This is a genomic window from Herbaspirillum sp. NPDC087042 (assembly GCF_044745245.1).
GTDB lineage: Bacteria > Pseudomonadota > Gammaproteobacteria > Burkholderiales > Burkholderiaceae_D > Herbaspirillum.
Window position 1 is genome coordinate 109,509 of the sequence record NZ_JBIUZW010000011.1, and the last position, 105,448, is coordinate 214,956.

The window sequence follows — 105,448 nt, forward strand, 5'->3', positions numbered from 1 at the left end:
CTGTCGCTCCAGCGCTTGTGTCCGGAGCTCTCCGGAGTGATCTACGGTACCTGGCAGATTTGCAACTTCACGGGCGACTTCCTAGCTAGCGTTTCGTCCGCCCTGCAGGTGCTGCGCATCATCCAGGAAGAGGCCATGAAGGAAAACTCGGCCGCCATCCATGTGCAGGCGCCGGTGGACGTCGCCGCCTTCCTGTTGAACGAGAAGCGCGGTGAAATCCTGAAGATCGAGACACGTCACCGCGTCACGGTCATCATGATCCCCAACAAGCACCTGGAAACCCCGCACTACAAGATGGAACGGATCAAGCACGACGATCCGCGCCTGGACGACGCCCAAGCCAGCTACGCCATGGCCGAGCAGGCTGATACCGACATCGGTTACAGCAAGCGCCAGAAGGAAGACGTGCGTCCGCGCCAGGAAGCCGTGGTCAAGGGCATCACCCCGGACCAGCCAGCCCCGATCGTCGAGCGCAAGGCCCCCGAAGCGGTGGCCGCTCCCGTTCCCCCGCCGACGCTGGCGCCGGAATCGGGCCTGCTGGGCAAGATCTTCAGCTTCTTCCGCAAGAAGCCGGTGGCACCGGTGGTCGCTCCCGCACCCGTCGAAGCCAAGGCCCCTGCCAAGCGCGAAGGCGATCGCAATGCCCGTGGCGGCGACCGCAATGGCCGCAACCGCAACCGTAACGAACGCGGTGGCGAGCGCGCCGAACGTGGCGAACGCAATGCCGAGCAACGCAATCCCCGCGGCCCGGCCGCACCGGAACTGAAGGCCGGCGAAGCCGCCGAAGGCAAGCAGGTACGTCCGCCGCGTGGTCCGCGCGAGCCCAAGGAAGGCCGCGAACCGCGCGAGGGCCGCGAGCCGCGCGAAGCACGTGACGTGCAGGTGCGCGAAGGCCAGGAAGCCAAGGAAGGTCGCCGCAACGAGCCGCGTGAACCACGCGAGCCGCGCGAAGGCCGTGAACCGCGTGAAGGTCGCGAACCGCGTGCTCCGCGTGAGCCCCGTGAACCGCGCGCCCCGCGTGGCGAACGCAAGGAAGCCAAGGCCGAGGAAGGTCTGCCGCTGGAAGCCGCACTGGCAGCCGGCGTGGCAACCGCAGGCGTGGCCGTGGCTGCTGGCGCAGTTGCCCATGCTGGTGAAGAGCAGGCTGCAGACGTGGCGCAAGCCCAAGTCGAGGCTGGCGAAGGCGTCGAAGGCGCAGAAAACGCCGAAGGCGGCACCGAGCCGCGTCGTCGTCGCCGTCGTGGTGGTCGCAACCGTCATCGCCGTGAACGCGACGAAAACGGTAACGTGATCGAGAACGCCGACGGTGCTGAAGGTGAAGGCGCCGAGGCAGGTGACGTCAACGAAGCTGCCGATGCGCAAGCGCCGGTCGCGCAGGCTGCCGTAGCCCAGGCACCGGCCCCGACTGCTGAAGTCCCGGCTGCCGAACCCGTGCAGACCGCCGCCGAGGTGGAAAGTGGCGTGAACTCGGTCGAAGCCGTTGCCGCTGCCGCTGCTGAAGCGACTGCTGCCGTGTTCTCCGGCCAACCTGCTATCGAAACGGCGGCACCGTCCATCGATGCCAGCTTTGCACCGGCACCGGTGATCGAGCCGGCACCCGCCCCGGTGGCTGCACCGGCCGCGGCCGAAGCGCCCATCGAGGTGGCACCGGTAGTGGAAGCAGCACCGGTTGTCGCTGCAGCACCTGCCGCCCCGGCTGTGCCGCAGCAGATCAGCCTGCTGGATGCCGTCGAGGCCAGCCCGGCTCCGGTAGTGGCTCCCGTAGTGGCCCCGCAAGCAGCGCCTGCCCCCGTGCAGACGGCTGCCCACGGCAACAATGGTGGTCAGTGGGACTCGCTGCAGCAGATGCTGTCGCAAGCCGGCCTGACCCTGGCCACGACCGATCCGGTCAAGCTGCGCGCCGCCCAGGACGCCGCTGCCGCCATCGTGCCGGCAGCACGCGTACCGCGTGAACGCAAGCCGCTGCCGCCGCAATCGACCGACCCGCTGGTCCAGGTCGAGACGCGTCGCTGATCGCTGGTAACACCATAGCGCATCATGAAAAAGGGAGCTTCGGCTCCCTTTTTCATGCCCGATCACCTGGCGGTGCCCCTGCCCCATCGGCAATGCCACACCGATTTGGTCACAGTTGAGGGGTCCGATAACGGTTACAGTCGCCCGCCGGATTTGCCCCGATGTTTCATAATGGCCGCAAACCCGCGCCGGGCCTGATGTTGCCGGACAATCATCGGCCCATCGCATAGTGAATATGCAGGATTGTGCATCTATGTTGAGCGACCAGCCGTGCTATCGTTACACTTCAGTCACCCCCATCCAGTATGAACAAGCGCGTCATCCCCATCATCGATTACCGGCAAGCCATTCCCGCCAGCAAGGCCGGCCATGGCCTGCCGGTGACACCGGCATCCGGCGAGCCGGTCGGCCTGCTCAGTGATGCGCTGGGACGGCCGCTGCAGGATCTGCGCATCTCGGTCACCGACCGCTGCAATTTCCGCTGCGTCTATTGCATGCCCAAGGATGTCTTCGACAAGCAATACCAGTTCCTGGCGCACTCCGACCTGCTGAGTTTCGAGGAACTCACGCGGGTGGCGCGCCAGTTCGTCGCCCATGGCGTGCGCAAGATCCGCCTGACCGGTGGCGAGCCGCTGCTGCGCAAGAACATCGAGACCCTGATCGCCATGCTGGCGGCGCTGCGCACGCCAGACGGCCAGGAGATCGACCTCACCCTGACCACCAATGGCACCCTGCTCAAGCAGAAGGCCCAGGCATTGAGAGAAGCCGGCCTCAAGCGCGTGACGGTGTCGCTGGATTCGCTGGATGACGAGAGTTTCCGCAAGATGAACGATGTCGACTTCCCGGTGGCCCGGGTGCTGGAAGGCATCGAGGCGGCCCATGCCGCCGGGCTGGGACCGATCAAGATCAACATGGTCGTCAAGAAAGGCGTCAACGACGACCAGATCCTGCCGATGGCGCGCCACTTCAAGGGCTCGCCCTACATCCTGCGCTTCATCGAATACATGGATGTGGGTAGCTCCAATGGCTGGCGCATGGACGAGGTCCTGCCCTCGGCCGACGTGGTGCGCCTGATCTCCGCCGAGATGCCGCTGGTGGTGGCCGATGCCAACTACACCGGCGAAACCGCCGAACGCTGGCACTATGCCGATGGCGGCGGCGAGATCGGCGTCATCTCCAGCGTGACCCAGGCCTTCTGCCAGGATTGCTCGCGCGCCCGCCTGTCCACCGAAGGACAGGTCTATACCTGCCTGTTCGGCAGCGAAGGCCACGACCTGCGCAGCATCGTGCGCGGCGGCGGCAGTGATGCCGACCTGGCCGGCGCCATCGCGCAGCTGTGGGGCCAGCGTGGCGACCGTTATTCCGAATTGCGGGGTGCCGCCCAGGCGGCGCCGGCACGCAAGGTCGAAATGTCCTATATTGGCGGATAGACCGGTTCGGCCAGGTTTGCCAGCCTCTTCTCGTTTGCCGTCTTTCTGCCATCGTTCCCGCCATGACTTCCACCCAGATCACCGCCAGCCATATCACCGGCCTCGTACTGGCCGGCGGTCGCGGCACGCGCATGGGCGGTGTCGACAAGGGCTTGCAATTACTGCACGGCAAGCCGCTGGTCCAGCATGTGCTGGAGCGGCTGGCTCCCCAGGTCGGTACGCTGGCGCTCAATGCCAACCGCTCGCAGTTGCACTATGCGCGTTTCGGCTATCCCATCTGGCATGACCTGGAGTCCGACTATCCCGGCCCGCTGGCGGGCCTGCAAAGCGGGCTGACGCATTGCACGACGCCCTTCCTGGCCAGTGCCCCCTGTGACGCGCCGCTGATCCCCTTCGACCTGGTGGCGCACCTGGCGGACGCCATGGCGCTGGCCGGTGCCGAAGCCGCCTTCGCGGTCACGGTCGGTCAGGACAGGCGCCAGCGTCATCCGGTATGCTCGCTGCTGCGCACCTCGGCCAAGCCCTCGCTGGATACCTTCCTGGCGGCCGGCGAGCGCAAGATGGAGCGCTGGTTCGCCACGCTGCACTGTGTGGAGGTCGAGTTTCCCGAGGAACGCGCCTTCAGCAATATCAACACCGGGCTGGAACTGCAACGGCTCGAAAAAGAACAATGACCCAGACTTCCCCGCATTCCCTCACTGATATCGTCAGCTGCATCAACGGCTATGACCCCAACGCCATGACCGTGGACCAGGCGCAAGCCGTGATCCGCGATTTCATCACCCCCATCGAGGCCATCGAGAAGTTGGCCATCCGCAGCGCCCTCTCGCGCGTGCTGGCGCAAGACATCATCTCGCGCATCGATGTGCCGGCCCACGACAATTCGGCCATGGACGGCTATGCCCTGCGTGGCGAGGATGTCGCCGACGGCCAGCAGGTCCGCCTGCAGATCGTCGGTGCGGTGCATGCCGGCGCCAGTTTCGCAGGCCAGGTGCAGCGCGGCCAGTGCGTGCGCATCATGACCGGTGCACCCATGCCGGCCGGTTGCGACACGGTGATCCCGCAGGAACTGACGGTCGATGCCGATCTCCATGGCACCCCCCCGGCCGTGACCCTGCCCGCCGGCCGCGTGCGCCCCGGCGACAACCGCCGCCTGCGTGGCGAGGACCTGGCGCTGGGCAGCGTGGCCCTGCCGCGCGGTCGCCGTCTGCGCCCTTCCGATATCGGCCTGCTGGCGTCGCTGGGCATTGCCGAGGTACCGGTGCAGCGTCGCCTGCGGGTGGCGTTCTTCTCCACCGGCGACGAGCTGCGTTCGGTGGGCGAGCCGCTGGATCCGGGTTGCGTCTACGACTCCAACCGCTACACCCTGCACGGCATGCTCACACGCCTGGGCTGCGATGTCATCGACCTGGGCGTGGTCCCCGATGATCCGGCGGCGCTGGAGGCGGCTTTCCGCAGCGCCTGCGAAGAGGCCGATGCGGTCATCACCTCCGGTGGCGTCTCGGTGGGCGAAGCCGACTACACCAAGCAGATCATGGCCAGCCTGGGCGAGATGACGTTCTGGAAGATCGCCATGCGTCCCGGCCGGCCACTGGCCTTCGGCCGCATCAGCTCGCGCGGGCGCGATGCCTACCTGTTCGGCCTGCCGGGCAATCCGGTGGCAGTGACGGTGAGCTTCTCCTTCTTCGTGCGCGATGCCCTGCTGCGACTGGCCGGCGCCGAACCCAAGCCGCTGCCGCGCCTGCGCGTGAAGACCCTGACGCCCATTCGCAAGAAGGCCGGTCGTACCGAATACCAGCGTGGCATCCTGGCGCCCGATGAAGACGGGCGCTGGAACGTGCGCCTGACCGGCATGCAGGGCTCGGGCATCCTGCGCTCGATGTCGGATGCCAACTGCATCCTGGAACTGGAACATGGCCGTGGTGATGTAGCTGCTGGCGAGGAGGTCTCGGTGGTGCTCTTCGACGGGCTGGTCTGAGGACGCGCTTCGCTGGCAATACGGCACAATGAAAAAGGGACGGCATGCCGTCCCTTTTTCATTGTGTAATCGACCTGCTGCGACTCAGCTACCCTCGGTATCGTCGCCCAGATCCAGCTCCCCCGTGCCCAGCAGCTTTTGCGCATTCTCGGCCGGCAATGCTTCTACCGACTTGAGCTTGCGGGTCATCTGGCGGGTCCGGGTCTCGGCCTGGTCGATGTTCTTGGCCACGCGCTCCAGCGCGCTCTTGGTCGAGGCCAGCACTTCACCGAACTTGCCGAACTCGGTCTTGACCGCGCCCAGCACCTGCCACACTTCCGACGAACGCTTTTCCAGCGCCAGCGTGCGGAAACCCATCTGCAAGCTATTGAGCAGCGCCGACAGCGTCGACGGCCCGGCGATGGTGACCCGGTGGGTGCGCTGCAACTCGTCCGACAGGCCGGGGCGACGCATCACCTCCGCATACAGGCCTTCGGTGGGCAGGAACAGGATGGCGAAGTCCGTCGTCAAGGGCGGCGACAGGTATTTCTCGGCGATGGTCTTGGCTTCGCCGCGCACGGCGCGTTCCAGCTCGCGGCCGGCCGTGGCCACGCCGTCGGCATCGGCACGCTCGGCGGCATCGACCAGGCGCTCGTACTGTTCCTTGGGGAACTTGGCATCGATCGGCATCCATACCTGGGTACCGTCGTCCTTGGCGCCCGGCAGGCGGATGGCGAATTCCACCCGCTCGCCACTGGCCGGCACGGTCTCCACGTTCTTGGCGTACTGGTCGGGCGTGAGCATCTGCTCCAGCAGGATCTCCAGCTGCACTTCGCCCCAGGTGCCGCGCGTCTTGACGTTGGTCAGCACGCGCTTCAGGTCGCCCACACCGGTGGCCAGCTGCTGCATCTCGCCCAGTCCCTGGTGCACCTTGTCCAGGCGGTCCGAGACCAGCTTGAAGGATTCGCCCAGACGCTGCTCCAGGGTCGCGTGCAGCTTTTCGTCGACGGTCTTGCGCATCTCTTCGAGCTTTTGCGCGTTGTCGTTCTGCAGGTCCTTGATCTTGGCTTCCAGCGTGGCGCGCACCTCGGCCATGCGCTGGGCATTGGATTCGGTCAGCGCCGAGAGCTGCTGGTACAGCGTATCGCCGAAGCGCTTGAGCGAGATCGCCTGCTCTTCGCGGCCCACCTGGGCCTGCAGCGTGATGGACTGGCGCATGCTGTCCAGTTGCTGGGCGTTGGTCTCGTTGAGTTTCACCAGCTGCTGGGCAAAGCCGTCGATCTGCTTGTTCTGCAGCGAGGCCACGCTCGTCATCTGAGTCGCCATGGTCTGCTGCAACTGGGCGAAACTGGCGCCCAGCTCCTGGCGCGTGCCTTGCGCGCTGGCCTGCACCTGGTTGCGCAGCTCGCGCTCGATGCGTTCGCCGGTGTCCTGCTGGTGACGCTGCAACTCCTGCTGGAAGTGCAGCAGCGCGTCTTCGATATCCAGGCTATCGACCTGGCGCTGGCCCGAACGCAGCAGGATCAGCACCTGCAGCACGATGCCGACCACCACGAGGCCGGCGAGAATCATCTCCACTGAGGTCATGGCGCGGCTTATTCGGGCTTGTTGCGCATCCAGTCGGCGGTCTGGTAGAGCGCCGCCAGGAGGCGTTTCATGAGGTCGTCGGAGAGGCCAATGTCCTGCATGGCCCAGGTCATGCAGCGCAGCCACTGGTCGCGCTCGGACACGCCGATGGCGAAAGGCAGGTGACGCGCACGCAGGCGCGGATGACCGAACTTCTCCATGTACAGGCTGGGCCCGCCGGTCCAGCCGGAGAGGAACATGTAGGTCTTCTCGCGCGAATCATCCAGCGATGGCGGATGCAGGGCGCGGATGCCGGCGAACTCCGGTTCCAGGTCCATCAGGTCATAGAAACGGTCAACCATCTCGCGCAGTTTTTCTGCGCCGCCGATGAGTTCAAAGGTGGTGGGCTGATTGGGGTCTTCGATTTGCATAAGACCGCCATGATACCGCAGCCAGCCCGCCCTCGCCGGCCCGCCGGGCGGCAAAGACGGGCTGCCTTGACCTGGGTTGGATCAGGCTTCGCGCAAGGTCTGCAGGGGTGGACGACGCAGCACATGGCGCAGTCCCGCCCAGCCGCCCAGGGCCGAGCAGGCTGCGCCCAGACCCATGCCGGCCACCCATACCAGGGGGCTGAAGCTCCAGTCGAAATTGAACACGTAGTGCGCCAGCGCCCAGCCGATGCCCGCCGCGCCACTGGCGGCCAGCAAGCCCGCCACCGAACCCACCAGCAAGACCTCGATGCGCTGCGCCCGCGACAGCTCGACCCGGGTCGCGCCCAGTGCCCGCAACAGGCCGGCTTCGCGCACCCGCTCGTCCTGGGAACCCGCCAGCGCCGCATAGAGCACCAGCACACCCGAGCAGAGCGTGAAGAGGAACAGGAACTCCACCGCCGAGATCACCTGCCCCACCACCGCCTGGATCTGGCGCAGCACGCTGCCGATATCGACCACGGTCAGGTTGGGATAGTCACGGGTGAGCGTGTTGCCCAGCGGCTCCTGGGGCGCCGTCAGATGCACCGCGGTGATCCAGCTCTGCGGCGTGTCGCGCATGATGGCCGGGTTCATGATGACGAAGAAGTTGACCCGCAAGGATCCCCACTCCAGCTTGCGCAGGCTGGTCACTGGCGCCTCCACCAGCTGGCCGGCGATATCGAATTGCAGGCGATCGCCCAGCTTGATGCCCAGGGTCTGGGCCAGGCCACGCTCCACCGAGGCTTCCGGTTTGCTGTCATCGAACCAGCGGCCGGCCACGATGCCATTGCCGGGCGGGATATCACGCTGGGTCGAGAGATTGAATTCACGGTCCACCAGGCGCTTGGCGCGGTCTTCCGGGTAGTCGGCGGCGCTGATGGTGCGGCCGTTGATCTGCACCAGCCGGCCGCGGATCATCGGATACAGCGCCACATCGGCAACACCGCCCTGGCGCAGCGCCTGCTCCACCGCCTGGCGCTGGTCGGGCTGGATGTTGATGATGAAGCGATTGGGCGCATCGGCCGGCGTGGCCTGGCGCCAGGCGCCGACCAGATCACCGCGGATCACGGTGAGCAGCAAGAGCGCCATCAATCCCAGCCCCAGCGCCACCACCTGCATGACGGCGGCGGCCGGACGGCGTTGCAGGCCGTCGATGGCAAAGCGCCAGCTCTGGCTGTCGACCAGGCCACGCAAGCTGCGCAAGCCACGCAGGCACAGCCACGCCACCAGCGCGAACAGGCCGAAGCCACCGAGGAAGCCGGCGATGGTCAGCATGCCCAGCTTGAGGTCGCCCGCCTGCCACAGCAGCAAACCCGAGAACACCAGCGTACCCAGCACGTAGCTGGCCACCGTCAGGGCCTGCGGTGCGCCCTGGTCGCGGCGGATCACACGGTTATGCGGCACGTTGCGCAACTGCAGGATGGGCGGCAGCGCAAACCCCACCAGCAACAGCAGGCCGGTGGCCACGCCCTGCACCGCCGGTTGCCAGCCAGGCGGCGGCAAGGCGGTGGGCATGAAGCTGCCCAGCCATTGCAGCAGCGCGAAATGGGCGGCAAAACCCAGCAGCATGCCGATCACGCTAGCGGCCAGGCCGATGAGGATGAATTCGGTCAGGTAGAGCGTGGTCACCTGTTGCTGGGTCAGGCCGAAACAGCGCAGCATGGCGCAGGCATCCAGGTGACGCAGCATGAAGCGGCGCGCCGCCATGGCCACGGCCAGCGCCGCCAGCATGGCCGAGAGCAGGCCCACCAGCGAGAGGAATTGCTCGGCGCGGTCCAGCGTGGCGCGCATCTCGGGGCGGCCATTCTCCAGCGATTCCAGGCGTACACCGCGCAGCTTGTCCTGCGCGATCTGTTGCTCCACCTGTTGCTGGAAGCGCTGTACCGTCGCTGCCGGTCCGGCAATCAGGAGGCGGTAGGTCACGCGCGAGCCGACCTGTACCAGATGAGTGGCCGCCAGATCCCCTTCCCCCAGCATCACGCGCGGCGCGAAGTTGACGAAGGCGCTGCCACGATCGGGTTCCACCGAGATGACGGCGGCAATCCTCAGGGGCAGGTCGCCCAGCCTCAGGGTATCGCCCACGCGCAAGTCGAGCTGCGACAGGATCTGCGGATCGACCCATACCGTACCCGGCTGGGGAATGCCTTCGGCCACACGATCACTGCCATCGGAGCCGCGCAGCTTGAGCTGCCCGCGCAGGGGGTAGCCTGGCGTCACCGCCTTGATCGAGGACAGCAGCGAGCGCGCGGCATCGCCCTCGCCGGCCTGGGCCATGCTGGGGAAGACCTGCGTCTGCGCCTGCAGCAGGCCCTGCTGGCGGGCCTGTTGCAGCCATTGCGGCGGCAGCGGCTGGTCGGCCGCCACCAGCAGGTCGGCGCCCAGCAGTTGGTGGGCGTCGCGCGCCATACCGGCACGCATGCGGTCGACGAAGAACCCCACCGACGACAGCGCCGCCACCGCCACGATCAGGGCAATCAGCAAAAAGCGGAGTTCACCGGTGCGCCAGTCGCGCAGGGTCATGCGCAGAGCTTGTTGGAACATGCGAAGAAGCCTGGAATGAGGAAAGGGAAACGAAAATGCCGCAAGTTCAGCGCAGCCACAGGGCCACCAGCCCCAGCGCCAGCAGGACGCAGAAGGCGCTCAGCCAGCGCTGGCGGGCGCGCATGCCATCTACTGTGGCCACCAGTTGTGCATTCTGCTCGGCCAGCGTGTTGATGAGCTGGCTGGCATCGAGTTGCTCGGCCTCCAGCTGGGCAATGCGCCGGGCCAGGTGCTCGGCATCGGTGGCGCTCGGCGCCAGCTCCTGCGCCTGGATCTCGGACTTGGCCTTGCGTGTACGCGACCACAGGTCGCGCGCGCCCTTGACGATGCCCGGGGTGGCCTGTACCACATCGCCCCAGGGAATCATCTTGATGGCGGATAACCAGCTCAATCCCATCTGCCCTTCTCCTTTTTCCGGTCTTCCGGATACGGCTTGTTGCAATTTGGCCGAGAACCTCGGCCATAGGTGTTCTTCTAAGACACACAAAATGTGATTTTATCCCGACCAAGCCACCTGGGTGCCGCGGGGGCCATGCATCCGGCTTTCCCTGCAGCAAGCCTCCGGGTGCTTCGTCAATGTCCATGGAGCCTTCCCTGATGAAATCCCCGTTGTTTTCCCTGCCGGCCCTGGCGCTGCTGCTGGCCCTGGGCATGGCTCATGCGCAAGCCGCCGATTGCGCCAAGGCCAGCACCCAGGCCGAAATGACCGCCTGCGCCTCACAGACGTTGACCCAGGCCGACGCCGACCTCAATGCCAACTACCTGGCCTATCGCGCAAAACTCGACAAGGCAAGGCAAAACCAGATCCGCGATGTGCAGCTGGCCTGGCTCAAGTACCGCGACCTGTCCTGCCGCTTCGAGAGTTCGGCCAGCGCCGGCGGCTCGGCCGCGTCACTGGCCCTGCAGACCTGCCTGGCCGACAAGACCCGCCAGCGCGCCGATGAGATCAAGGCCCTGGCAGGCTGCCAGGAGGGGGATTTGAACTGTGTCCGCTAGGCAGTCTTAAACTTTCATGCTGTAATGCGCTCGTCTGAATTAACGGACATCTCGAATCCACCTTGTTCAGGGAGCCTCCAATGAAAAAACTGCTGATCGCCGTGACCGCCTTCGCCATCGCCGCCCCCATGCTGCTTTCCGCCCCCGCCATGGCGGAAAATGCGCAACAAACCAAGATGGCCACCTGCAACAAGGACGCCGCCGGCAAGAAAGGCGATGAGCGCAAGGCCTTCATGAAGGACTGCCTGTCCAACAAGCCCGCTGCCGCCGCCCCGATGACCCAGCAGGACAAGATGAAGCAATGTAACGCCGACGCCGCCGGCAAGAAGGGCGACGAACGCAAGGCCTTCATGTCGTCCTGCCTGAAGAAGGACAAGTAAACCCGTCCATCGCCGCTGCCCCGCTCCGGGGACCGGCACAAAAAAACCCGCAAGCACGCTTGCGGGTTTTTTATTGGGTGCGCGGCACCGGTGACGTGAGCTCAGTGCTGGGCGCGCTTGAAGAAGAACAGCCCCGCTCCCACCAGCATGAGCACACCGCCGAAGAAACGGTTCTGCGCCTTGATCGCCTTCTGGCTGCGGAAGAAGCGTTGCAGGCGGCTGGCCGCGAAGGCGTAGCCGTGCATTACCACCAGGTCCACCGCCACCATGGTCACCGCCAGCACCAGCAGCTGCAGCCACAGCGGGCGGTCGTGGTCGATGAACTGCGGCAGCACCGCCACCATGAAGACGATGCCCTTGGGATTGGTGGCATTGGTAAGGAAACCCGTCATGCAACGCTGCCAGCCGGTCTGGCCGCGATGGGCGATGGCATCGGCATTGGCCGCATCCAGGGCCTCGCCCTCCTGCTCGGTCGGCACGCGTGCACGCCATTGCGAGAAACCCAGATAGATCAGGTACAGGGCGCCAGCCACCTTGATGACATTGAAGGCGGTTTCGGACGCCACCAGCAGCGAACCCACACCCGCCCCCGCGATGATCAGGATCACCACCAACGCAATCTCCAGGCCCAGGATGGTGGCGCTGGTACGGCGCACGCCATAGTTCAGGCCGTGGCTCATCGACAGCACGGCGCCGGAGCCGGGGGAAATCGCGATGATGCAGGCCGCGACGAAGAATGCTAACCAGGTTTGATAGGCCACGTGATCTCCAGGGTGCAGTGACAGGAAAGCCCGACATTATAAAGAAGCCTGCCCCTGCGTGCGCGAGGTGGCCTGGCCCCCTTGAAGCGGCACTGGATTCACCTGAGATCCAGCGACGAATTCCTTGGAAAAATGGCAGCAACGAATTCTTACAACTCCGTCATGAATTGAAACACTTTGATGTCGTCCACCGTTGCGGCCGTTCGTTATAGGTAGCAAGGCGACACGAAAACGATCCAGCGATTACGCAAGATCAAGCGCCGAACGTAACAACCACTTTCAAAAGGAAATTGCCATGAACACCAAATCCGTCATCGTCGCCTCCCTGCTGACTGCCCTGGCCTTGCCGGTGTTTGCACAGACTGGCAGCACTGCAGCAGCCGCACCGGCCGCCCCCACCGCCACCACTGCTGCAGCAGCGAGCACGACCGACGCCGCCCCCAAGGCCAAGACTGAACACGCCAAGCACAAGAAGGCGGCAGCGAAGTCGGAAAAGAAGGCCGAACACAAGGCGGACAAGAAAGCTGACGCGAAGGCAGATGCGAAGGTAGAAAAGAAGGATGCCGCTGGCACCGATGCCAAGCCGGCCACCGACGCCGCCAAGACCAAGTAAGCCGGATCAGACGTTCATCACAGCACAACACAGACCACGTACTACGGATAAGCCATCCGTTTTTGAAAGGACACCATCATGAAGACCAAGACCATCATCGTTGCCTCCCTGCTGTCGGCCCTGACCCTGCCGGTATTCGCCCAGACCGGTGCCACCGCCCCTGCCGCAGCAGCGCCGGCCACCACCGCCGCCGCACCGGCCAAGACGGAAGCCGCCAAGACCGAGGCTGCGCCCAAGGCCAAGACCGAGCACGCCAAGCACAAGAAGGCTGAAAAGAAGTCCGAAGCCAAGACCGACGGCAAGACCGAAAAGAAGGCGGAAAAGAAGGACGCCGCCGGCACTGAAGCCAAGCCGGCCACCGACGCCGCCAAGACCAAGTAATTGCAGCACACACGCACACTGAGCACGTAGCACGGATGACGCATCCGTCACATTGAAACATCACCCAAAGGACATCACCATGAACACCAAGACCATCATCGTTGCTTCCCTGCTGTCGGCCCTGACCCTGCCGGTATTCGCCCAGACCGGCGCCACCGCCCCTGCCGCAGCCACCCCGGCCACCACCGCCGCCGCACCGGCCAAGGCTGATGCCGCCAAGACCGAGGCCGCACCCAAGGCCAAGACCGAGCACGCCAAGCACAAGAAGGCTGTCAAGAAGAGCGAGAAGAAGGTAGAAAAGAAGGAAGCCGCCGGCACCGAAGCCAAGCCGGCCACTGACGGCGCCGCCAAGTAAGCCGTCCGCAAGGAGCAAGACCCGGGCGCCCCAGGCGCCCACCCATGTCAGGGATGACAGGGATGCCGCACCCTCGCCGCCAGGCCTGGGTGCGGTATTTTTTATATTGTTTAGATTATTTAGATTATTTGGATCGTTTTCAATCGGCCTGCCAGCGTAACGCAACGCGCTCGCCGTCACTGCTGAAGTGGGCGCAATCCATCCCGATGCCAGCCGCAAAGATGAGCGCATCACCGGCAAACAGCAGCGGCAGGAAAGGCCGCTCCCAGGCTGGCACATCGGCGCTCTGGTATTGCTGCTTGAGACTGCGTGCCGGGCGATTGGCACCCAGCTGGATGCGCTCGCCGCCACTGCGTGCACACACCGACAGCGGCTGCGCACGCAACCACGCCGGCGAAAAACCGGGCCGCCCATCTTCTGCTGCCAGCACCTCGACATGCAGCACGCCGTAGTAGGCATCGATACGCAGTTGCGCCTGCCCTTCCCAGCGCAGGCGGATCACCGTCCCCTCGTCGGGCGGCGTGCGACGCGGCGCGAGGAAGACACGTTCCCGGTAGCGATGCACCTCGCCATCGGGATGCGAGACGCACAGCTGCGCCTCCACGTCGGCCTGCAGCAACTGGCTGCGCATCTCCTGCATCCAGGCCGCCGAAGGCATGCGCATGCCGCGCAGGCCGAACCAGTGGCGCATCAGGTTCAGGAAGCGTTGCTCGCTCAGGCTGCGTAGCGCGGGCATCAGCAGGTGATCGTCACGGCGGCATTGCGCCAGGTCGGCTTCGGCCACTTCGCGCAGCAGTTCCTGCGCACCCTGCGCATGACCGGCACTGCGCGCCAGGCGCTGCTGGTAGCCCGGAAAGACCTGGCCCAGGGCTGGCATCACCTGGTGACGCAGGGCATTGCGCGTATAGCGCGGGTCGGCATTGGACTCATCCTCGATCCAGGCCAGGCCCTGCTGCTGCGCATAGGATTCCAGTTGCGCACGCGTGATACCCAGCAAGGGACGCGCCACCAGGGTATCGGGATCGCCCAGCAGGGCTGGTGCCGCGTGGCAGCTATCCATGCCCGACAGGCCTGCCAGGCCGCTGCCGCGCAAGAGCTGCAGCAACACGGTCTCGGCCTGGTCGTCCAGGTGATGGGCGGTCAGCAGCAGGCGTGCACCGTGCTGGCGGCACAGCCGTCCCAGGGCGGCGTAACGGGCCAGCCGCGCCGCCTCTTCCACACCACTGTCGGCGACCTTGTCCAACTGCACATGCTCGGCATGCAGGGGCAGCCCGCGTTGCGCGCAAAAGTCCTGGGCATGCACCAACCAGGCATCGGCATGCGGGCTCAAGCCGTGATGCACATGCAGGCCCAGCACGCGCACTCCCTGCTGCTGCGCCAGTTGTGCCGCCACATCCAGCAGCACGGTGGAATCGAGTCCACCGCTATAGGCCACGGCCAGCGTATCGCGGGCCGCATCGAAGGCGCTGGCCGCCAGCGTCGCCTGCAAGGCCTGCATCAGCAGTGCGAGCGACCTGGCGCCGGGGGAAGAGGATTGATCGGACATAGACAAAAGCGGATCCTGAAATGACAAACGCCAGCGAAGCAATCGCTGGCGCCTGATGAGCGTGATGACAAACCGGCCGGCTTATTCGGAGGAATTCAATTCCTTGAACTTGCCATAGGCCATCAGCTTTTCGTGGCGTGCCGCCAGCAGTTCCTTGGTCTTCATGCCCTGGAACTGACGCAGCGAATCCGACAGCGCGCGCTTGAGCAAGCCGGCCATCTGCTTGGGGTCGCGGTGGGCGCCGCCCAGCGGTTCGTTGACGATCTTGTCGATCAGGCCGATGGCCTTCAGGCGATGAGCGGTCAGGCCCAGTGCTTCGGCAGCATCGGAGGCGCGGTCGGCGGTCTTCCACAGGATGGAAGCGCAGCCTTCCGGCGAGATCACCGAGTAGGTTGCATATTGCAGCATCAGCACCGAATCGCCCACGGCGATGGCCAGCGCGCCGCCAGAACCGCCTTCACCGATGATGGTGGCGATCAGCGGCACCTTCAGTTCGGCCATCACGTACAGGTTGTGACCGATGGCTTCGGACTGGCCGCGTTCCTCGGCATCGATGCCGGGGAATGCACCCGGGGTATCGACGAAGGTAAAAATCGGTAAATTGAACTTCTCGGCCAGCTTCATCAGGCGCATCGCCTTGCGATAGCCTTCCGGCTTGGGCATGCCGAAGTTGCGCAGGGCACGTTCCTTGGTGTCGCGCCCCTTCTGGTGGCCGATCACCATGCAGGCCTGGCCATTGAAACGCGCCAGGCCACCGATGATGGACAGGTCGTCCGCAAAGGTGCGGTCGCCATGCAGTTCGTGGAAGTCGGTGAAGCACTCGCGCACGTAGTCCATGGTGTAGGGACGTTGCGGATGGCGGGCGATCTGCGAGACCTGCCAGGGCGTGAGCTTGGCGTAGATGTCCTTGGTCAGCTGCTGGCTTTTCTTGACCAGGCGCTCGATCTCCTCGGAGATGTCGACGGCCGAGTCGTCCTGCACAAAACGCAACTCTTCGATCTTGGCATCCAGCTCGGCGATGGCCTGCTCGAAGCCCAGAAAAGTCGTTGTCGATTTACTCATTGTGTTCCTTTTTCAACAAGTCCGATGCACTGCGAAACGCCGGCCCGGTGCGGGTTGCGGCTCGATGATCCCGACGGCATCGGTTTGCCTTCAATCTTGCGAGGAGCGGAGTATACACCAGTGGTCACCCGCACCCTCTTCCCCATGGATCAAACCCGGTTCAATAATCCGAAGGCAGCGGGTCCAGGCTGCGCCACAGATACCAGGTTGCGACGGTACGCCACGGCTCCCAGTTGGCGGCGACCTCGCGCGCATCGCTGCGCGAGACAGGCTCGCCCGAGAAATAGCTGATGCTGATGCCCTTGAGCAATCCCAGGTCATCCAGCGGCAAGACATTCGGGCGCAGCAGATTAAATATCAAAAACATCTCGGCTGTCCAGCGGCCGATGCCGCGGATCTGGATCATCTCGGCAATGACGGCTTCGTCTTCCATCTCCGCCCATTTGTCGGGATGTACCGTCTTGGCCTTGAAGTGGGCCGCCAGGTCGAGGATGTACTCGGCCTTGCGCTTGGACAGGCCGCACGCCGCCAGCCCATCGGGACCGGTACGGATCACCTGGCCCGGTGTGCAGCGTGGACAGGCTTCCAGGAAGCGCTGCCAGACCGCATTGGCGGCCTTGGTCGAGATCTGCTGGCCGATCACCGAGCGCGCCAGCGTGGTGAAGGCGTCGCCGCGCACCGTCAATTGCAGATCCCCGAATTGCGGGATGATCTTGCGCATGATGCGGTCACGCTTCATCAGCTCGGCCTTGGCCTCTTCCCAGTAGGCCGGCACGATCATGCTGGGATCGGCGTCACTGGCTTTTCGGTTGGTATTCAAATCAAGCTCTCCGCCACTCGGTCAGTCCGCCCGGTTTGTCTTCCAGAATGATGCCGGCGTCCGTCAGTTCGGCACGGATACGGTCGGCAGCGGCGAAGTCGCGCCCCGCCTTGGCCGCCTTGCGGGCCGCGATCAGGGCTTCGATGGCAGCTTCGTCCAGGCCGCCTTCGGCCGGCACGCCACCCTTCAGGTACTCGCCCGGCTCGCGCTGCAACAGCCCCAGGATGCCGGCCAGCGCCTTGAGCTGGCGCGCCTGCTGCGGCGAACGGCTGCGATTGACTTCGTTGGCCAGCTCGAACAGCACCGAGATCGCCACCGGCGTATTGAAGTCATCGTTGAGCGCATCGGTGAAGCGCTGTACGTAGACCTCATCGGCGACCAGGCCACCAGCTTGCGGCGGCACGTCCTTGAGTGCGGTATAGAGACGGGTGAGCGCCTGGCGGGCATCGTCCAGGTGGGCATCCGAATAATTGAGCGGGCTGCGGTAGTGGGCGCGCAGGATGAAGAAGCGCAGCACTTCCGCATCGTACTTCTGCAGTACGTCGCGGATGGTGAAGAAGTTGCCCAGCGACTTCGACATCTTCTCGTTGTCGATGCGCACGAAACCGTTGTGCATCCAGTAATTGACGAAGGTGTGCTGGTGCGCGCCTTCGGACTGGGCGATCTCGTTTTCGTGGTGGGGGAACTGCAGGTCCTGGCCGCCGCCGTGGATGTCGAAATGGTCGCCCAGCAGGTCGCTGGACATGGCCGAGCACTCGATGTGCCAGCCCGGACGGCCACAGCCCCAGGGCGAATCCCACTTGGCCTCGGCCGGCTCGCCCGCCTTGGCGGCCTTCCAGAGCACGAAGTCCAGCGGATCACGCTTGCCGGTATTGACATCCACCCGCTCGCCGGCGCGCAGGTCATCCAGCGACTTGCCGGACAGCTTGCCGTAGCCGGGGAAATCGCGCACCGAGTAATTGACGTCGCCATCGCTGGCCTTGTAGGCCAGGCCGTTCTTTTCCAGCTTGCCGATCAGGTCCAGCATCTGCGGCACATAACGCGTGGCGCGCGGCTCATGGTCGGGACGCTGCACGCCCAGGGCGCCGGCATCCTCGTTCATGGCGTCGATGAAACGCTCGGTCAGCTGGCCGATGGATTCGCCGTTTTCGAGGGCGCGCTTGATGATCTTGTCATCGATGTCGGTGATGTTGCGCACATAGGTCACGTCGTAACCGGAGGCGCGCAGCCAGCGCTGCACTATGTCGAACACCACCAGCACGCGGGCATGGCCGATATGGCAATAGTCATACACGGTCATGCCGCACACGTACAAGCGTACCTTGCCTGGTTCGATCGGGGAAAAGGTCTGCTTATCACGCGCTAGCGTGTTGTAAATCTTGAGCTCGCTCATGGGATGGGAATTCTTGGTTTGGCGGCGCCTGGGTCGGCGCCTGGTTCATGCCTTGTCCGCAGGGCCTGCGCCCGACGAGGACGGGCCACTGGGCTGCCCTTGGCTGGGGATCATTGTTCTAGCAGCAGTTGCAACATGAACGGGTCACGGTAGCCAAACCTCTTTTTGTCGTACTTGTTTGATATAAAATGCCAGCTTTCTTCGAATTTCTTCGAGTATAGCATCGATAAAACCATGGCCCCAGAATCACAAGAACAGACATCCACTCATGGTTTGCGCGGCTTGATCAGCAAAACTGCCCATAAGACGGCGGTGATGTCCAGCCTGGTGGCCGCACTCCTGGCCATGTCTGCCCTGCCTGCCGGGGTTGCCCATGCCAGCGAGATGTCCGACATCAACAAGCTCATGCGCGCCGGCCAGTATGCAGAAGCACTGACCAGGACCGATGCCATACTGGCAAAACACCCGCGCGATGCGCAACTGCGTTTCACGAAGGGCCTGATCTTAGCAGAACAAAACCGTTCTGCCGAGGCCATCGCGGTGTTTGCGAAGTTGACCGAGGACTTCCCCGACCTGCCCGAACCGTACAACAACCTGGCCGTGCTTTATGCCGCCGATGGTCAGTATGACAAGGCCCGCGCGGCGCTGGACATGGCCATGCGCACCAATCCGACCTATGCCACGGCGCTGGAAAACCTGGGCGATGTCTATGCCAAGCTGGCCAGCCAGGCTTACGACAAGGCCTTGCAGATCGATCCGGGCAATAACGTACCTCAGCCCAAGCTGACCCTGCTGCGCTCGCTCAACGGCAACACCACCGGCGGTACCGTGCCGCGCCTGGCCCAGGCCAGTGCAGCAGCCCAGCGCGACGCCAAGGCCCGCGCCGACGCCGCCGCTGCCGAGCAGCAGGAGCGCAATCGCGCCCTGGCCGTCGAGAAGGCCGCCCAGCAGGCTGCCGCCGACAAGGCCGAAGCCGAGAAGACGGCCATCGCCAAGGCCACCAGCGACAAGGAAAAAGCTGCGGCCGACAAGGCCGCCGCAGAGAAAGCCGCTGCCGACAAGGCCGCGACCGAAAAGGCCGCTGCAGCAGAAAAGGCCGCCGCTGCCAAGGCGGCCGCCGACAAGCTGGCTGCCGACAAGGCTGCCGCCGAGAAAGCCCGCGCCGAGAAGGCCCGTGCCGATCAGCTGGCGGCCGAGCAGGCCCGCGCCCAGAAGGCTGCCGCCGACAAGGCCGCTGCCGAACAGAAACAGAAGGACCTGCTGGCCCAGAAGGAAAAGGACAAGGCCGAGCGCCTGGAGAAGGAAAAGGCCGCTCGCGCCGAGCAGGAGAAGGCCGCCCAGGCCGCCGCCGAGAAGGCGCGCGCCGACAAGCTGGCGGCTGCCGAGAAAGCCCGAGCCGACAAGTCCCGGGCCGACAAGGACAAGGCGCGTGCCGACGCCAGTGCCGAACAGGACAAGGCCACGGTGCTGGCCGCCCTCAACAGCTGGGCCAAGGCCTGGAGCGACAAGGACGTGCGCAGCTACCTGGGCCACTATGCCAGCGACTTCGATGCCCCCAAGGGTGCCAGCCGCAAGGACTGGGCCGAGGAACGCCGCGCCCGCATCGAGGACAAGGGCCGTATCAGCGTCAAGGTCAGCAACGCCCAGGTCAGCATCAATGGCAACATTGCCACCGTGCGCTATCGCCAGATATATAATTCGAACCGGCTGACGGTGGACAGCCGCAAGACCCTGATCTTCGTCAAACAGGGCAATCGATGGCTGATCAAACAGGAACGATCGGGAGGGTAATTGGTGGCTAGCGCTTTGCAAGGGCGTCCCGCGCGCATGCTGGGATGCCTGCTGATGTTGGGTCTCGCAGCCCTGCCCTCGACGGGCAGCGTTGCCTCTTCTTCCTCGATTCCCCCGCAAAGCAACGCTGCGGGCGCCTCCACGGCCAAGGCCGATCCGGAAGCACTGCTGATCGAGATCTACAAGGATCTCGGTGCCAACCGCCTGCGCGAAGCCCAGGCCAAGGCCGACGCACTGGTGGCGGCCTATCCGACCTTCCGCCTGGGCCATCTGGTCCGCGGCGACCTGTTGCTGATGCACGCCCGGCCGGTACGCAATATCGGCGCCATGACCGACGGCCCACAGGATCGCCTCAAGGAGTTGCGTGACGAAGCCCTGGTGCGCATCCGTTCGCTGCAGGAGAAGCCCGATCCGGCGCTGATCCCCAAGGCCGTGCTGCAGGTGGGCGACGACCAGAAGAACGTGCTGGTGGTCGACACCACGCGCTCGCGCATGTACGTCTACGAGAACCAGGGTGGCGAGCTGAAATACCAGACCGACTACTACATCTCGCAAGGGCGTTTCGGCGCCAACAAGACCAAGTCCGGCGACCAGCGCACGCCCATCGGCGTGTACTACGTCAACAACCGCATTCCCGGCCCCAAGCTGCCGGACTTCTATGGCACCGGCGCCCTGCCCCTGTCCTACCCGAATGAGTGGGACAAGCGCAATGGCCGCAGCGGCTATGGCATCTGGCTGCATGGCACGCCCTCGGACAACTTCAGCCGTCCGCCGCTGTCCTCCGACGGCTGCGTGGTACTGGCCAATCCCGATCTGCAGAACCTGTATTCCACCGCCGAGGTCGGCAAGACGGTGGTGGTGATCAGCCAGCATGTGCAGTTCGTGGACAAGAACGAATGGAGCCGGCAGCGCGACGCCGCCGCTTCCATCCTGGAGCAATGGGGCCAGTCGCTGGAAAACGCCGACGCCGACAAGGTGTTGTCGTATTACTCGCCCGAATTCCGCTCGGCCCAGGGCGAAAACCTGGCAACCTGGTTCGGCCGCCAGCAAAAGAGCATGAACGGCGCGCGCTTTACCAGTGTCAAACTGCGCGATGTCAGCCTGTTCCGCTATCCTGGCGTGGCCGAAGACATGATCGTCAGCACCTTCACCCAGGAGAGTGCGGTCGGCAAGAGCAAGAATGCGATCCGCAAGCGCCAGTACTGGGTACGCGAAGGCTCGCAATGGAAAATCATTTACGAAGGTAACGCATGATCATTTCTCGCCGTCATCTGCTGCGCATGGTTGCAGCAGCCTCCCTGTCGGCTTCGCTGACCCTGCCCGCCCTGGCGGCCGATGCACCGCGCGTGCTGATCAAGACCAGCATGGGCGACATCACCGTCGAGCTCAACGCCGACAAGGCGCCGGTCTCGGTCGAGAACTTCCTCAAGTACGTCAAGAAGGGCCAGTACAACGGCACGGTGTTCCACCGCGTCATCAATGGCTTCATGATCCAGGGCGGTGGCTACGACCAGAACATGCGCGAGAAGGCCACCGACGCGCCCATCAAGAACGAGGCCAATAACGGGTTGAAGAACGAGGTTTATACTGTCGCGATGGCGCGTACTTCGGCACCGCATTCGGCGACGGCCCAGTTCTTCATCAACGTGGCGGACAACCGCTTCCTGAACTACCCCGGCCAGGACGGCTGGGGCTATGCCGTCTTCGGCCGGGTCATCGCCGGTGCCGACGTGGTCGACAAGATCAAGCAGGTGCGCACGGGCGGCGGCGACGTGCCGGTCACCCCGGTGGTGATCGAATCGGCCACCCTCGTCAAGTAAGCCCAGGCCCCGATACCGACCATGCAGGCGGGCCCATGTCGCCCGCCTCGTTTTTTTATTTTTACCCTCACGCAAAGGATTCAACATGGCAGTTCTGCTCACCACCAACCACGGCAACATCCGAATCGAACTGGACGCGGAAAAGGCGCCGAAGACCGTTGAAAACTTCCTGGCCTACGTCAATGCCGGTCACTACAACGGCACCATCTTCCACCGCGTCATCGACGGTTTCATGATCCAGGGCGGCGGCTTCGAACCCGGCATGAAGCAGAAGGAAACCAACGAGCCCATCGAGAACGAAGCCAAGAACGGCCTGAAGAACGAGCCCTACACCCTGGCCATGGCCCGTACCGCCGCACCGCACTCGGCCTCGGCGCAGTTCTTCATCAACGTCAAGAACAACAGCTTCCTGGACTACCCGGGCCAGGACGGCTGGGGCTACTGCGTCTTCGGCAAGGTCGTCGAAGGCACTGAAGTGGTCGACAAGATCAAGGGTGTGAAGACCACCCGCGCCGGCATGTTCGCCGACGTGCCTACGGAAGACGTGGTGATCGAGAAGGCAGAAGTGGTCTAAGACCCGACCTGTCTCCCTATCATGACTGATTTCCAGTTCATGCAGAAAGCGCAACCGACGGTTGCGCTTTTTGTTTCCGACCTGCATCTGCAAGCCGCCCTGCCCCGCACCACGGCAGCCTTCCTGGCCTTCCTGCAGCACCACGCCACGCGCACGCAGCAGCTTTACCTGCTGGGCGACATCTTCGAATACTGGGCGGGTGACGACGACCTGGCCACGCCCTACAACCAGCACATCGCCGATGCGCTCAAGGCCTTGCAGGCCCAGGGTGTGCAAGTGTTCTGGATGGCCGGCAACCGCGACTTCCTGGTCGGCCAGGGCTTTGCGCAGGCAGCGGGCCTGACGCTGCTGCCCGATCCGCACGTCATCACCGCCGCCGGACGCACGCTGGCGCTGGCCCATGGCGACGCCCAATGCACGGATGACCAGGCCTACATGGCCTTCCGTGCCCAGGTGCGCCAGCCGGCCTACCAGCAGCAGTTCCTGGCGATGCCGCTGGCGCAGCGCAAGGCCATCATCGAAGGCATCCGCAAGAACAGCCAGGACGCCAACCAGAGCAAGGAAATGGCCATCATGGACGTCAACGCCGACGCCATCGCGGCCCTCTTCGCGCAGACCGGTACCGAGGTGCTGATCCACGGCCACACGCATCGCCCCGCCCTGCATCGCCTCGGCGATGGCAAGCTGCGCTATGTACTGCCGGATTGGGAATACGACGTGGAGGCGCCACGCGGCGGCTGGATCAGCCTCAGCGCCGATGGCGTACTGCGCCGTATGGACGCGAACGGCGACGAGATCGCCTGATCCCCTCGCCTGTCACCGCAGCCTGGCTTGCACAGGCTGCGACACCCCGCCTCAATCGACCAGGCGGTTCAATTGTGCGGCGTCGAAGTGCCCGGCTTCTTCCAGGCGTCGACAGCCTATCCCCGCTCCCTTCAAGGCTGCCAGCACGGCCTCCAGCTGCTGCTCCTGCGCGGCCACCTGGTTGATCAGGCCATGCAGGGCCTTGGACAGCGGATCATCGCCGTTGGGCATCACGCCATAGGCGGCAAACAGCCGCGCGGCGGCCTGGTCGCGCTCCTGCTGGCCGGCATTGCGCTCGACGATGCGCGCCGGATTGCCCACCGCCGTCGCACCGGCCGGCACTTCCTTGGTCACCACGGCATTGGACCCGACCTTGGCTCCATCCCCCACCGTAAAGCCACCCAACACCTTGGCTCCGGCGCCGATGATGACGCCGCGCCCCAGCGTGGGATGGCGCTTGGCCCCCTTGGACAACGACGTGCCACCCAGGGTCACGCCCTGGTAGATGGTGGAATCGTCACCGACGATGGCCGTCTCGCCGATGACCACGCCCATGCCGTGATCGATGAAGACACGGCGGCCGATGGTGGCGCCGGGATGGATCTCGATACCGGTGAGCGTGCGGCCCAGTTGCGAGATGAAACGGCCCAGCCACTTCAGGTCAGCATTCCAGCAGGTCTTGGCCCAGCGATGCAGGATCACCGCATGCAGGCCGGGATAACAGGTCAGCACCTCCCAGCTGTTACGTGCGGCGGGATCCCGCTCACGGATGCTGGCGATGTCTTCTCTGAGTCGGCTGAACATGATGATCTTCCTGGAACGTTGGAAAAACTGCAGGGCGAGGTTGCCCAATGAAACACCAAAAAAAAAATCGCCGGACATATAGTCCGGCGATGTTGTCATGCGGGGATGACCGGACTTACTTGGGCAAGCGCTGGCGTCGCGCCTCGTACAGACACACACCCGAGGCCACGGACACGTTGAGGCTCTCGACCGAACCGAACATGGGGATATTGACCAGCACGTCGCAGGTCTCGCGGGTCAGGCGACGCATGCCCTCGCCTTCGGAACCCATGACCAGCGCGGTCGGGCCGGTGAAGTCACCCTCATAGAGGCCCTTCTCGGCATCGTCGGAGGTACCGATGATCCACACGCCGCGCTCCTTCAGGTCGCGCATGGTGCGCGCCAGGTTGGTGACGGTGATGTAGGGCACGGTATCGGAGGCGCCGCTGGAGACCTTCATGGCGGTGGCGTTCAAGCCCACGGCACGATCCTTGGGAGCGATCACGGCATGCGCGCCGGCGCCATCGGCCACGCGCAGGCAGGCGCCCAGGTTATGCGGGTCGGTGATGCCATCGAGGATCAGCAGCAGCGGCGGACCGACCACGGCATCCAGCAATTCATCCAGGGTACGCGCCAGCGACAGCGCGGCGGCCTTGGCCACCACGCCCTGGTGACGGCGCGTGCCGACCATGGCCGCGAGGCGCTGGTCGTCGGCCTGGATGATGCGCACATTGGCTTCCTTGGCCGCGTGCAGCAAGTCCAGCATGCGGCGGTCGCGACGCTCGGCATCGACGTAGATCTCGTCCACCGAGGAAGCCTCGTGACGGATACGGGAGGTCACGGCATGGAAGCCGAAAATCATTTTGCTCTTCATAGATCCTGCTTGTTTCGTCTTGCTGTCAATCGTTCAAATCATTCTGGTACTCCCCACCACCACGTGGCCGGGGAGCACTGCATTGCTTCATCGCTTCTTCTTGCCGCCCTTGTTGAAGCCCTTGGCGGAGGCACGCTTGCGGTCGGCCTCGCCCGCACGGGCATGCGTCGCACCGGCACGGGCCTTGGCGCCGCCCTTGGGCTTGTCCGCTGCATTGGCCGGCTTGGGTGCGGCGGCCTTCTTGCCACGTGCGGCCGGCTGTCCAGCCGCGCCACCGGCACCGGCCTTGGCCGCGCCCGGCTTGCCGCGTGCGGCCGTCTCGGCGCGCTTGGCCTCGTTCTTGATCAGGGTGCGGATGCCTGGCTCGTTGACCAGCGACAGGTCGATCTTGCGCGCATCCAGGTCGACCCGGCTGACCTGGACGGTGACGCGGTCGGTCAGCTGGTAGCGGATGCCGGTGCGCTCGCCGCGCAGTTCGTGACGGGCTTCGTCGTACTGGAAGTAATCGGCGCCCAGCTCGGTGACGTGCACCAGGCCTTCGATGTACAGGGCATCGAGTTGCACGAAGATGCCGAAGGTGGCCACCCCGGCGATGGTGCCGGTGAATTCCTCACCCAGCTTGTCGCGGATGAAGTAGCACTTCAGCCAGGCCTCGACATCACGCGAGGCCTCGTCGGCACGGCGTTCGTTGGCCGAGCAGTGCAGGCCCAGGGCTTCCCAGATGGCCAGGCTGCTCTCGCCGCGCGGCTTCTTGCCGGCAGCCTTGTCGTTGGCGCGCTGCTGCGCCTGCGCCTTGCGGGCGGCCGGCGAGATCGAGGTATTCAGGGCGCTGCTGTCGATGCCCTTGGGCTCGTAGCGCTTGCCCTGCAGCACGGCCTTGATGGCACGGTGGGTCAGCAGGTCCGGATAACGACGGATCGGGCTGGTGAAGTGCGCGTAAGACTCGTAGGACAGGCCGAAGTGACCGATGTTGTCGGGGCTGTAGACCGCCTGCTGCATCGAGCGCAGCAGCATGGTCTGGATCAGCACCGCGTCCGGGCGCGCCTTGACCTTGGGCATCAGCTCGGCATAGTCGGACGCGCTGGGGGTGTCGCCACCGCCCAGCGTCAGGCCAACCTGCTTCAGGAAGGTGCGCAGCTGGGTCAGCTTTTCCTTGGTGGGGCCGGCGTGGATACGATAGAGCGCGGGATGGTCATGGCGCTTCAACAGGTCGGCGGCACAGACGTTGGCCGCCAGCATGCATTCCTCGATCAGGCGGTGCGCATCGTTGCGGGTGCGCGGCAGGATCTTCTCGATCTTGCCGGCGGCGTTGCAGACGATGTAGGTCTCGGTGGTCTCGAAGTCGATCGCGCCACGCGCCTGGCGTGACGTCAGCAGCGCCTGGAACACTTCGTAGAGGTGCGCCAGGTGCGGCACCAGGCCGATGCGGCGCGCCGCTTCCGGCCCCTTGGTATTGGCCAGGATGGAGGCGACTTCCGTATAGGTCAGGCGCGCAGCCGAGTGGATCACGGCCGGATAGAACTGGTAGGCCTTGATCTCGCCCTTGGCGGTGATGACGGCATCGCACACCAGGGTCAGGCGGTCCACGTCCGGGTTCAGCGAGCACAGGCCGTTGGAGAGTTTTTCCGGCAGCATCGGGATGACCCGGCGCGGGAAGTAGACCGAGGTGCTGCGCTCCAGCGCATCGACGTCCAGCGCATCGTTGGGCTTGACGTAGTGGCTGACGTCGGCAATCGCCACGATCAGGCGATAGCCCTTGGTACGGCCGATCTTGACCGGTTCGCAGTAGACCGCATCGTCGAAGTCGCGGGCATCTTCGCCATCGATGGTGACCATGGGCACGTCGCGCAGGTCGACACGGTCCTTGAGGTCAGCCGCCTTGACTTCGCTGGGCAGCTTGGCCGAGAGCTTCTTGGCCGCTTCCGAGAATTCGTGCGGGACACCGTACTTGCGCACGGCGATTTCGATTTCCATGCCGGGGTCGTCGATATCGCCCAGGATCTCGACGATCTTGCCCACCGGCTGGGTATAGCGCGAGGGATGCTCGGTCAGCTCCACGCTGACCACTTGCCCCGCCTTGGCCTTGCCCGGGGGGCCGGCCAGCAGCACGTCGTGGCCGATGCGCTTGTCTTCGGGGGCGACCACCCAGACGCCGTTCTCATTGAGGAGACGGCCGATCACGTGGGAGTTGGCGCGCTCCACCACTTCGACGATGGTGCCTTCCGGACGGCCGCGACGGTCGGTGCCGACGATGCGCGCCTGGACGCGGTCGCCGTGCATGACCTTCTGCATTTCCTTCTCGGGCAGGAACAGGTCAGCGCTGCCATCATCGGGCAGCAGGAAACCGAAACCATCGCGATGGCTGGACACCCGGCCCTCGATGAAATCGGGCGAGTGGGTCAGCTTGTAGTTACCGGCGCGATCGGGCTTGATCTGGCCGTCGCGTTCCATGGCATTGAGGCGGCGCGTCAGGCCATCCACTTCTTCAGGCTTGACGCCCAGCGCGACTGCCAGGGCGGCAGCGTTTTGCGCACCGGAGGACGTACGCAGGATGCCGAGGATCTCTTCCCGACTGGGAATGGAATAGGGAAATTGGCTCAAAAGTTTCGTTCGCGCAATTGTTGGAAAAACCCGGGCGAAGTTCGCCCAAGTTGATGGATCTGCCTAGTGTAACGGAGTTGCGGCCATTTACCTAACCGCAATACGGCCCCGGGATGCCGGGAAGATATCGAATCACAACGAAAAATGTGCATTCCGGGCACAAAAGGTGTTGACAGTTCCAATCCACGATATATAATCATGTTCTTCGCTTTACAGCGCAGCCCACGTGGCGGAATTGGTAGACGCGCATGGTTCAGGTCCATGTGCCGCGAGGTGTGGGGGTTCGAGTCCCTCCGTGGGCACCAAAACAAAAAAGGTCGATTGACGAAAGTCAGTCGGCCTTTTGCGTTTTTGGGCACACGAGCAAAGCGCCTGCGCGCTTTGCGGGAGGGACGAGAAAGTCTGGCCTTGCAAGGCCAGACGGGGTCGCGGGACGTGACCGAGTCCCTCAGTGCGCAGCAAACAAAAAAGGTCGATTGATGAAAATCAATCGGCCTTTTGCGTTTTCGGCGACGCTTTTAAGAAAGCCCGCAAGAAAACCATATCCCCGTTCGTACTGAGTAGCTGCGCCCCGCGCAGCGTATCGAAGGCGCTCCGACCGGAGCGCCTTCCCTGCCTATCCGCGCAAACGGAACACGCTGACCGTCTCGCTCAATCCCGCCGCCTGCTCCTGCATCTGCCGCGCCGCCGCAGCAGCCTGCTCCACCAGCGCCGCATTCTGCTGGGTCGCTTCATCCATCAGGCTGATGGCCTGATTGACCTGCTCGATGCCATCGCTCTGCTCCTGGCTGGCCGAACTGATCTCGGCCACGATGTCGGTCACCCGGCGTACGCTGGCCACCACTTCTTCCATCGTGGCACCGGCCTGCTCCACCAGCCTGCTGCCGGCATCGACCTTGTCCACCGAGTCGCCGATCAACTCCTTGATTTCCTTGGCCGCGCCGGCCGAGCGCTGGGCCAGCGTGCGCACTTCGGACGCAACCACCGCAAAGCCGCGCCCCTGCTCGCCGGCACGCGCCGCTTCCACGGCCGCATTCAGGGCCAGGATATTGGTCTGGAAGGCGATGCTGTCGATGACGGCGATGATGTCCACGATCTTGCGCGAGGAATCATTGATGGAACCCATCGTCGAGACCACCTGCGACACCACCGAACCACCCTGCACCGCCACCTCGGAGGCCGAAACCGCCAGCTGGTTGGCCTGGCGGGCGTTGTCGGCGTTCTGCTTCACGGTGGAAGTCAGCTCCTCCATGGCCGAGGCGGTTTCTTCCAGCGAACTGGCTTGCTGCTCGGTGCGGTTGGAGAGATCCAGGTTGCCCTGGGCGATTTCGCTGGAGGCCGTGGCGATGGTATCTGTACCCACGCGCACGCGGCTGACGATGCCCATCAGGTTGTCGTTCATCTCCTTGAGCGCACGCATCAACTGCCCGGTCTCATCGGTGCTGCGCACCTCGATGTGACTATCCAGCTGACCCTTGGCCACCCGACCGGCCACATCCACGGCCTTGTGCAACGGCGCGATGATGGAACGGGTAATCCCCACGGCCAGTGCTACGCCGACCAGGATGGCAATGCTGCCCAGGGCGATCATCATGATGCGCGCGGCACGAAACAGGCCGTCGATCTCCACGGTCAAGGCCTGGATGCGTTCGCTCTGCGCGCTGGCCAGTTTCTCGATGGCCGCCAGGTAGACCTGGCTGGATGGCAGCAGCTGCTCCTCGACGATCTTGCGGGCGGCCTCCTCGTTGCCGGCATCCTTCTCCTTGAAGACCTGGTTGTTGGCGGCAATCACCACCTTGCGACGCTCATTGATCTCGTTGAGCGCAGCGCGACCGGCATCGTCGTTGAACAACTCCTCCAGGCGCTTGACGTACTCGTTGTTCTTGCTGATGGTCGAGACCACCAGGTCCTTGTAGTACTTCTGCTGCACGGGGTCGGCATTCTTGGCCGCCGCCACGATACGGCCAACGTTGAGCTCGATGGACTTGTAGAAGGTATTGACCAGCCTCTCCTTGACCAGCGCATCGTTGACCATGGTGTCGTTAAGCTTGCCGACCGCCTGCAGGCGCCATACGCCGATACCCGTCGTCAGCGCCATGAGTACCAGGATCACTGCAAAACCCAGCCCCAGCCGGGTACCTATCTTCATGTTCTTCATGTCCGTCCCATCTCTCGTTGTGTGGAGCCACACCGGATAAGGTGCGACCGTCCCTCCATGATGCATCCTTGTAAGGATGGGTCATTATCGGTCAGCACCCACGCCACTTGAGATGAGAGCGGTCAAACAAGCAGAAATCTTTTATCATCCTCCCATTTGCTACCAATCAGTAGCCACCGTAGACGGCAGGAATGTCGTCCCTACGACAATCACACCCTCTTCGACACGATCGCAATGCCCCAATTCGACAAGTCCCTGGTCTGGTTTCGCCGCGACCTGCGCCACACCGATCACGCCGCTCTCTACTACGCACTCAAACAGAGCCGGCAGGTCTGGTGTGTGTTCGTCTTCGATACCGACATCCTCGACGCACTCAAGGAGGATGGCGTGCAGCAGGACCGGCGCATCGACTTCCTGCTGGCCAGCGTGGCCGAGCTCGATGCGGCCTTGCGCGAGGCTGGCGGCGGCCTGATCGTGCTGCATGGTGCGGCCGCGCAACTGGTGCCGCAACTGGCGGCGGAACTGGCGGCGCAAGCCGTCTTCACCAATGCCGACTATGAGCCAACCGCCATCGAGCGCGACCAGTCGGTGGCAACCCGCCTGCACCGGCAAGGCGCGCAGCTGCTGTCCTACAAGGACCAGGTGATCTTCGAGAAGGATGAAGTGCTGACCCAGTCGGCCCGCCCCTTCTCGGTCTTCACGCCCTACAAGAATGCCTGGATGGCCAAGCTGGCCGCGGCCGGCGGCGACTTCTACCTCAAGCCCTATCCGGTCGAGAAATACTTCGCCGCCCTGGCCAGGCCGCCGGGCAAGGCACACCACGCACTGCCCACACATACACAACTGGGTTTCGTCCCCAGCAATCTGCTGGCACTGAAGATCCCTACCGGCATGTCCGGCGCCGAGGCGCTGCTGGAGGATTTCATGGGACGCATCGGCGCCTACGGCACGGCACGCGACTTCCCGGCGGTGAAGGGGCCCTCCTACCTGTCGGTGCATCTGCGCTTCGGCACGCTCTCGATCCGCACCCTGGCACGCGCGGCGATGCAGGCCATGCATACCGGCCAGGGCGCGGCAGGTGCGGCGGTGTGGCTGTCGGAGCTGACCTGGCGCGATTTCTATTTCATGATCCTGCACCATCACCCGCGCGTGACCACGCAATCGTTCAAGCCCGAATACGATGCCATCCGCTGGGAACAAGGCCCGCATGCCGAGGAACTGTTTGCGGCCTGGTGCGAGGGCCGCACCGGTTACCCGCTGGTGGATGCGGCCATGGCCCAGATCAACCAGAGCGGCTACATGCACAACCGCCTGCGCATGGTGGTGGCCAGCTTCCTCACCAAGGACCTGGGCATCGACTGGCGCTGGGGCGAGAAGTATTTTGCCATCCACCTGAACGACTTCGACCTGGCGGCCAACAACGGCGGCTGGCAATGGGCGTCTTCCTCGGGCTGCGATGCCCAGCCCTACTTCCGCATCTTCAACCCGGTCACACAGTCAGAGAAATTCGATCCCGACGGCAAGTTCATCCGCCGTTACCTGCCAGAGCTGGCCAAACTTTCCGACAAGCGCATCCATGCGCCCTGGACCGCCACGCCCGATGAACGCATGAGCGCCGGCGTAACGCTGGGCCAGCACTATCCCCGCCCCATCGTCGACCATGCCCAGGCGCGCGCGCAGACACTGGAGCGCTATGCGGTGGTCAAGAAGGTCGAGAAAGCCGGCGAGGCGGAATAGGCATATCGGAACAGGCCGTCTGCGCACGAAAAAAAACCGGACTGCACGCAGTCCGGTTTTGCATGAAGCAGGGCAATCGCTTATTCCGACATGACGGGCTCGACCTTGGCATCCTGGTCGAAGCGGATAGGCGGCACCCGGCGCACCATCCACAAGCCCACCAGCGAGGCCACGACGGCAATGGCGATACCCATGTGGATGGCGCCGACCAGCGCATCGCGGGCCGCATCCAGCAAGGCCGAACCATCGTGACCGGCCTGCAGCAGGCGGGCCAGCAGCACCGACTGGATGTCGTGGTTGACCAGCACTTCGGGATCGCTGAATTCCTTGAGCCACTGGGCGGCATGGTCGCCCTCCAGCGCCTTCTGCACGCCAGCGCCATACATCTGGCTGACCAGCGTACCGGTGATGGCGGTGCCTAGCATCCCGCCGATCATGCGCAGCGATTGCAACAGCGCCGTGGCGATCCCCAGGTGCTCACGGCTGGCGGCCTGCTGGGCAAACACCGTCAGGTTGGGCAGGATCAGGCCCAGGCCGAAGCCGCCGGCCAGCATCACCGCCAGCATGAAGCCGTTGCCGGTGCCCCGGTCGCACAGCACCACGCCCAGGCAGGACGCCGCCACCAGCGCGTACCCCACGCTCATCATCAGGTTGGGATTGGGGATGCGGGTGATGATGCGGCCATTGACGATACTGGCCACGGTAATACAGGCCACCAGCGGCGTGATCAAGAGGCCGGCGTCCCGCGGGCTCATGCCAAAGCCGCCCTGGAACAGCAGCGGCGCATACATCAGCATCGAGAACATGGCAAAGCCGGCCAGCACCGACAAGGCGAACAGGCTGGCCAGTGCGCGGTCGCGCATCATCTCGAAGGGCAGGATGGGCTGGGCAGCGCGCTGCTCCCACTTCCACAAGGCATAGAAGGCCACCACCGACACCACCAGCAAGGCCAGCATGCCCCCGGTGATGCCGCGCTTGGGCAGCAGCTCCACCAGCAATTGCAGGCTGCCCAGGGCCAGCGAGATCAGCAGCGCACCGGGCCAGTCCAGGCGCATCTTGCCGGCATGCTGGATATGACGGATATGCGGCACGAAGCGCCAGACGAAGAACAGCGAAATCACGCCGATGGGCAGATTGCAGTAGAACACCCAGCGCCAGCCCAGCCCCTGGGTCAGGAAGCCGCCCAGCGAGGGACCCACGGCGGTAGCGATGCCGAAGGCCGCCGAGAGGATGATCTGCCAGCGCAGGCGCACGCGCGGATCGGGGAACAGGTCGGCCACGGAGGCGAAACAGGTCCCCACCAGCATGCCCCCGCCGATGCCCTGCAAGCCACGCGCCAGCACCAGGAACAGCATGCTGTTGGCCATGCCGCACAGGGCCGAGGCGCCGACGAAGACGACGATGGAAGCGATCACGAAAGGCTTGCGACCGAAGTAGTCGCCCAGTCGCCCGAAGATGGGCACCGTGATCACCGAGGTCAGCAGGTAGGAGGTGGCGACCCAGGCATAGAGATCGAAACCCTTGAGTTCGGCCACGATGGTGGGCAAGGCGGTACCGACGATGGTCTGGTCCAGGGCCACCAGCATGATGACGAAGCAGATGCCCAGGGTGGCCAGCAGGGATTCGCGGAACGGCAGGACTTGGCCGCTGGAATGGGCGGCGTCGGTGTGGAGGGCCATGTTGCGGGGGGATAGGATCCGGAAAGTAGCGCTAGCGCCAAACCCTCATTCTAGCAACGCCGGGCAATTGCTGCCGGACAAGTCCGCATCGGCCTAGAGCAGCAACTCGAAGCGCTGTTCGTTGAGCTTGATCCCCCAATGCGAGCCGATGCGTTCTTCGGTCATCACGAAACCGTGGTGCTGGCACAAGGCATTGGCCGCCTGCAGGCCGGCGAAGCTCCACAGGAAGACGGAGGGAAAATCCTGCTCGGCGGCAAAGCGCAGCGCCTCGCCCAGCAAGGCATCACCGACGCCGCGCCCGCGCAGTTTTTCGGAAGCGATGAACCAGCGCAGTTCGGCCCCCTGCTCGCGGCCGTGCTGGCCATCCAGCGTCAGGGACCCTTCGACACGGCCATGCACGGTGGCCGTCCAGAAACCGTCCCGGCTATCGTCGTAGCGACTCATGAAGGCCGACATCTCGGTGGCCACGCGCGCCTCGGAGTAGACCCCGAAACTCCAGTTCTCGGTGTAGTAGGCTGCGTGCAACTCTGCCACGCGCCCGATGGCGCCAGGCAGGTAGCCGCGCCGGATGTGGATGTCGTCCATGGCTTGCCCCCCGAACGGGCCGGCGGCATCAGCCAGGCGGCACCGCCGGCAGCTCGCCGGTGGTACCGGATCCTGGCTCAGTCGCCGGCGATGGTCATGCTTTCCAGCAGGATGGAGCCGGTCTCCTTGGTGCCGCGGATCAGGGTATCGTTGCCGATGGCGACGATCTGGCGCAGCATGTCCTTCATGTTACCCGCAATGGTGATCTCTTCCACCGGATACTGGATCACGCCATTCTCGACCCAGTAGCCCGAGGCGCCGCGCGAATAGTCGCCGGTGACGTAGTTCACGCCCTGCCCCATCAGCTCGGTCACCAGCAGGCCGGTGCCCATCTTCTTCAGCATGCCCTTGAAGGTATCGGCCTTGGTGGTGAGATCCGAACGCAGCGTCAGGTTGTGCGAACCGCCGGAGTTGCCGGTGGTCTGCATGCCCAGCTTGCGCGCCGAATAGGTGGACAGGAAGTAGCCCTGCACCACGCCATCCCTGACCACTTCGCGCTGGACGGTACGCACGCCTTCCTCGTCGAAGGGGGCCGAGCCGACACCGCCGACCACATGCGGGTCTTCCGTGATCTGGATGTGCTCCGGGAAGACCGGCTGGCCCAGCGAATCCAGCAGGAAGGTCGACTTGCGGTACAGCGCGCCGCCCGACACCGCCTGCACGAAGGCGCCCAGCAAGCCCGCCGCCAGTGGCGCCTCGAACAGCACCGGGCACTTGCGGGTGGTCAGCTTGCGCGCATTCAGGCGCGCCAGCGCGCGCTCGGCGGCATAGCGGCCGATGGCTTCGGGCTTGGCCAGCTGCTTGGGATCGCGCTTGGACGAATACCAGTCGTCGCGCTGCATGCCGGCGCCCTTGCCGGCGATGGGCGCCACCGAGATGGTGTGGCGCGAGAACGGGTAACCGCCCATGAAGCCGCGCGAATTGGCCGAGACGAAATGCGAGTGTTGCACGTAGACGCCAGCGCCTTCGCTGTTGCTGATGCGGGGATCGGTCTCCAGCGCGGCACGTTCGCAGCGTTGGGCCAGCGCCACAGCTTCCCCGGCGGAAATATTCCACGGCGAAAACAGTTTCAGGTCGCGCGGCGCCATTTCCAGCATGTCGGCGTCGGGCAGGCCGGCGCAGTCATCGATGGCGGTGAAGCGGGCGATGTTGTAGGCCGCCTCCACGGTTTCCTTCAGGGCCTGCTGCGAGAAATCCGAGGTGCTGGCATTGCCGCGCCGCACCTGGCGGCCTTCTCCGAGGAACACCGTCACGCCGATGCCCTTGTCCTTGTTCTGCTCGATGGTCTCGATCTGGCCGCGTCTCACCCCGACGGACAGGCCACTGCCTTCGCTGATATCGACGGCCGCATCCGAGGCGCCCTTCTCCTTGGCATAACGCAGGACATCCTGCGCCAACTGCTTCAACTGGTCCTGACTGTGCGTGAATGGGGTATCGCTCATGAGCCTGTTTTCTCTGAAATGCGGGTAAAACGGTTATCATAGCAGTCGTTAAGCTTTATTTCTCGAAGTCACGATATGCCCAATGCCAACCGCGGTGCTGTCGGATTCCAATCCAGCGAATTCGAACAGGAATACGACCGCCCCTCCAAGTCCCAACTCAAGCGCGAGATGGATGCCCTGCAAAAGCTGGGCGAAGCGCTGGTTGCCGAACCCCGCGACCGCGTCAAGCGCGTTCCCATGCCTGAGGACGTGCGCGACGCCATCCTCGAATGCCAGCAGATCAAGGATCACGAAGGCCGTCGCCGCCAGATGCAGTACGTCGGCAAGAAGATGCGCTCGCTGGAACCGGATGAAATCGCCATCATCCAGACCACCATCGATAGCTGGCGCGGCGCCTCCAAGGCCGAAACCGCCGCCATGCACGCGCTGGAACGCCGCCGTGAAAAGCTGCTGGCCGATGACCAGGCGCTGACCGAACTGCTGAACCGCCACCCCGAGGTCGACGTTCAGCACATGCGCACGCTGATTCGCAACGCCCGCAAGGAGCAGGCCGAGCACAAGCCGCCCAAGGCCTACCGCGAGATCTTCCAGATCCTCAAGCAATTGCAGACCCAGGCCGCGCTGGCCAAGGGCGAAGCAGCCGAGGCTGACGGCGAGGAGCAAGAGGACGATGACCGCTAAGCGCGAGCATCTGCTGGTGGGACTGGTGTCGATCTCGGACCGCGCCTCCGGCGGGGTCTATCAGGACCAGGGCATCCCGGCCCTGCAGGAATGGCTGGGCGCGGCCCTGGCCACGCCCTTCCAGGTGGAGACCCGCCTGATCCCCGACGAACGCAGCCAGATCGAGCAGACCCTGGTCGAGCTGGTCGATGTGACCGGATGCGACCTGGTGCTGACCACCGGCGGCACCGGCCCCTCGCGTCGCGATGTCACGCCCGAGGCCACGCTGGCCATCGGCACCAAGGAAATGCCCGGCTTTGGCGAACAGATGCGCCAAATCAGCCTGCAGTTCGTGCCCACCGCGATCCTGTCGCGCCAGGTGGCGGTGATCCGCGAAACCAGCGATCACGCCGCCTTGGTACTGAACCTGCCAGGCCAGCCCAAGTCCATCCGCGAAACGCTGGAAGGCCTCAAGGACGAGGACGGCCGCGTCAAGGTGACGGGCATCTTCGCCGCCATCCCGTATTGCATCGACTTGATCGGCGGTCCCTACATCGAGACCGTCGAGGCCGTCTGCAAGGCTTTCCGCCCCAAGTCGGCCATCAAGCCGGCTGCCAGCTAAGCCGAAGACAGGCTTTCCCTGCCCGCGCTAGCGCGGGCACTTTCCCTCATCAGTACCACCGCACAGGGTGGCCGCATTCATCAGGTCCAGGAACTGCTGCAGCCGCGCCGGCGTGATGCGATAGGCAAACTGGTTGAGCTCGTTCTCGGTCGACGGGCGCCAGCTGAACTGCACCACGAACAGGTATTGCTTGCCCTGGAACACGCCCAGCACGGTGCCCTCGCCATAGGGCGCCGACGGTCCCACGCGCCCGCAGAAGCCGCCACTGATGGCCGTGGGAATGTTGTTGGTCATCGTGACCTTCTGCCCCATCGCCGTGAAGCGTCCCGGACAATTGCGCTGCGCCCCCTGCAGTACCTCGCTCAAGGCCACCTGGGCCACGGTGAGGTTGCGGGCCTGGATGTTGTTGACCAGGCTGGCAGCGGGAAAGGCGCGCCGCTGCACGCCCATATAGCCCTCGCGCCAGGAATCGTGCGCCTCGTTGGCCGGCAGGAAATCGACCACGTATTCCCCGGCCGGATCGCCGTTCATGAAGGCCAGCCGCCAGCCGGCCGGCGACGAGATCATCAGGTTCTCGCCAGCGGGCTGGAAGATCCGGCCCGTGACCTCGGCGCCGGCCTGGCCCGGCATGGCCAGCGCCAAGGCCAGGAAGGCGGCGCCAGCGGTGCGCATCAATCGCTTGGAAAACATCGTGCGGTTCCCTTCTCGACGTCGCAGCTTTTCTGCGGCGTTCATCGTATGATTACTGCCCTATGCATGTGAGCGCATCGCGGGCGAAGGCGTATTGTGCGCCGCCAGGGCGTCAGACACAAATCGCGTTCGCCTCCATGCGCCGTTGCAGTGACACTTCATCATCATCACCCACCCCGACCTACAGGATCAGCAAGCACATGGCCGCCCAACTGGAAACGATACAGATCGACACCGCCCCCAACCCCACCGCCGCCGTCATCTGGATGCACGGCCTGGGCGCCGATGGCTCGGATTTCGTACCCATCGTGCGCGAACTGGATTTGTCGGGCTGCCCGCCCATCCGCTTCATCTTCCCGACCGCACCGACCATGCCGGTGACCATCAATGGCGGCTATGTGATGCGCGCCTGGTACGACATCTTCGCCCCCGACCTGGTCCGCCGCGAGGACGAACCCGGCCTGCGTGCCTCGCAGGCCGCCATCGAAGCGCTGATTGCCAATGAAAAGGCACGCGGCATCCCCGCCAGCCGCATCGTGCTGGCCGGCTTCTCGCAAGGCTGCGCGATGACCCTGCAGACCGGCCTGCGCCATCCTGAGCGCCTGGCCGGCCTGATGTGCCTGTCCGGCTACCTGCCGCTGGCCGGCACCATCGAAGCCGAGCGCCACAGCGCCAACCAGGACACCCCCATCTTCATGGCCCACGGCACGCTGGATCCGGTGGTGGTGCTGGACCGCGCCGTCAAGTCGCGCGAGCTGCTCAAGCAACTGGGCTACCAGATCCAGTGGCATGACTACCCGATGCAGCACTCGGTCTGCGGCGAGGAAGTGGTCGATATCGGCGCCTGGCTCACGCGCGTATTGGCATGACGCCCCGTCCGCCCCGCCACTGACGGGCAAGAAAAAAGACCAGGCCCCCGGACGAGATGATCGTCCGGGGGCCTGGTCCTTGATGCCCTGGGCGAACCGCTTACTTCAAGCGGAACTTCAGCTCTTCACCCGCCTGGCGCATCGCGGTCTGCACCGCCGGCACCTTGGCCAGCACGTTGAGCAGGCCGAAGTCGTGGATCATGCCGTTGTAGCGCACGCTGGTCACGGCCACGCCGGCGGCTTGCAGCTTGCGGCCGTATTCCTCGCCTTCGTCACGCAGCACGTCCTTCTCGGCGGTCTGGATCAGGGTCGGCGGCAGGCCGGCCAGCTGGGCCGGGGTAGCGTTCAAGGGCGAGGCGGTGATTTCCTGGCGCTTGGCCGCATCGGTGGTGTAGCTGTCCCAGAACCACTTCATCATGTTGGTGGTCAGGAAGTAGCCGTTGGCGAACTGCTTGTAGGAGCCAGTCTCGAAGTTGGCCGCCGTCACCGGCCACAGCAGGACTTCCGAGCGCAGCGCCGGGCCGCCGCGGTCCTTGGCCATCAGCGCCACGACCGCAGCCATGTTGCCACCCACGCTGTTGCCGGCCACCGCCAGGCGCTTGCCATCGACCTTGATCTCGCTGCCGTGCTCGGCCACCCACTTGGTGGCGGCATAGGCCTGGTTGATCGCCACGCCATAACCGGCTTCCGGCGACGGCGTGTAGTTCACGAACACGGCCACCGCGCCCGAATTGGCCACCAGGTCACGCACCAGGCGCTCGTGGGTCGGATAGTCACCCAGCACCCAGCCGCCGCCGTGGAAGAACATGAAGGCCGGCAGGGTCTTCTTCACGCCGGCCGGGCGCACGATGGTCAGCTTGATCTGCTGGCCGTCGGCGGTGATGGTCTTTTCGGAGACATCGGCACGGGGCAGTTCCAGCTTCACGCCAGCCTGTGCGCCCACCAGCACGGCGCGGGCGTCCTGGGGCGAGAGCTGCTCAAGGGGCTTGCCACCGCCGGCTTCCAGAGCCTGCAGGAAAGCCTGGGTGGTCGGTTCCACGCCGGCGTCACCGGCAGCGTAGGCGTTACCAAATACCAGGCCGATGGCGGCGACGGCGGCGAGTTGCTTGAACGATTTCATGATTGTCTTCCTTTAGAAAATGGGGGGATGAACCTGGGTACTGCAACGAGGGGACTACGTAACAAACATCAAAAACTAAAATCCTATTAAATAGCAAACTACTTATATGGCGCTATTGGCTCTCGGTATAACTGCGCCGCAAACCCTGACGGGATACGACAAGCCGAAGCACCTGACAATTAATTAGCGCACTACTTAATTAATATTACACGAACTATTAAATAGCGCGCTACTTATTAAACCAAAAAACCGGACGCGGATCAGGCCCTGCGTCCCTGCCACCACACTCACTCGCCCGTATTCTTGTGCAGGCGCGCGCGCAGTGCCATCAATTCTTCCTTCATCGCGGTCAGTTCGGCCGCGCTCGACTCGGTTGCCCTGAGCACCTCGCGCGGCAGCTCCACCGCCTGTTCACGCAGGGCACTACCCTGTGCGGTCAGCGAGATCACCACCTGGCGCTCGTCGCTGGCGGCGCGTTCCCGGGTCACCAGGCCCTGCGCTTCCATACGCTTGAGCAGCGGCGTCAGGGTAGCCGAATCCAGGACCAGGCGCTCGCCGATATCGGAGACCGTCAACTGGTCCTGCTCCCACAACACCATCAGCACCAGATATTGCGAATAGGTGATGCCCATGTTGCGCAAGAGCTTGCGATAGAGCTTGCTCATCGACAGCGACGTCGAATACAGCGCGAAGCACAACTGGGCATCCAGTAGCGGGGCCGCCTTGCGCTTGTCTGTTTTCGAAGTCATGCGTCGCAGTTTAGCGAGGCCAAAATTAAATAGCAAGCTATTTAATTAAAAAATCCTGATTGTGGCGCCACAGCCGCCCTCACCTACCATCGACTCATTGCCATCACCACGCACCATCTCGATACCGCTGCACCATCGCCGCCCCGCCGACGGCACGAGCGAAGTGCATCCTGCGGCCATGCTGCAGCGCTTTCCCGGCCAACGGGAGCCTCACTCCCGCCCCTTGGCGTGGCACGCTTCCTGCATGTCTTCTTTGATGTATACATCGACGTATCCGTCCTTGCCCTCACGAAAAAGCTGGCTTATCCTGCCCGATGCCGATAAGTCCAGCGTGGCAAGAAGCTGGTTGCGATCTGTCCTTCCTGTATCCCCCGAAAGGAAACCCGAATGAGCAAGCGCCTCCCCTCCGAGCTGTTGTCCGTCCTGTCCTTTGCCACCCTGTCCGCCCTGGCCACCTGCAGTCTCCCGGTCATGGCAGCCACGCTCAACATCTCGCTGGATGCCGATCCCGGCAAGCTGGATCCGACCCAGTCCTCCATGCTCAACGAGCGCATCGTCTACCAGAGCATCTTCGACAAGCTGGTGGACCTGGATGGCGAAGGCAAGATCATCCCCATGCTGGCCGAGCGCTGGACTGTCTCGGATGACCAGAAGACCTACACGCTCTTTTTGCGTAAGGGCATCAAGTTCCAGGATGGCACGCCCTTCGATGCCAAGGCGGTGGAATTCAACCTGCTGCGCGGCCAGGAAAAGACCTCGCTGCGTCGTAACGAGCTCAAGTACATCAGCAAGATCACCGTGGTCGACGACTACACCGTCAAGCTGGACCTGTCCACGCCCTTCGCGCCCTTCATGTCCATCCTCACCGACCGCGCCGGCATGATGTCCTCGCCGGCGGCCGTCAAGAAGTACGGCGATGACTACGTCAACCATCCGGTCGGCACCGGTCCCTTCCTCTACAAGGGCCGTCTCAAGGGCGCCACCATCACGCTGGAGAAGAACCCCAACTACTGGCGCGCCGGCCTGCCCAAGGTCGATGAAGTGGTCTACAAGATCATGCCGGACGTCAATGTGGCCTTCAACAACCTGCGCAGCGGCCAGGTCGATATCACCAATCGCTTCCCCTACAAGGAAATCACCCACATCGCCGCCAACGCCAATTACACGGTGCTCAACAAGCCCTCGCTGGGCTTCCGCGGTTTCTACATGAACACCGGCAAGCCGCCCTTCGACAAGAAGGAAGTACGCGAGGCCGTGGACATCCTGATCGACCGCAATGCCATCGCCAAGGTGGTCTACAACAATGCGGTCGCGCCCGGTCACTCGGCCTTCTCCAAGGCCCAGTTCGCCAATGGCCCCAGCGATGTGCCTCCCAAGGTGGACCTGGCGCGCGCCAAGGCATTGCTCAAGGCCGCCGGCAAGGAAGGCGGCTTCAGCTTCAAGCTGACCCTGCCGACCACGCCTGACGAGCTGCAGGTGGGCCAGATGATCCAGGGCATGCTGCGCCCGGCCGGCATCACCGTGACGCTGGAGAAGACCGAACTGGCGACCCAGATCGAGGCCGGCAAGACAGGCAATTTCGAAGGCCTCTTCGTGGGCTGGAGCGGCCGTCCCGATCCGGACCAGAACATCTATGACTTCGTCACCACCAATGGCTCGCTGAACTACTCACACTTCGGCGCCAAGGATGTCGACGACCTGCTGCAACAGGCCCGGGTGGAAGGTGACCAGGCCAAGCGCAAAGCCCTCTACGACCAGGTCATGGCGATCCTGGTCAAGGAAGTCCCCTACATCTACACCGTGCATGACAACGTGCTCTTCGGCATCGCCAAGTCGGTCAAGGGCTTCGAGTACGTGCCCGATGGCGTGATCCGCACGGCCACCGTGTCCAAGTAAGCGCAGCCTGAGCCCCGCCATGTTCAAGCTGTCCAGACTGCCCAAGCCCTCCCGGCTGCTCCAGCGCCTGCTGCTGTCCATCCCCACGCTGATCCTGGTCAGCATGGTGGTGTTTTCCCTGCTGGCGGTATTGCCGGGCGACCCGGTGGCCGCCATCCTCGGCATGGAATCCACGCCCGAGGCCGCAGCCGCCCTGCGCCTGAAGCTGGGCCTGGATGATCCGCTGCTGGTGCAGTACGGCCACTGGCTGTGGGCCGTGCTGCATGGAGACCTGGGCCGCTCCTTCATCGACAACACGCCGGTGGCCGAGGCCTTGTGGCAGCGCCTGCCGGTGACCATCGAACTGGCCGCCGGCAGCTTCCTGGTGGCGCTGGTGATCGCGGTGCCGGCCGGCATCCTGTCGGCGGCGCGTCCGCGTGGCTGGGCCAATGCCGTCGGCACCCTCATCGCACTGTTCGGCATGTCGGTGCCGCACTTCTGGCTGGGCATGATGTTCATCATCCTCTTCGCCGTGAAGCTGGGCTGGCTGCCCGCCTCCGGCTTCGTGCCGCTGTCGCAGGACTGGCAGGCCAACCTGATCGCCATGATCATGCCCATGGTCGTGACCGGCCTGCGCGAATCGGCCATCCTCATGCGCATGGTGCGCAGCAGCCTGCTGGAAGTCTTGAACGAAGACTACATCCGCACCGCCTTCTCAAAGGGCTTGCGTGACTGGCAGGTGGTGCTGGGCCATGCGCTGCGCAATGCCCTGATCCCGGTGGTCACGGCCAGCGGCCTGATGGTCTCGGGCATGCTGGGCGGACTGGTGATCACCGAGAGCATCTTCGGCATCCCCGGCATGGGCAAGATGATCGTGGATGCCATCTTCCAGCGCGACTACGTCACCGTGCAGGCCGGCGTGCTGGCCGCCACCATCATGGTGGTGATCGTCAACCTGTGCGTGGACCTGCTCTACAGCGTGATCGACCCGCGCATTGCCCGCTGACGCCCTGACACTCTTGTTCACGCCCACTCCGCCATGAACCCGACTACCCACCAAGCCCTGCCCGCCGCCCCGCGCTGGCGCACGCTGCGCCGCTTCTGCGGCAACCGGCTGGCGACCATCGGCGCGCTCATCATCGCGCTGCTGGTCCTGCTGGCCCTGGCCGCGCCCTGGCTGGCCCACTACGATCCCATCTTCGACCAGGACTACGGCAACCTGCTGGCCGGCCCCAGCGCCGAACACTGGCTGGGCACCGACGACCTCGGCCGCGACATCTATACCCGCATGCTCTACGGCTCGCGCATCTCGCTGCAGGCGGCGCTGATCTCGGTGGGGCTGGCCTTTACCCTGGGCGTGCCCATCGGCATCGTCAGCGGTTACTACCGGGGTGCGGTCGATGCCATCGTCATGCGCGTGGTCGATGCCCTGCAGGCCTTTCCCTCACTAATCCTGGCGCTGGCACTGGCGGCCGCCCTGGGCGGCGGTTTCTACAATGCCATGGTGGCGGTGGGCATCGGCTTTACCTCATCCTTCGTGCGGCTGGCGCGCGGCCAGGCCATGACCATCCGCAACCTCGACTACGTGATGGCGGCGCGCTCCATCGGTGCCGGCCATCTGCGCATCATGTGGCGCTACGTATTGCCCAATTCGCTGGCGCCGCTGGTGATCCAGGCCACCTTCGCCATGGGCACCGCCATCATCGCCGAAGCCGGCCTGTCCTACCTGGGCCTGGGCGCCAAACCCGAAGACCCGAGCTGGGGCTCCATGCTGCACATCGCCCAGGGCTACCTGAACACCACACCGATGCTGGCGCTGTGGCCGGGGGTGGCGATCTTCCTGGTGGTGCTGGGCTTCAACCTGTTGGGCGATGGCATCCGTGAAGTCTTCGATCCCAAACTGAGCCGCTGATCAAGCGGACAAGGAACAGCCCATGCTGGATATCGAAAACCTGAAAGTCGAATTTCTCAGCCACGGTCGCCGCGTCGCGCCGGTCGATGGCGTCTCGTTCTCGCTGGGCCAGGATGAAACCGTGGGCCTGCTGGGTGAGTCCGGTTGCGGCAAGAGCGTCACCGCCCTGAGCATCCTGCGCCTGTTCCCCCTGGCCAACCAGGCGCACCTGTCGGGCGCGATCCGCTTCGAGGGGCGCAACCTGCTGCAGGCCGACGACGCCGGCTTGCGCGCCATCCGAGGCAAGGAGATCGCCATGATCTTCCAGGAGCCCATGACCTCGCTGAACCCGCTGCACCGCATCGGCGAGCAACTGGCCGAGATGCTGCGCATCCACACCAGCCTCAACCGTAGCGACATCGATGCCCGCGTGCTGGCCATGCTGGAGCGGGTCGGCCTGGCACGCGCCGCGCAACTGGTCGACGAATACCCGCACAGCCTCTCGGGCGGCATGCGCCAGCGCGTCATGATCGCCATGGCCCTGCTGTGCCAGCCCAAGCTGCTGGTCTGCGACGAACCGACCACGGCGCTGGACGTCACCATCCAGGCGCAGATCCTGGACCTGATGCGCGAGCTCAAGCGCGAGCAGCAGACCTCGATCCTGATGATCACCCACGACCTGGGCGTAGTGGCCGAGATGTGCGAGCGCGTGGTGGTCATGTATGCCGGCCAGGTGGTGGAACAGAGCAGCGTGGAGGACCTCTTCGACCGCCCCGCCCATCCCTACACGCACGCCCTGATGCGCGCCCGCCCGGCGCTGGACGCCACACCCGGCGCGCCGCTGACGGCCATTCCCGGCAGCGTGCCGCCGCCCGGCACGGTGCGCAGCGGCTGCCGCTTTGCCGCGCGCTGCGCCCGTGCCCAGGACATCTGCCAGCAAGAAATGCCGACCCTGGAAGACCTGGGCGACGGCCACCTGGTGCGCTGCTGGTATCCGCATTGAAAGGCCCTGTTGCGATGACGATGAACCCTCCCCTGCTCGAAGTTGCCGGCCTCAAGAAGCACTTCGCCACCGCCACCACCACCGTCAAGGCGGTCGACGATGTGTCTTTCCGCATCGATGAAGGCCAGACCCTGGGCCTGGTTGGCGAATCCGGCTGCGGCAAGTCCACCACCGGACGCAGCATCCTGCGCCTGATCGAACCCAGCGCCGGCAGCGTGCGCTTCATGGGCCAGGAACTGACCCTGCTGCCGGAAGGCCAGCTGCGCGCCATGCGTCGCCACATGCAGATGGTGTTCCAGGATCCGTATGCCTCGCTCAATCCGCGCATGACCATCGGCGAGGTCCTGGAAGAGCCGCTGATCGTGCACCGTCTGCACGACCGCGCTACCCGCAAGCGCAAGGTGGCCGAGGCGCTCGACATGGTCGGCCTGAACCCGGCCTACGCCGCGCGCCACCCGCACGAATTCTCGGGCGGCCAGCGCCAGCGCGTGGGTATCGCCCGCGCCATCATCACCCGTCCCAAGCTGGTGGTGGCCGACGAAGCCGTCTCGGCGCTGGACGTGTCGATCCAGGCGCAGATCCTGAACCTGCTGCGCACGCTGCAACAGGAACTGGGCCTGACCTATCTCTTTGTCTCGCACGACCTGGCCGTGATCCGCCATGTGAGCGATACCATCGGCGTGATGTACCTGGGCCGCATGGTGGAGCTGGGCGCGCGCGAAGACATCTACGCCCAGCCGCGCCATCCCTACACGCAGGCACTGCTGTCGGCCATTCCGCGCGAGCATCCGCGCCAACAACGCCAGCGCATCGTGCTGCAGGGGAGCATCCCCAACCCGGCCGCACCACCGCCGGGTTGCCACTTCCATCCACGCTGCGCCTCCTGCATGGAGATCTGCAAGACCCAGGCCCCTGCCCCGGTCAAGCTCAGCGCCACCCATACCGTGGCCTGCCACCTGTACCGCTAAACCAAGCCGCTAGAATACGCCCCCGAACCCAGAACGAGAGACCGCCATGCCCGCCTTCCCCGACTTCAGCAGCAACCACTACCCCTACCTGTCGCGCCGCAGCGCCGTCTATGCCCGTCGCGGCATGGTCGCCACCTCGCAACCGCTGGCCGCGCAAGCGGGCCTGGAAGTATTGCAACGGGGTGGCAATGCCATCGACGCCGCCATCGCCGCCGCCGCCGCGCTGACGGTGGTGGAACCCACCGCCAACGGCATCGGTGGCGATGCCTTCGCCCTGGTCTGGCACGGTGGCAAGCTGCATGGCCTGAACGCCAGCGGCCCGGCGCCACAGTCGATCTCGGCCGAGAAGCTCACCGGCGCCGGCCTCAAGGACGTCCCCAAGTATGGCGCCCTGCCGGTGACCGTGCCCGGCACGCCCAGTGCCTGGGCCGCCATGGCCAAGCGCTTCGGCAAGCTGGCGCTGACCGACTCGATGTCGGGCGCCATCACGCTGGCGCAAGAGGGATTCCCGGTCTCACCCATGGTGGCGCATGCCTGGCAGGTGGCGCACCAGAACTTCAGGCGCGAATTCAAGGACGCCCACTTCCAGTCCTGGTTCGACACCTTCAGCATCGATGGCCAGGCGCCCCGGGCCGGCCAGCTGTGGCGCTCCGCAGGTCATGCCGCCACGCTGGCAGCCATTGCCGCCGACAATGCCGAGAGCTTCTATCGCGGCGCGCTGGCCGAGCAGATCGCCGCCTTCATTGGCCAGGCCGGTGGCTACATGCAGACCTCGGATCTGGCCGCCTTCCAGCCTGAGTGGGTCGATCCCATCGGCGTGAACTATCGCGGCTACGACGTCTGGGAGATCCCGCCCAATGGCCATGGCATGGTCGCCCTGATGGCGCTGAACCTGTTGAAGGCCTATGACTTTTCCGAGCGCGATACGCTGGCCACCTACCACCGCCAGATCGAAGCCATCAAGCTGGCCTATGCCGACGGCCTGGCCCACATCGCCGACCCGGCCCACATGAAGGTGACGGTGGAGCAGTTGCTGTCGGATGCCTACGCCGACGAACGGCGCAAGCTCATCGGCAAGCGCGCCACGCTGCCGGTGGCCGGTGACCCCTCGCGCGGCGGCACGGTCTACCTGTGCACGGCCGATGCCGAGGGCAATATGGTGTCCTTCATCCAGAGCAACTACATGGGCTTCGGCTCCGGCCTGGTGGTCCCGGGTACCGGCATCGCCCTGCACAACCGTGGCAACAACTTCACGCTGGAAGCCGGCCATCCCAATGTGCTGGCGCCGGGCAAGCGCCCCTACCACACCATCATCCCCGGCTTCATGACCCGCAACGGCCAGGCCGTCGGCCCCTTCGGCGTGATGGGCGGCTTCATGCAACCGCAGGGCCACGTCCAGATGGTGATGAATACGGTGGACTTCGGCCTCAATCCGCAAGCCTCCCTGGATGCGCCGCGCTGGGAATGGGAAAAGGGCAACAAGGTCGCCATCGAACACAGCACCGCCGAACACCTCTTCCGTGGCCTGGCCGGCCTGGGCCATGAAGTATCGTGGTCGGGCAACCAGCTGGGCTTCGGCCGTGGCCAGATCATCTGGCGCAACGACGAAGGCGTGCTCTGCGGCGGTACCGAACCGCGCACCGACGGTTGCGTGGCGGCCTGGTGAGGATGCATCCATCGTGAAGAGCATCGCTGCCCCGCCCTCCGCGTCCCCGTCCGTCGATGCCGACGGCGCCGACACTACGGAAAGCCTCGCGCGCACCGGCTCGCTGCCCGAATACGTCTATGCAAAACTGCGCCAGGACATCTTCGACATGCGGCTGCTGCCCGGCGACCAGATCACCGAGACCGAGATCGCGGCCCACTTCAAGGTCTCGCGCACGCCGGTGCGGCAAGCCCTGCAACGCCTGCAGGGCGATGGCCTGATGCAGGGCTATGTACGCGGCGGCTGGGAAGTGGTGCCGATCGATTTCAAGCGTTTTTCCGATCTCTACGAAATGCGCCGGCTCATCGAAACCCATGCCGTGCGCCGCCTGTGCGCACAGGCCGGTGACCTGTCGGTGCTGGCCGGCCTGCGCGCCACCTGGTGCGTGCCGGTTGAAGAGCGCGAGCTGGACGGCCCCAAGGCCGCGCTGCTGGACGAGGTCTTCCACCAGACCCTGGTGCGTGCCGCCGGCAACCAGGAGATGGCCGATACCTTCGATCGTCTCACCGACCGCATCCGCATCGTGCGGCGGCTGGACTTCCTCTATGGCGACTGCCTGCACTCGACCTACGAGGAACATGCCGCCATCCTCGACCACATCGCCGCCGGTGACAGCGACGCGGCCCAGCGGCTGATGGACGAGCACATCGACGGCAGCCACGCCGAGGTCAACCAGATCACCCTGCATCGCCTGCATAGCGCCCGCGCCACGGCCACCACCAAGCCGCCGGCCTATGTCTCGGTACGGGTGCGGCGCTCGTTCTGATCCGTACTGACTGGCACTGACCAGTGCTGACCGCGCGCTGAAAGCACTGCCGTGCTGTGTTAGTCTTTTCGCTTTGATCCAGTCAGGGAGACAAGCATGAAAGTCGCAGTCATGGGCGCGGGCGCCGTGGGATGTTATTTTGCCGGCATGCTGGCACGCGCGGGACACGAGGTGGCACTGATCGGCCGTCCCCAGCATGTCGAGGCCTTCAACACCACCGGGCTGCGACTGCAAGCCAAGACCTTCGATGAGACCATTCCCGTCAAGGCCAGCACCGATCCGGCCATTGCCGCTGGCGCCGACCTGGTGCTGTTCTGCGTCAAGTCCCCCGATACCGAGATCGCCGGTGCGCAACTGCGCCCGCACCTGGGAGCCGATACCCTGGTATTAAGCCTGCAGAACGGTACCGACAATGCCGATCGCCTGCGCACCGTGATTGCGCAGCCGGTATCGGCCGCCGTGGTCTACGTCGCCACCGAGATGGCCGGCCCCGGCCACGTCAAACATCACGGACGCGGCGAGCTGGTGATCGAACCCTCGGCCCGCAGCCGTGAAGCCGCCGATGCCCTGGTCGCGGCCGGCGTACCCACCGAGATTTCCGACAATGTGCGCGGCGCGCTGTGGTTGAAGCTCATCATCAACTGTGCCTACAACGCCCTCTCGGCGGTGGCACAACTGCCCTATGGCAAGCTGGTGGAAGGGGTGGGCGTGCCGGAGGTGATCCGCAACCTGGTGGCCGAATGCCGCGCAGTTGCCGATGCCGAAGGCGTCACGCTGGCCGGCGACGTGGACGTGGCGATCCGCAAGATCATCGAGACCATGCCCACGCAATTCTCCTCCACCGCCCAGGACGTGGCACGCGGCAAACCCAGCGAGATCGACCACCTGAACGGCTTCATCGTGCGTCGCGGTCAGGCGCTGGGCATCGCCACGCCGGTCAACCTGACCCTGCATGCGCTGGTCAAGCTCATCGAGAGCAAGGCGAAGTAAAGACGTGAGGAACCAGGTCGGACGCCTCAGCCGAATAAGCGGGCGTCAAACTGGAAGAGCCGCTTTTCCACTACCCGGACACTGGCCATCTGCGGATGCAGGGGATTGAGCAGCAGGTTGAAATCAGTCGGGCTGACCACCGATGGCACCTTCATCGCCAGCTGCTTGCCTTGCTCGATCCAATGTTTGCCGATGGCGGCGGTGCTGACCGGGTCGCGGGTGATGTCAGACCAGTCCGCCGGCATCTCCGGAATGTAGGCCTTGCGCAGCTCGGCCTGCGGCAACTCCAGCACGATCAGGTAGAAGTTGGCGCGAGGCATCAGCCCGGCCATGTGGACCAGCGACTCCAGCAGTGCCGTGGAGGCAGCGCAGCAGGTGTAGAGCACACGCATGCCGCGTGGATTCCAACGGCCGCCGCTCAGGGCCGCGCCATTGCCGGACAGGTCATCGGCCGCGTAATGACCCGGTTTTTCCTTGGCGAGCCGGTAGACCCGGGTAGACGTCAAGCCGCCACCCCGAAGGCGATACGGCTGAGGATATCGCGGACCCGGTCATAACCGGGTTGGGTATCGAGCACTTCCAGCGGTGTCATGCCGCCCAGGGTCGCATTGGGTCGACGCATCCACTGAGCCGCCAGTGCTTCATCCTCGAAGACATCGGCCGCCTGTTCGTGAATGTAGAGCACGCGTGCGATGCGGTCCGATTCGGACCCAGAGAGACGTTCCTTGCGTGAAATCTTGCGCAGAATGGTCGAACTGGGCAGGCCCAGTCCGGCCAGCAGCGTCTGCAGGGGAACCTGCAACAGTTCCTTGGCAACGCGCTCGGCAATGATGGCATCCATGCCATCACGGATGGTGCGGCCCTGGCTGACCGGGTCCATGCTGGCGAAACGCTCGAAATCATGCGGCCTGGTGCCCAGGCCCTGCGCGCTCTTAGCGGATGCGGATGTGCGGACGGCCGCGGATCGGGTTGCCATGCTCAGCCTCTCATTTGGCAGGTTTCATTCTCTCATCTTAGAAGTTTCTCAAATGAGAGTCAACAAACCACCAAATGAGAGCCTAGCGCAACATCGCGGACATGGCCGAAAGGCTGTTCAAGACCCGCACCGCATATTCCGCCGTGGGGGCATCGAATTCCACGGTGACATTATCGGTGCGTTCCAGGATGGGCAGCTGGCTGAACAGGTCGGCCAGCGCCACCGTCTGGGTCTGCAGGCGGCAGCGCAGCGGTCCGCGCAGGGGCAGCACCGGCATCGATGCCGCTTGTGCCACCAGGCTGGCTACCGCCTGGCGGGCGCGCTCTTCCAGCAAGACGCAGGATGCTTGCGGCGTGAGCGTGTCGCCGCTGTTGGCGCCATAGGCCTTCTTGGTTTCGGCAAAGACGGCATGGGGGAACAGCGGCTGGTTTTCCTCGATGAAGGCATCGTCACCGCTGCCGAAGATCACCGGCACGCCATGCTCGGCCGCCAGTGCGCCATAGAGGCCGGCCTCGCCCATCTCCTGTCCGCCCAGCCAGACGCGGGCGAAGGCGAAGCTGTTGGTGGTATGCGCCAGGATGCCGCGCCCCTGCGCGCGCGAGTGGTAACCCACCAGCATGACCGCATCGATATCGTGGTCCACGCCGCCCATCATGCCCAGTACACGCGGCTTGCCCAGCACCATGCGCGCCTGCGCATGCAAGAGGTCGGGCAACAGGTTGCGGAAGCCTCCGTGCGAATCGTTGACCTTGATGGCGGTGGCGCCAGCGGCCAGTGCACCACGGATGACGGCATTGGCTTCCTCGGTCATCCAGCGCCGGGCGCGTTCGTATTCGCCGTTGCCGGCACGGGTCTGCTCGGGATGGAACACCCCGGCCACGCCTTCGATGTCAACGGAAACCAGGATATTGGCGCGCTTGGTCGTCATGAAAATCTCGCTGCAGTCAGTCGTTCGGTAAATCTCAGGCCAGCGCCGCCAGCCGCTCGCGCAGGCTGACACGCACATGGCCATCGCGCCCGTGCACCGTCTCGGCGGCAAAGAGCGCGTGGAGTATGGCTTGCTCCACGCTGTCGGCGGCGGCATGGAACAGGGGGTCGAGCAGGTGATCGGCCAAGAGCGTCACCTGCACGCCTTCGGCACTGGCCTCGATCTGCTGGGCGGTCGAGAAGGCCAGCGCGATATCGCCGCTGCCATGGCCGTAGACCGAGCCGGTCCGCGCCAGACCTGCACCGGCGCGGGTGGCCAGGCGCTTCAGCTGACGTGCATCCAGCGGCGCATCGGTGGCCAGGATCATGATGATGGAGCCCTTCTCCGGGCTGTGGTCGGGCGCTTCGCTGTCGGCCAGCCGGCGACCGACCGCATCGCCATCGATGACCAGCTCCGGCAGGCGACCGAAATTGGACAGCACCAGCGCGCCCACGGTAAAGACATTGCCAGCGGCACCGATGCTCACCCAGCGCGAAGCCGTCCCGATGCCGCCCTTGAGGCCGAAGCTGGACATGCCCCGCCCCGCGCCGACCGCGCCCTGAGCCACCTCCGGCGACAGGGCCTGCAGCGCCTGCAGGTAATGCTGCTCCTCGATGGCCAGCGCCTGCTGGTCGTTGAGATAGGCGTCATTGCATTCCAGCACCAGGGCATTGACGGTGGAGAGACTGCGCCCACATTCGGGATTCTCGCGCAGGGTATGGCGGACCTGGGCGGTCAGCAGCGTGCCCACCGCAAAGGTATTGGAGAGCGCGATGGGCGACTCCAGCTGGCCCAGTTCTTCCAGCTGCACCAGCCCGGCACTCTTGCCGAAGCCGTTGATGACGGCGGCCGCGGCCGGCAGCCTGTGGGTGAAGAGATTGCCGCCATGCGGCATGACCACGGTCACGCCGGTCTGGACCGGACCGGCGTCCAGGGTGCAATGGCCCACGCTCACGCCGGCCACGTCGGTGATGCTGTTGCGCGGGCCGGCAGCGAGCCGGCCGATGTGTGGAACCTGCGGGGTCATCGTGATCAACTCGTGATCAGCGCTGGTCGATCTTGGGATCGAGCGCGTCACGCAAGCCGTCGCCCAGCAGGTTGAAGGCCAGCACGGTCAGGAAGATGGCGATGCTGGGCACGATGGCGATGTGCGGCGAGGTCACCATGTCGGCGCGGGCTTCATTCAACATCAGGCCCCATTCCGGGGTGGGCGATTGCGCACCCAGGCCGAGGAAGGACAGGCCGGCGGCGGTGATGATGGAGGTGCCGATACGCATCGTGAAATACACCACGATGGCCGAGATGGTGCCGGGGAAGATGTGCTTCCACATGATGGTCGTATCCGAGGCACCGATGCTGCGGGTAGCCTCGATGTAGGTCAGGTTCTTGAGCTGCAACGTATTGCCGCGCACCAGGCGGGCAAACGCCGGGATGCTGAACACCGACACCGAGATGATGACGTTGATCATGCCGCCGCCCAGGATGGCGACGATGCCGATGGCCAGCAGGATGCCCGGGAAGGCGAACAGCACGTCGCAGATACGCATGGTGATGCGGTCCCACCAGCCTTCGTAGTAACCGGCCAGGAGGCCGAAGACGGTACCGATCACCGCGCCGATGGCCACTGAGAAGAAGCCCGAGGCCAGCGAGATACGCGCGCCCATCAGGATGCGGCTGAAGATGTCGCGGCCCAGCGAATCCACGCCGAACCAGTGGGTCCAGGTCGGGGGCGAATTCAGGGCGTCGTAGTCGAAGTAGTTCTCCGGATCGAAAGGCACGATCAGCGGCGCAATGATGGCCACTGCGATCAGCAGCAGGATGAAGATGCCGGCATAGACGGCCAGGTGCTGCTTCTTGAACTTGCGCCAGAATTCGCGCCAGGGGGTGCGGATCTTCTGACCGGAGGCGGCAGCCACGGCGGCCGGGTCGGGTGGCGGCAGCGGTGCGCCGGTGTCGGAAACGGGAGCATTGGAGAGCGACATGATTCCCCTCACTTGAAACGGATGCTGGGGTTGATCACGGCATAGAGCACGTCCACCACCAGGTTGATGAAAATGAATTCCAGCGAGAACAGCAGGATCTCGGCCTGGATGACGGGGTAGTCACGCATCTCGACGGCGTCCACCAGCAGGCGTCCCATGCCCGGCCAGTTGAACACCACCTCCACCAGGATGGAGCCGCCCAGCAGGAAGCCGAACTGCAGGCCCATCATCGTGACCACCGGAATGAGCGCATTGCGCAGGCAATGCTTGACGACCACCACCGTTTCGGCCAGGCCCTTGGCGCGCGCGGTGCGCACGAAGTCTTCCTGCAGGATCTCGATGAAGGAGGAACGGGTAAAGCGCGCCATCACGGCGGCCACGGCCGCGCCCAGGGTGATGGAGGGCAGGATGTAGTGGCGCCAGGTATCGTCACCGACGGTGGGCAGCCAGCCCAGCTTGACCGAGAACACCTGCATCAGCAGGATGCCCAGCGAGAAAGCCGGGAAGGAAATGCCCGACACCGCCAGCGTCATGCCCAGGCGATCGGGCCACTTGTTGCGCCATACCGCCGAGGAGATACCGATGACCAGGCCGAAGATCACTGCCCAGATCATGGCCACCACGGTCAGCCACAGCGTGGGCCAGAAGCGCGCGCCGATCTCCTCGGCTACCGGACGCTTGGTGCGGATGGAACGGCCGAAGTCACCCTTGGCCGCATTGACGAAGAAATTGACGAACTGCTCCGGCAGGGGTCTGTCCAGGCCGAGGTCGGCGCGCACCAGCGCTACCGTCTTCTCGTCGGCTTCAGGACCGGCGGCCAGCCGCGCCGGGTCGCCCGGCAACAGGTGCACGAACAGGAACACCAGCACCGCCACCAGCAGCAGCGTGGGAATCAGGCCTAACAGGCGTTTGATGACATAGGAAAACATGGGACTCTCTGAATAAGGCTGCCCGTCGCTGGTGCTTCGACACCGTGCTGTTGAGTCATTGCCTGCGCAGCCAGGCTGCGGCTACGCATCGTGAATCTGCGGGAAGGAGGCCAGGCCCCCTTCCCCATTGCGTGGCTGCGGCAACACACTGCCGCATGACGCCGAGGTATTACTTGGTGAATTCGATGTTCTCGAATTCGTAGGCCTGGTCAGGCATCACGTAGACACCCTTGAGGTTCTTGGCACGGGCGTACAACAGCTTCTCGGTGACCAGGAAGGCCCACGGGGCGTCCTTCCAGATTTCTTCCTGGGCGTCCTTGTACAGCGCTTCCTTTTCCTTGCGGTCGGAGACGGTCAGGGCCTTGGCGATATCGCCATCGACCTTGTCGCTCTTGTAGTAGGCGGTGTTGAACAGACGCGGCGGGAAGGATTCGGATGCCAGCAGCGGACGCAGACCCCAGTCGGCTTCACCGGTGGAGGACGACCAGCCCACGTAGAACAGGCGGATCGGTGCGGTGGCCGGATCCTGCCAGCTTTCCACGCGTTCCACGCGCTGGCCGGCTTCCATGGCCATGATCTTGGTCTTGATGCCGACTTGCGCCAGTTGCTGCTGCAGGAACTGGATCACCTTCACGGCGGTGGTGTGGGTGTAGGCCGACCACAGTTCGGTCTCGAAGCCGTTCGGATAACCGGCTTCGGCCAGCAGTGCCTTGGCCTTCTTCACGTCATACGGCCAGGGACCGGTCTTGTAGGCGTAGTCCACGCCCTGCGGCAGCACGCCATCCATCGGCACGGCATAGCCATTGAAGGCGACCTTGGCCAGGGCCTGCTTGTTGATGGCGTAGTTGATCGCTTCACGCACCTTGGGGTTGTCGAACGGCTTTTGCTTGACGTTCATCGACATGTAGCGCTGGATGATGGAGGGGCCGGCGATCACATCCAGGTTGGGCTTGCTCTTGAGCAGATCAGCCTGCTCGTAGGGCACCGGGTAGGTGAACTGCGCCTCGCCGGTCTGCAGCATGGCCGAGCGGGAGTTGTTGTCGATCACCGGCTTCCACAGGATCTCGTCGACCTTGGGGTAGCCCTTCTTCCAGTAGCCGTCGAACTTGGCGACCTTCAGGTAGTCGGTCTGCTTCCATTCGACGAACTTGAAGGGGCCGGTACCGACCGGGTGGAAGGCGATGTCCTTGTTGCCGTACTGCTTCAGCGCAGCCGGCGAGATGATGCCGGCCGACGGGTGGGCCAGCACGTTGATGAAGGCCGAGAACGGCTCCTTCAACACGATCTTGACGGTGTAGTCGTTGAGGACTTCGGTCTTGGCGATGCGGTTGAAGAGGTTGTAGCGCTTCAACTTGTTGTCGGGGTTGATCACGCGGTCGAACGAGGCCTTCACGGCGTCAGCCTTGAAGTCGGTACCGTCGTGGAACTTCACGCCTTGCTTCAGGCGGATGGTGTATTCCAGGCCATCCTTGCTCACCAGGTAGCCTTCGGCCAGCACCGGGATCAGCTTCATGTCCTTGTCGAAGCCGAACAGGCCCTGGTAGAAGGACTTCATCACCGACAGCGACAGCGTATCGTTGGCGTCATACGGGTCCATGGTGGTGAAGGTCGAGGCGACGGCCAGCGTGGCGGTCTTGGCGGCAAAGGCGTTGGCCGCGCCGAACTGCAGGGCGGCGCCCAGGGTTCCCATGGCCAGCCATTTGGCGGCGGTCATTGCTTTGATTTTTGCGGATGCGGACATTAGTCTCTCCTGATCAGTGAGGCTGAGGTTGGTACAGCGTTATTGAGATTACTGCGCTGACTGCATTTACAACAATGGAAACTTTACGTCGGGACAGCTAGCGGCGCACTCAGAACGCGCCGGCAATACGGTGCTGGGCCACAAAGTGCCCGGGAGCAACTTCCTTCAAGGGTTCTACCTTGGGCTCATCGCCCACCAGCCGGATCGGGCTGGGAATCTCATCGGTCAACAGCTTCTTGCCATGCTGGCGCAGCGTCGGGTCGGCAATGGGGACGGCCGCCATCAGCTTGCGCGTATAGGGATGCTGCGGATTCTCGAAGATGGCGCGGCGCGGGCCGATCTCGACGATCTGGCCCAGGTACATCACCGCCACGCGGTGACTGATGCGCTCCACCACGGCCATGTCGTGCGAGATGAAGATGAAGGAGATGCCCAGCTCGGCCTGCAGGTCCAGCATCAGGTTGACGATCTGGGCCTGGATCGACACGTCCAGCGCCGACACCGATTCATCGGCGATGACGATCTTGGGATTCAGGGCCAGGGCGCGCGCGATGCAGATGCGCTGGCGCTGGCCGCCGGAGAATTCGTGCGGATAACGCTGGCCATGCTCGGGCGTGAGGCCCACGCGGGTCAGCAGCGCATCCACGCGCGCCTGCGCGCCCTCCTTCATGCCATGCACCAGCATCGGCTCCATGATGGAATAGCCCACCGTCATGCGCGGATCGAGCGAGGCGAACGGATCCTGGAAGATGAACTGGATATCGCGACGCAGCTGACGCAGCTCGCTGCGCGGCAGTTGCGCCAGGTCGCGCCCGCCGAATTCGACACGGCCACCGGCGATATCGACCAGGCGCAGCAAGGAACGGCCGGTGGTGGACTTGCCGCAACCGGACTCGCCGACAATGGCCAGGGTCTCGCCGGAATAGAGATCGAAGCTGACCTTCTCCACCGCATGCACACGCTGCTTGACGCGACCGAAGATGCCGCTCTTGACATCAAAGCGGGTGGTCAGCTCGCGCACCTTGAGGATGGGCTGGCGCTGCTGGGCGATCTCCTTCTGTGCCTGCAGGTCGGCCGTGCTGGCGGCCAGGTCGGGGCGCACCTCGGCTTGCGGGGCGATGCCAAAGCGCAGCGGGGTATCGGTGCCGCGCATGGAACCCAGGCGCGGCACGGCGGCCAGCAGGGAACGGGTATAGGGATGGGCGGGTGCCGCGAAGAGTGTCTTGACCTCGTTCTCTTCCACCTTCTCGCCACGGCACATCACCACCACGCGGTCGGCCACCTCGGCCACCACGCCCATGTCGTGAGTGATGAAGACCACGCCCATCTGCATCTCTTCCTGCAGGGAGCGGATCAGTTGCAGGATCTGCGCCTGGATGGTCACGTCCAGGGCCGTGGTCGGTTCATCGGCGATCAACAGCGACGGCTTGCAGGACAGCGCCATGGCGATCATCACACGCTGGCGCATGCCACCCGACAACTGGTGCGGATGGCGACCCAGCACGCGCTTGGCCTCAGGGATGCGCACCATCTCCAGCATGCGCAGCGCCTCGGCCTGGGCAGCCGCACGGCCCATGCCCTGGTGCAGGCGGATCGATTCGGCGATCTGCTCGCCGACGGTAAAGACCGGGTTCAGCGAGGTCATCGGCTCCTGGAAGATCATGGCGATCTCCTTGCCACGGATGCCGCGCATGGTGGCGTTATCCGCCTGGGCCAGGTCCAGGGTCTGGCCGCTACGGCGCAGGAACTGCATGCTGCCGCTGGCGATCTTGCCGCCACCGTGTTCGATCAGGCGCATGATGGCCAGCGATGACACCGACTTGCCCGAGCCGGACTCGCCGACAATGGCCAGAGTCTCGCCCTGGCCGACGTGGAAGGACAGGTCGCGCACCGCGTCCACCGTCCGTTCGGAGGTGGAGAAGCGCACGCTCAGGTGGTTCACGTCCAGTACGCGTTGGGGCTGTTGCATCTTGATTCTCTCCTGCGGGCCGCTTCAGGCCTGGTCTGCTTAGTCTGCGTAAATGGCCGTGACCGGCGCGTCGTCACCGCGACCGTAGCCGCGATACATGCCTTCGGTGTTGAAGGGCAACACCAGGTTGCCCTGGGCGTCCACGGCAATGATGCCACCGCGCCCGCCGACCTTGGGCAGGGACTCGAACACCACGGCCTGACTGGCCTGCTCCAGCGACTGGCCGGCATAGGCCATGCGCGCGCCGACGTCGTAGCAGGCCACCGCGCGCAGGAAGGATTCGCCGGTACCGGTGGCCGATACGGCTACGGTCGCGTTGTTGGCATAGCAGCCGGCGCCGATGACGGGCGAATCGCCCACGCGGCCCGGTTGCTTGTTGGTGATGCCGCCGGTGGAGGTGGCCGCTGCCAGGTTGCCGGCGCGGTCCAGGGCCACAGCGCCGACGGTGCCGAACTTGTGGTCGGGGTCGATGGGCTCGGTGGTTTCCTTTTGCGCGAAGGCGAAGGAGGCGGCGTCATGGTCCAGCATCACGCCAGCCTGGCCGCGCACGCGCAGCCATTGTTCATGACGGGCATCGGTATGGAAGTACTCCGGCGCCACCGTGGCTACGCCATTGCGCGCGGCAAAGGCTTCGGCACCGGCTCCCACCAGCAGCACGTGCTCGCTCTTTTCCATCACGGCGCGTGCGGCCAGGACCGGATTGCGCACATTGGTGACACAGGCCACCGCGCCGGAAGAGAGATCGGCGCCGTTCATCACGCAGGCATCCAGCTCATGCTTGCCCTCGCTGGTATAGACGGCACCATGGCCGGCATTGAAGAGCGGACAGTCTTCCAGCAGGCGCACCGCCTCGGTGACCGCATCCAGCGCCGAGCCGCCGGCATTGAGGATGGCCTGGCCGGCGGCCACGATGGCCCCCAGCGCCTGGAGGTAGCGGGCCTCGTCGGCGGCCGAGAGCGAATTGCGCGAGATGGTACCCGCGCCACCATGGATGGCGATTACCGGAGTCGTCATGATTTGGTCTTTCCTTTGGTCTTGGGGGCTGCCTTGGCAGGCTTGCCCACCGGGGTCGTGCCGGTACGCGGCGACTGCTGCTGCGACAGGTACAGCCAGGGCAATACGAATTCGGTCATCTGCGAGGCCGCCTGCACCGAACGCCGCGCGCGATGCGCCACGGCGTCGCACAGCGCCTGGATCAGGATCAGGGCCGCCGCATCCGAGGTCGGCGAGAGCTTGCGCTCGATCTGCGCGTAGATCGCCACATCGGCCAGCGGCACCAGCGGCGAGCCATGGGAGTCGGTGATGGCGAGGATCTGCGCGCCCTTCTCGACTGCGCGCTGGGTCAGCCAGACGGTGTCGGCGGCGTAGCGCGGGAACAGCATGGCAATCACCAGGTCGCGCTGGTCGAGCTTGAAGAACTGGCGACCGGCCTGCGAAGGACCACCGGCCATGGCCACCGAGCTGACGCTGCGCACGTAGGGTTCCAGCGCATGCGCCATCAAGCCGGACAGGTAGGCCGAGGCACCGAAGCCGATGATGAAGACGCGGTCGGCCGAGAGGATCATGTCGACCGCGCGCTCGCAGTGTTCCGGGGTGAGCAGGCGCCGCGTGGCTTCGATGTTGCGGATGTCGCTCTCGAAGGCCGCGGCCATGATCTCGGCGCTGCTGGCGGCGCGCTGCACCTCGTCGCGCAGCTTCTCCACCGGTGCCAGCGTGGTGGCGAAGTCGGCTACCAGGGCGGCGCGGAAGGAGGCATAGCCATCGAAGCCGAGGGCGTGGGAAAAGCGGTTGGCCGTGGCCACCGAGATACCGGCGGCTTCGGAGAGCTCATCGATGGTCATGGTGGCGGCACGGAAAGGATTGCCCAGCACGTAGTCGGCCGTCTTGCGGTGCGACTTGGACAATTGCGGATACAGCTTGCCCAAGGCCTGCGCGACCGCGCCCGCTCCCTGCAAGCTGATGTTCTTCGGCTGTTGTGTCACAGTCCGCCGCCCCTTTTGAATGTCTCCGATATTCGATGCAACGCAAATCGTTTATACGATTTAGATCATTTGCATCCCCGCCCTGCGACTGCTATTTTTCTGGACTGCTTTTATCATCCGGCAGGAACATCCTTCTCGCTCCACTTCCGGAAAAAATGTAAATATATTTTCATTTGTTTTCGGAGTAAAGAAAAAATACTTTCAAAAACCAAATATCGTTATAACGCACCAGAAGCAATCAGGAAAGCGCGAGAATCGAGCAAGAAACGCACCGTTATAGGTGAGTTTCTGATGCAGCGCACCAAAAATGACGGGCACTTTGGCGGGCGCATGACGATAAAATACGCCCCTTCGCCCGTGCTTTCACCATGAATATCCGCTTCCTCGAAACCTTCGTCTGGCTGGCCAGGCTGCGCAACTTCCGGCTCACGGCCGAACGCCTGCATACCACCCAGGCTGCGGTATCCAGCCGCATCGCCTCGCTCGAACAGGATTTCGGCGTGCGCCTGTTCGACCGCAGCGCGCGCGAGGTGGCCCTGACCGCCGATGGCAGCAAGGCGCTGGTCTATGCCGAGCGCATGGTCAAGCTCATGCGCGAGATGAAGGACGACATGTCCGACCGCGAGGTCTATGCCGGCGTGATCCGCATCGGCGTGATCGAATCCATCGTCCATAGCTGGTTCCCGGACTTCCTGGGGCGCCTGCACAAGACCTTCCCGCGCCTGCAGATCGAGATCGTCAGCGACACCACCATCCACCTGCACGAGCAATTCAACAAGGGTGGCGTGGACCTGGTGCTGCAGGCCGAACCGGTAATCGGGCCGCAGGTCAGCAACATCGCGCTGTGCGAATTCCCGATGCGCTGGGTCTGCAGTCCCAAGCTCGACATCGGCAGCGAGACCCTGACCCTGTCGGACCTGGCGGCTTTCCCGGTGATCAGCTTCGCCCGCAACTCGGGGCCGCATGCGGTGATCGAACGCCTCTTCTCGGGCAGCGAACGCAGCGAGCGCAACCTGCACATCAATTGCATCGCCTCGGTAGCCACCATGATCCGGCTGGCCACCGATGGCTTCGGCATCGCGGCGGTACCGCCGGCCATTATCCAGCGCGAGTTGAATGAAGAGAGCCTGCACCTGCTGCGGGTCGATACCGAGTTCCCGGCGCTGGCCCTGATCGCCTGCTTCCGCTCGGACCACGAGAATCCCCTGACCGAAACCGTGGCCCGCATCGCCCAGGAAACCGCCTCCGACTTTGCACTCAATTGGGGACAGGAAATCGCCCGGCTACCCGCGCCGTTGAGCTGAACCTGTCCGCAGGCCGCATGCGCCCTGCATGTGGCCGCCTCCACTGGCGATGCTGCGCAGCACCATCATGAAGCAGCCATCGCCCTGCTTTTGCTCATAAGATTTTTCAATCATTTCTGTTCACATTTTCTTGTTGGACAGCACCCGCCCCGCTTACCCATACTGGATTCAAGGCTGGCAACCCGGCCGATGCCCGGCACCCCGCCAGCACACCCAGAGCCGTCCCGCACATCCACGCAAGTCCACCCAGATCACGACGCCGCCGCACGACCGGCGGCGCGCAACATAGAGGAGGTAGTCCATGTCTTATTCCCCTTCCGCGGCGGCCACGCCCGCGGCCACGCCTGAGGCCACATCCGTCATGGATCTCACCTACCGCAAGATCGCCTGGCGGCTGATCCCCTTCCTGGTCTTCCTGTTCGTGTTGGCCTGGATCGACCGCGTCAACGTCGGCTTCGCCAAGCTGCAGATGCTGCAGGACCTGCAGTTCTCGGAAGCCATCTACGGCCTGGGGGCTGGCATCTTCTTCATCGGTTACTTCCTCTTCGAAGTGCCCAGCAACCTGCTGCTGGAAAAGATCGGCGCCCGCAAGACGCTGGCCCGCATCACCATCCTCTGGGGCCTGGCCTCGATGGCGATGGCCTATGTCACCACGCCGACCTCGTTCTACATCCTGCGCTTCCTGCTGGGCATCTTCGAGGCCGGCTTCTTCCCTGGCGTGGTGCTGTACCTGACCTACTGGTTCCCGGCCCAGCGCCGCGCCCGCGTCAATGGTCTGTTCATGACTTCGTTTGCCATCGCCGGTGCCGTCGGCGGCCCGATTGCCGGCTTCATCATGAGCAGCATGGAAGGCGTAGGCCACCTGACCAACTGGCAATGGCTCTTCATCATCGAGGGCATTCCTTCGCTGCTGGCCGGCTTCGCCGTGCTGGCCTGGCTGCCGGAAAAACCGGCCAATGCCAAGTGGCTGACCGAGTCCGAGAAGAGCGCCGTCACGCAAGCCCTGGCCGCCGAAAACAGCGCACCGGGCAAGCACTTCTCCTTCAAGGATGCCTGCAGCAACTATCGCGTCTGGATCTGCGCCGCCGTGTATTTCTGCGTGGTCAGCGGCAATGCCACCATCGCCTTCTGGGCGCCGTCCATCATCAAGGAAATCGGCGTCAAGGGTAACCTGCAGATCGGCCTGATCTCGGCCATCCCCTTCGTGGCCGGCACCCTGGCCATGATCTGGAACGGCTTCCACTCCGACAAGACCGGCGAGCGCCGCCTGCATAGCGCCATCGCCACGCTCATCGCCTGTATCGGCCTGGTCGCCACCGGCATGAGCCTGGGCAATGCGACGCTGGCGCTGTGCTCGCTGACGCTGGCCGCCGTGGGCATCCTGGCCGCCTTCCCGGTGTTCTGGTCCATCCCCGCCGCCTTCCTGGCCGGCACCGCTGCAGCCGGTGGCATCGCGCTCATCAACTCCATCGGCAACCTGGCCGGCTTCGTGGCGCCCTACATGATCGGCGCATTGAAGACCAGCACCGGATCGCTGTCCTCGGGCCTGTACTTCGTGGCCGCGCTGGAATTCCTGGCCAGTTTCCTGGTGGTTCTTTTCGTCAGGAAGCATTGACCCCTCATCCGAAACCGGATCCTCCCGTTCGGACTGCGTAGATCCGAAGGATCGTATCGAAGGCGCAGCAGTATGCGCGCAAGGAGCGGAGCACCTTCGATACGCTGCTGCGCAGCTACTCAGTCCGAACGGAAAATGAAATGCGCAAGGCACGCGCTTGTTGATTCACCCTGTTGGATAGAAACTCATGAAGCTCACCTTTACCCTCCCCGACCACACCACCGTCGACGCCGACCTCACCCGCCTGGTCATCGCCGGCTGGGCCGGCCGCGACCTGGCCGCCATCGAACACCACATCGAAGAACTGGAAGCCCTGGGCATCTCCCGCCCCAGCGCAGTGCCGCTGTTCTACCGCGTCTCGGCCAACCAGCTGTCCCAGTCCACGCAGGTGCAGGTGCTGGGCGAGGCCTCTTCCGGCGAAGTGGAAACCTTTGTCTTCAATGCCGGCGGCGAGCTGTATGTCTCCATCGCCTCGGACCACACCGACCGCAAGCTGGAGGCGCACAGCGTGGCCTTCTCCAAGCAGGCCTGCGTCAAGCCCGTGGGCACCACAGCCTGGAAGCTGGCCGACGTGGCCGAGTACTGGGATGAACTGGTGATCCGCTCCTGGATCGAGGAAGACGGCGCCACCAAGCTCTACCAGGAAGGCACGCTGGCCTCGCTGCGCACGCCCGCCGATCTGATCGCCCGCTTCACCGAAGGCAGTACCCTGCTGCCCGAGGGTTGCGGCATGACCTGCGGCACGGTCGGCGCCATCGGCGGCATCCGCCCGGCGGCGGCCTTCACGATGGAGCTCTACGATCCACGCCGCCAGCGCGCGCTGCGGCACAGCTACGTGGCCGAATCGCTGGCCGAAGTGGCCTGATTCACCTTCCCTGCGGCCAGCCTTGCTGGCCGTTTTTGTCGGATGCGCCTGGCAATGCCATACTTGCCGTTTTGCGATCCCAAGCTTGCCTCTGGCGCACCTGCGCCACACCACACCGATACCCACCATCATGCCGAGCACACTGACCCAACTGGCCGCCGACCTCGACGCCGGCCGCACCACTTCCCTGCAACTGACCGAACAGGCCCTGGCCCGCATCGCCGATCCGGCCGGCGAAGGCGCGCGCGTCTTCACCAGCGTCTATGCTGAGCAGGCGCGCGCCGCCGCCCGCGCCTCCGACACCCTGCGCGCAGCCGGCCTGCGCCGCTCGCCCATCGAGGGCCTGCCGGTCTCGGTCAAGGACCTCTTCGACGTGGCCGGTGAAACCACCCTGGCCGGCTCGGTCGTACTGCGCGGCAAACCCGTCGCCCAGGCCAGCGCCGTGGTGGTGCAAAACCTGGTCAAGGCCGGTGCCATCGTCATCGGCAAGACCAACATGACCGAATTCGCCTACTCGGGCCTGGGCATCAATCCGCACTACGGCACCCCGCAAAATGCCTGGGAGCGCGGCGTGGCAGGTGGTCGCATCCCCGGCGGCTCGTCCTCGGGCGCGGCCATCTCGGTGAGCGACGGCATGGCCTTTGCCGCCGTCGGCTCCGACACCGGTGGCTCGGTGCGCATCCCCTCGGCCTTCAACGGCCTGACCGGCTTCAAGCCGACGGCCGCGCGCGTGTCCATGCAGGGCGTGCTGCCGCTGTCGGTCTATCTCGACTCCATCGGTCCGCTGGCAGCCTCCGTCGAATGCTGCGCCATCATGGATGCGGTGCTGGCCGGCATCGACTATGTTGCCCCGCACGCCCATCCGCTGCGCGGCCTGCGCCTGCTGGCCCCCACCAACGTGGTGCTGGACGGCATGGACGACCACGTCGCCAGCGCCTATCGCGCCACGCTGGCGAAGCTGTCCGCGGCCGGCGCGGTGATCGTGGAAGAGGAAGTGCCGGCCTTCAATGAACTGGCCGCCATCAATGCCAAGGGCGGCTTCACTGCCGCCGAGGCCTATGCCTGGCATCGCGGCCTGATCGCCGAGAACCACGACGGCTACGACCAGCGCGTGGTCTCGCGCATCCTGCGCGGCAAGGACATGGGCGCGGCCGACCTGCTGGACGTGCTGCATGCGCGCACACGCTGGATCGCCAGGGTCGAGGCGCAACTGGCCGGCTTCGACGCCATGGTCATGCCCACGGTCCCGGTGATCGCGCCGCGCATCGCCGACCTGCAGGCCAGCGACGAAGCCTACTACGGCGCCAACGGCAAGATCCTGCGCAACCCCACGCTGATCAACTTCCTGGATGGTTGCGCGGTCTCGCTGCCCTGCCACGCCGCCGGCAGCGCACCGGTGGGCCTGTCGCTGGCAGCCGCCGGTGGCCAGGACCAGCGCCTGCTGTCCATCGCCCTGGCAGTGGAGGGCCTGCTGGCCGCCTGATCACGCCACCGTTGGCAGTCCGACAAGGATTGAGAGGCTTGCGCATGCGCAAGCCTTTTTTTATGAGCAAATTGATGACAATTACCTGACGTTGACGCCGGGAACTACCCAGTAGGGAACATTTCACCTCTGCGGGCGCCGAACTATCGGAATTTTCATTAGAATGCGCTTTTGCAGCGCAAGATGGCCCGTCCCCGGGCCGCTACGCTGGGCAACCAGACAACAACCCTCCGGCATCAGCCAAGACCACTCATCTGCATGGCAACCAAGAAAACCTCCCCGTCCGACTACAGTGAATCATCGATCCGCGTCCTCAAGGGACTGGAGCCGGTCAAGCAGCGTCCGGGCATGTACACCCGCACCGAGAATCCGCTGCACATCCTCCAGGAAGTGATCGACAACGCCTCCGACGAAGCGCTGGGCGGCTACGGCAAGAGCATCATCGTCACCTTGAACGCCGACGGCAGCGTCAGCGTGGAAGATGACGGCCGCGGCATCCCGGTTGGCCTGCACCCGGAAGAAAAGGTCCCCACCGTCGAGATCGTCTTCACCCGCCTGCACGCCGGCGGCAAGTTCGACAAGGGCTCCGGCGGCGCCTATGCCTTCTCGGGCGGCCTGCACGGCGTGGGTGTGTCGGTCACCAATGCGCTGGCGACACGCCTGGAAATCACGGTCTGGCGCGAAGGTGGCGTGCATACGCTGGCCTTCTCGGGCGGCGACGTCATCGAGAAGCTGGCCTCGCGCCCCGCTACCCGCGACGACAAGAAGTCCGGCACCCGCGTCACTGTCTGGCCTGACCCCAAGTATTTCGACTCGGCCACCATCCCCCTGGGCGAGCTGCAGCGTCTGCTGCGCTCCAAGGCAGTGCTGCTGCCGGGTGTGAAGGTCACCTTCACCAATGCCAGGAGCGGCGACAGCCAGAGCTGGCAATACGACCAGGGCCTGCGCGGCTACCTGATGGAGCAACTGGCCCAGAGCGGCAGCGGCGAGACCCTGATCCCGCTGTTCGAGGGCGAGCAGTTCGCCGGCAAGGATGCCGAAGGCTTCGCCGAGGGCGAAGGCGCCTCCTGGGTGGTGGCCTGGACCGAGGAAGGCGCGGTGGTGCGCGAGTCCTACGTCAACCTGATCCCCACCTCCAATGGCGGCACCCACGAATCGGGCCTGCGCGAAGGCCTGTTCTCGGCCGTGAAGAGCTTTGCCGAGATGCATTCGCTCTTGCCCAAGGGCGTCAAGCTGCTGGCCGAGGACGTCTTTGCACGCGTCTCCTTCGTGCTCTCGGCCAAGGTACTGGATCCGCAATTCCAGGGCCAGATCAAGGAACGCCTCAATTCGCGCGATGCCGTGCGCCTGGTGGCCGGCTACTCGCGCCCGGCGCTGGAGCTGTGGCTGAACCAGCACGTCGAGTACGGCAAGAAGCTGGCCGAACTGGTCATCAAGCAGGCCCAGAGCCGCCTGCGTTCGGCGCAGAAGGTCGAGAAGAAGAAATCCTCGGGCGTGGCCGTGCTGCCGGGCAAGCTGACCGATTGCGAATCCTCGGACGTGTCGCGCAATGAACTCTTCCTGGTGGAGGGCGACTCCGCCGGCGGCTCGGCCAAGATGGGCCGCGACAAGGAATTCCAGGCCATCCTGCCGCTGCGCGGCAAGGTCTTGAACGCCTGGGAAACCGAGCGCGACCGCCTCTTCGCCAACAATGAAATCCACGACATCGCGGTGGCCATCGGCGTCGATCCGCATGGCATGAACGACACCCCGGACCTGTCCGGCCTGCGCTACGGCAAGATCTGCATCCTCTCGGATGCGGACGTGGACGGCTCGCACATCCAGGTGCTGCTCTTGACGCTGTTCTTCCGTCACTTCCCCAAGCTGATCGAGAACGGCAACATCTGCGTGGCGCGTCCGCCGCTCTATCGCGTCGATGCCCCCGCCCGTGGCAAGAAGCCGGTGCAGAAGCTCTACGCCCTGGACGATGGCGAACTCGAAGCCATCGAAGACAAGCTGCGCAAGGATGGCCTGAAGGAAGGTGCCTGGAGCATCTCCCGCTTCAAAGGCCTGGGCGAGATGAACGCCGAGCAGCTGTGGGAAACCACCATGAACCCCGACACCCGTCGCCTCCTGCCTATCGGCTTTGGCGAACCCGGCGTGCAGACCTCGGAAGAGCGCTTCAACATGTTGATGGGCAAGGGCGAAGCCGCCTCCCGCCGCGCATGGATCGAAGAGCACGGCAACGAGGCCGAGGCGGATATCTGAGATGACCAGGCCGGTGCCACGCCGCCTCCTGCGCACGCTGCACGGCGCCCTGCTGGGCGCGGGTGTGCTGCTGGGCGCAGGCATGCTGCCGGCACAGGCCCAGCAGGCCCAGATCCAGGTCCAGGCCAGGCCCGACAATGCGGTGCGCTACACCGACGCCAATGGCCTGTCGCATACGCATGTCGAAGCCGCCGGTGGTGCCGCCGCTGCCGCAGGCACCCTCATCTACCGCTATACCGATGCCGAAGGCGCAGTCCACGTCTACGCCGAAAAGCTGGACAACCCGGAGCGTCTCATGGCCAGCAGCGCCGACGCGCTGAACCACCATGGCAGCCGGGATGCCTCCGACACCCGCGCCGACCCGCCCTTCGTACGCACCATGCTGGCCCATCCGGATGCCGGCAAGTACGACGACCTGCTCAGGCAGGCGGCTGGCGAATTCGGCCTGGATGCCGCGCTGCTCAAGGCGGTGATGACGGCCGAGTCGGGCTTCAATGCGCGCGCGGTATCGTCCAAGGGCGCCATCGGCCTCATGCAGATCCTGCCTGAGACCGCCGAGCGCTATGGTCTGCAGGGCGACCGCCGCAAGAGCCTGAAACAGAAACTGAACGACCCCAGGCTCAACATCCGCCTGGCCGCGCGCTACCTGCGCGACCTGATGGCGATGTTCCCGCAGCGCGTGGAACTGGCCATTGCCTCCTACAACGCCGGTGAAGGCGCGGTGCAGAAATACGGCAACAAGATTCCGCCCTATCCGGAGACTCAAGGGTATGTGCGGCTGGTGTCGCGTTTCTATCAACTGTATCGCCCGGGCCCAGCGGTGTCGATGGTGCAGGCCAGCCGCGACGATGTTGCGGGCGGGCCGCGCCTGAAGGTGACCCTCCCGCCTCACGCGCCCAGCACCCGCCAGGAAGACCAGTAGGACCAACAAAACCAAGAAATCAACCATATCGGGGAACGGTAGTAATGATCATCGCAATCGATTTAGGCACCACCAATAGCCTGGTCGCTGTATGGCGCAATGGACAGGCAGAAATCATTCCCAATGGCTTGGGAGAACACCTCACGCCGTCCTGCGTCGGACTGGATGATGACGGCAGCCTGCTGGTCGGCAAGGCGGCGCAGGAGCGGCTGCAGACCCACCCCGAGCTGAGCACGTCGCTCTTCAAGCGCTACATGGGTAGCGACAAGCGCATCACGCTGGGCAACAAGGTATTCCGTCCAGAAGAGCTGTCCTCGATCGTGCTGCGCGCCCTCAAGGCCGATGCCGAAGCCTATCTTGGCGAGCCGGTCAACGAAGCCGTCATCACCGTGCCGGCCTACTTCAGCGATGCCCAGCGCAAAGCCACGCGTCACGCTGGCCAGCTGGCTGGCATGAAGGTCGATTCGCTGCTCAACGAGCCCACCGCTGCGGCACTGGCCTTTGGCATGCACCAACAGCAGGCCGAGAGCAAGTTCCTCGTCTTCGACCTGGGCGGCGGCACCTTTGACGTCTCCATCCTCGAGCTCTTCGATGGCGTGATGGAAGTGCGGGCCACGGCCGGCGACAACTTCCTCGGCGGCGAAGATTTCCTTCAGGCGATGACCGTCGATTTTCTCAAACGCAGCGGCCTGGAAGAATGCCTGGGCGGCACGCCACTGGATGCGCGCCAGGCCCGCAAGCTGCGCGAAGAGATGGAGCGCGGAAAACGCGCGCTGTCGGAGCAAGCTGGCACCACGCTGCGTGTGCATTACGGAGATCAGGAATATCGCTGCGAGCTGGACGAAGATATGCTGGCCCGCCTGGCCGAGCCTTTGCTGGAACGGCTGCGCCAGCCAGTGGAGCGCGCCATGCGCGATGCCCGCATCCGCACCAATGAACTGGACAAGGTCGTTCTGGCAGGAGGCGCCACCCGCATGCCACTGGTACGCAAACTGGTCTCGCGTATGTTTGGCCGCTTCCCGGATATCTCCGTCAATCCGGATGAGGTGGTGGTGCTTGGCGCGGCCGTGCAGGCCGGCCTGAAGATGCGTGACGAAGCGCTGCAGGAAATCGTGCTCACCGACGTCGCTCCGTACTCGCTGGGCATCGCGATCTCGCATCAGGTCGGCCCGACCCAGTACACCCATGGGCATTATCTGCCCATCATCGAACGCAATACGGTGATTCCAGCCTCGCGCTCCAACAGCATTGCCACCATCAAGGACAACCAGGAACAGGTCGTGGTGCCGATCTACCAGGGGGAATCGAGGATGGTCAGCGACAACATCCTGCTGGGCGAACTGAGCGTCCCCATTCCCAAGCGCAAGGCTGGCGAAGTGTCGCTGGATATCCGCTTTACCTACGATGTGAACGGCATCCTGGAAGTGGAAGCCAAGGTGCTGGGCACCGATGACGTGCGCAAGCTCGTCATCCTGGAATCGCCCGGCGTCATGACGCAAGAGCAGATCCAGCAGCGACTGGCCGAACTGGCCGAGCTGAAGATCCACCCGCGCGACCAGATGCAGACGCGCACCCTGCTGGCGCGCGCTGACCGACTCTACGAGCAGTCGCTAGGAGATCATCGGCACTTCCTGTCACAAGTGATCGCACGCTACCAGGCCGTGCTCGAAACACAGGATGGCCATCTAATCCGCAAGGAACACGTCCAAGTGAGCCAGATGCTGGACCAGATTGAGCGGGAGCGTCAGCTGTGATGGACGCTGAATGGAACAAGTGGGCGTGGGACCTGCTGCAGATCGCTCCGACGCAAGACGCGCGCGCCATCAAGCGTGCTTATGCTGCCTGCCTGAAGACCACCCGGCCCGATGAAAATGCCGACGCCTTCCAGAAACTGCGCCAGGCCTACGATCTTGCCCTGGCGCTGGCCCAGGCCGCCCTGGAGGATGATGTCGCAGAACAGGCGCCCTCAGCGTCTGCCACCGAGCCATCGGCAGAAGCGGCGCCTGCAAGCGCATCCACGATGCCATCGCCCGGCATCGACATCGTTGCCCCCGCCGCCGTCAACCCGGCGCTGGCGCCCGCAGCCGCCCAGACAGTGGTGTTCGAGTTCGAGGCCAGCAACACACCGGCGCAGAGCTGGGAAGAATTCCTGCGCGGCTATCACAATGCCCCCAACACCAGTCTGCACTACAGCCTCGCCAACGAAATCACCAAGCATACCCGCGGCCGCGACTTCGACAATCTGGATTTTGCCAACGCCTTCGAAGTCGAAGCAGCGCGATATTGCGCGCGCCCCGATGCCGATCCTGTGCTGATCGAAGGCTTGAACGCCTTCTACCGCTGGGAAGCAGACCAGTCCATGCTCAATGCCGCGCAACCCGGACTGGCCTGGCAAATCATGTCCGAACTACGCGCCTTGCGCATGCATCACCACTTGGTGAACCGCAAGACCGACGCCTCGCGCGCGCTGCTTGCCAGCGCCCCGCCACGGTGGAGTCGCAAGCTCTACAACCGCAGCGTCACCGACGAGATACAGCAACTGATCCAGCACATGCGCTGGAACTGTCCCGAAACACTGCAACGCAAGCTCAACCCGGAGGTCGTGAGCTGGTGGGAAGAAAAGCTGGCCCGCAAGCGTCTGCAAGGACACAACCTGCTTGCCTCGTTGGTCCTTGGCGTATCTTTTTCGACGATGTTGTTCACCTCGTTTCACTACAGCGACGTCGACCACCAGATCAAGGAGGCGCTAGGCCGCAACACCTACTATGTCAGCGTTTGGCTGCTGGGCCAGTTGCTGCTTCTGGCAGCGACCTGCGTGCTGGTCTTTGGCTCCTCCACCCTGAGCGACCGGCTGCATGCGCTACTGCAATCTCGCGCAGGGCAACTGGCCTGGATCGCACCGGCGGCGCTGCTGAGCCTGCCGTTCATGATGCTTCCCCCGCACGCCAGCACCTGGTTGCTGCTGCCGCTCTGCCTGGGCATCTCGGCCATCGCCTTGTATGTGATGGTAGTGAGTACATTGCGGCTCGGCGGCGCCGGCACGGGGGCGAGCACGGGCATCGGCATCCTCAGGCTGCTGGGGATTTTCATTGGCATGTTACTGGTGCATAGCCGCGACAACGATGTCTTTGGACCGATGTTCCTGCCCTGGGCCTACATGCTGGCGCTGGGGGGCGAGCATTACTATCAATTGCTGGATGCGGGTTTCAAACATCTGACCAAACTGCGGGCAGCCTGGCTGGTCTCGAGTGTACTGACGGTGATCGGTGTGCTCAACTATGGCTATGATGCGCCGACGAGCCTGATTGTGATCAGTTGGGCGCTGGCAGTCACAGGAATGCTGATCTCCAGTATCTATGCAAACTCGACCACGCTGCCCTACTTGTGTGTGTTCATCTATTTCACGGCAAGCAAGTTCGCTGCTGTGTTCGCGAAAACCGAAGTCGGCGAGATGCTAGTTCCGACGACAATGCTGCTCACCGCAATGGTCTTCACCTTAGCCAACTTACTGACCCGAACCGTATCCAGACGCCCTTTTTCCTGAACGTTGGCATCGCCGGCGATCTCGCCTGGTGCTGCCAACGCAAGGCAAGACCCTAACCAAGACTGACCCATGACAGAACAAGCCAACCTCTTTGACCAGACACCATCGGCCCCGGACGGCGACACCCTGACGCTGTCCACCTTCGCCGAGCGCGCCTATCTCGACTACGCCATCTCGGTGGTCAAGGGCCGCGCCCTGCCCGACGTGGCCGACGGCCAGAAGCCGGTGCAGCGCCGCATCCTCTACGCGATGAACGAACTGTCGCTGAACTCGGCGGCCAAGCCGCGCAAGTCCGCCGCCGTGGTCGGCGACGTGCTGGGCAAGCTGCACCCGCACGGCGACCAGTCGGTCTACGACGCGCTGGTGCGCATGGCCCAGGACTTCTCGCTGCGCTATCCCCTGATCGACGGCCACGGCAACTTCGGCTCGCGCGATGGCGATGGCGCAGCGGCGATGCGCTACACCGAAGCCCGCCTGACGCCCATCAGCAAGCTGCTGCTCGACGAGATCGACATGGGCACCGTGGAGTTCCAGCCCAACTACGACGGTTCCACTGAAGAACCGCGCCTGCTGCCGGCGCGCCTGCCCTTCCTGCTGTTGAACGGCGCCTCCGGCATTGCTGTCGGCATGGCCACCGAAATCCCTTCGCACAACCTCACCGAAGTGGCCAAGGCGGCCGTGGCGATGATCCGCAATCCCAAGATCAGCCACGCCGAGCTGATGGAACTCATCCCCGGCCCCGACTTCCCCGGTGGCGGCCAGATCATCACCCCGAAGTCGACCATTGCCGAGATGTACCAGAGCGGCCGTGGCAGCCTGAAGGTGCGCGCCCGCTGGAAGATCGAAGACCTGGCACGCGGCCAGTGGCAGGCGGTCATCACCGAGCTGCCCCCGGGCGTGTCCTCGCAGCGCGTGCTGGAAGAAATCGAAGAACTGACCAACCCCAAGCTCAAGCTGGGCAAGAAGTCGCTCACCCCCGAGCAGCAAGCCCAGAAGGCCACCATCCTCGGCCTGCTCGACGCCGTGCGCGACGAATCCGGCCGTGAAGCGCCGGTGCGCCTGGTGTTCGAACCCAAGTCCAAGAACCAGGACCAGACCGAGTTCATGAACACGCTGCTGGCCCAGACCTCGCTGGAGACCGGTGCCTCGCTGAACCTGGTGATGATCGGCGGCGATGGCCGTCCGCGCCAGAAGAGCCTGACCGACATCCTCACCGAGTGGGTCAGCTTCCGCTTCGAGACCGTGACCCGCCGCACGCAATTCCGCATGCAGAAGGTCAACGACCGCATCCACATCCTGGAAGGCCGGGAAGCGGTGCTCTTGAACATCGACAAGGTCATCAAGATCATCCGCGAGTCGGACGAACCCAAGCCGGCCCTGATCGCCGCCTTCAAGCTCTCGGACCGCCAGGCCGAGGACATCCTGGAAATCCGCCTGCGCCAACTGGCGCGCCTGGAAGCCATCAAGATCCAGCAGGAGCTGGCCGAACTGCGCGGCGAAAAGACCACGCTGCAAGACCTGCTGGACAATCCGGCCTCGATGAAGAAGCTGGTCATCAAGGAAATCGAAGGCGACGCCAAGACCTACGGCGACGCCCGCCGCACCATCATCGAAGAAGCCGAGCGCGCCACCTTCGAGCAGAAGGTGATCGATGAACCGGTCACCGTCATCATCTCGCAGAAGGGCTGGGTGCGCGCCCGTACCGGTCACGGCCACGATGCCACGCAATTCACCTTCAAGGCCGGCGACAGCCTGTATGGCACCTTCGAATGCCGCACCGTGGACAACCTGCTGGCCTTCGGTTCCAACGGCCGGGTCTATACCATTGCCGTCAACGCCCTGCCCAATGCGCGCGGCGATGGCGTGCCTGTGACCACCCTGCTGGAACTGGCCAGCGGCAGCAGCATCCTGCACTACTTTGCCGGTCCGGCCGATACCACGCTGCTGCTGGCCTCCGACGGCGCCGCCGGCTTCATCGCCAAGGCCTCCGACATGTTCGGCCGGGTCAAGGGCGGCAAGAGCTTCTTCACGCTGGATGAAGGCGCCCTGCCGCTGGCGCCGCGTCCGGTGCCGGCTGATGCCAGCGCCGTGGCCTGCGTCTCGGGCAATAGCCGCTTGCTGGTGTTCGGCCTGGACGAGCTCAAGACCCTGTCCTCGGGTGGCCGTGGCGTGAACCTGATGGAGCTGGAAAAGAACGAGAAGCTGGTCGGCGCGCAAGCCATCAGCCAGAAGGGCGTGGTGGTCGAAGGCACCGGCAATGTCGGCAAGGCCAAGGAAATCGCCCTGTCGGCCGCTTCGCTGGGCGTGCACATCGGCAAGCGTGCACGCAAAGGCCGCGCGCTGGAATCGCGCATCAAGGTGACAGGATTGCGGGCGCAGGTTTAAGCCCCTCCATCCTGCCCCACGGTTACACCCAGCCCCCTGCCCTCAAGGCCGGGGGCATTTTTTTGCACGCTGTCCGGGCGGCCCTAGCCGATGGCAACCGACACCCGATACAGCAACACGCCCAGCAGGCCGAAAGCGCCCGCCAGCATGCAGTACGGCGCCCACTTGCGCGCGCGCATGCCGTAGCCGAACAGCAGCAGGCAGATGCTGATGGCAGGTATCAAGGCGGAAGGGCTGGTCAAGTCCATGATGCATACTCCCCGGTGGGTTGAAATTCACATGTGATCCATCACGCCATCTGGCTGATGGTCTTCCTGAAACGCGCCAGCGCCGCCGCAAACAGCACCGCGCCGATGGCGAAGATGGCCAGCAGCTGCGGCCACACCACCTCCAGGCCGGCGCCACGATAGAGGATGGCCTGGCCGGCCGCCACGAAATGCGTGGTCGGAGCCACCAGCATGATGTCCTGCACCAGCTGCGGCATGCTCTCGCGCGGGGTCGAGCCGCCCGAGAGCAATTGCAGCGGCAACAGCACCAGCACCACCAGCATGCCGAACTGCGGCATGGAGCGCGCCAGCGTGGCCATGAAGATGCCCATCGAGGTGGTGGCAAAGAGGTGCATGACAGTCACCAGCATGAACAGCGCCACCGAGCCCTGGATCGGCACCTGCAAGGCCAGCCGCACGATCAGCAGCAAGGCTCCCAGTGCCGCCAGCGCCACCACCAGGCCCATGGACCAGACCTTGGCCAGCATGATCTCGGCCGGCGTCACCGGCATGACCAGCAGGTGTTCGATGGTGCCGTGCTCGCGCTCGCGGATCAGCGCCGCCCCCGTCAGGATGATGGAGAGCATGGTGACGTTGTTGATGATTTCCATCAGCGAGCCGAACCAGGATTGCTCCAGGTTGGGATTGAAGCGCATGCGCAGGGCCAGGTTCACCGGCGAGGCCGCGCCCTGCTCGCTGCGGGCGAGGAACTGCGTCACCTCGGTGGTGATGATTTGCTGGATGTAGCCATTGCCGGTGAAGGCCTGGCTCATGCGGGTGGCATCGACATTGAGCTGCAGCGCCGGTGCGCGGCCGGCCAGCACATCGCGCTGGAAGTCGGCCGGGATGTCCAGGACGAAGGTGTAGTCGCCATCATCCATGCCGGCATCGGCCTGGGCGGCACTGACCAGACGGGGCGTGCGGAAATGCGGCGGATAGAAGGCCGCAGCAATGCGCGCCGACAACGGCGAGGCATCGTTGTCGACGATGGCGATGGCGGCATTGTGCAGGCTCTCCGGCATGGCGGTGGCAGCCACGTAGATCGACAGGGAGAAGGTATAGGCGATCAGCACCAGCATGGCCGGGTCACGCAGCAGGCTCCACAGTTCCTTGATGCCGAGGCGGTAGAGATTGGCCAGGAAGGCGCGCATGTCAGTGCTCCTGCTTCTTCAGCAACAACACCGACAGCCCCAGGATCACCGGCACCGCCGCCAGCAGCGGCCAGAACGACGCGCCCAGGTCCGCAAGCGTCAGGGCCTTGTTGAAGACGCCCCGGCTGATATCGAGGAAATGCGTGGCCGGATAGAGCTGGCCGATCACCGCCCCCGCCCCTTCCAGCGACGACACGGGGTTGAGCAGGCCGGCAAACTGCACGCAGGGAATGAGGGTGCCGATCATGGTCACGAACAGTGCCGCGATCTGGCTCTGGGTAAAGGTCGAGGCCAGCAGGCCGAAACCGGTCGAGCAGACGATGAACACCAGCGCCGCCCCTGACAGCGTGAGGAAGCTGCCCTTCAGGGGCACGTCGAACACCGTCACCGCCAGCAGTACCAGCAGCAGGAAGTTGAGCATGCCCAGCAACAGGTAGGGCAACTGCTTGCCCAACAGGAATTCGGTCCGCGTAACCGGCGTGACATAGAGGTTGAGGATGGAGCCCAACTCCTTCTCGCGCACCACCGACAGCGCCGTCAGCATGGCCGGGATCATCATCAGCAGCATCGGAATGATGGCCGGCACCATGGCCGGCAGGCTCTTCACATCCGGGTTGTAGCGATAGCGCGTCTCGATGGTGCTAGGACTGGCCAGGGTCTGGCCCAGGCGGTGGATGGCCATGTCGGCCAGCCACAGCTGGTGCATGCCCTGCACATAGCCGCGCACGGTCTCGGCGCGGGTCGGCATGGCGCCATCGACCCAGGCACCGATCTCCACCGGCTTGCCGCGCGCGATGTCGCGGGCAAAGCCGGGCGGGATCTCGATGGCCAGCGATATCTCGCCGCTGCGCATGCGCCGGTCCAGGTCCTGGTAATCGCTCAGGGGCGGCTTCTCGATGAAATAGCGCGAGCCCGACAGGTTCAGCGCATAGTTCTGGCTCAAGCCGGTCTGGTCCTGGTCGAGCACGGCGTAGCTGAGGTTTTCCACATCCAGGTTGATGCCATAGCCGATGATGAACATCAGGATGGCCGTACCCAGCAGGGCCAGCGTGGCCCGCACCGGATCGCGCCGCAACTCCAGGCTCTCGCGCTGGCTGTAGCTCAGGGCGCGACGCAGGCGGATGCCCAGGCCGCTGCTCCCGCCTGGCTTGGCAGCCAGGGCGGGCGACGCCGCCAGCGGTGCCTGGGGAGCGGCGTTATCAGACGACGACGCCTTGCCTGCGGCTTCTTCCAGATAGGCGATGAAGGCCTGCTCCAGCGTGGCCGCGCCGCGCTGGAGGATCAGTTCGTCCGGGGTGGCGCTGACCAGCACGCGCCCGGCATGCATGAGCGAGATGCGGTCGCAACGCTGCGCCTCGTTCATGAAATGGGTGGAGATGAAGATGGTCACATGGTCCCGGCGCGCCAGGTCGATCATCAGTTGCCAGAACATGTCGCGCGCGATCGGATCGACGCCGGAGGTCGGCTCGTCCAGGATCAGCAGTTCGGGCTTGTGCACCATCGCCACGGCCAGCGAGAGGCGCTGGCGTATGCCCAGCGGGAGGCTCTCGGGCAGGCTGTCGAGCACCTCCAGCAAACCGAAGCGCTGCGCCATCTCCTGCGTGCGCGCCGCGATCTCGCCCTCCGGCACGCGGTACAGGCGCGCATGCAGCACCAGGTTCTGGCGCACGCTCAGCTCGCCATACAGCGAAAACGCCTGCGACATGTAGCCCACGCGGGCGCGCGTGGCCATGTCGCGCGGATCAACCTCCCGCCCGAACAGCCAAGCCTGGCCCTCGGTGGCTTGCAGCAGGCCGGTGAGCATCTTCATGGTGGTCGACTTGCCGCAGCCGTTGGAGCCCAGGAAGCCGAAGATCTCGCCACGCCGGATACGGAAATCGACATGGTCGACCGCCACGAAATCACCGAAGCGCATCGTCAGGCCCCGCGCCTCGATGGCGATCTCCCCTGCCCCCTCCTCGGCCAGCGGCGTCACCTGGACCGCGTGATGGCCGCGACGCTTTTCCTCCGGCAGCAAGGCGATAAAGGCCTGTTCCAGCGATGCGGTGGCGGTGCGGCTATGCAGCTCGGCAGGCGTGCCGGTGGCCAGCACGCGGCCACCGTCCATGGCGACCAGCCAGTCGAAGCGGTCGGCCTCTTCCATGTAGGCCGTGGCGACGATGACACTCATGCCCGGCCGCTGCCGGCGGATGCGCTCGATCAGCTCCCAGAACTGCGCGCGCGAGAGCGGATCGACGCCGGTCGTGGGTTCATCCAGGATCAGCAGATCGGGATCGTGGATCAGGGCGCAGCACAGCCCCAGCTTCTGCTTCATGCCGCCCGAGAGCTTGCCGGCGGGGCGCGCCAAGAAAGCATCCAGGCCCGTACCCCGGGTCAGTTCGTCGATGCGGCGGCGACGCTCGGCGCCATCCTGCCCGAACAGGCGGGCGAAGAATTGCAGGTTTTCTTCTACCGACAGGGTGGGATAGAGATTCTTGCCCAGGCCCTGCGGCATGTAGGCGATGCGCGGGCAGGCCTGTTGGCGATGGCGGCGCTGCCGCATGTCGCCCGCCAGCACCGAGAGCTGCCCCTGCTGCAAGGCACGCGCGCCCGACACCAGCGACAGCAGGCTGGACTTGCCCACGCCATCGGGCCCGATCAGGCCCACCATGCGGCCGGCCGGGATATCCAGCGACACGGCATCCAGCGCCAGCGTGGCGCCGTAACGCAAGAACACCTGCTCCAGGCGCGCCACGCAAGAGTCGCCCGGGGCCGGGGGCAGAGTCATTGCGGGACCTTCACGGCCAATGCGTCAGGCCAGGGCCTGGCGGGATCGGTACGCACCCAGGCCACGCCCGGCAGGCCGGTCTTGACCAGCGTCAGGTGCTTTTGCAGCAGCGCCGGATCGATCTGCGCCTTGACGCGGAACATCAGCTTCTGGCGCTCGCTGGCCGTCTCCACCGTCTTGGGCGTGAACTGCGCGGTACTGGCCACGAAGGACAACCTGGCCGGGATCACATACTGGGGCGCCGCATCGAGCACGATGCGCGCCTCGCCGCCCAGGGCCAGCTTGCCCGCCGTGGCCTCGGGCACGAAGAAGGTCATGTAGACATCGCCCAGGTCCACCAGGTTGAGCACCTTGCCACCCGCCCCCAGCACCTCACCGGGCTGGGCGATGCGGTATTGCACGCGCCCGGCGCGCGGTGCGGCCAGGGCGCTGTCATCGATATCGACCTTGATGCGCTGGACCGTCGCCACTGCCGCCGTCACGGTCGAACGGGCGCCGCTGACCTGTGTGCGCGCCGCCACCACGGCAGCCTGGGCAGCCGTCACCTGGGCGCGCGATGCCGTCACTGCCGCCTCTGCGCCCAGCACGCGGGCGCGGTCGTCATCGAGCTCCTGTACCGACGAGGCGCCTTCCTTGACCAGCACTTCCGAACGCGACAGGCGCCGCCGCGCCGCATCCAGCTCACTCTCGCGCTGCGCGCTCTGGGCCAGGGCCGCCTGGTAGTCACTCTCGCGCACGGCCACCTGGGCCTCGGCACTGGCCACCGCCGACACCGACTGCTGCTGGCGTGCCTGGGCCTCATCGCGCTGCGCCTCCAGCGACAGCACCTGCATGCGCGCCAGGGTCTGGCCGGCACTCACGAAATCGCCCTCGTTGACCAGGATGGCCTCGACCCGTCCGGCCAGCTTGGTGGCGACATCGACCTCGGTGGCCTCGATGCGTCCATTGCCACTGGCAAAGCCCTCACCGGGACCGGTGTGATGCAGGTGCTGCCAGGCATAGGCCGCGCCGCCGGCGAGCAGCAAGACGAACGCGCCGACGATCCATTTCTTGTTATCGATGGAGAGAGTCATGATCATGAACCCGAACGAGGGAGGAACGGTGAAGCGGCCGTGGCAGCGTCACCCCCGAGTGCCGCATACAGGGCTACCGAGGAGGACAGCAAGGCGCGCCGGATCTGCACCAGTTGCTGCTGGGCCGAGAGCAGGTCGCGCTGGGCGTCGAGCACATCGAGGAAAGGCGCGGCGCCATTGTCATAGCGCAGCGCCGACAGGCGCGCCCGCTCGCCCTGCACGCGCACGGCGGTCTGCGCAATGGCCAGTTGCTCGGCCAGGCGCTGGCGCGCCGAGAGCGCATCGGCCACGTCGCGGAAGGCGCCCTGCACGGTCTTTTCATAACTGGCGACTGCGATATTGCGACGCACCTCGGCCAGGTCCAGATTGTTGCGCAAGCGCCCGGCGGTAAAGATCGGCAGCGAGATGCTGGGCGAGAAAGTCCAGGCGTGGCTGCCATCGCGGAACAGGCCGCTCAGTTCAGCGCTGGCGCTGCCCAGGTTGCCGGTCAGCGAAACGCTCGGGAAGAAGGCCGCGCGTGCCGCGCCGATATTGGCATTGGCGGCCATGAGCCGGTGCTCGGCCGCCGCCACATCGGGACGACGCACCAGCAGCAGCGCAGGCAGGCCCGGCTGCAGCGGCGCGAAGACCATGTCGAGTGCCGCACGCGCCTGCCCCACGGGCAGATCGAGGGGACTGCCGACCAGCAGGCTCAGGGCATTGAGACGCTGCTCGCGCTGCTGCTCCAGTTGTGCGCCCAGGGCCTGGGCTTGGGTGAGCAGGGTTTCGATCTGGGTCAGGTTCAGGCGCGATGTCGCACCCACCTCGACCCGGCGCGAGAAGATGCGGAAGCTCTCCTGCCGGCTGGCGATGGTTTCCTTTGCGATCGCCAGGCGCTCATCCAGTTCGGCCAGTTCCAGGTAGGCATCGGCGACCTGCCCCACCAGGCTCAAGGCCGCCGCACGCCGCGTGGCCTCGCTGGCGCGGGCGTTTTCCAGCGCGGCATCATCGAGGCTGCGCAAGCGGCCCCACAGATCGATCTCCCAGGTACTCAGGCCCAGGCCGGCCTGATAGGCGCTGCCGACCAGAGGCTTGCCGGTCAGGTTGAGATCGGCCGGCGTACGCGAACGGTCGACCCCGGCCTGGGCGCCGATGGTAGGGAACAGATCGGCGCGCTGGATACCGTAAAGGGCGCGCGCCTCCTCGACCCGCAAGGCCGCCACGCGCAGGTCGCGGTTGTTGGCAAGTGCCTGCGCGATCAGGGCTTGCAGGCGGGGATCGCTGAAGTAGTCACGCCAGGGCAAGGGCGCGGAGGCCTCCGCGTCGTCGGCTGAAGACGCCGGATAGTGCGTCGCCACCGGCGCGGCAGGCCGCTGGTAGTCCGGCGCCATCGACTGGCACGCCGCCAGCAACAAGGGCAAGGCGGCCAGGACGATACGTATTCTCGAAGAGGGATCGCACATCGTAGGCATCGGCAGAAGCGGGAAATGTGGAGACGAAGTTCGTCTTTTGTGTCCACATTATGAAGAGGCTTGTGGGGGCTGCCATTGATGTGCGTCAGGTTACTGACTGGTGGGTCGGTAATTTTTGGTGGGTGGGAGGGCGGTCGGGATGCGCGGAGTTATGCTCAGTTAGGGGATATTGCCGGCGGTACGGTGCATGCGCAGGTTTGACGGATGAATTCAATCTGCCATCAGTCCTGCCCCATATCGGTGTCTTCTGCAGGATGGGTGAGCCGTCGAATTGTCAAAGCGCAGCGCTGTTGGATCAAGACATTGATTTGCTCAAGCACGGCATGGCCGGCAAAACCTTTGTCGGGCGCTTGCTGAAGTGTTCGGGCGGCGACGGGCAAGGCCTTGGCGATTTCCAGAATGCGTCTCTTGACCTGTGCCCTGGAGAGGCCGGCACGTTCGGCGAACTGCTCCCAGTGCCGTGCCTGGACTTCGCTGAACTTGTACTTGCTGCCGATTTTCATCGCCATCTTGGAAGTGAGCGTCGGATACACCGCAGTCGCGAGCGTGTCGTAGAACGGTGCCAGAACGGGCGTCTTGCCTACATACAGCAGGGAGAAATTCTTGGCGTGCGCATCATGATTGCCGATCAGCGCATTGAAAATCACGTAGTCGACCAGTCGCAGGATATGCGGTGCACTGGGCCGCGTCGCAACGCGAACCAGGTCAAAGCACTGTCCCAGATCCGGGCCACCTTCGTTCTGGTACTTCATTTCCGGCACCACACCTGATGCCTGGCAAAAATCCTCCTGATGCAAGCGTTGTCGGCGCCCTTGGACATCAATCACCCGGTCGTAACGCTCCACCAGCAGAAACGAGCGCCCCGACACATGGTGAACTTTTGATTTCGCAGGCTTGAGCTGCATCGCCTCAGCCAAGGCCATGCAAAACCCTTCGTTGATCACGCTGTCCTCGACGGCGTGGATGGCAGGTTTCAGGATGTGCGAACTCGGCGTGCCATTGCGGGGCAGACCGATTCGGGCACCGTCGAAAACCACCGGCAGCTTGTCCTGGGCACCCGCCAACGAAAGCCGCAAGCCGTCTTTGCCAGCCAGCATGGGGCGCCGCGGCAATTCATCCAGGATCGCAACGACTTCATCGTCACTCAACCATTGAATGTCATCTTGGTGGTTTGGTGCAGGCAACGCCTGGCCCGGCTCAAGGAAAGTCACGGCGCCGGCGCATTCGCCGCCGATATGATCCAGCAAAGCAAAGTCGTTCTGACCAGATACCTGGAATTGCTGCGCAATCAGGCGGCGCATCTGCCCCTCAGGCAGCAGGCCCGCAAAGAATGGCCGCGCCTTTTTGTCATCGAACGGTTCAGCTTGCAGCGGCAGCGATGCAGACAAGGCAACGGCACCGGATTGTTTCAGCCAAGCGGAGGCATAGCAAAAACTCAGTCGGCCATCGACTAGCGCCAACGTGCCAACGTGATTGGCAAAAAGCCAGACCTCAAGCTCATGCGTCATCGTCGCCACCATCATATTCATCGTCGGCAGCCTGTGATGGCAATCCGTTCAACTGGATCTGCCCCCCCAGGGCGGCAATCACCCGCAACACGTTTTCCAGACGCACGGTGGGCTTGCCAACCTCAAGGTCGACAATGAAACGCACACCCACCCCCGCTGCCAGCGCCAACTGCGGCTGTGTCAGCCCGAGATGCTTGCGAGCGGCACGCAGTGCAAGACCTAATTGTTGAGGTGATTGAATGGATGCCATGATGTGATCAATTTCCCGTTCGGGAAATTATCGACCACAACGGATCTGTGTGCAAACAATATTTCCCGATCGGGAATGTTAAGCATGATCAGGGGGGAAGGATGACGATGAATTTCCCGATCGGGAAACAATAAGTGGCCATCTTCCTGGTCTGCCTTATGGAGTCAAATGCCTGCCTGCTTGCAGTGAGGTAGTTGCAGGGCCCTGACGCTGCAGCCCCGGATGAGAAGCTTGCTGCCGAAACGGCCCCTACTGCGCCACCCCCACCTGATCCACATAATGCCGGACCTCGGTGGAGACCGCATCAAACAGTGCCTGCAATTCCGCCAGGCGGGGCTGGGCGCTCTGCGGCGGTTCGGCGCGTGATTGGACTTCGATGGCCTTGAGCAGGTCGGTCAGCTCGGTCGCGCCGACCAGCGCCGTCATGCTCTTGAGGCTGTGTGATTCGCGCTTGACCTGCGCGGCTTCGTCGGCAAGGATGGCCGATTCCAGGCGTGCAAACGTGGCCGGGGCGCTCTTGGCAAAGGTGCCAAACATGTGCCGGCAAGCGGCAACATCCCCTCCCATGGCATCGAGCAAGGGCTCGGGGTTGATGTGCTGGTATCGGTTGTCGTTCACGTGTTTCTCCCTGTGGCCCGACGCAATATACTCAAATATTGCCTTCCTACCAATAGTTTTTGGGAATCTTCCCCCGGTTTGGCAATGATTTGCCCTGTTTTGCCGGGGTTCAGAAGACTTTCGAATGGATAGTAACGCAACCTGGCGGCAATTTGCCACGGCAGTGTCACCCGGCCACGGGCAAAAAAAATGCCGCCCGCAAAGCGGGCGGCATGTTCCGGGAGGGCCGATGCGGGATCAGGCGGCGACGCGTTCCAGACGCTGGACGTTGTCTTCGCTGGCGCCGATCTCGATCTTGCGCGGCTTCAGTGCCTCGGGGATTTCACGCACCAGTTCGATGTTGAGCAAGCCATTTTCCAGGCTGGCACCGACCACCTTGATGTGGTTGGCCAACTGGAAGCGCTGCTCGAAGTCGCGTGCGGCGATGCCACGGTGCAGGAAGTTGACCTGCTTGTCTTCCTTCTGCTTGCGGCCGGTGATCTTCAGGGTTTCGTTCTCGGTCTCGATGTCGATCTCGCTGCGGGCAAAGCCGGCGACGGCCATCGTGATCCGGTATTTGTCTTCGGCCACCAGTTCGATGTTGTACGGCGGGTAGCTGGGCTGATCGGTGCGCTGGGCATTGTCGAACATCTGGGCCAGGCGATCGAAACCGATGGCGCTGCGGTACAGGGGCGAGAGATCAAAAGTACGCATAAAAATATCCTTTCAGTTAAGCGATGTTTTCGTCGCAGACCTCACCATCGAGCATCTGCTGGTACCGATCTAGGGATGCATTTTTGGCTTTTCAAGGGATTATTTTCAAAAAAAAATCAGGATGCACGCATCCCGATTTCTTCTTGTAACAAGCCGGCTTCAGGCCCTTGAAAATTCGCCATCCAGCTCCATCGCGATACGCTCGCGCTCGGCCCGTACCGCGGCCCCGCCAGCGGCCAGGCCCTCCATGCTGTAGAAGCGCAGATCATGCAGACCGATGGTGGCCAAGGCCACCTTCAGGTAAGGCGTGAGGAAATCCGGCTGGCGTGCCGTCGTGCCGCTAAAGCGCCCACCGGAGACGATGCCGACATAGACCGGCCGGTCACGCAGCAAACCGACCTTGCCATCGGGCGTGATGGCAAAGCTGCGCCGCACACGTACCACATGGTCGATCCAGGCCTTCAGGGTCGAGGGCAGCGTGTAGTTGTGCATGGGCGTGCCGATGACCACGACGTCGGCTGCGTCCAGTTCGGCGATCAACTGGTCCGACAGGGCCAGCGTGCCGGCAGTCTGGTCTTCATCGACAGCCACGGGCGAACCCAGCGCCTGGGCATAGGCGGCGTCGACGTGGGGAATGGCATCGCCATGCAGGTCGCGCACGCTGATGCGGGCATGGCCGCTGTGCGCCGCCAGGCGGGCGACGATCTGTTGCGACAGCCACCATGCATTGGAACCCTGCTGGCGCGGACTGGCTTGCAGATGCAGGATCTTCATGCGGCACCTCCCGTGGGGCCGACGATGGGCTTGCCGAAGCGCAGCGCCCCGGTCAGCAGGCCCTGGCGGAAATAGAAGCGCTGCGCCAGCGCATTGGCCATGCCTGTATCGAGCACCAGACGCACGCAACCGGCCTGCAGCGCGACATCGTCAAGCGCCTTGAGCAGGCGCTCGCCCCAGCGCTTGCCGCGCTGGCCAGTGGCCGAGACCAGGTCGTCAACGTAGAGGAACTTGCCATACACCAGGTTCTCCTGGAAACGATAGCCGGCCAGGGCCACGACCTGGTCGTCATCCCACGCGGCCAGGATGCGGTAATCCTGCCGGATCTGACGGCCGATGCGCTCGATGAACTCGTCTTCGCTCTTCAGGTGGGGACGCAACTCGTGCATGGCGGCAAAGCAGGCGCGCTGCTCGACCTCGGTATCGGCATGGCGCAGGGCGGCGTCCTCGATGCGCCAATCGGCGGACCAGGCGCCGGGGCTGGTGTGGGCTGGATGATGCATGACTCTCCGTGGATATGATGCGTTCGAAAGAGCATCATGCTAAAGCGCCGATGGCATAATCAGGAGATCCAAGAAATGAGATTCCGACTAGGCCATGACCTCATCTTCCAGCGCCACCGCCCCCGCCTTCCTGAGCCTCAACACCGGCAGCGATGAGCCCTTCTATCGCCAGATCTATCATCGCCTGCGCAGCGCCGTGGCCGACGGCTTGCTGCATCCCGGGGACCGCATCCCCTCGGCGCGCGCCCTGGCCGTGGAGCTGGGCCTGGCGCGTGGCACGGTGGAGAGCGCCTATTCGCTGCTGGCCGCCGAAGGCTATATCGAGGCGCGCGGACAGGCCGGCACCGTCGTGGCCGCCGGCTTGCAGTCCCGGCCGCCAGGCCAGCCGGCCACCGGAAGCACTGCCGCGCCACGCCCACGCCAGCGCGCCCGGACGATCGATGACACCCTGGCCCAGTCGCACGGCCCACGCCCCTTCCAGATGGGCATCCCGGCACTGGATGCGTTTCCGCGCAAGCTGTGGGCGCGCCTGGGCGCGCGCGTCGTGCGTGCCACCCAGCCGGCCGACATGCTCTACCCGCCCATCGCAGGACTGGCGCGGCTGCGGGCCGAGATTGCCCGTTATCTGCAGGTCTCGCGCGGGCTGGCATGCCGGCCCGAGCAGGTCTTCATCACGGCGGGCTATCGCGATTCGCTGCATCTGGTCTCGCGCGCCCTGTTGCAGGCGGGCGATACGGTATGGGTAGAAGATCCCGGCTATCCACCGACCGCTGCCCAGCTGCGCGAGGCGGGCATGCAACTGGTCGGCGTACCGGTCGATGAAGATGGCCTGCAGGTGGCCAAGGGTCTGCAACTGGCGCCCCATGCGCGCGCGGCCGTGGTCACGCCGGCGCACCAGAGCCCGGGCTGCATGGCGCTGTCGCTGCAGCGACGCCTGGCCCTGCTGGACTGGGCGGCACGCCAGCAGGCCTGGATCGTGGAAGACGACTATGACGGCGAATACCGCTACGTGAGCCGCCCGTTGCCGGCCCTCAAGAGCCTGGACCGGGACGATCGGGTGCTCTATGCCGGCACCTTCAGCAAGGTGCTGTTCCCGGCGATCCGGCTGGCCTACCTGGTGGTGCCGCTGGCCCAGGTGGAGCGCTTCGAGCAGACGGCGCGGCTGTTCGCCAGTGGCAGCCCTGCCCTCACCCAGCACATCGTCGCCGACTTCCTGGCCGAAGGCCATTTCGCCCGGCATATCCAGCGCATGCGCCGCCTCTATGGCGAGCGCCGCGAACTGGCCAGCGCCGGCCTGGAGGCTGTGCTGCGTCCGCATCTGCAGGTGCAGTCGCCCCCCGGGGGCATGCATCTGCTGCTGCGCCTGCAGGGCCGTCGTTCCGATCACGCCCTGGCCGAGAAGATGCGCCAGGATGGCATGTTCAGCCGTGCCCTGTCCGAATGCCTGCTGGCCCCGCGCCCGGGCGTGCCACCCATGCTCATGCTCAGCTTCACCAATATCGAGAGCCAGACGCGTGCGCAGGAACTGGGCAAACGCATCCTGGCACTGCTGGAGCGGGAATGACATGGCCTAGTTAAAATCACCATTCTTGGTACTTATCGACTGGTCCATAGCGGAGCATCATGGTGCTGCCCTTCCACCATCACCAGGAAAGAATCCGCCATGAGCCACCGCATCGATATCTACAAGAACGCCACCGAACCCTACAACGGCCTCCTGGCCATCAACGCCCACCTGAAGAAGTCCGTGCTGCCCGCCGACCTGGTGGAACTGGTCTTTTTGCGGGTGTCGCTCATCAATGGCTGCGCCTATTGCATCGACAAGCATTCGCGCGACCTCATCAAGAGCGGCATGAGCATCGACAAGCTGCTGCTGGTACCGGTCTGGTACGAAGCCGGCGCGCTGTTCACGCCGCGCGAGAAGGCGGCACTGGCCTGGTCCGAAGTGGTGACCCGCATCGGCGAAACGACCGCTCCGGACGCCGACTACGCGGCGGTGACCAGTCATTTCAACCCAGCCGAATATGCCGAGCTGACCATGGCGATCGCCCTGATGAACGCCATGAACCGACTGGCCATCTCAGGCCGCATGACGCCGCAGGCGGCACTCCAATAAGCCGCAGACGGCACGCCAGTAAGCCGCAGGCAGCGCGCCAGCAAGTCGCGCATTCAGGCGGCTTTCAGGGCCGCCACCAGGGTGCGCAGCGAGGCCCGCGTGCGGGCTTCCTTGAGGCGGCTGTGCAGCATCACCTGGGCCAGCGGCAGCGCCGGCAAACCCAGCCGCACACCGACATCGACGCTGCCGGCGGGGGCGCTGCGATAGAGCAGCGCCGAGACCGCCAGGCCCGCGCTGACCGCCGCCCCCACGGCCAGGATGCCGCCGCCGACGAAGACCTCGCACCAGGGAATGCCGACCTCGTCGAGCCGCCGCACCGCCAGTTCGCGGATGCGGCAAGCCGAGGAAAAGGTCGCCACCCGCAAGGCCGAACCAGCCCAGCATTGCGCATCGGGCTGGGCGAACCAGCCCAGGCGCTCTTCCATGACCAGCTCCCCGCCCTGGTCCTGCGGCTCGCGGCGCACGATGACGGCGTCCAGTTCGCCCCGCTCGTACTGCGGCATCAGGTCGCCCGACGAGCCCACCCGCACCTCCACCACCACCCCCGGATCGTAGTCATGCACCTGGGACAGCACGCGCGGCAAGCCGGCACCGGCCACATGGTCGCTGATCCCCACCGAAAACCGCACCGGCCCCTGGTCCAGCCGGTCCAGGGCGCGTTCATGGGCGGCCAGCAGGTCGCGCGCGGCCGGTAGGAATTGCTGGCCCTCGGCCGAGAGCCGCACCTGGCGCGGAGTGCGCTCCAGCAGGCGACGGCCGAGCCGCTGCTCCAGCTTCTTCAACTTGAGGCTGATGGCAGACTGGGTGCTGTCCAGCGCCTCGGCGGCGCGGGTGAAACTCTGCAGGTCGGCTGCCAGCACGAAGGCTTGTACGGCATCGAGATCGAGCGGTCTTTCCATGGGGCTCTCCGGTACGGGGAATACTCAATGATTCGAATTCTTAATGATTGAAATCATCAATGAGTTATTTTTCGAATCCATGAGCGAGGGTAGCATGCTTCACATCGGCTTGCATCACCGCCGCCAACCCGCTTCCACTTCAAGGAGAACATCATGCCCCTGGTCCGAGTATCCCTGCTGCGCGGCAAGCCCCGCGCCTACCGTGCCGCCATCCTGGACAACATCTACCAGGCCCTGCGCGAGCGTTTCAATGTGCCCGAGGAAGACCGCTTCATGGTGCTCACCGAGCACGATGCCGAGGAGCTGGTCTTCAGCCGCAGCTACATGGGCATCGCCCGTTCGGATGACTTCGTGCTGATCCAGCTGACCGTCAGCAATACCCGCACGCAGGAACAGAAGAATGCGCTCTTTGCGCGCATCGTCGAACGCTTGCAGGCCGATCCGGGCATCCGGCCGGAAGACGTGATGATCAGCCTGGTCGAAGGCGACAAGGGCAACTGGTCCTTCGGCCATGGGCTGGCCCAGTACGTGCTCTAGAGCAGCTTGCCCGGGTTCATCGATGCAGCCGGATCGATGGCCTGGCGCAGGCGCCGCATCAGTTCCAGTTCGAGCGGCGGGCGCAGTCTTTCCAGCTCGCCCTTGAGGACGTAGCCCACCCCGTGTTCGGCGCTGAAGGTGCCGCCCAGGGCCACGGCTTCGTCATGGACGACGGCGCGCACGGTATCGGCGATGTCCGGCAGGTGCCGGATCCGCGCCCAGTCCTCGAAGGAGAAGCGCGGAATGAAGTGCACATTGCCATCGCCCATGTGCGCCACCAGGATGATGCTCAATTCCGGCCAGCGTGCCAGGACCGCCCGGGTGGCCTTGTCGATGAACGCGGGCAGCACCTTGATGGGCACGGCCACGTCGGTCGACAAGCCCATGCCGGCGGCACGATTGGCCTCCGAGATGCCATGCCGGATGAACCAGAAGGCAGCGCGCTGGGCTTCATTGGCGGCGATGGCCGCATCGCGCAACCGCCCTGCCTCGGCCAGGCCGGACAGCACGTCTTCCAGCAAGCCGTTGAGATCGGCGCGGGCGTAGGTGTCGCTCAGCTCCAGCAGCACCGCATACGGCGCATCCGGGTCGGTGGGGATGCGCACATCGTCATAGTGCGCCACCACCGTCTGCAGCTGCGCACGGTTGAGCAGCTCGTAGGCCGTGATACGTTCTCCGGCCTGCCCCTGCAGGGCGACCAGCGCCGCCAGCGCATCCTCCACCGAATCAAAGCTCAGCCAGGCGGCGGCACTGACCGCCGGGCGCGGATGCAATCGCAATGCCACGCCAGTGACGATGCCCAGGGTGCCTTCGGCGCCGATGAAGAGATGCTTGAGCGCATAACCGGCATTGTCCTTGCGCAGCGTGCGCAAGCCCTCCCAGATGCGGCCGTCGGGCAGCACCACTTCCAGCCCCAGTACCTGTTCGCGGGTATTGCCGTACTTGAGCACGCCGGTGCCGCCCGCATTGGTGGAGACATTGCCGCCGATCTGGCAGGAGCCCTGGGCGCCGAAGGTGACGCCATAGAGCCGGCCATGGTCGGCGGCGACTTGCTGGAGATTCTCCAGGATGCAACCGGCATCGGCGATCAGGGTATTGCCGACGGTGTCGATCTCGCGCACGCGGTTCATGCGGCGCAGGCTCACGATGACCGGGGCGCTGCCCTCGGCGCGTTGCGCATTCACTGGCGTGGCGCCACCGACCAGGCCGGTATGGCCGCCCTGCGGCAAGACCTTCACGCCCGCCGCGGCGCAGGCACGCACCACGGCGCTGACTTCCTGCGTACTGGCCGGGGACACCACGGCCAGCACTTCACCGCGATAACGTCCGCGCCAATCCTGGACATAGGGTTCGATATCGGCCGCCGCGGTCATGACGTGGGCCTGGCCCACGCATTGCCGCAGGCTGGCCAGCAACTGCTCTGTGCTCATGCTGTCCTTGCTCACTGCTCCCCCTCTCTCGATCAAGCCCTAGTACGCCGCAGCGTTGCCGTCCGCGCCGGTGGCGGCCGGGTCGCGCTGCGCGAATTCCTTGAGTTCCCTGAACAAGGCCTGCTGCGCAGCGACGATCATGCGGCTGTCGCTGGAGACCGTCAGCGCCGAGAACTGGCGCGACCGCATGAAGTTGGCATGTTCGGCACTGGAGCAATGCATGAAGGTGAACTTGCCGGCCCGGGTGGCGGCGGCGTGGATCCTGTCGATGGCCGCCAGCACCTCGGGATGGCGCTGGTCGGCCACCGGATCGAAGCCCAGCGACAGCGTCAGGTCGGCCGGGCCGATGTAGACGCCATTGAGTTCGGGCACGGCGACGATCTCGTCGATGTTCTGCAAGGCGCGCGTGGTCTCTATCATCACCAGGGTCAGCACGGTCTGGTTGGCGTGCTTGTAGTAGTCGGCCGTGCCGGCATACAGCGGCGCGCGGGTCGGGCCGAAGCTGCGGCTGCCCTGCGGCGCGTAACGACACAGTTCGACGAACTGGCGGCATTCCTCGGCGCTGTTGATCATGGGGCAGATCACGCCATAGGCGCCGGCATCGAGCACGCGCTGGATGATGCCCGGTTCCAGCCACGGCACCCGCACCACCGGCGTGACGCTGGTGGTGGAGATCGCCCGCAGCATCTCCACCACGGTGGCAAAGTCGGCCAGCCCATGCTGCATGTCGATGGTGATCGAGTCCCAGGGCTGGTGCGCCATCGTTTCCACGATGGCCGTGCTCCCCAGGGTCACCCAGCCATTCAGGGCCGGGGCTGCGGTGTTCATGACGTCGGCAAGTCGGTTCTTCTTCAAGTGTCTCTCCTGGTTCAGCAACATGGGGCGGCAACATCAGCGATGGCGGCGAGGGCGATGATGTCGGGCATATCGACATCATCGCTCAAGTTCGCCTTGCTAAAGTCTTATGATGAGTATAACATCATAACTCAATGCCACCATATCGGAGAAAGCAAGGATGACCCGCGCCACGCAACAAGGCCTGACCGTTGGCTTTATCGGACTGGGCATGATGGGCTCCGGCCTGGCGACCCATGCGCAACGCGCGGGACATGCCGTGCGCCTGCTGGTACGCCACGAGGGCGACCGCGAACGTTGCCAGGCGCTGATCGACCAGGGCGCCCTGTGCGGCAACACCATCGCCGATGTCGCCAGCGGCGCCGACGTGGTGGTGCTGTGTGTGACCGGTTCGCCCCAGGTCGAGGAGATCGTCTTCGGCGAGCAAGGCTTGCTGGGCCGGGGCCGGCTCAAGGCGGGCGCCATCGTGGTCGACTGCTCGACCTCCCTGCCCGAGTCGAGCCACCGCATCGCCCAGGCCATGGCGGCCATCGGCTGTCACTTCATCGACGCCGCCATGACCGGCACGCCCAAGGAAGCGGCCGAAGGCCGGGTCAACCTGCTGGTCGGCGGCGAGACCGCCGTGATCGATCTGGCCCGCTCGGTACTGGAAAGCTTCTCCGGAAATATTTATCATTGCGGCCCGACAGGTGCGGGCCACACCATCAAGTTGCTGCACCAGTTCGTGGTGCTGTCCAATGCGGCGGTGCTGTCGGAAGCCTTTTCCTGCGCCACCAAGGCCGGCGTGGACATGCACACGCTGTGCCAGGTGATCGGCTCGGGCGGCGCCAACAGCACCGCTTTCCAGCGCCTGCAAGCCTTCGTGCTGGAGGGGCGCGACGAGTTGTTCCGCTTCACGCTGGGCAATGCGCTCAAGGACATGGACTACTACACCCGCATGACCGGCAACCTGCGCGCGGTGGCGCCCATTGCCGGTACGGTGCTGTCGTCCTATACCATGGCCAACAACCTCGGCGACGGCAGCGCCTTCGTGCCGCGCTTGCTACACTGCATCGACCAGCTCAACGACGTCGCTTCCAGGCCGTCCTGAGCGGGACGACCCCGATCAACCGCATTGCTGAACCGACGCCTCCATGTTCGACCTGACCGACAACCAAGACACGCTGCGCAAGACCACGCTGACGGACATGCTGATCCAGGCCATGACCAAGGCCATCGTGAATGGCGAATTCCAGGCCGGCGAAAAACTGCCGCCGGGGCCGGCCCTGGCCAAGCGCTTCGGGGTGAGCCTGATGGTGGTGCGTGAAGCCATCTCGTCGCTGCGCAACGAAGGCCTGGTGGAAACCCGGCACGGCTCCGGCGCCTACGTCGCCAGCAGCGCCCGCGCCCGCCCCTTCCGCATCGAGACGGCGCACGCGCCGCAGGAAGCGACCAGCGCCGAGCAGATCTTCGAGTTGCGCTCGGGCGTTGAAATCCGCGCTGCCGAACTGGCGGCACGACGTGGCAGCGATGCCCAGATGGCCGCCATCAGCGCCGCCTACGACGCCATGCGCAACGAACTGGCGGCCGGTGGCGATGGTGTCGAGACCGACATGGTGTTCCACCGCCGCATCGCCGAGGCGGCCGGCAACGGGCTGTTCGTGTCCTTCCTCGATTTTCTCGGGGCCAACATCCGCGACACCATCAAGCAATCACGCGATGCCGCCCAGTGGGCGGCCCAGCAAGCCGAGGTGATGCAGGAACATGCGGCGCTGCGCGATGCGATCTGCCGCCGCGACGTAGCCGCCGCGCGCGAGGCGGCCTACACCCACATGAACAATTGCCTGCTGCGTTGCCATTGACCCCAACCAGCCAACCAAGACCAGAGATACGCTAGCGTCGCCCTGAGCGACACCCCTCCCTCGACAGAAAAAGAACATGGCAGCCCCAGGCCGCCCGGGGAGAACTCACGCCTGTTTTTTGCCGTGACGCGGACGCGCCACGGTGCATGGACATCGAGACAGTGCCGGCCATCCACCCGGCCCAACCCTGGAGGAGACAATATGGATAGCAACAAGAGCGCATCAGCGGAGTCAACGGCCGATGCCATCGGCAGCAGCACCATCCGGAAGATTTCATGGCGCATCCTGCCCGTGATCGTGATGATGTATTTCGTCGCCTACATCGACCGTACCAACGTCAGCTTTGCCGCCATCGGCATGAACCGCGACCTGGGCTTCACCTCCTACCTGTATGGCTGGGGCGCGGGCATCTTCTACCTGGGCTACATCCTCTTCGAAGTGCCCAGCAACGTCTTCATGCTGCGCACCGGGGTACGCTTGTGGAATGTACGCATCCTGGTCAGCTGGGCCGTGCTGGCAGCAGCCATGGCCTTCGTCTCCGGACCGACCAGCTTCATCGTGATGCGCTTCCTGATGGGCGTGGCCGAGGCTGGCTTCTTCCCGGGCATGATCCTGTATTTCACGTTCTGGTTTCCGGCGCGCTACCGGGCCCGGGTGATCGCCGTGCTGTACCTGGCCGTGCCGGGTTCCAATGCCGTGGCCGCAGCCTTGTCCTCGGCCATCCTCAAGCTCGATGGCTGGCTGGGCATCGCCGGCTGGAAGTGGATCTTCCTGTGCGAAGGCTTGCCTGCGCTGGTCATGGCGGTACTGGTGTTCTACGTGTTCGTCGACCGCCCGGCGGATGCGCGCTGGCTCAGCGACGCGCAAAAGGTGTGGCTGCAGCGCACCCTGGCCGAGGAGGCCGGCAAGAAGGAGGTAGTCGCCGGCAGTGGCTCGGTCTGGGCCACCATGGTCAATCCGCGCGTGCTGGCACTGTCGGCCATCAGCTTTACCATCATCACGGCCACGCTGGGGGTGACCTACTTCCTGCCGCTGATCATCAAGTCCATGGGCTATAGCGATGCGGCCACCGGCTATGCCACCGCCATCCCCTATGTGGTGGGGACGGTGGGCATGTTCCTGTTCGGCCTGTCGTCGGATCGCAATAACGAACGCAAGTGGCACTTCATCGCCGCCGCAGTGCTGGCCGCGGGCGGCCTGATCGCCTCGGGCTGGCTGCTGGGATCGGCCTGGGCGCTGGTGGCCATGTGCGTGGCGACCATCGGCATCTATGGCGCCAAGCCAGCCTTCTGGTCGATGCCGTCGGATTACCTCAGTGGCACGGCCGCCGCAGCCGGTATCGCCCTGGTCAATTCGGTCGGCAACCTGGGCGGCTTTGTCGGGCCTTACATCGTCGGCTGGCTCAAGCAGACCTCGTCCAGCTATGAGCCGGGATTGTATTTCCTGGCCGGCAGTGCGGCGCTGGCGGGCTTGCTGACCCTGCTGTCGATCCCCGGTGGCCGCCGCCGCGCGCCCACGCCGGTGGCGACGGGCCAGTTCAACGACAGCCGGGCCTGATATCGGCGGGGGCTGTGAGGGGCTGTGAGGGGTTGGGACGGGATGGCGCGACGGGGCCGCCGCATAGCTGCTAGGATAACGCCCAACCCATCATCGAATGCGCGGGTCGCTCCCGCGCTTTTTTCATGCCCACAGCGACTTCCCGCCCCCGCCCACCATGGCGCCCGCTGGTCCGCCTGGCCGCCCTGGTGCTGCTGGGGAGCGTGCTTGCGGCCTGCTCCTCGTCCAGCAAGTATTACGATCCGCTCAAGTCCAACCGGACCGAGACCGGTTTTCGCAACAACTATCCCCAGCCTGAACGGGCTTCCTTCTGGAAATGGCAATGGGAGCGCCTGACTCAGGGCCTGCCCAAGCCGCCCGCCAACGACTACCGGTTTCCCGTGGTCAAGCCCGACCTGGCCTGGCTCAAGTCCAACCAGACCCGGCCCAGCGTGACCTGGATAGGCCACGCCACGGCGCTGATCCAGCTGGGCGGCAAGAACGTGCTGACCGATCCGATGTTCTCGGAGCGCGCCTCGCCCTTCTCCTTCCTCGGTCCGCGCCGCATGGTGCCGCTGCCGGTGCAGATCGCCGAGTTGCCGCACATCGACCTGGTGGTGATCTCGCACAACCACTACGACCATCTTGACCGGGCCAGCGTCGAACAGCTCAACCTGCAAGCAGGCGGGCCGCCGCTGTTCCTGGTGCCGCTGGGCCTGCGCGACTGGTTCGCTGACCTGGGCATCACCAATGTGCGGGAGATGGACTGGTGGGACAAGACCTCGCTGGAGAACCTCGATATCTACTTCGTCCCGGCGGCCCACTGGTCGGCACGCGGCCTGTTCGACCGTTCCGAGACGCTGTGGGGTGGCTGGGTACTGCAAAGCGTGCAGATGGCGCCCGGCAACGACAGCCCGGCAGCCGCGCAGGCCGAGCCCTTCTCGGTCTACTTCGCCGGCGACACCGGTTACTCGAAGGATTTCCGCGATATCGGCGAGCGCTTCGGACGCTTCGACCTGGCCCTGATCCCCATTGGCGCCTACGCCCCGCGCTGGTTCATGCAGAATCAGCACGTCGATCCGGCGCAGGCGGTGCTGATCCACGAGGATGTGCGTGCCAAGCGCTCCATCGGCATCCATTGGGGGACCTTCGAACTGGCCGACGAAGCGCTGGACGAGCCACCCCAGGAACTGGCCCGGGCCCTGCGCGAAGCCAGGTTGCCAGCGGATCAGTTCATCACCCTCAAGCATGGCCAAACGCTGAAGCTGGACGAGTAGGTCCGCCGTCGCGCCATCCATGATGGGCAAAGGCCCGCATCGTTGCCGATGCGGGCCTTTGTCATGGGTGCGGATCCCTGCGGCGGCGAAGCCGCTACCTCAATCGACGATGAACAGCTTCGCCCCCACCGCGGTGGATGAGCGATGCGGCTCGGCATCGTCGGCCACCTGGTAGCTCATGCCCGGCTTGAGGACGAACTGGCGGCCGTCTTCCAGTTCGGTGTGCAGCTCACCCTCCAGGCACAGCAGGATATGCCCCTTCACGCACCAGTGGTCGGCCAGGTAGCCCGGCGTGTACTCGACCATGCGCACGCGCAGGTCGCCGAACTTGCAGGTGCGCCAGAAGGCGCGGCCGGTGATACCCGGATGCTCGGTGGGTTCGACCTGGCTCCAGTCGGTGGTGCCGAAGGGCAGATTGGCGATCTTCATCGATGTCTGCCCTTACAGCTTGGATGCAATCAGCTTGCCCAGGCGTTCCACGCCGGCGCGGATCTGCTCGGGCGGCACGGTCACGAAGGACAGGCGCAGCGTGTTCTTCTGGGCGACGTTGGCATAGAACGGCGCGCCCGGCACGAAGGCGACCTTCTCTTGCTCCACCGCGTCAGTCAGCAAGGCGCCGGCATCGATGTGCTCGGGCAGGGTCACCCAGATGAACATGCCGCCTTCGGGCTTGCTCCAGGAACAGCCTGCCGGGAAGTACTGCTGCAGCGCGTCCAGCATGGCCTGGCACTGGTCGCCATAGAGCTGGCGGATGGTCGGCACGTGCTGGTCCAGGAAACCGTCCTTGATGGCCTCGTAGACCACCATCTGCGTGAGCTGGGCGGTATGCAGGTCGGTGGCTTGCTTGGCCTGTTCCATCTTCAGGATCAGCGGACGCGGCGCCACCACGTAGCCCAGGCGGATACCCGGCGTGAGTACCTTGGAGAAGGAACCCATGTAGATCACACCCGACGGGTTCATCGACAGCATCTTGGGCAGCGGCGCATTGCGATAGCTCAGGGCGCCATACGGATCATCCTCGATCAGCGGCAAGCCCAGGCGGGCACAGGTTTCCACCAGCTTGATGCGGCGTTCGACGGGCAGCGTGCGGCCGGTCGGGTTCTGGAAGTTGGGCAGCGAATACAGCATGCGCGCACCACCGGCGATGGCTTCGATGGTCTCGGGCTGCAGGCCGTTCTCGTCACTGGGCACCGATTCGAACTGTGCGCCATAGAGTGCAAAGGCTTGCAGCGCGCCCAGGTAGCTGGGGGTCTCGACCAGCACCTTGCTGCCCTCGTCGATCAGGACCTTGCCCAGCAGATCCAGGCCTTGCTGGGAACCGGACACCATCAGCACCTGATCCGGGGTGATCTGGGCGCCATCGGTGGAGAGCGAAGCGGCGATCCATTCACGCAGCGGCAGGTAGCCGTCGGTCGGGCCGTATTGCAGGGCGGTCTTGCCCTGCTGGCTCAGCACGCGGTCGAAGGCCACCTTCATGTGCTCCACCGGGAAGGTCTGCGGCGAAGGCAGGCCACCGGCGAAGGAGGTGATGTCCGGACGCATGGTGATCTTGAGGATTTCGCGGATGGCCGAGCTCTTCATGGCCTCGGCGCGCCGGGATAACTGCCATGGCAGCGCTGCGGGATTTTCGAGTTTCATACGAGTCTCTATTCTGTTCTGGTCTGAGGTGGCAGCGATGGCCGTGCGACATTCTGCGCGCGCATCGGCCCGGTCTTGCAATGACGCTCAGGCGATCTCGGCGATCATTTCGATCTCGACGCAGGCGCCCATGGGCAGCTGGGCTACGCCGAAGGCCGAACGGGCATGCTTGCCGGCGTCGCCGAAGATCTCGCCGATCAGCTCGGAGGCGCCATTGGTGACCAGGTGGTGTTCGGTGAACTCGCCGGTGGAATTGACCAGGCTCATCAGCTTGACGATGCGCTTGACGCGGGTCAGGTCGCCACCACAGGCAGCCTGCAGGGTGGCGATCAGGTCGATGGCCACGGCGCGCGCGGCCAGCTTGGCTTCGTCGGTGCCGATGTCACGTCCCAGCTGGCCGACCCAGACCTTGCCATCCTTCTTGGCCAGGTGGCCGGAGAGGAACACGGTATTGCCGGTTTGCGCATACATCACATAGGCTGCGGCCGGGGTCGCCACGGCGGGCAGTTCGATGTTCAGTGCGTTGAGCTTTTCGTAGACGGACATGCGGTACTCCCTGTTGTGCATCGCCCCGGCCATCGCGGCAGGTGGGCGTTGCGCGTTAAGAAATGAAGAAAATGAAGAAAAACAAGAGATCGATTATCTCAAATATCCGGCGCTTTGGCCGCAGCATTTCGGCTCGCAATGGCCGTTCCCGCGTGGCAAGCGTGGCCTGGCGCGCAGGCTAACGGCGCACCGCCATGCGCCGCCCCACCGCTACCACGGCAATCACCGCCAGCGCGAAGAGCAGGTTGCTCGCATCCAGCGCCTCGCCGGCGATCACGGCCGCGCCCAGCAGGCTCATGAAGGGCTGCAGGAGCTGCACCTGCCCCACGCGGGCGATGCCGCCCAGCGCCAGGCCCTTGTACCAGAAGAAGAAGCCGATGAACATCGAGAACAGCGACACATAGGCGAAGGCCAGCCAGGCCGGTGCCGATGCGGTGATGCCATATTGCCAGCCCAACCAGACCGAGACCGGCACCATCACCGGCAGCGACACCACCAGCGCCCAGGCGATCACGTTCTGCCCGCCCATGGTCTGGGCCAGGCGCCCCCCTTCGGCATAGCCCATGGCGGCGGTGACCACGGCGGCAAACAGCGCAAAATCAGCCGGCTGGAAACTGCCACCCCCTTCGCGCAGGGCGAAGGCGATCACGATGCCCGACCCGGCCAGCGCGGCCAGCCAGAATCCGCCCGAGGGCCGCTCGCCGAAGCGCAGCGCACCGAACAGGGCCGTGGCCAGCGGCAGCAGGCCGACCACGACCGCACCATGCGCGGCCGGCACATGTCGCATGGCGATCGAGGAAAACAGCGGGAAGCCCACCACCACACCCAGTGCCGTGATGATGAGACCACGCAGTTGCCGGGCATCGGGACGCGGCGCCCGCACCCAGGCCAGCAGCACCAGCGAGCACAGGCCCGCCACCACGGCGCGGCCGAAGGCGACGAAGGCCGGGTTCAGCTCGGCCACGGCGATACGGGTGAACGGCAGGGTCAGGCTGAAGACGGCCACGCCGACCAGCCCTAGCCACATGCCACGGGATTCGTTGCGCGCCTGGCTGTGTGGCGCGGGCGTGGTGACGCCGGTATCAGTACCTGCCTGCATGAAGGCCGTCCTCTTTTTGAGTAAACGATATAAAGGATTTGCGTCTTTTTCCGACGGACTCAGAACCAGATCGCCAGCGCCGAATACACGGTCAGCACGACCATGGTGGCGGCAAACACCATGCGCCACAGCGGACGCTCCAGGTAGCGGCGCAAGACCGCACCGGCACCGGCCCAGACCGACACGCACGGCAGGTTGATGGCGCAGAACACCAGGCAGTAGATCAGGATCGCCAGCCAGGCGGGCTGTTTATGCAATAACGGCATGAAGGCCGAGGCGCCGGTGATGGCCATCACCCAGGCCTTGGGATTGGCGAACTGGAACACCGCCGCCGCCGCGAAGGACATCGGCCGGGCCGCCCGCTCCCCCGCGCCAGATACGCCCATGCGGCGCAATTGCCAGGCCAGGTACAGCAGATAGGCACAGCCCAGTGCCTTGAGCACGATCACCAGCTGCGGCAGTGCCACGACCAGCTCGCCTATACCGAAAGCGCATAAAGCCAGCAGCACGCCGAAACCGAAGGTGATGCCCAGCATGTGCGGCAGCGAGCGGCGAAAACCGAACCAGATCCCGGAGGAGGTCAGCATGATGTTGTTGGGGCCGGGCGTGATGGAAGACACGAAGGCAAAGGACATCAGCGGCAACAAGGCTTCGATCATGCCGTCCTCCGTTGCCCATCCTGGGGCAGCGTGAGCACCTGGGCCGGCGCCAGCAAGGTATCGGCCACGGGCGCAGCGCGCATGAGCACGCGGGCGAACACGTCGTGATCGACATTGCCGCCGGAGAGCGTCACACCGATCTTGCGACCACGCAGGCGGCCCCGGATCTGCAGGGCCGCCGCGATGGCGCAGGCCCCGGCCCCCTCGGCCACATTGTGGGTGGCGATGTAGGCCAGCTTCATGGCATCCATGACTTCGTCGTCGCTCACGGCGATGACCTCGTCGACCTGCGACAGCATCACCTCCAGCGAGGCCTGGTCCGGCACACGGCAGGCCACGCCATCGGCGATGCGGGTCGATACCGGGGATTCGATCTTGCTGCCGGCCTCGAAGGACAGCTTGTAGGCCAGCGCATGTGCTGAAACCACGCCGATGATGCGGGTCTTGAGACCCAGTGCGTTGCGCGCGGCCACCGCGCCGCACATGCCCGAGCCCTGGCCGATGGGTACCAGCACCAGGTCCAGCTCCGGCTGGGCGGCGAACAGCTCCATCCAGTAGGTCGATACGCCAGCCACCAGGTCACGGTGGAAGGACGGGATCATGTGCAGCTGGCGTTGCGCGGCCAGTTGCTGGGCGTGTTCGCGGCTTTCCTGGAACTCGCTGCCGTGCTCGACCAGCTCCACACCCAGGGCGCGCATGGCGGCATTCTTCTCGCGGCTGTTGCCCTCGGGGACGACGATGGTGGCGGCCATGCCGAAGCGGCGCGCCGCCAGGCCGACCGATTGCCCATGGTTACCACGGGTGGCCGAGATCACGCCGTGGCTTTGCGGCTGCTGTTGCGCCAGGCGATGCAGGTAGACCATGCCACCGCGCACCTTGAAGGCGCCGGTGGGGGCATGGTTTTCATGCTTGACCCAGACTTCGGCGCCCAGCGCCTGGCTCAGCAAGGGCCAGCACAGTTGCGGTGTGGGCGCCATGCCAGCATAGACGATACCGGCGGCCTCCTCGATCTCGGCGAGGTTGGGCAGCAAGGTACAGGCGGCTTGGGTCATGGTGTATCTCCGGCAAAAATAGGGATCATTGGCAAGCCTGTGGCTGATTCCAGCATGATGGCGCAAGTTGCGGCGCCATCGGCTGCATCACGCAGGCTCTTGTCATGGAAGTCATCCTAGCCGACAATACCGATACAGTACCTGTACACTTTTTCACTTAATCAAGATTATTGTCACGGCAAAATGACCAATACAGTCAAGCAATTGCGCCCACGCCAGCACGATACAGCCCACGCCGAAGCCACCCTGCCCGGCTGGCCGCTGCTGCTGCGCGAGAGCGGAGAATCGCTGGTCGAGCAGATCGTGCGCGGCATCCGCGCCCGCATCGATGACAGGCTCTTGCGCAGTGGCGTGCGCATGCCCTCGATCCGCCAGTTCGCCGACGCCAACCAGATCTCGCGCTTTACCGTCGTGGAAGCCTATGACCGGCTGGTGGCACAGGGCTATCTGGAATCGCGCCGGGGCTCGGGTTTCTACGTCAAGGAACGTTCGTCGCTGGCCGGTGGCTACGGCCTGGCTGCCGCCCAGGCGGAAGCCGCCGCCGAGGCGGGGCGCGGGCTGGATGTGGTCTGGCTGGTGCGCAACATGTTCCGCCAGATGCCACCGCACAAGATGCCCGGTGGAGGCCTGCTGCCCCCTGATTGGCTCGATGGCGAACTGATCGCCAACGCCCTGCGCGCGGTCAGCCGCGACAATCCCTCGCTGCTGCTGGGCTATGGCACGCCACAGGGCTTCCTGCCCTTGCGCCAGCAACTGCAATTGAAGCTGGCCGAACTGGAGATCGCCGCCGCGCCCGAGCAGATCGTGCTCACCACCGGCGTCACCCAGGGGCTGGATACGGTGGCCCGGCACTTCCTGCGGCCGGGAGATGTGATCTTCGTCGATGATCCGGCCTGGTTCCTGATGTTCGGCTCCTTCGCCGCGCTGGGCGCCAAGGTAGTGGGCATCCCGCGCCTGGGCGATGGCCCCGACATCGCGCGCCTGCGCGAACTGGCGGCCGTGCACAAACCCAAGCTGTATGTGATCAACTCGGTGCTGCACAATCCGACCTCGACCTCGCTGTCGGCGGCCAAGGCCTTCCAGGTCTTGCGCATCGCCGAGGAGCACGACTTCATCATCGTCGAGGACGACATCTACTGCGACATGCATCCCGGCTCGGCGGTGCAGCCGGCCACCCGCATCGCCGCGCTGGACCAGTTGCAGCGGGTGATCTACCTGGGCGGATTTTCCAAGACGCTATCGGCCAACCTGCGGGTGGGCTTCATCGCCACCTCGGCCGACCTGGCGCGCAGCCTGGCCGACCGCAAGCTGCTCTCCACCCTCACCACTGGCGAGATCGGCGAACGCGTGGCCTACAAGGTGCTCTCGGAAGGACACTACCGCAAGCATGCGGAGCGGCTGCGCGCGCGGCTCAATGGCGGACGCGACAAGGTGATGCGCCAGCTCGAAAAACTGGGCATGGAAGTGGGTGATCCGCCGCCCTGCGGCATGTTCCTGTGGGTCGACACCGGACGCGATACCAATGTCATGACCGAAGCCGCCATGGAACAGGGCTTCCTGCTGGCGCCCGGCAGCCTGTTCTCGCCCTCGCAGCTACCCTCCACGCGCATGCGCATCAACGTGGCCAGCATGGCCGACCCGGGCATCTGGCACTTCCTGGAGCGGGCGATGGAGCGCTGAACACAGCGCCCTATCATCCCGCCGGACTACGCAATCAGGCCGTCACCAGGTGGATGCGGGCCACCTCCTGGTTGGAGGCGTTGTAGAAGGCATAGTCGGTGGTACCGGGGAAGTACACGTAGTGGTCCGAGCCGTTGGCCATGATCTGCAAGCTCTCGCTGTTGCTCATCGTCACCGTCAGCAGATGCGAAGTGGCGCCGCTGGCCAGGCCCATGTTGATCACGTCCTGGGCCGTGATGACGATATTGGTGCCACTGCCGGAACTCACGTCCAGGTTGGTCAGGCCGCTGACCTTGCTGGAGAAATTGCTCAGCGTCAGGCTGCTGCCCAGGTCGGAGAAGTGCAAGGTGGTCACACCAGCGCCGCCACTAATCGAGTTGATGTTGGACACGCCGGTGGTCTCGTTGACCATGTCACTCTGCGCCCCGGCCGAGCTGTGCGAACCGGCACTGACGTTGATCATGTTGGTGCCGCTGCCCACGGTCACCGTGTTGTGGCCGCCATCAAAGACGTTGAAGATATCGGTGCCGGAGCTGGCACCACCGCCATTGAGAACGTTGGTCGTGGTAGTGCCGCGCGCCGACAGGGTATTGGCACCGCTGTTGCCGATCAGGGTACTGTCGATATAGGCGCTGCCTTCCAGGTTGGCGATGCCGATGTACTGGTCACCGGCGGCATCGCCGCCCGATCCCAGTCCTGTGGCCAGGTTGGCCGTAATCGCCGTGCTCGAGCTGCCGCTGTTGGCATAGTAGTAGCTGACCGTATCGGTGCCGCCACCACCGGTAAAGGTGTTGGTGTCGCTGTTGGCATAGAAGGTATCGTTACCGGCACTGCCCACCACGTTCTGGATGTGCGTATAGGTATCCCCGGCGGCATACCCTCCCGAACCCGTGCCGTGATACAGGTCCACCACCACCGCCGTACTGCCCGAGCGCGCATAGTTCACCGTATTGGAACCACCACCGCCATCGAAGCTGTTAGCGATGTTGCTGGCGTAGAACATGTCGTTGCCGGCACCACCGATCAGGTTGGAGATGTTGTAGAACTTGTCACCGGCATCGTAGCCGCTGCCGCTAGCCGTGATGGTGTTGGTCAGGTCGACGGTCACGCCCACGTTGGAATAGGCATAGCTCACCGTATCCACGCCACCATTGCCATAGAAGATGTTGGCATGCGTGCTGGCATAGAACAAGTCGTTCTGGGCACTGCCGATGACGTTGTCGATATTGACCAGAATATCGCCCTGTGCGTCGCCACCGGTGCCGGTACCGTTCTGCAGATCGACCGTCACCCCCAGCGCCGAACCGTTGTACGACGCATAGGTGTAAGCGCGGTTGGCGGCGATGGCGGTGATGGTATCGGCACCTGCGCCCCCTTCCAGCACCGACTGCACACCCACGGTGGCGTAGCCGGTCAGCGCATCGTTGTAGGCGCTGCCGACCGCATTCTCGATGTTGACGTAGGTATCGCCGGCGGCATAGTTGCCACTGCCGATGCCGGTACTGAGGTTGACCGTCACACCATTGGTGCCATCGCTGCTGGTGGACAAGGAGTAGTTGACCGTGTCCGAACCACCCGCGCCGCCATTGAGGATGTTGGCGTAGCTGCTGGCATAGAACACGTCGTTGTTGCTGCTGCCGATGATGTTGTCGATATTGAACAGGGTATCGCCCTGGGCATCACCGCCCGTCCCCGTACCCGCCTGCAGATTGATCGTCACGCCGGCCGACGAACCTACGTAGGAGGCGTAGGTGTAAGCACGGTTGGCCACGATCGCGGTGAGCACGTCGGCGCCCTTGCCGCCGGTCAGCACCGACGTCACGCCGGCCGTGGCGAACCCGGTCAGCACGTCGTTGTAGTCGCTGCCGATGACATTCTCGATATTGGCGTAGGTATCGCCGGCGGCATAGTTGCCACTGCCCACGCCGGTGGCGAGGTTGACGGTCACGCCATTGGTGCCGTCACTGCTGGAGGTGCCGGCATAGCTGACCGTATTGGAACCGGCACCACCATCGAGGTGATTGGCCGCCAGACTCGCCACAAACGTATCGTCGTAGTTGCTACCCGTCAGATCCTGGATGTTGACCAGCTTGTCGCCCTGCGCATACCCACCCGAGGTCCCGGTGCCGTCGGTGTAGTTCAGGTTAATCGTCACGCCCGCGTTGGAACTGGCGTAACTGACACGGTTATGCGAACTGGCCGTGCTGACACCACCATCGAAATTATTGGCCGCCGCACTGGCGACGAAGGTATCGTCGTAGCTGCTACCGGTCAGATCCTGGATGTTGGCCAGCGTGTCGCCCTGGGCATAGCCACCCGAGGTCCCGGTGCCATTGGTGTAGTTCAAGTCGACTGTCACCGCCGCGTTGGAACTGGCGTAACTGACGCGGTTATGCGAACTGGCCGTGCTGACACCACCATCGAAATTATTGGCCGCCGCACTGGCGACGAAGGTATCGTCGTAGCTGCTGCCCGTCAGATCCTGGATGTTGGTCAGCGTGTCGCCCTGGGCATACCCTCCCGAGGTCCCGGTGCCATTGGTGTAGTTCAGGTCGACTGTCACAGCCGCGTTGGAACTGGCGTAGCTGACACGGTTATGCGAACTGGCCGTGCTGACACCGCCATCGAAATTATTGGCCGCCGCACTGGCGACGAAGGTATCGTCGTAGCTGCTGCCTGTCAGATCCTGGATGTTGACCAGTGTGTCACCCTGGGCATATCCACCCGAGGTCCCGGTGCCGTCAGTGTGGCTCAGATCGACCGTCACGCCCGCGGTGGAACTGGCGTAACTGACGCGATTATGCGAACTGGCCGTACTGACGCCACCATCGAAATTATTGGCCGCCGCACTGGCGACGAAGGTATCGTCGTAGCTGCTACCGGTCAGATCCTGGATGTTGGTCAGCGTGTCGCCCTGGGCATAGCCTCCCGAGGTCCCGGTGCCATTGGTGTAGTTCAGGTCGACCGTCACAGCCGCGTTGGAACTGGCGTAACTGACACGGTTATGCGAACTGGCCGTGCTGACACCGCCATCGAAATTATTGGCCGCCGCACTGGCGACGAAGGTATCGTCGTAGCTGCTACCCGTCAGATCCTGGATGTTGGCCAGCGTGTCGCCTTGGGCATAACCACCCGAGGTCCCGGTGCCATTGGTGTAGTTCAGGTCGACCGTCACGCCCGCGGTGGAACTGGCGTAACTGACACGGTTATGCGAACTGGCCGTGCTGACACCGCCATCGAAATTATTGGCCGCCGCACTGGCGACGAAGGTATCGTCG

General features: G+C 64.5%; 92 protein-coding genes, 1 tRNA gene and 1 pseudogene. 44 read left to right on the top strand and 50 right to left on the bottom strand.

Annotated features, from left to right (window positions below; translation table 11 throughout):
* The 4 genes and pseudogenes from ACIPHN_RS16080 to glp form a co-directional block, all read left to right on the top strand.
* Positions 1-2,013: pseudogene (locus ACIPHN_RS16080) on the top strand (ribonuclease E/G); the annotation flags it as partial.
* 305 nt (positions 2,014-2,318) lie between these two features.
* Positions 2,319-3,443 (top strand): GTP 3',8-cyclase MoaA, encoded by a 1,125-nt coding sequence (gene moaA / locus ACIPHN_RS16085; protein WP_400437727.1) that lies wholly within the window; start codon positions 2,319-2,321, stop codon positions 3,441-3,443.
* A 62-nt stretch (positions 3,444-3,505) separates the two neighbouring features.
* Entirely contained in the window at positions 3,506-4,117 is a 612-nt protein-coding gene (mobA, locus tag ACIPHN_RS16090) for a molybdenum cofactor guanylyltransferase MobA (protein ID WP_400437728.1), read from the top strand.
* Positions 4,114-5,421, top strand: a complete 1,308-nt coding sequence (gene glp / locus ACIPHN_RS16095) for a gephyrin-like molybdotransferase Glp (RefSeq protein WP_400437729.1) — start codon at positions 4,114-4,116, stop codon at positions 5,419-5,421. The genes mobA and glp overlap by 4 nt, the downstream gene beginning before the upstream one ends.
* Before the next feature lie 84 nt (positions 5,422-5,505).
* On the opposite strand, the gene rmuC is transcribed toward glp, so the two are convergent.
* The 4 genes from rmuC to ACIPHN_RS16115 all read right to left on the bottom strand — a co-directional run bounded on the left by rmuC (position 5,506) and on the right by ACIPHN_RS16115 (position 10,374).
* Positions 5,506-6,987 (bottom strand): DNA recombination protein RmuC, encoded by a 1,482-nt coding sequence (rmuC, locus tag ACIPHN_RS16100; RefSeq protein ID WP_400437730.1) that lies wholly within the window; start codon positions 6,985-6,987, stop codon positions 5,506-5,508.
* A gap of 8 nt (positions 6,988-6,995) precedes the next feature.
* Positions 6,996-7,397 (bottom strand): group II truncated hemoglobin, encoded by a 402-nt coding sequence (locus ACIPHN_RS16105; RefSeq protein ID WP_400437731.1) that lies wholly within the window; start codon positions 7,395-7,397, stop codon positions 6,996-6,998.
* Between the two features lie 81 nt (positions 7,398-7,478).
* Positions 7,479-9,977, bottom strand: coding sequence for an ABC transporter permease (locus ACIPHN_RS16110; RefSeq protein WP_400437732.1), 2,499 nt, complete (start codon positions 9,975-9,977; stop codon positions 7,479-7,481).
* 46 nt (positions 9,978-10,023) lie between these two features.
* Complete coding sequence (locus tag ACIPHN_RS16115; RefSeq protein ID WP_400437733.1) at positions 10,024-10,374, bottom strand: hypothetical protein; 351 nt, start codon at positions 10,372-10,374, stop codon at positions 10,024-10,026.
* Positions 10,375-10,574: 200 nt separating this feature from the next.
* On the opposite strand from ACIPHN_RS16115, the gene ACIPHN_RS16120 reads away from it, so the two are divergent.
* The gene (locus ACIPHN_RS16120) at positions 10,575-10,973 is read left to right on the top strand and encodes a lysozyme inhibitor LprI family protein (RefSeq protein WP_400437734.1); all 399 of its coding nucleotides are present in this window, start codon (positions 10,575-10,577) and stop codon (positions 10,971-10,973) included.
* Positions 10,974-11,053: 80 nt separating this feature from the next.
* A complete protein-coding gene (locus ACIPHN_RS16125) occupies positions 11,054-11,353 on the top strand; it encodes a PsiF family protein (protein ID WP_400437735.1) in 300 nt (99 codons plus the stop codon).
* Positions 11,354-11,454: 101 nt separating this feature from the next.
* On the opposite strand, the gene ACIPHN_RS16130 is transcribed toward ACIPHN_RS16125, so the two are convergent.
* Complete coding sequence (locus ACIPHN_RS16130) at positions 11,455-12,114, bottom strand: LysE family transporter (RefSeq protein ID WP_400437736.1); 660 nt, start codon at positions 12,112-12,114, stop codon at positions 11,455-11,457.
* 295 nt (positions 12,115-12,409) lie between these two features.
* On the opposite strand from ACIPHN_RS16130, the gene ACIPHN_RS16135 reads away from it, so the two are divergent.
* From ACIPHN_RS16135 to ACIPHN_RS16145, 3 genes are all read left to right on the top strand, one after another.
* On the top strand, positions 12,410-12,727 hold the full coding sequence (locus tag ACIPHN_RS16135; protein WP_400437737.1) for a hypothetical protein: 318 nt from the start codon (positions 12,410-12,412) through the stop codon (positions 12,725-12,727).
* A gap of 78 nt (positions 12,728-12,805) precedes the next feature.
* Positions 12,806-13,108, top strand: coding sequence for a hypothetical protein (locus ACIPHN_RS16140; RefSeq protein WP_400437738.1), 303 nt, complete (start codon positions 12,806-12,808; stop codon positions 13,106-13,108).
* A gap of 79 nt (positions 13,109-13,187) precedes the next feature.
* Positions 13,188-13,463 (top strand): hypothetical protein, encoded by a 276-nt coding sequence (locus ACIPHN_RS16145; RefSeq protein WP_400437739.1) that lies wholly within the window; start codon positions 13,188-13,190, stop codon positions 13,461-13,463.
* 139 nt (positions 13,464-13,602) lie between these two features.
* Here the strand turns inward: ACIPHN_RS16145 and tilS are convergent, their stop codons facing one another.
* The 4 genes from tilS to cysS all read right to left on the bottom strand — a co-directional run bounded on the left by tilS (position 13,603) and on the right by cysS (position 18,284).
* On the bottom strand, positions 13,603-15,009 hold the full coding sequence (gene tilS / locus ACIPHN_RS16150; RefSeq protein ID WP_400437740.1) for a tRNA lysidine(34) synthetase TilS: 1,407 nt from the start codon (positions 15,007-15,009) through the stop codon (positions 13,603-13,605).
* Between the two features lie 81 nt (positions 15,010-15,090).
* The gene (locus ACIPHN_RS16155; protein ID WP_400437741.1) at positions 15,091-16,071 is read right to left on the bottom strand and encodes an acetyl-CoA carboxylase carboxyltransferase subunit alpha; all 981 of its coding nucleotides are present in this window, start codon (positions 16,069-16,071) and stop codon (positions 15,091-15,093) included.
* 160 nt (positions 16,072-16,231) lie between these two features.
* On the bottom strand, positions 16,232-16,891 hold the full coding sequence (locus tag ACIPHN_RS16160; RefSeq protein ID WP_400437742.1) for a DNA-3-methyladenine glycosylase family protein: 660 nt from the start codon (positions 16,889-16,891) through the stop codon (positions 16,232-16,234).
* A 1-nt stretch (position 16,892) separates the two neighbouring features.
* Positions 16,893-18,284 carry a cysteine--tRNA ligase gene (cysS, locus tag ACIPHN_RS16165; RefSeq protein ID WP_400437743.1) on the bottom strand — a complete coding sequence of 464 codons (1,392 nt, stop codon included), beginning with the start codon at positions 18,282-18,284 and terminating at the stop codon, positions 16,893-16,895.
* Positions 18,285-18,518: 234 nt separating this feature from the next.
* Here cysS and ACIPHN_RS16170 point away from each other — a divergent pair, with 234 nt between their 5' ends.
* The 5 genes from ACIPHN_RS16170 to ACIPHN_RS16190 all read left to right on the top strand — a co-directional run bounded on the left by ACIPHN_RS16170 (position 18,519) and on the right by ACIPHN_RS16190 (position 23,273).
* Entirely contained in the window at positions 18,519-20,075 is a 1,557-nt protein-coding gene (locus ACIPHN_RS16170) for a tetratricopeptide repeat protein (protein WP_400437744.1), read from the top strand.
* 36 nt (positions 20,076-20,111) lie between these two features.
* Positions 20,112-21,329, top strand: a complete 1,218-nt coding sequence (locus ACIPHN_RS16175; protein WP_400437817.1) for a L,D-transpeptidase family protein — start codon at positions 20,112-20,114, stop codon at positions 21,327-21,329.
* A complete protein-coding gene (locus ACIPHN_RS16180) occupies positions 21,326-21,895 on the top strand; it encodes a peptidylprolyl isomerase (protein WP_400437745.1) in 570 nt (189 codons plus the stop codon). The genes ACIPHN_RS16175 and ACIPHN_RS16180 overlap by 4 nt, the downstream gene beginning before the upstream one ends.
* 85 nt (positions 21,896-21,980) lie before the next feature.
* Positions 21,981-22,469, top strand: a complete 489-nt coding sequence (locus ACIPHN_RS16185) for a peptidylprolyl isomerase (RefSeq protein ID WP_400437746.1) — start codon at positions 21,981-21,983, stop codon at positions 22,467-22,469.
* Between the two features lie 21 nt (positions 22,470-22,490).
* Complete coding sequence (locus ACIPHN_RS16190; protein ID WP_400437747.1) at positions 22,491-23,273, top strand: UDP-2,3-diacylglucosamine diphosphatase; 783 nt, start codon at positions 22,491-22,493, stop codon at positions 23,271-23,273.
* A gap of 51 nt (positions 23,274-23,324) precedes the next feature.
* On the opposite strand, the gene cysE is transcribed toward ACIPHN_RS16190, so the two are convergent.
* From cysE to rnr, 3 genes are all read right to left on the bottom strand, one after another.
* Positions 23,325-24,077: a serine O-acetyltransferase gene (gene cysE / locus ACIPHN_RS16195; protein ID WP_400437748.1), complete on the bottom strand. Its 753-nt coding sequence runs from the start codon at positions 24,075-24,077 to the stop codon at positions 23,325-23,327.
* 115 nt (positions 24,078-24,192) lie between these two features.
* A complete protein-coding gene (gene rlmB, locus ACIPHN_RS16200) occupies positions 24,193-24,930 on the bottom strand; it encodes a 23S rRNA (guanosine(2251)-2'-O)-methyltransferase RlmB (protein ID WP_013233865.1) in 738 nt (245 codons plus the stop codon).
* A gap of 87 nt (positions 24,931-25,017) precedes the next feature.
* Entirely contained in the window at positions 25,018-27,531 is a 2,514-nt protein-coding gene (gene rnr, locus ACIPHN_RS16205; RefSeq protein ID WP_400437749.1) for a ribonuclease R, read from the bottom strand.
* Between the two features lie 220 nt (positions 27,532-27,751).
* On the opposite strand from rnr, the gene ACIPHN_RS16210 reads away from it, so the two are divergent.
* Positions 27,752-27,836: transfer RNA gene (locus ACIPHN_RS16210), tRNA-Leu, on the top strand.
* 311 nt (positions 27,837-28,147) lie between these two features.
* Here ACIPHN_RS16210 and ACIPHN_RS16215 read toward each other — a convergent pair.
* Complete coding sequence (locus ACIPHN_RS16215) at positions 28,148-29,689, bottom strand: methyl-accepting chemotaxis protein (RefSeq protein ID WP_400437750.1); 1,542 nt, start codon at positions 29,687-29,689, stop codon at positions 28,148-28,150.
* Between the two features lie 234 nt (positions 29,690-29,923).
* On the opposite strand from ACIPHN_RS16215, the gene ACIPHN_RS16220 reads away from it, so the two are divergent.
* The gene (locus ACIPHN_RS16220) at positions 29,924-31,426 is read left to right on the top strand and encodes a cryptochrome/photolyase family protein (protein ID WP_400437751.1); all 1,503 of its coding nucleotides are present in this window, start codon (positions 29,924-29,926) and stop codon (positions 31,424-31,426) included.
* 80 nt (positions 31,427-31,506) lie between these two features.
* Here the strand turns inward: ACIPHN_RS16220 and ACIPHN_RS16225 are convergent, their stop codons facing one another.
* From ACIPHN_RS16225 to pmbA, 3 genes are all read right to left on the bottom strand, one after another.
* The gene (locus ACIPHN_RS16225) at positions 31,507-33,105 is read right to left on the bottom strand and encodes an MDR family MFS transporter (protein ID WP_400437752.1); all 1,599 of its coding nucleotides are present in this window, start codon (positions 33,103-33,105) and stop codon (positions 31,507-31,509) included.
* Positions 33,106-33,198: 93 nt separating this feature from the next.
* On the bottom strand, positions 33,199-33,690 hold the full coding sequence (locus tag ACIPHN_RS16230) for a GNAT family N-acetyltransferase (RefSeq protein WP_400437753.1): 492 nt from the start codon (positions 33,688-33,690) through the stop codon (positions 33,199-33,201).
* 77 nt (positions 33,691-33,767) lie between these two features.
* Positions 33,768-35,132 (bottom strand): metalloprotease PmbA, encoded by a 1,365-nt coding sequence (pmbA, locus tag ACIPHN_RS16235; RefSeq protein ID WP_400437754.1) that lies wholly within the window; start codon positions 35,130-35,132, stop codon positions 33,768-33,770.
* A gap of 75 nt (positions 35,133-35,207) precedes the next feature.
* Between pmbA and yjgA the strand changes: the two genes are divergently transcribed.
* Positions 35,208-35,813 (top strand): ribosome biogenesis factor YjgA, encoded by a 606-nt coding sequence (gene yjgA / locus ACIPHN_RS16240; RefSeq protein ID WP_400437755.1) that lies wholly within the window; start codon positions 35,208-35,210, stop codon positions 35,811-35,813.
* Positions 35,803-36,414: a molybdopterin adenylyltransferase gene (mog, locus tag ACIPHN_RS16245; protein ID WP_400437756.1), complete on the top strand. Its 612-nt coding sequence runs from the start codon at positions 35,803-35,805 to the stop codon at positions 36,412-36,414. The genes yjgA and mog overlap by 11 nt, the downstream gene beginning before the upstream one ends.
* A gap of 27 nt (positions 36,415-36,441) precedes the next feature.
* Here mog and ACIPHN_RS16250 read toward each other — a convergent pair whose 3' ends face one another.
* Positions 36,442-37,104: a hypothetical protein gene (locus tag ACIPHN_RS16250; RefSeq protein WP_400437757.1), complete on the bottom strand. Its 663-nt coding sequence runs from the start codon at positions 37,102-37,104 to the stop codon at positions 36,442-36,444.
* Between the two features lie 200 nt (positions 37,105-37,304).
* On the opposite strand from ACIPHN_RS16250, the gene ACIPHN_RS16255 reads away from it, so the two are divergent.
* Positions 37,305-37,973: an alpha/beta hydrolase gene (locus ACIPHN_RS16255; protein ID WP_400437758.1), complete on the top strand. Its 669-nt coding sequence runs from the start codon at positions 37,305-37,307 to the stop codon at positions 37,971-37,973.
* Between the two features lie 100 nt (positions 37,974-38,073).
* Here the strand turns inward: ACIPHN_RS16255 and ACIPHN_RS16260 are convergent, their stop codons facing one another.
* Complete coding sequence (locus ACIPHN_RS16260; protein WP_400437759.1) at positions 38,074-39,093, bottom strand: alpha/beta hydrolase; 1,020 nt, start codon at positions 39,091-39,093, stop codon at positions 38,074-38,076.
* A gap of 287 nt (positions 39,094-39,380) precedes the next feature.
* On the bottom strand, positions 39,381-39,842 hold the full coding sequence (locus tag ACIPHN_RS16265; RefSeq protein WP_400437760.1) for a MarR family winged helix-turn-helix transcriptional regulator: 462 nt from the start codon (positions 39,840-39,842) through the stop codon (positions 39,381-39,383).
* Between the two features lie 387 nt (positions 39,843-40,229).
* On the opposite strand from ACIPHN_RS16265, the gene ACIPHN_RS16270 reads away from it, so the two are divergent.
* The 8 genes from ACIPHN_RS16270 (at position 40,230) to ACIPHN_RS16305 (ending at position 49,040) form a co-directional block, all read left to right on the top strand.
* Complete coding sequence (locus tag ACIPHN_RS16270; RefSeq protein WP_400437761.1) at positions 40,230-41,738, top strand: ABC transporter substrate-binding protein; 1,509 nt, start codon at positions 40,230-40,232, stop codon at positions 41,736-41,738.
* 19 nt (positions 41,739-41,757) lie between these two features.
* Positions 41,758-42,723 (top strand): ABC transporter permease, encoded by a 966-nt coding sequence (locus tag ACIPHN_RS16275; protein WP_400437762.1) that lies wholly within the window; start codon positions 41,758-41,760, stop codon positions 42,721-42,723.
* Positions 42,724-42,756: 33 nt separating this feature from the next.
* Positions 42,757-43,629, top strand: a complete 873-nt coding sequence (locus tag ACIPHN_RS16280; RefSeq protein ID WP_400437763.1) for an ABC transporter permease — start codon at positions 42,757-42,759, stop codon at positions 43,627-43,629.
* A 22-nt stretch (positions 43,630-43,651) separates the two neighbouring features.
* Complete coding sequence (locus ACIPHN_RS16285; protein WP_400437764.1) at positions 43,652-44,611, top strand: ABC transporter ATP-binding protein; 960 nt, start codon at positions 43,652-43,654, stop codon at positions 44,609-44,611.
* Positions 44,612-44,631: 20 nt separating this feature from the next.
* Entirely contained in the window at positions 44,632-45,579 is a 948-nt protein-coding gene (locus tag ACIPHN_RS16290) for an ABC transporter ATP-binding protein (RefSeq protein WP_400437765.1), read from the top strand.
* Positions 45,580-45,625: 46 nt separating this feature from the next.
* On the top strand, positions 45,626-47,245 hold the full coding sequence (locus ACIPHN_RS16295) for a gamma-glutamyltransferase family protein (RefSeq protein ID WP_400437766.1): 1,620 nt from the start codon (positions 45,626-45,628) through the stop codon (positions 47,243-47,245).
* A gap of 13 nt (positions 47,246-47,258) precedes the next feature.
* Positions 47,259-48,050: a GntR family transcriptional regulator gene (locus ACIPHN_RS16300; protein WP_400437767.1), complete on the top strand. Its 792-nt coding sequence runs from the start codon at positions 47,259-47,261 to the stop codon at positions 48,048-48,050.
* Positions 48,051-48,146: 96 nt separating this feature from the next.
* Positions 48,147-49,040 (top strand): ketopantoate reductase family protein, encoded by an 894-nt coding sequence (locus ACIPHN_RS16305; protein WP_400437768.1) that lies wholly within the window; start codon positions 48,147-48,149, stop codon positions 49,038-49,040.
* 26 nt (positions 49,041-49,066) lie between these two features.
* Here ACIPHN_RS16305 and ACIPHN_RS16310 read toward each other — a convergent pair whose 3' ends face one another.
* The 10 genes from ACIPHN_RS16310 to ACIPHN_RS16355 form a co-directional block, all read right to left on the bottom strand.
* Entirely contained in the window at positions 49,067-49,546 is a 480-nt protein-coding gene (locus ACIPHN_RS16310) for an RES family NAD+ phosphorylase (RefSeq protein ID WP_400437769.1), read from the bottom strand.
* Positions 49,543-50,016 carry an antitoxin Xre/MbcA/ParS toxin-binding domain-containing protein gene (locus ACIPHN_RS16315; RefSeq protein WP_400437770.1) on the bottom strand — a complete coding sequence of 158 codons (474 nt, stop codon included), beginning with the start codon at positions 50,014-50,016 and terminating at the stop codon, positions 49,543-49,545. The genes ACIPHN_RS16310 and ACIPHN_RS16315 overlap by 4 nt, the downstream gene beginning before the upstream one ends.
* An 82-nt stretch (positions 50,017-50,098) precedes the next feature.
* Entirely contained in the window at positions 50,099-50,944 is an 846-nt protein-coding gene (locus ACIPHN_RS16320) for a M55 family metallopeptidase (RefSeq protein WP_400437771.1), read from the bottom strand.
* Positions 50,945-50,978: 34 nt separating this feature from the next.
* Complete coding sequence (locus ACIPHN_RS16325; protein WP_400437772.1) at positions 50,979-52,010, bottom strand: P1 family peptidase; 1,032 nt, start codon at positions 52,008-52,010, stop codon at positions 50,979-50,981.
* Between the two features lie 16 nt (positions 52,011-52,026).
* Positions 52,027-52,965 carry a glutathione ABC transporter permease GsiD gene (gene gsiD, locus ACIPHN_RS16330; RefSeq protein WP_400437773.1) on the bottom strand — a complete coding sequence of 313 codons (939 nt, stop codon included), beginning with the start codon at positions 52,963-52,965 and terminating at the stop codon, positions 52,027-52,029.
* 8 nt (positions 52,966-52,973) lie between these two features.
* Positions 52,974-53,894, bottom strand: a complete 921-nt coding sequence (gsiC, locus tag ACIPHN_RS16335) for a glutathione ABC transporter permease GsiC (RefSeq protein WP_400437774.1) — start codon at positions 53,892-53,894, stop codon at positions 52,974-52,976.
* 169 nt (positions 53,895-54,063) lie between these two features.
* Positions 54,064-55,608: a glutathione ABC transporter substrate-binding protein GsiB gene (gene gsiB / locus ACIPHN_RS16340; protein ID WP_400437775.1), complete on the bottom strand. Its 1,545-nt coding sequence runs from the start codon at positions 55,606-55,608 to the stop codon at positions 54,064-54,066.
* Positions 55,609-55,744: 136 nt separating this feature from the next.
* Positions 55,745-57,604, bottom strand: coding sequence for a dipeptide ABC transporter ATP-binding protein (locus ACIPHN_RS16345; protein ID WP_400437776.1), 1,860 nt, complete (start codon positions 57,602-57,604; stop codon positions 55,745-55,747).
* Positions 57,605-57,643: 39 nt separating this feature from the next.
* The gene (locus ACIPHN_RS16350; RefSeq protein ID WP_400437777.1) at positions 57,644-58,618 is read right to left on the bottom strand and encodes an isoaspartyl peptidase/L-asparaginase family protein; all 975 of its coding nucleotides are present in this window, start codon (positions 58,616-58,618) and stop codon (positions 57,644-57,646) included.
* The gene (locus ACIPHN_RS16355; protein ID WP_400437778.1) at positions 58,615-59,586 is read right to left on the bottom strand and encodes a MurR/RpiR family transcriptional regulator; all 972 of its coding nucleotides are present in this window, start codon (positions 59,584-59,586) and stop codon (positions 58,615-58,617) included. The genes ACIPHN_RS16350 and ACIPHN_RS16355 overlap by 4 nt, the downstream gene beginning before the upstream one ends.
* 368 nt (positions 59,587-59,954) lie before the next feature.
* On the opposite strand from ACIPHN_RS16355, the gene ACIPHN_RS16360 reads away from it, so the two are divergent.
* The 9 genes from ACIPHN_RS16360 to parC all read left to right on the top strand — a co-directional run bounded on the left by ACIPHN_RS16360 (position 59,955) and on the right by parC (position 73,951).
* Complete coding sequence (locus ACIPHN_RS16360; RefSeq protein WP_400437779.1) at positions 59,955-60,890, top strand: LysR family transcriptional regulator; 936 nt, start codon at positions 59,955-59,957, stop codon at positions 60,888-60,890.
* A gap of 301 nt (positions 60,891-61,191) precedes the next feature.
* Positions 61,192-62,505: an MFS transporter gene (locus ACIPHN_RS16365; RefSeq protein WP_400437780.1), complete on the top strand. Its 1,314-nt coding sequence runs from the start codon at positions 61,192-61,194 to the stop codon at positions 62,503-62,505.
* Positions 62,506-62,692: 187 nt separating this feature from the next.
* A complete protein-coding gene (locus ACIPHN_RS16370; RefSeq protein WP_400437781.1) occupies positions 62,693-63,370 on the top strand; it encodes a DUF2848 domain-containing protein in 678 nt (225 codons plus the stop codon).
* Between the two features lie 130 nt (positions 63,371-63,500).
* Complete coding sequence (locus ACIPHN_RS16375) at positions 63,501-64,853, top strand: amidase (protein ID WP_400437782.1); 1,353 nt, start codon at positions 63,501-63,503, stop codon at positions 64,851-64,853.
* A gap of 258 nt (positions 64,854-65,111) precedes the next feature.
* On the top strand, positions 65,112-67,100 hold the full coding sequence (locus tag ACIPHN_RS16380) for a DNA topoisomerase IV subunit B (protein ID WP_400437783.1): 1,989 nt from the start codon (positions 65,112-65,114) through the stop codon (positions 67,098-67,100).
* Between the two features lies 1 nt (position 67,101).
* On the top strand, positions 67,102-68,022 hold the full coding sequence (locus tag ACIPHN_RS16385; protein WP_400437784.1) for a lytic transglycosylase domain-containing protein: 921 nt from the start codon (positions 67,102-67,104) through the stop codon (positions 68,020-68,022).
* Between the two features lie 44 nt (positions 68,023-68,066).
* Positions 68,067-69,776: an Hsp70 family protein gene (locus ACIPHN_RS16390; protein WP_400437785.1), complete on the top strand. Its 1,710-nt coding sequence runs from the start codon at positions 68,067-68,069 to the stop codon at positions 69,774-69,776.
* Complete coding sequence (locus ACIPHN_RS16395; protein WP_400437786.1) at positions 69,776-71,566, top strand: J domain-containing protein; 1,791 nt, start codon at positions 69,776-69,778, stop codon at positions 71,564-71,566. Before ACIPHN_RS16390 ends, ACIPHN_RS16395 begins: the two co-directional genes overlap by 1 nt.
* Positions 71,567-71,635: 69 nt before the next feature.
* Positions 71,636-73,951 carry a DNA topoisomerase IV subunit A gene (parC, locus tag ACIPHN_RS16400; RefSeq protein ID WP_400437787.1) on the top strand — a complete coding sequence of 772 codons (2,316 nt, stop codon included), beginning with the start codon at positions 71,636-71,638 and terminating at the stop codon, positions 73,949-73,951.
* An 83-nt stretch (positions 73,952-74,034) separates the two neighbouring features.
* Here the strand turns inward: parC and ACIPHN_RS16405 are convergent, their stop codons facing one another.
* From ACIPHN_RS16405 to ACIPHN_RS16455, 11 genes are all read right to left on the bottom strand, one after another.
* Positions 74,035-74,199 (bottom strand): hypothetical protein, encoded by a 165-nt coding sequence (locus tag ACIPHN_RS16405; RefSeq protein ID WP_400437788.1) that lies wholly within the window; start codon positions 74,197-74,199, stop codon positions 74,035-74,037.
* Between the two features lie 41 nt (positions 74,200-74,240).
* Positions 74,241-75,368 (bottom strand): ABC transporter permease, encoded by a 1,128-nt coding sequence (locus ACIPHN_RS16410; protein WP_400437789.1) that lies wholly within the window; start codon positions 75,366-75,368, stop codon positions 74,241-74,243.
* A gap of 1 nt (position 75,369) precedes the next feature.
* A complete protein-coding gene (gene rbbA / locus ACIPHN_RS16415; protein WP_400437790.1) occupies positions 75,370-78,135 on the bottom strand; it encodes a ribosome-associated ATPase/putative transporter RbbA in 2,766 nt (921 codons plus the stop codon).
* The gene (locus ACIPHN_RS16420) at positions 78,132-79,208 is read right to left on the bottom strand and encodes an HlyD family secretion protein (RefSeq protein WP_400437791.1); all 1,077 of its coding nucleotides are present in this window, start codon (positions 79,206-79,208) and stop codon (positions 78,132-78,134) included. The genes rbbA and ACIPHN_RS16420 overlap by 4 nt, the downstream gene beginning before the upstream one ends.
* Before the next feature lie 2 nt (positions 79,209-79,210).
* Positions 79,211-80,650 carry an efflux transporter outer membrane subunit gene (locus ACIPHN_RS16425; protein ID WP_400437792.1) on the bottom strand — a complete coding sequence of 480 codons (1,440 nt, stop codon included), beginning with the start codon at positions 80,648-80,650 and terminating at the stop codon, positions 79,211-79,213.
* A gap of 230 nt (positions 80,651-80,880) precedes the next feature.
* On the bottom strand, positions 80,881-82,188 hold the full coding sequence (locus ACIPHN_RS16430; RefSeq protein WP_400437793.1) for a type II toxin-antitoxin system HipA family toxin: 1,308 nt from the start codon (positions 82,186-82,188) through the stop codon (positions 80,881-80,883).
* Positions 82,157-82,417 (bottom strand): helix-turn-helix transcriptional regulator, encoded by a 261-nt coding sequence (locus ACIPHN_RS16435; protein ID WP_400437794.1) that lies wholly within the window; start codon positions 82,415-82,417, stop codon positions 82,157-82,159. Before ACIPHN_RS16435 ends, ACIPHN_RS16430 begins: the two co-directional genes overlap by 32 nt.
* A gap of 249 nt (positions 82,418-82,666) precedes the next feature.
* A complete protein-coding gene (locus ACIPHN_RS16440) occupies positions 82,667-83,035 on the bottom strand; it encodes an Hpt domain-containing protein (RefSeq protein WP_400437795.1) in 369 nt (122 codons plus the stop codon).
* Between the two features lie 237 nt (positions 83,036-83,272).
* Complete coding sequence (locus ACIPHN_RS16445) at positions 83,273-83,728, bottom strand: Hsp20 family protein (protein ID WP_400437796.1); 456 nt, start codon at positions 83,726-83,728, stop codon at positions 83,273-83,275.
* 159 nt (positions 83,729-83,887) lie between these two features.
* Positions 83,888-84,502: an FMN-dependent NADH-azoreductase gene (locus ACIPHN_RS16450; protein ID WP_400437797.1), complete on the bottom strand. Its 615-nt coding sequence runs from the start codon at positions 84,500-84,502 to the stop codon at positions 83,888-83,890.
* Positions 84,499-85,005 carry a GNAT family N-acetyltransferase gene (locus tag ACIPHN_RS16455; RefSeq protein WP_400437798.1) on the bottom strand — a complete coding sequence of 169 codons (507 nt, stop codon included), beginning with the start codon at positions 85,003-85,005 and terminating at the stop codon, positions 84,499-84,501. Before ACIPHN_RS16455 ends, ACIPHN_RS16450 begins: the two co-directional genes overlap by 4 nt.
* Positions 85,006-85,099: 94 nt before the next feature.
* Between ACIPHN_RS16455 and ACIPHN_RS16460 the strand changes: the two genes are divergently transcribed.
* Positions 85,100-86,569, top strand: a complete 1,470-nt coding sequence (locus ACIPHN_RS16460; RefSeq protein WP_400437799.1) for a PLP-dependent aminotransferase family protein — start codon at positions 85,100-85,102, stop codon at positions 86,567-86,569.
* A gap of 99 nt (positions 86,570-86,668) precedes the next feature.
* Positions 86,669-87,121 carry a carboxymuconolactone decarboxylase family protein gene (locus ACIPHN_RS16465; protein ID WP_400437800.1) on the top strand — a complete coding sequence of 151 codons (453 nt, stop codon included), beginning with the start codon at positions 86,669-86,671 and terminating at the stop codon, positions 87,119-87,121.
* A 53-nt stretch (positions 87,122-87,174) separates the two neighbouring features.
* Here ACIPHN_RS16465 and ACIPHN_RS16470 read toward each other — a convergent pair whose 3' ends face one another.
* Positions 87,175-88,020, bottom strand: coding sequence for a LysR family transcriptional regulator (locus ACIPHN_RS16470; protein WP_400437801.1), 846 nt, complete (start codon positions 88,018-88,020; stop codon positions 87,175-87,177).
* A 153-nt stretch (positions 88,021-88,173) separates the two neighbouring features.
* On the opposite strand from ACIPHN_RS16470, the gene ACIPHN_RS16475 reads away from it, so the two are divergent.
* Positions 88,174-88,557, top strand: coding sequence for a tautomerase family protein (locus tag ACIPHN_RS16475; protein WP_400437802.1), 384 nt, complete (start codon positions 88,174-88,176; stop codon positions 88,555-88,557).
* Here ACIPHN_RS16475 and ACIPHN_RS16480 read toward each other — a convergent pair.
* Positions 88,554-89,987 (bottom strand): FAD-binding oxidoreductase, encoded by a 1,434-nt coding sequence (locus ACIPHN_RS16480; RefSeq protein WP_400437803.1) that lies wholly within the window; start codon positions 89,985-89,987, stop codon positions 88,554-88,556. The genes ACIPHN_RS16475 and ACIPHN_RS16480 overlap by 4 nt on opposite strands.
* Positions 89,988-90,026: 39 nt before the next feature.
* On the bottom strand, positions 90,027-90,842 hold the full coding sequence (locus ACIPHN_RS16485; RefSeq protein WP_400437804.1) for an HpcH/HpaI aldolase/citrate lyase family protein: 816 nt from the start codon (positions 90,840-90,842) through the stop codon (positions 90,027-90,029).
* Between the two features lie 160 nt (positions 90,843-91,002).
* Here ACIPHN_RS16485 and ACIPHN_RS16490 point away from each other — a divergent pair, with 160 nt between their 5' ends.
* The 4 genes from ACIPHN_RS16490 to ACIPHN_RS16505 all read left to right on the top strand — a co-directional run bounded on the left by ACIPHN_RS16490 (position 91,003) and on the right by ACIPHN_RS16505 (position 95,496).
* Positions 91,003-91,932, top strand: coding sequence for an NAD(P)-dependent oxidoreductase (locus ACIPHN_RS16490; RefSeq protein ID WP_400437805.1), 930 nt, complete (start codon positions 91,003-91,005; stop codon positions 91,930-91,932).
* A 43-nt stretch (positions 91,933-91,975) separates the two neighbouring features.
* The gene (locus tag ACIPHN_RS16495; RefSeq protein ID WP_400437806.1) at positions 91,976-92,683 is read left to right on the top strand and encodes a FadR/GntR family transcriptional regulator; all 708 of its coding nucleotides are present in this window, start codon (positions 91,976-91,978) and stop codon (positions 92,681-92,683) included.
* Positions 92,684-92,884: 201 nt separating this feature from the next.
* On the top strand, positions 92,885-94,240 hold the full coding sequence (locus ACIPHN_RS16500; protein WP_400437807.1) for an MFS transporter: 1,356 nt from the start codon (positions 92,885-92,887) through the stop codon (positions 94,238-94,240).
* A gap of 125 nt (positions 94,241-94,365) precedes the next feature.
* On the top strand, positions 94,366-95,496 hold the full coding sequence (locus ACIPHN_RS16505; protein WP_400437808.1) for an MBL fold metallo-hydrolase: 1,131 nt from the start codon (positions 94,366-94,368) through the stop codon (positions 95,494-95,496).
* A 99-nt stretch (positions 95,497-95,595) separates the two neighbouring features.
* Here ACIPHN_RS16505 and ACIPHN_RS16510 read toward each other — a convergent pair whose 3' ends face one another.
* The 6 genes from ACIPHN_RS16510 to ACIPHN_RS16535 all read right to left on the bottom strand — a co-directional run bounded on the left by ACIPHN_RS16510 (position 95,596) and on the right by ACIPHN_RS16535 (position 100,490).
* Positions 95,596-95,925, bottom strand: coding sequence for a DHCW motif cupin fold protein (locus ACIPHN_RS16510; RefSeq protein WP_400437809.1), 330 nt, complete (start codon positions 95,923-95,925; stop codon positions 95,596-95,598).
* A gap of 12 nt (positions 95,926-95,937) precedes the next feature.
* On the bottom strand, positions 95,938-97,134 hold the full coding sequence (locus ACIPHN_RS16515) for a PLP-dependent aminotransferase family protein (RefSeq protein ID WP_400437810.1): 1,197 nt from the start codon (positions 97,132-97,134) through the stop codon (positions 95,938-95,940).
* 87 nt (positions 97,135-97,221) lie between these two features.
* On the bottom strand, positions 97,222-97,680 hold the full coding sequence (locus ACIPHN_RS16520) for a RidA family protein (protein WP_198980282.1): 459 nt from the start codon (positions 97,678-97,680) through the stop codon (positions 97,222-97,224).
* A gap of 178 nt (positions 97,681-97,858) precedes the next feature.
* A complete protein-coding gene (locus ACIPHN_RS16525) occupies positions 97,859-98,779 on the bottom strand; it encodes a DMT family transporter (protein ID WP_400437811.1) in 921 nt (306 codons plus the stop codon).
* Between the two features lie 59 nt (positions 98,780-98,838).
* Positions 98,839-99,438, bottom strand: coding sequence for a LysE family translocator (locus ACIPHN_RS16530; RefSeq protein ID WP_400437812.1), 600 nt, complete (start codon positions 99,436-99,438; stop codon positions 98,839-98,841).
* Positions 99,435-100,490 (bottom strand): threonine dehydratase, encoded by a 1,056-nt coding sequence (locus ACIPHN_RS16535; protein ID WP_400437813.1) that lies wholly within the window; start codon positions 100,488-100,490, stop codon positions 99,435-99,437. The genes ACIPHN_RS16530 and ACIPHN_RS16535 overlap by 4 nt, the downstream gene beginning before the upstream one ends.
* Positions 100,491-100,673: 183 nt before the next feature.
* Between ACIPHN_RS16535 and ACIPHN_RS16540 the strand changes: the two genes are divergently transcribed.
* The gene (locus ACIPHN_RS16540; protein ID WP_400437814.1) at positions 100,674-102,170 is read left to right on the top strand and encodes a PLP-dependent aminotransferase family protein; all 1,497 of its coding nucleotides are present in this window, start codon (positions 100,674-100,676) and stop codon (positions 102,168-102,170) included.
* A 34-nt stretch (positions 102,171-102,204) separates the two neighbouring features.
* Here the strand turns inward: ACIPHN_RS16540 and ACIPHN_RS16545 are convergent.
* Positions 102,205-105,448 (bottom strand): beta strand repeat-containing protein (locus tag ACIPHN_RS16545; protein WP_400437815.1); only part of this gene is annotated, 3,244 nt, incomplete at its 5' end.

Coding starts and splice junctions, on each gene's coding strand:
- moaA (WP_400437727.1), top strand. CDS start 2,319: ATGAACAAGCGCGTCATCCCCATCATCGATTACCGGCAAGCCATTCCC.
- mobA (WP_400437728.1), top strand. CDS start 3,506: ATGACTTCCACCCAGATCACCGCCAGCCATATCACCGGCCTCGTACTG.
- glp (WP_400437729.1), top strand. CDS start 4,114: ATGACCCAGACTTCCCCGCATTCCCTCACTGATATCGTCAGCTGCATC.
- rmuC (WP_400437730.1), bottom strand. CDS start 6,987: ATGACCTCAGTGGAGATGATTCTCGCCGGCCTCGTGGTGGTCGGCATC.
- ACIPHN_RS16105 (WP_400437731.1), bottom strand. CDS start 7,397: ATGCAAATCGAAGACCCCAATCAGCCCACCACCTTTGAACTCATCGGC.
- ACIPHN_RS16110 (WP_400437732.1), bottom strand. CDS start 9,977: ATGTTCCAACAAGCTCTGCGCATGACCCTGCGCGACTGGCGCACCGGT.
- ACIPHN_RS16115 (WP_400437733.1), bottom strand. CDS start 10,374: ATGGGATTGAGCTGGTTATCCGCCATCAAGATGATTCCCTGGGGCGAT.
- ACIPHN_RS16120 (WP_400437734.1), top strand. CDS start 10,575: ATGAAATCCCCGTTGTTTTCCCTGCCGGCCCTGGCGCTGCTGCTGGCC.
- ACIPHN_RS16125 (WP_400437735.1), top strand. CDS start 11,054: ATGAAAAAACTGCTGATCGCCGTGACCGCCTTCGCCATCGCCGCCCCC.
- ACIPHN_RS16135 (WP_400437737.1), top strand. CDS start 12,410: ATGAACACCAAATCCGTCATCGTCGCCTCCCTGCTGACTGCCCTGGCC.
- ACIPHN_RS16140 (WP_400437738.1), top strand. CDS start 12,806: ATGAAGACCAAGACCATCATCGTTGCCTCCCTGCTGTCGGCCCTGACC.
- ACIPHN_RS16145 (WP_400437739.1), top strand. CDS start 13,188: ATGAACACCAAGACCATCATCGTTGCTTCCCTGCTGTCGGCCCTGACC.
- tilS (WP_400437740.1), bottom strand. CDS start 15,009: ATGTCCGATCAATCCTCTTCCCCCGGCGCCAGGTCGCTCGCACTGCTG.
- ACIPHN_RS16155 (WP_400437741.1), bottom strand. CDS start 16,071: ATGAGTAAATCGACAACGACTTTTCTGGGCTTCGAGCAGGCCATCGCC.
- cysS (WP_400437743.1), bottom strand. CDS start 18,284: ATGAGCGAGCTCAAGATTTACAACACGCTAGCGCGTGATAAGCAGACC.
- ACIPHN_RS16170 (WP_400437744.1), top strand. CDS start 18,519: ATGGCCCCAGAATCACAAGAACAGACATCCACTCATGGTTTGCGCGGC.
- ACIPHN_RS16175 (WP_400437817.1), top strand. CDS start 20,112: ATGCTGGGATGCCTGCTGATGTTGGGTCTCGCAGCCCTGCCCTCGACG.
- ACIPHN_RS16180 (WP_400437745.1), top strand. CDS start 21,326: ATGATCATTTCTCGCCGTCATCTGCTGCGCATGGTTGCAGCAGCCTCC.
- ACIPHN_RS16185 (WP_400437746.1), top strand. CDS start 21,981: ATGGCAGTTCTGCTCACCACCAACCACGGCAACATCCGAATCGAACTG.
- ACIPHN_RS16190 (WP_400437747.1), top strand. CDS start 22,491: ATGACTGATTTCCAGTTCATGCAGAAAGCGCAACCGACGGTTGCGCTT.
- cysE (WP_400437748.1), bottom strand. CDS start 24,077: ATGTTCAGCCGACTCAGAGAAGACATCGCCAGCATCCGTGAGCGGGAT.
- rlmB (WP_013233865.1), bottom strand. CDS start 24,930: ATGAAGAGCAAAATGATTTTCGGCTTCCATGCCGTGACCTCCCGTATC.
- ACIPHN_RS16215 (WP_400437750.1), bottom strand. CDS start 29,689: ATGAAGAACATGAAGATAGGTACCCGGCTGGGGCTGGGTTTTGCAGTG.
- ACIPHN_RS16220 (WP_400437751.1), top strand. CDS start 29,924: ATGCCCCAATTCGACAAGTCCCTGGTCTGGTTTCGCCGCGACCTGCGC.
- ACIPHN_RS16225 (WP_400437752.1), bottom strand. CDS start 33,105: ATGGCCCTCCACACCGACGCCGCCCATTCCAGCGGCCAAGTCCTGCCG.
- ACIPHN_RS16230 (WP_400437753.1), bottom strand. CDS start 33,690: ATGGACGACATCCACATCCGGCGCGGCTACCTGCCTGGCGCCATCGGG.
- pmbA (WP_400437754.1), bottom strand. CDS start 35,132: ATGAGCGATACCCCATTCACGCACAGTCAGGACCAGTTGAAGCAGTTG.
- yjgA (WP_400437755.1), top strand. CDS start 35,208: ATGCCCAATGCCAACCGCGGTGCTGTCGGATTCCAATCCAGCGAATTC.
- mog (WP_400437756.1), top strand. CDS start 35,803: ATGACCGCTAAGCGCGAGCATCTGCTGGTGGGACTGGTGTCGATCTCG.
- ACIPHN_RS16250 (WP_400437757.1), bottom strand. CDS start 37,104: ATGTTTTCCAAGCGATTGATGCGCACCGCTGGCGCCGCCTTCCTGGCC.
- ACIPHN_RS16255 (WP_400437758.1), top strand. CDS start 37,305: ATGGCCGCCCAACTGGAAACGATACAGATCGACACCGCCCCCAACCCC.
- ACIPHN_RS16260 (WP_400437759.1), bottom strand. CDS start 39,093: ATGAAATCGTTCAAGCAACTCGCCGCCGTCGCCGCCATCGGCCTGGTA.
- ACIPHN_RS16265 (WP_400437760.1), bottom strand. CDS start 39,842: ATGACTTCGAAAACAGACAAGCGCAAGGCGGCCCCGCTACTGGATGCC.
- ACIPHN_RS16270 (WP_400437761.1), top strand. CDS start 40,230: ATGAGCAAGCGCCTCCCCTCCGAGCTGTTGTCCGTCCTGTCCTTTGCC.
- ACIPHN_RS16275 (WP_400437762.1), top strand. CDS start 41,758: ATGTTCAAGCTGTCCAGACTGCCCAAGCCCTCCCGGCTGCTCCAGCGC.
- ACIPHN_RS16280 (WP_400437763.1), top strand. CDS start 42,757: ATGAACCCGACTACCCACCAAGCCCTGCCCGCCGCCCCGCGCTGGCGC.
- ACIPHN_RS16285 (WP_400437764.1), top strand. CDS start 43,652: ATGCTGGATATCGAAAACCTGAAAGTCGAATTTCTCAGCCACGGTCGC.
- ACIPHN_RS16290 (WP_400437765.1), top strand. CDS start 44,632: ATGAACCCTCCCCTGCTCGAAGTTGCCGGCCTCAAGAAGCACTTCGCC.
- ACIPHN_RS16295 (WP_400437766.1), top strand. CDS start 45,626: ATGCCCGCCTTCCCCGACTTCAGCAGCAACCACTACCCCTACCTGTCG.
- ACIPHN_RS16305 (WP_400437768.1), top strand. CDS start 48,147: ATGAAAGTCGCAGTCATGGGCGCGGGCGCCGTGGGATGTTATTTTGCC.
- ACIPHN_RS16315 (WP_400437770.1), bottom strand. CDS start 50,016: ATGGCAACCCGATCCGCGGCCGTCCGCACATCCGCATCCGCTAAGAGC.
- ACIPHN_RS16320 (WP_400437771.1), bottom strand. CDS start 50,944: ATGACGACCAAGCGCGCCAATATCCTGGTTTCCGTTGACATCGAAGGC.
- ACIPHN_RS16325 (WP_400437772.1), bottom strand. CDS start 52,010: ATGACCCCGCAGGTTCCACACATCGGCCGGCTCGCTGCCGGCCCGCGC.
- gsiD (WP_400437773.1), bottom strand. CDS start 52,965: ATGTCGCTCTCCAATGCTCCCGTTTCCGACACCGGCGCACCGCTGCCG.
- gsiC (WP_400437774.1), bottom strand. CDS start 53,894: ATGTTTTCCTATGTCATCAAACGCCTGTTAGGCCTGATTCCCACGCTG.
- gsiB (WP_400437775.1), bottom strand. CDS start 55,608: ATGACCGCCGCCAAATGGCTGGCCATGGGAACCCTGGGCGCCGCCCTG.
- ACIPHN_RS16345 (WP_400437776.1), bottom strand. CDS start 57,604: ATGCAACAGCCCCAACGCGTACTGGACGTGAACCACCTGAGCGTGCGC.
- ACIPHN_RS16350 (WP_400437777.1), bottom strand. CDS start 58,618: ATGACGACTCCGGTAATCGCCATCCATGGTGGCGCGGGTACCATCTCG.
- ACIPHN_RS16360 (WP_400437779.1), top strand. CDS start 59,955: ATGAATATCCGCTTCCTCGAAACCTTCGTCTGGCTGGCCAGGCTGCGC.
- ACIPHN_RS16365 (WP_400437780.1), top strand. CDS start 61,192: ATGTCTTATTCCCCTTCCGCGGCGGCCACGCCCGCGGCCACGCCTGAG.
- ACIPHN_RS16370 (WP_400437781.1), top strand. CDS start 62,693: ATGAAGCTCACCTTTACCCTCCCCGACCACACCACCGTCGACGCCGAC.
- ACIPHN_RS16375 (WP_400437782.1), top strand. CDS start 63,501: ATGCCGAGCACACTGACCCAACTGGCCGCCGACCTCGACGCCGGCCGC.
- ACIPHN_RS16380 (WP_400437783.1), top strand. CDS start 65,112: ATGGCAACCAAGAAAACCTCCCCGTCCGACTACAGTGAATCATCGATC.
- ACIPHN_RS16385 (WP_400437784.1), top strand. CDS start 67,102: ATGACCAGGCCGGTGCCACGCCGCCTCCTGCGCACGCTGCACGGCGCC.
- ACIPHN_RS16390 (WP_400437785.1), top strand. CDS start 68,067: ATGATCATCGCAATCGATTTAGGCACCACCAATAGCCTGGTCGCTGTA.
- ACIPHN_RS16395 (WP_400437786.1), top strand. CDS start 69,776: ATGGACGCTGAATGGAACAAGTGGGCGTGGGACCTGCTGCAGATCGCT.
- parC (WP_400437787.1), top strand. CDS start 71,636: ATGACAGAACAAGCCAACCTCTTTGACCAGACACCATCGGCCCCGGAC.
- ACIPHN_RS16405 (WP_400437788.1), bottom strand. CDS start 74,199: ATGGACTTGACCAGCCCTTCCGCCTTGATACCTGCCATCAGCATCTGC.
- ACIPHN_RS16410 (WP_400437789.1), bottom strand. CDS start 75,368: ATGCGCGCCTTCCTGGCCAATCTCTACCGCCTCGGCATCAAGGAACTG.
- rbbA (WP_400437790.1), bottom strand. CDS start 78,135: ATGACTCTGCCCCCGGCCCCGGGCGACTCTTGCGTGGCGCGCCTGGAG.
- ACIPHN_RS16420 (WP_400437791.1), bottom strand. CDS start 79,208: ATGACTCTCTCCATCGATAACAAGAAATGGATCGTCGGCGCGTTCGTC.
- ACIPHN_RS16425 (WP_400437792.1), bottom strand. CDS start 80,650: ATGTGCGATCCCTCTTCGAGAATACGTATCGTCCTGGCCGCCTTGCCC.
- ACIPHN_RS16430 (WP_400437793.1), bottom strand. CDS start 82,188: ATGAATATGATGGTGGCGACGATGACGCATGAGCTTGAGGTCTGGCTT.
- ACIPHN_RS16435 (WP_400437794.1), bottom strand. CDS start 82,417: ATGGCATCCATTCAATCACCTCAACAATTAGGTCTTGCACTGCGTGCC.
- ACIPHN_RS16445 (WP_400437796.1), bottom strand. CDS start 83,728: ATGCGTACTTTTGATCTCTCGCCCCTGTACCGCAGCGCCATCGGTTTC.
- ACIPHN_RS16450 (WP_400437797.1), bottom strand. CDS start 84,502: ATGAAGATCCTGCATCTGCAAGCCAGTCCGCGCCAGCAGGGTTCCAAT.
- ACIPHN_RS16455 (WP_400437798.1), bottom strand. CDS start 85,005: ATGCATCATCCAGCCCACACCAGCCCCGGCGCCTGGTCCGCCGATTGG.
- ACIPHN_RS16460 (WP_400437799.1), top strand. CDS start 85,100: ATGACCTCATCTTCCAGCGCCACCGCCCCCGCCTTCCTGAGCCTCAAC.
- ACIPHN_RS16465 (WP_400437800.1), top strand. CDS start 86,669: ATGAGCCACCGCATCGATATCTACAAGAACGCCACCGAACCCTACAAC.
- ACIPHN_RS16470 (WP_400437801.1), bottom strand. CDS start 88,020: ATGGAAAGACCGCTCGATCTCGATGCCGTACAAGCCTTCGTGCTGGCA.
- ACIPHN_RS16475 (WP_400437802.1), top strand. CDS start 88,174: ATGCCCCTGGTCCGAGTATCCCTGCTGCGCGGCAAGCCCCGCGCCTAC.
- ACIPHN_RS16480 (WP_400437803.1), bottom strand. CDS start 89,987: ATGAGCACAGAGCAGTTGCTGGCCAGCCTGCGGCAATGCGTGGGCCAG.
- ACIPHN_RS16490 (WP_400437805.1), top strand. CDS start 91,003: ATGACCCGCGCCACGCAACAAGGCCTGACCGTTGGCTTTATCGGACTG.
- ACIPHN_RS16495 (WP_400437806.1), top strand. CDS start 91,976: ATGTTCGACCTGACCGACAACCAAGACACGCTGCGCAAGACCACGCTG.
- ACIPHN_RS16500 (WP_400437807.1), top strand. CDS start 92,885: ATGGATAGCAACAAGAGCGCATCAGCGGAGTCAACGGCCGATGCCATC.
- ACIPHN_RS16505 (WP_400437808.1), top strand. CDS start 94,366: ATGCCCACAGCGACTTCCCGCCCCCGCCCACCATGGCGCCCGCTGGTC.
- ACIPHN_RS16510 (WP_400437809.1), bottom strand. CDS start 95,925: ATGAAGATCGCCAATCTGCCCTTCGGCACCACCGACTGGAGCCAGGTC.
- ACIPHN_RS16515 (WP_400437810.1), bottom strand. CDS start 97,134: ATGAAACTCGAAAATCCCGCAGCGCTGCCATGGCAGTTATCCCGGCGC.
- ACIPHN_RS16520 (WP_198980282.1), bottom strand. CDS start 97,680: ATGTCCGTCTACGAAAAGCTCAACGCACTGAACATCGAACTGCCCGCC.
- ACIPHN_RS16525 (WP_400437811.1), bottom strand. CDS start 98,779: ATGCAGGCAGGTACTGATACCGGCGTCACCACGCCCGCGCCACACAGC.
- ACIPHN_RS16530 (WP_400437812.1), bottom strand. CDS start 99,438: ATGATCGAAGCCTTGTTGCCGCTGATGTCCTTTGCCTTCGTGTCTTCC.
- ACIPHN_RS16535 (WP_400437813.1), bottom strand. CDS start 100,490: ATGACCCAAGCCGCCTGTACCTTGCTGCCCAACCTCGCCGAGATCGAG.
- ACIPHN_RS16540 (WP_400437814.1), top strand. CDS start 100,674: ATGACCAATACAGTCAAGCAATTGCGCCCACGCCAGCACGATACAGCC.